Raw genomic sequence first — 91,277 nt, 5'->3', positions numbered from 1 at the left:
AAAATAAGGTATGCTGTTGACTCCGCTCAGGAACCTTTGGAACTGCAATTTAAAATAAGGTATGCTGTTGACTCCACTCAGGAACCTTTGGAGCTGCAATTTAAAATAAGGTATGCTGTTGACTCCACTCAGGAATCTTTGGAACTGCAATTTAAAATAAAGTATGCTGTTGACTTCGCTCAGGAACCTTTGGAGCTGCAATTTAAAATAAGGTATGCTGTTGACTCCACTCAGGAATCTTTGGGACTGTAAATAATTTAAGGACGCAGGTCCCTGAGCGAAGTCGAAGGGCCGTTAAAATAAATAACGCACTACAATTTTTTGTGGTGCGTTTTGTTTTGGCCTATTTCATAAGCCTTAGCAAGCTCTGTTTATTTTTTTATCCATTTTTTTGTAACGTCACAAATCATTTTTCCGTACAAATATCTGATAATATGATTTTTGAAGAACTAAAATTTTGATGTTATGTCTAAAACTTTTAGAGCTGAACAGACCAGGGAAAAGAGAAGAAGACCTCAATCAAAGAAATCAAAGAGAGGATTTAAAAACAATTTAAACCAAGAAAATTATCAGGAAATAGCAGACAATCATTTATTAAAAGAGCGTGTATAAAATCACCGATAGGTGACTCTTTGTACCAGAGTTAGAAATATAATTAGTGTTAGAACAATTAAAAACTATGAACCGCCTTCGGGCGGTTTTGTTTTTTAGTAGATACAAAAAAACCTCCCGAAAAATCGGAAGGTTTTGCACGGGAGGAGAGACTCGAACTCCCGACACCTGGTTTTGGAGACCAGTGCTCTGCCAACTGAGCTACACCCGTATGTTTTTGTAGACTTTCAAGCCTTGGCTTTTTCAAAAGTCTGCGACAAAAGTAGAACATTTTTTTAGATCTGCAAGTCCTTTTCGGGGCTAATATTTCGATTTTATTCATGTTGATTTTTCTCGATTTTGCAGCTTGTTCAGGATGAGAGGATTGTCATAAATATATTTTTTTTGGCATTGAAATAAAATTCTGCAATTTTTTTAAAAATGTGGTAAATTATAGTGTGACAATCTAACTTCAAAACAAGCTATCATGAAGAATACAAAAAAAGAATATTCAAACGGAGAGGTAACTGTGGTATACGACTCGGCCATTTGTATTCATGCCGGAACCTGTTTTAAAGGCTTGCCAACAGTTTTTCAGCCTGGAACTCGCCCCTGGATCAAAATGCAGGGATCGGATACTGAATCGATTATTAAGCAAGTGCAAAAGTGCCCATCGCGTGCCTTATCCTTTTATATGAATACTCCTGAAGAGGATGAAGCAGATAAAGGGCCAATAAAAGCCCTGGAAACAGGAAAGAAGGTAGAGGTGATGACCAATGGTCCATTGATGGTTGAAGGACCAATCACGTTAATTGGTGCGGATGGAAAACGTGAAGCCATGGAAGATGCCTGTTATTTTTGTAGGTGTGGAGCCTCGAAAAATAAACCTTTCTGCGATGGTTCGCATCACGACATCGGATTTAAGGAATAAAAAAAAGAGCACCCTAAAAAGTGCTCTTTCGTTTCATTAGTCTGTTTCGAGAATAATACTTGTTCTCGTAATGGAGTACACGGCAAAAAATCCGATGGCTCCATTTGATATGTTAGTACTAATATTGCCTGGAGGACCAGAAAACATACTTTGTTCTTCATCCATTTCCTGTAGCTGAAAAACAAAATCGTAATAAGCTTCATCTATTGCATAGGTTTCAAGAGTAATCTTGTCATTATTTCGTAAAATTTCATCAGGTTTGGCCTGATCAAATTCGCCTACATCAACCCCCTTGGTTGTTTCACCATTGAAATAGGTATCCTTTTGTACCAAAACTTCGGTAATGGTATCATGTACCAAAATATCATTGCGTCTGCAGGCGAATGCATAAAAATCTTCAGTTTTAATATCATCTTTCATGTATAGAGATACCAGCCAGAATTCTCCTTCTTCATCGTCATCACCCCTGCCTTCCGATTCATATTCAGGATCATAATGTAGTCTGATAGAATCCACAGCATAAGGCTGTTTCATGGTGGAACTAGCCAGGTATTCTTCCAATTCACCATCTTTATTCACATCTACATTGGTAATTGATAATGAATAAGTTTTGCCCGGTTCGCCGGCAAATTCGTTTTCGCTTTCGTAATAGCCAGGTTTGGTTTCGATGAACTGATAGTTGGTACTTCCATCGCTTACGCTGATGCTTGCATTTTCTACTGCAACGGCTTCCTGATCGTAGAATACATCGCTCGATTCCTTAAGTTTTACGAAATGCTTTTTTAAATCGGAGGTAAGCGTGGCTTCTACAGAAAGGCGAGTTTCACCACTGTCCACATTCACATCAATTTCTTCGGTGCAGGATGAAAAAAGAATGGCGAACATCATTAAACCAACAAATTTTGCCTGAAGGCTATGTCGTGAATTAATCATCGATTTTAATATATTGATTTGCATCATTCTAGAATTTAAAATTATAAGTTATTGATGGTACAAATGTGAACAAGTAGGTTTTTTCAGCCTTCATTACCTTCGGATTGTCTTCATCCTGGTTGAAACTGATGTACCAAGGATTTTTTCTACCATAGGCATTGTAAAGGGAGAAATTCCATTCGCTTTCCCATTTTCTGCCAGGTTTCTTTTTACCCTTTAAGGTTACTGCCAAATCCAAACGATGGTTATCAGGCATGCGATAAGAGTTTCTGCCTGAGTAGATTTTGATTAATGAACCCTGGTATTCGGCACGACCTACCGGGTAAGTTACCGGTGATCCGGTTGAGTAGGTAAAGTTGGCAGAAACTATTGTTCTTTTTGTGAGCTTATAGCTAAGCGCTGCTTTAATATTGTGAGGCACATCGTAAGGCGAACGATAGGCATTGCCATTGTTTATTCCCTCGATGGTACGCTTTGTTCTCGACCAGGTATAACCAACCCAACCTTGCAGGCGGTTAAATTTCAGGTTCGTTGTAAACTCGAAACCATAGGCTTCTGCCGATCCAGTTCTCAATTCCCCTTCCAGGTGTTTGTTCAAAAGCAAATCGGCAAAGTCTTTAAAATCAATCGAATTGTGCATTTTTTTATAGTAGCTTTCCAAAGACATTTCGATGGTATTGTCCCTAAAGTTTCGGAAGTAACCAAGCGCAAATTGATCGGAAGTTTGTGGTTTTACATTTGGCGAAGCCGGAAACCATACATCCAAAGGCAATCCACCAGTCGAATTTTGAGTCAACTGCATGTATTGGGTTGTTCTGGAATAACTGGCTTTGATCGATGAGGTTGGTCCAACAGAATATTTCAATCCAAACCGAGGTTCCCAATTAGTATAAGTATTAAAGATATCACCCTTCTTGTAAGTTGTAGAGTCAGCCACATTATAGTTTTCATCAAAATCATAAACCGTTCCTTTTCCAATATTATTGAACATGCTAAAACGCAAACCATATTTTAAGATCAGGCGATCGCCGATTTTCTGCTCATTGGAAATATACAGCGCTTCTTCCAAAGCATTGGATTCATTCACACGATAATCCGAAAAGAACGATTGTTCGCCCAGTCCGTATGCATGTCCCGGTTCAAATTTGTGATAGGTAAATAATCCTCCAAACTTGATGTTGTTATTTGAATTCAGAAAGTAATTGAAATCGATTTTTGCTGAATAATCTTCCATATTCGATTTCCACTTGAATGCATCGGCTCCCAGGCGATTCGAAAGTTCATAATCGTACTTGCTATACAGGAAAGTAGCATTGGAAAAGAGTTTGTTCGAAAACAGATGGTTCCAGCGAAGACTCACGGTTCTGTTTCCAAAATTCAACTCATTTTCGTTGCTTTTGAATTTATCTTTTCCCATGTAAGTGGAAACAAACAGGCGGTTTTTATCATTAAACTTATGGTTGATTTTTGCATTTACATCATAAAAGTATATGATGTTGTTTTTGACATCTTCATCAGAGGAAAGTCGCAAAAATAAATCAGCATAACTTCGTCGCCCCGATAGCATGAATGAGGTTTTCTCATTTTTACCAATTGGCCCCTCAAGTGTCAGGCGTGAAGAGATAGTCCCTATACCCCCGTTACCGCTAAATTTTTTGCTGTTCCCATTTTTCATCCTGATATCCAGAAATGAAGAAAGTCTGCCACCAACGCCAGCAGGAATATCGCCTTTGTAAAGCTTCATATCGCTTAAAGCATCGTTGTTAAAAATGGAGAAAAAACCAAGCAGGTGCGACGCATTGTAAACCGGAGCCTCATCGAGTAACAAAAGATTCTGATCCGGATTCCCACCGCGAACACTAAAGCCACTCGATCCTTCGGCTGCAGGTTTTACACCGGGAAGCATTTGTACAGCCTTAATCAGGTCAACTTCACCCATTAAGGCTGGCAACTTTTTTATGGTTGAAGCTGGTACTTTTACAACACTCATTTCAGCGCTCTCAACATTACTTGCCGCCGCTTCACCTCTAACCACAACTTCTTGAATCTGTAAATTATCCGATGCCAAATCGATATTTAAACTGATATTGTCGGCAATTTCCATTGTTTTTACCTGGGTTTTTGTTCCTAAAAACGAAAAACTTACCGTGTAATAACCTGCCGGAATGCTTAAGGAGTAAAAGCCATAGGGATTGGTAATTGTTCCCTTTCTAATTTCTTTGATATAACAGGCTGCACCTATTAAATCTTCGCCATTACTTGCATCTTTAATGTAGCCGCTTATTGTTACGGTCTTAGCCGGATATTTCTTAAAAGCGATCTGATTGCCAATGATTTTGTACTTTAACTGTAGCTGCAAACAAACCTTATCCAATAAAATTCTTAGTGGGTAGGATTTTTTACCCAGGTGAACTTTTTTATTGGTGAGTTCCTCGGTTCCCGGGTAGGTGCAATTTAACTTGGTCTGACTTTTAATCAAGTCCATAAGTTCCACAAAAGTATAGGCTTCTTTTTTTGTTGTAATGCTTTGTGTGTCTTTCGATTGAGACATTGCTGTATTCATCCCCAATAGCATGAATAATGCCATCAGAGAAAGAAATATATTTCTCATTAATAATTTATTTTAGTAGGATGAATTTTTCCTGTTTTTCGATCTCCAGATCCAAACTAAAAGATATGGTTTCCAGGATATTGTCGAGGGTTTGATCCTCGAATACCGCTGTTAATGTAAGATGAGTGGTATGGTCACCTTCCAGTCTGATATCTGAATGAAACAGTTCACTTAAATCTTTACATATACTTGCTAAATTCTGATTCTGATATGCCAAATGTTGAATTTTGAAATCAGCATTCTGTAATTTTTGATTTCCCTTTAGAACAACATGTTGCCTGGGAACAAATTTTGCCATATCACCTTTTACCAGTCGTACTTTATTTTCAGGATCATCGATTTCCATAAATTCCACAATCCCCGATTCTACCTCAATAGAGGTTTTGCTAATATTTTCTGAGATTCGAAATGATGTTCCTAAAACTTGTGTTCGAGTCCGACTGGTGGTGATAATAAATGGTCTGTTTTTGTCTTTTGCAACATTAAAAAATGCTGTTCCCCTAAGTTGTATCGATCTTGTGTTCTCTGAAAAATGTTTCGAATACTCAATGCTACCTCCCTGGGCCAATAGGATTGTACTGCCATCGGGCATGTTCAACTTTTTTTCAAATGTGTCATTATTTTGAACCAAAACATGGTTCGAAATCGGGTTGATATAAAGGTAGGCACTTATGCCACTTGCAATTAATACTGCAAGAGCAGCTGCATATTGAACAAATCGACGAATCCATAAGCGCTTTTGTCTGGATCGTTTTATACTTAGCTGTTTAAATGCTTTCTCTCCATCAAACTCAATTTCATCAGCAATTTCGGATTTACTTTCCCAATAAAGTTTGAGCTCTTCATAATATTCTCGGTTTGCCGGATTTTCATCCAGCCAATTTTCTATACTCTCTCTTGTTTCTTGATCACATTGCTTATTTAAATAATCGGTTATTAACTCGGTATTAATTTTCATGGCCCTGAAATTAAATTGTACTTCAAATAAAATTGCAATTCTATAAGTAAGACAATGAAAAATGATTTACCCCTATTGGTCCGATCATTTTTTTTGAAAAAAAATTGATATAAATAAGTGTGATTTATTTAAGTTGTTGAAATACAGTAGTGAGTAAGGGGTGGCAACTAATTCTGTTTTCTACGAAACATCAGGAAGTATACCAATAAATCAGATTTGCTCAACTGAGTTCTCAGTTTTTTAATGGCAGAATTCATCTGATTCTCGATGGTTTTCTTAGAAATGTTTAATGCAATTGATATTTCATCGTATGACATCTGCATATTGCGTCGCATTACGAAAATTTCTCTGCATCGCGGAGGCAAGTTGTCGATAGCCTTTGTGACTTTCACTTTAATGGCTGAAAGGTTTTTTTCCCGATTTAGATCGAAAGGCGTGTCCATCGGATCCTCAATTTCCTCAATGGGAAGATTGGCCTGCTGCATTTTCTTTTTTACCTCGTTGATACAAGCATTTTTTACAGCCCTGTATAAGTAGGAAGAAAGAGATGAGTTGATGTCAGGATTTTTATCCCAAATTTTTAGAAAGATTTCCTGCACCAAATCCTCACACAAATCCTGATCGGGAAGTAATGTATAAGCATATTTGCACAAAGGAGAGTAATACTCTTTGAAACAATTTTCAAAATCGATATTCTTTGTGGTTTTGGATAATTGCATATCACATTTAGATTGGGCTGGATCAAAAATAGAAATATTATCCTATTAAAGAGCTATAATAAATGTGAAGAAAAGTTAATGGTTGAATTGGCTAGGTAAGAGGCAAAAAAAACGGAGTCAATTGACTCCGTTTCTGTTCGAGGATTATCTCTTTTCTTTATATTTTAGAATTTGGCTTCGAAGTGCATCGGCTACCAAATCTGTTGCTTCTTCAAATGTTTTACTTTGTTTTTTTGCAAATAGTTCTGAACCCGGAACTTGCATTTTCACCTCAACAACCTTGTTTTCCTTATTACTTGCTTTGTCAACGTTTAATATTACATCGTAAGTAGTAATACTGTTTTCCAACTTCTCAAGCTTTTTAAGTTTTTGGTTAATGAAAGCTTCTAGCTTACTATCTGCTTTAAAACCTACGGATTGCATCTTCATGTTCATCACAATTCCTCCTATATTTTAATATGCACAAGTGCATAAGTTAATATTCTGATAAGTGTAAACCGGTTTTATTTTTCGCGAATGTTCGGCTTCGTTAAGCCTTTTTGATTAATCTTTCTAGCTTGAAATTAAGCAAAAAAAATAAGCTTATGAAATGAAACATGCGTTTTTATTGAAGTTTAACAAATATTAATTTTCAAAGTCTTCAAAATAAGCGAACTAAAAATTAAGTTTTTTCGAAATATTAAAATTATACTGGAATTTGAATCCTTTAATATATTGTTTAATGTTGTATGTTACCTGTAAAACTACTGTTTTTGTGCTTCATTGTTTTTTGCCAGGGAGTTATTAGGTATGGATTTTTCCTAAAAATAAATTAGATTGCATGTCTACTTCCAATACATTGGCGACTATGGAAATTCAAGAATTACAAAACGAAAATCGTGATCATTTGTCTTTTCAAATGATAGAGATCCATCACAAGCCTGTTTACGACTATAAAAGTATTCATCGGCATGATTATTTTGAAATCATTTTATTTGAAGGAGGCGGAAAAGGATCTCAACTGATCGATTTTGTTGAATATCCAATTCATGAAAAATCATTATATGTGGTGATGCCAAACCAGGTTCATTTGATGAAACGCCACAGGGAGGAAAATGGCATTATTATTCAGTTTACCAAAGAGTTTTTACAAGCCAGCCTTTTACCAGGTCAAATAAATTTCATGCAGTTGCTGAGATCGAATGCTTACACGCAACTTTCTCCTCAAAAATTTCAATTGCTTTATGACAATTTTAAACAATTGAAAGATTTGTATCATTCAAATAATGTGTATAAAAATCAGCAAATTAGACATTTGTTTGGCTATGTTTTCTTTCAAATATTAGATGTACTGCCTCAGAAATCTGAAACCAGCTTACATGATGTTCTACTGGATCAGTTTATCGATTTGGCCGAGAGAAATTTTAAGCAAAAAAGATTGGTAGCCGATTATGCTAAAATGCTAAACGTATCGATTAGTAAGCTGAATACTGAGCTAAAAGAAAAATTGGGGAAAACTCCTTTACAAATCTTACACGAATTGCTTATTCTGGAAATTAAGAGTCTGCTCCTGGCGGAACACATGACGCATAAGGAGATTAGCTTTCGGTTGAATTTTGATAGTCAGAGTTCTTATAGTCGCTTTGTGCAAAAGCATATGGGATGTCGACCTTCCAATTTAAAAGATCAACTGCTTAAAAATTACCAATAGGTTTGTGCAAAAAACAAAATGGCACAATTTTAAGTGAATTTTGCTAATCTTATTTTCCTCCATTTCAGTTTACTTTACTTTCAATAATAACGAAAGAATTGTGTAGAATGGAGATAGAGTTGATTTTGTCTTTTTTAACAGCATCATTGATCTTATCAATTATGCCTGGGCCCGATAATATTTTTGTGCTTACAGAGAGTGTGAGCAGCGGGCAACGAAGTGGATTGTCTATATCATTGGGTTTATCGCTTGGGGTAATGATTCATACCTTGGCTGCAGCTCTGGGGTTATCTATCGTTATTCAGCAATCGGTTCTCATCTTCTCAATTATTAAATATTTGGGTGCTGCCTATTTGTTCTACCTGGCAATATCAGCTTTAAAAACAAAACCGGGAGGAAGCAAAAAGGATTTCACAAAAGGAGCTGAGCGTAAAAGCATAAGTCAACTCATTCGAAAGGGCTTTCTGATGAATGTTTTGAATCCAAAAGTATCACTCTTTTTTATCGCTTTTTTACCTCAGTTTGTTAGTAAATCAGGCTTTAATATCAGTTTTCAGATGATTATTCTGGGCTTTATTTTTATGATACAGGCATGGCTCGTATTTAGCTTCATCGCAATTTTATCTGGAAGATTACATAGATACCTGGAAAGTCCAAATTTCTTAACCATTACCAAATGGAGCAAATTTGGAGTCTTAACGATATTGGCAGGATTATTACTTACATCTGATAAATAATAAATATTTGTTTTGACCTACTAGCCTTTGAATTGTTACATTTTAAGGTATTCGTTTTACTTTATCACGTAAATAAAAAGACTTATAGGGAAGTATGGGGGAAAGGTGCATTGTGGTTAATGAAATTTCCCCCTTTTTTAAAATCTGTATTCGATTAAAATAGTTTTAAACTATACTCAGATTCATAAGTTTGGTAATTATTTTCCTACTCTTTGATGGAAAACTTGCTTTCAGTTTCATTTGATGTTTCCTTTTCTTGTGCTTCTTCAATGGTGATATCGCAACAAGATGGTTTTTCCTTTTTGCTTTCTTTTGTTTCTTCTATTTGAATCGAACAACAATTCGACTTCTTTTTTGATTTTCCAAATAATCCCATTTTACATCTGTTTTTAATGAACTTTACTTTTGTTTACATGATAATATTGAATGCGTAGCCAGTAATAACTGCCACAAGAAAGATGACTGCGATAAATGTGAACAGCAGTTTTTTCTTGAAGATTTTGGCCAGCATGGTCATTTCGGGAATGGCCATTCCGGCGCCCCCAATAATTAGTGCAATGGCAGTACCCATTCCAACCCCTTTTGTAATGAGCGACATGGCAATAGGAATTGCTGTTTCGGCCCTGATGTACAAAGGAATTCCCAAAATTGAAGCTATTGGTACCGCAAATAAATTTCCCTTTCCGGCATACTGGGCAATGGTTTCCCCTTTTGGCAGATAACCATAAATGGCAGCTCCAACAGCAACACCAATAAATAAATATGGAAGTATAGGTAGCAAAGTGTCCCAACCCACTTTTAATGAAATTCCCATTTTTTTCAGAATCGATAAAGATTTTCTTTGGTCGGTTCCATTATTATCGGTTTGCTTACCGCCAGTAACTTTTACTGCCTTTACCTGTTTGGCGAAATTGAATTTTTGAAGCAGATATCCGAAAAGGACAGATAAACTAAAGGACAAAGCAAAATAGATTGCTGCATTTTGCACTCCAACTGTTGCTGCCAACATGGCTACAATAATTGGGTTAAGTAGTGGCGACGAAATTAGAAATGACATCACAGATCCGAAAGGAACTTTTGCATTTAAAAATCCTACAGTCATAGGTATGGTTGAACAGGCACAAAATGGTGTTACTGCACCAAATGTTGCAGCAGCTATATTACCAACAATGCCTTTTCCCTCGAACAGTTTCTGGAGTTTTTGTTGATTCACATGAATCATGATATACTCAATAATTGCCGTAATCAGTATGAACAGAACAAATAACTCCAGGGTGATAAATACAAAGTTTCCCAGTGTTTTGGTTAAGCCATCGTAAAATGGTGTGGGTACAACTCCTAGCGAATGATAAAATAAATTTCTGATTGCTAATATTAAACTCTCTTGCATAATTTTTACTTGTTGATTTTGAATAATGAATTTGATCTGGGTTTATAAATTTTTTCATTATCCGGGACAACAAGTCGATTTTCCACGCTGGCCATAAATGATACGGAACCAGCTTGCTGATTTAATTTTCTCCATTGTTTTATTTCAATCTCATATTGTTTTCACAATAGAGTCGAAACAAGGATTCAAAAGATGCAAAAAGAGAGAATTATTTTTTTTCTTGTTCACGTTTTTCGAGCAGGGGAGTACAGTGACTCTTAATTTCGCAGGAGATAATATTGCCTTGTGCATCCAGTTCAATATCGCAACACTCGTAGAACAAGTCGCGGAGCTTTTTACGTGCTCGCTGTATCCTCGATTTTGCTCCGGGAAGCCCGATATTTAATTTATCGGCAATCTCCTTTTGTGGTATCCCTTCAATGTCGCTCCAACGGAGAGGAACAGCATATTCTTCGGGCAGAAGCTCAATCATATCAGCAATATCTTCGGAAAGAATTTGTTGAAAATCAGGAGAGTTAAAATGATTGTGGATGATGTAATCTTGTTCCTGAAAAGTTTTATTCTGAGCACGATAGTAATCTACAATAGTATTTCGTGTTACCTGGAACAGCCAGCTTTTTAAATTTTTGATGTTTTTCTCACTGATACAGGATTCCATGGTTCTTAAGAAAACCTCCTGCAACAAATCGTCGGCAGTAGAACTATCTTTAATCTGCTGGCGAATAAAGGCCAGCAAATGTGAGCTGTAACGCTGATATATATGATGAATATCGCAATTCATGAATGGAAACTTTTGTGAATAAATTAAGCAAATACTGCTAAGATTACAAATGATAAATTATCTTATTCCTTACTGTGCAGGACAACATGATTGCTCTGTTGTATCTTGTGTAGGGCAACACGAACTTTCAGATTTTGCCGCTTCCATTTTCAAGCTTTGGATCAATAAACCAATTGTGAAGAGGCTCACAATCCATAAGAAAAAACGGGAGGTTTTATTTGGTTTTTGTGAGGTGTCAGCCGTACAACAGGATTTACTATTCTGAAAATAGCTTTTGTAAAAGCCTATGCCCAATGCTACAAATGAAATCCCGATAAGGTAGTACTGAATAGAATGAAGAAATTCCAGCTGACTGGCACCGATTCCTACTGTTGCCAAAATTCCTGCTGCAATTGGTGCACCACAGCATGTTATACTTCCCAAAACAGCCAAAAGTGCTGCTCCAAACCCAGTTAAAGTTGATTTTTTGTTTGTCATATCTATACTTTATAATTTTAAAGTGTATAGAGATGTCGGAAAAGGATGGGAAAAGATGCAGGATTCTTGAAAAAAATGAAAAAAAAAAGCAAGGCCCAAAAAACCTTGCTTTTAACTCTAACCAAACGAACTAATCGTTGAACTTAACACTAAGCTTTTGTACTTCTCTTGAATTTGTTCCTACAAACAGGTGATAAGTGCCTGCTTCGAACAGGAATTTGCCTTCAGGAGAATAATATCCTAAATCTGATTGATTCAGACTGAACTCAATTTCTTTTTCTTCTCCAGCTTTAAAACTGATTTTCTGGAATGCTTTTAACTCTTTTACCGGTCGGGCGTAGGTTGCTGCAGGATCCTGAATGTAGAGCTGGACTACTTCTTCACCAGTAAATTTACCAGTATTCTTTACTTTCACACGTAGTTTTACCGATTCATTCATGGCGTAAATTTCCTTATCTGTTGAAGGTTTGGCATATTCGAATTCTGTATAGCTTAAACCATAACCAAAGGGATAAAGAGCCTCGTTCGGCGCATCGGTATAATGCGACCAAAATACATTTCCGGTAGCAGTTGGGCGCCCTGTGTTCATATGATTGTAATAAATTGGACATTGTCCGGTGGCATATGGAAAAGAAGTGGTTAATTTTCCTGACGGATTAAAATCTCCAAACAATACATCAGCAATAGCGTTACCAGCTTCAGTTCCGGCAAACCAGGTTTCCAGTATGGCATCGGCACTTTCGGCAATCTCAGGAATGGCAACTGGGCGGCCATTCATCAGTACTACAACAATTTTTTTATTCAGTTTCCTGATTTTGTTGTACAGCTCCATTTGCACACCTTTTAAACGAATGTCGGTCTGACTGCGACCTTCGCCCGATTGGAAGCAATCTTCGCCCAAAGCCATAATCACGAGGTCTGATTTTTGAGCAACAGCAACAGCTTTTGCCATCTCAGTGGCATCTGCCTTGGCATAAACCAATTCGTCCAGGAAGTTACGATCTCCCAAAGCCAAATCGCAACCTTTTGCATATTTAATGTTGGTGCTTGAACCTACAGCTTTTTGAATTCCTTCCAAAAGTGATACTGCAGAGTTTTTAATCGCTTGTGCTCTCCAACTTCCTAAAGGAGAATTTTTGTCATCAGCCAATGGTCCAATTACTGCGATTGATTTGGTGTTTTTTGAAAGCGGCAAAAGCTGATCGTCATTCTTCAGCAAAACCATAGAGTGGCGAGCTATTTTTCTTGCTTGTTCACGACTCTCTTTGCTGTAAACTATTTCTTTTTCACGCTCTTCATTCGAATATCTGTACGGATCTTCAAACAATCCCAATCGATATTTTATTTTCAGGATTCTTCGGGCAGCATCATCAATTAAAGCTTCATCAACTTTTCCTTCTTCTACCAACTCTTTTAAGTAAGGAAGGTAAGCACTCGACTCCATGTCCATATCAGAACCTGCTTTTACAGCAAGTTCAGCAGCATGTTTTAAATCTTCAGCAGCTCCGTGCGTTACAATTTCTTCGATACTTCCCCAGTCGGAAACTACATAGCCAGGGAAATTCCATTCTCCTTTTAATAGATCTCTTTGCAGATATGGACTGGCTGTGGCCGGCGTTCCATTAATGATATTAAAAGCATTCATGAAGGTACTCACACCTTCATCAGCGACAGCTTTAAAAGGAGGAAGTGCAATATTGTGCAGCGTGAAAGTTCCGATATCGACTGTGTTGTACTCTCTGCCTGCTTCTACAAAAGCATAGGCAGCAAAATGCTTGGCACAGGCAGCCATGGTGTAATTTTGGCTAAGGTCATCGCCCTGGAATCCCTTTACTCTTGCCACCGATAAAACACTTGCCAGGTATGGATCTTCTCCACAGCCTTCCATCACTCGTCCCCAGCGTGCATCGCGCCCTACATCCATCATAGGAGCAAAAGTCCAGTGCAAACCAGAAGCCGATGCTTCACGTGCAGCCAATTGAGATGAGAGTTTCGAAATTTCAGGATCCCAGGCACATGCTTCGGCCAATGGGATAGGAGCCATGGTTTTGAATCCGTGAATTACATCGTAGGCAAATATCAATGGGATTCCTAACCTACTATTTTCTACTGCCAGTTTTTGTGCTTCGTAGGTTGCCTTGGCTCCAACAACATTAAGCATAGATCCAACACCACCACTTTTAATTTCTTCTAATCGTTTTTGCGATGAGGCATTTTTTGGCGCTGGCCCAGTCATCTCCCAATGACTGGTATATTGGTTCATCTGCCCAATTTTTTCTTCCAGTGTCATTTTTGAAATCAGCTCATCAACAAATTGATCCTCCTTGCTCTTCATGCCTTCATTATTGGTACAAGCAGAAAAAAAGATAAGACATCCTGCTAATAATTGCTCTAACTTGATCATTCTTTGTTCGTTTTGGTTGAGTTTGTAATATGATTTAGTATATAATGGTTTGCATTGCCCTTGCCGGAATTACAATACTTGCAGCAGTATTGCTTCCAACATACAATTGATAGGTAATTTCTTCGTCGGTTGAATTCATCACTACGGTTGCCATTTTCCCATCGGGATTCACAAATGTTGTGCTCTCCAGGAAACTGATACTTGAAACCGTGCTTACTCGTTTGGCTCCAGGCCTGATAAACTTTGAAAAATGGCCAATGTAGTAATAGGATGGTGTATATATTAGACTGTCATTTCTTGTGTCGGCATGAACAGGAGCAAAACAAAGGTTGTTTACATGATTTGGTCCACCGGTTTCATCCAAAAGAATGTTCCAGTCGGTCCAGCCTACTGTTCCACAATTAAAATCGTTAATCATGGAACGACCGTAGCGCTCGGCATTAGGCCAGTATTGGTATTTTTCAGGATCGAATGCTTCGTTGCAGCCTTCGGTAAATAATAATTTCTTGTCAGGATATGATTCCTGAATTCTTTGTAAATTGTCGAACATTGGTTTTCCTTTTCTCCAGGTTTCGTACCAATGGAATCCGGTTCCCCAGGCATATTTAGCAGCTTCAGGATCATCGAAAATTGTATTTGCCCTGTGGGTAATTAAATCTCGATTATGATCCCAAACCACAATTTTTTTATCGGCCAAACCTTCTTTTTCAAAAGTTGGCCCCAGGTGGTTCTTTAGAAAATCTCTTTCTTCTTCGGCAGTATAGATGCACGATTCCCAACGTTGGGTTGCCATGGGTTCATTTTGGATGGTAACACCCCAAACAGGAATTCCTTCAGCCTCGTAGGCCTTGATAAATTTGGCATAGTATTTTGCCCAGGCATCGTAATATTCAGGAAGCAATTTGCCGCCTTGCAGCATGTTTTTGCTGTCTTTCATAAATGCAGGAGGACTCCACGGACTTGCATAAAAAAGAATTGAACCACCAGCCTTTTCAATGGCTCTTTTAATCATCGGAAGTCGGTATTCTTTATCCACATCAATGGAGAATGTTTTTAATTCCTTATCACCTTCTTCGATATAGGTAAACTTGCCCTTGCTAAAATCGCAAGAGTGAATAGAGGTTCGCATTAAGCTGTAGTCAATCCCATTTTTTCCATAATAAGCCTGAAGTAGCTCTTCCTGCTTTTCTTTGGATAGTTTTGCAAAAACTTCGGCCGAAGAATCGGTAATGGCACCACCAATACCAATAAAGCTTTGGAAGGTTTTGTTGGGATTCACAAAAATTGAATTTTCAGTTTCCAATGCTTGTTTCGCCTTTTTAAACTCTACTGTGCCAGATTTATCCAAACGCAAATCAGTATCCTTTGCTGTAGTATAAATACTAGCTTTTTTCCCATCTACGTTCATATCTTTCATCTTTGTCGGCTCTGTTTTCTCACCTGGTTGAATGCATGCTGCCAGGGGAATTGCTAATAATGGAATAAAACGTTTCATATGTATAAATCTATTAGGTGACGAAACAGGTAAAGACTACCCCACAATGAGGTAGTCTTTTGTTATTGTAATATGATTTTAGTAACCAGGATTCTGGTCGGTATCGCTAATTGAATTGTTGGCAATGATTTCATTCTGTGGAATTGGGAACAGTTCATGTTTGTTTGCTGTATAACCTAAGCTTCCTAATTCTTGTACTGCTAAATCCCAACGAACCAAATCCCAGTATCTGCTTCCTTCGAAAGCCAGCTCCAATTGTCGCTCAGTTACGATGGCCTGGAAAATATTATCGGCAGCAGTGATATCTGCCAATCCGGCACGAGAGCGAACTTTGTTCATTTCTACCAATGCCTGAGGATCTTGACTCGAGAAGTGATAAGCTTCGGCTGCCATTAATAAAACATCTGCATATCGCATTAATCGCCAGTTGGTTGTGTAGTTCAGTTCCGGCACTCCGCTTTCACTGGTTTCCGATGAACGAGTTACATATTTCATTCTCATAAATCCTTCGTAATCGTGAGCATTGTCATCTTCGATTACACCACCTGTGGCTTCGAAATCGGCAGCCGACATTACAGTCGCATTTCCACGTTCGGTATCACCGGCATCGATAAATGCCTGGCCAATTTTTGCTGAAGGCATGTTAAATCCCCATCCATTTACAATATCCAAAGATGATCCGGAAAGGTTAAATAAATTGCCACGAGGACCTTGTAACTGAACTTCGATGTTGTTCTCGTTACCACCTCCCCAAGGGAAGTTACCCCAATCGTATCCTTCCTGTGCGGTGTATGAAACTTCGAACAATGATTCTTGCCCAAATTCAGTTTCTTTAGACCAAACATCTGCAAAATTAGGTTCCAGGTCGTATTCGCTACTGCTAATTACTGCAGCCAATTCGCTTGCGGCAGCAGCATATTTTTCCTGGTATAAAAGTGCTTTTCCATAATAAGCCTGGGCAGCACCTTTCGACATTCTGTAACGGTCGGCAGCACTGTATTCGCTCTTCATTGGAAGATTTGGAATTGCTTCTGAGAAATCTTTTTCAATTTGAGCATAAACTTCAGCTACTGTTGATCTTGGCAAATGATAGTCTTCAGAACTAACAGGATTGCTTGTCATTAAAGGCACACCACCAAACATGGTTACCAATTCCAGGTATTGATAAGCTCTAAGCGCTTTTGCTTCAGCAATCATTTCTTGCTTTGCATCTGTATCAGCTTCAACCAAATTGATAATGGTATTTGCAGAACTAATTGCTTTGTAAAAGTTGGTCCAAATGGCTTCGATCTTTGCATTGGTGGTTTGAATTGCAAAGTCATCAATGTTCTGATAACCTGTTTGGTCGCCCGGAGATGAACCCGCTAAACAATCATCGGCAGGTAAATTTTTGATAAAATAAACGCTTGCCCATGCACCGCTCGAGAAATTGTTTTGCATAGAGTTATAGATCCCAACAATAACGGTTTTTACTTCCTCGTCGGTTTCTAAATAGGTTTCACTGGATAATTTACCAATTGGTTCTTTATCGAGAAATTCATCTTCGTTACACGAAGTAATAGAAAAAGTCAAGGCTAATCCTATTAAGAATATATAGTATTTTGAAAATTTCATGTCTTGCGATTTTAAAATTAGAAGTTAACAGATACACCAAAAATTACTTTTCCTGCGATTGGGTATAAACCTCTATCAACACCTTGACGAGTATTGTTAGAACTACCTGCTTCAGGATCTAATCCTTCATAATCAGTGAAAGTAAAGAAGTCATCAAGAGATACAAATACTCTTGCACGATCGATACCTGCCTTTTCAATCATTGCTTTTGGCAGTGAATAACCCAACTGAATTTGCTTAATTCTCATGTAAGAACCATCAGAAACCATCAAGTCACTTCTGTAAACATAGTCGCTTGAATTGTTTGCAGCCGGACGACTTGCGTTGGTATTGGTTGGAGTCCAACGATCGTCATACATAAATTTAGGCTTGTTCGAGAATTGTCTGTCAGAACGGAACCAACCCATAAATACATCATTCCCTTTCGAACCTTGTATGAATAAATTAAAATCGAATCCCTTGTACTGAGCATTAAATGTAGCACCATATAAAATATCGGCATGTGGATCGCCAATATAAGTCTGGTCGGCATCGGTAATTTCACCATCACCATTTACATCAACTACATTTACATCACCATTTGCAGGGTTTACACCATCAGTTTTAAAACCTTTAAATTACCAGATAGGATATCCTTCTTCGAACCATGTTAAATCGTATCCTCTAAGGTTATCACCTTTTACAGGATTATCAACATCTAACCTGGTTACTTCGTTATCAAGAGTAGATAAGTTTAGGTTGATGCTGTATTTAAATTCATTGTCTCGGTTGGTGTAGCCCAATTCAAAATCAAAACCTTTGTTGGTAACATCCCCTACATTCATAATTGGGAAATCGTTACCTGCCGATAATGGACCACTACCTTGAGCCAACAAATCTTTTGTTTTCTTGTGATAGTAATCGGCAGAGAATGATAATTTTCCGTTCAAAGCTCTGAAATCGAAACCTAGGTCTAATTGTTCCGTTGTTTCCCATTTCAAATCAGGATTTACCAATTTGTCAATTTCTGCTCCCGACTGGTAATTGTCGTCTGCTCCAGGATATTGACTGTTGAAAACATAGAACTCTTGTCCTTCATTACCTGGCGTATTGGCGCGGCTTCCATTTTCACCCCAACTTGCACGAAGCTTCAGAAAATCGATTCCTTTTACATTAAAGAAATCTTCTTCAGAAATGGTCCAACCAGCAGAAAATGCAGAGAACACAGCAGCTTGGTTATCCTTTGGGAAAACATCGGCAGCATCACGTCTGATCGAAAATTCCAACATGTATTTGTTCAGGTAGTTGTAAGATAAACGACCAAAGAATGAGGTCATAGCATGTTCTTCGTATGAACCACCAACTTTATCAGCTTCATTTCCAGTTGCGTAACCCTGGTGTGCATATTGACTTCCTTCTTTCACAAGTGGACCTGAGTGCATGGTATACATCGGGCTTTGCGATTCTTCAGCTGAATAACCAGCTAATACTGTAAAGTCGTGATCGCCAAATGCTTTGTTATAAGATGCAAAGTTTTCCCATAACCAGGTGTACCATTTGTTAATATCATCATCAACGTAAGTTTCCGAATTCTGACTTTCTGGAGAGAAATAATATAAAGGTGCCCATCTGTGATCGGTCTGATAGGTTAAATCTAAACCAATTCGTGTAGTAAAGGTTAGGCCTTTAATAGGTTTAAGCTTTGCATATACATTGCCCAGAATTTTATCCTGGGTAATTGTATTTCTATAAGTATCCAACAATGCAAGCGGATTTGAGATTTCACCTGTAGCATATTCCGGCAAACCATAATAGTTGCCATTTTTATCGGCAAGAATGGTATTCCCAGCATCTAATAAAGTTTGAACTCTTGAGGGAGTTCCATTATAAGTAACTGGGGTTAAAGGATCAAGCAATAGTGCCGAGTTTACAGGACTTCTGTACTCATCGTCCTCTCCAATGTATTTTTGTTTGGAATGAGAGAAACTAATGTTGTTTCCAACTTCAATCCAATCTTTCAATTGACTTTTAATATTCGCTCTGGCTGTAAAACGCTCATACTTTGCCTTATCGTCGCCAACAATACCGTTCTGAGAATAGTAGGAACCTGAAATTAAGTAGGAAGTTTTTTCGCTACCACCCGAGAAACTAAGGTGATGCTTTTGCATTGGTGCAACTTCAAAAAGTTCATCTAACCAATCTGTATCAGTACCATTTAATGTTACTGTGCCTGCTCCCGATTCTTCCATCCACTGTTTGTACTCTTCAGCGTTCATTAGGTCCATATCGCTTCTTGCAGATTGAAGGCCATACTGAAAGTCATACGAAATTTTTGCTGCACCCGGTTTTCCACTTTTGGTGGTAATAATGATAACACCATTTGCACCTTCGGTACCGTAAATTGCAGCCGAAGCAGCGTCTTTTAAAACTTCCATTGACTCAATATCACCCGGATCGATATTGTTGATATCACCGGTTTTCATTCCGTCAACAATAAACAAAGGATTCGAGTTTCCGTTGGAGTTAACACCTCGAATGCGGATTTTTGCTCCTGCACCAGGCGATCCGGAGGTAGAAAGGATAGATACACCGGCAGTTTTCCCTTGAATGGCCTGATCGGCTCTTGAAACCGGTACATTCTGAATGTCTTCAGATTTTACACTTGAAATCGATCCGGTAACCAAACTCTTCTTTTTCACACCATATCCAACTACCACAACTTCATCCATGCTTAGAGCATCTTCCATCATGATTACATTGATTGTATTTTGATCGCCAACTAAAATTTCCTGTGTTGTGTGACCAATAAAACTGAATACAATAACGTTTTCGGGACTTGCACTAATGGAATATTCGCCATCAATATTCGATACAGTACCCATGGTTGTGCCTTTTAACGAGATGTTTACGCCTGGTAATGCAAGGCCTTCAGAATCGCTTACCTTTCCGGATATGGTTTTTTCCTGTGAGAAAACCATCGCCGTACTTAATAAAATACTTAGTAACAAGAGGACTGGTTTTAACATCCAATTGCCTCTCATTTGCTTTCCTTTATCTGCTATGGATAAAGTAGCTCTGGAATTGTTAGATTTTTTCATAAATTTGAAATGATTCATTAGCGTTAATTTGTTATGAATTATTTGCCGATTGGATTGGGCCAACATATCCTTTCGGCATTTTTTATTTTGATAATTTGCTTGATCAATCATAGGGTATCATTTTGGGTTAGGTGGAGCATAAATTACATGTGAACATCAATCTGGTAATTTCCTTCAGGATGAACCGGAATAAGATTACCAGTAATTTCTATTCCATTAATTGAGAGAGAATTAATCCCTTTACAATTTCCATTTGGATTGTAAATGTTGATATTGTAGGTAGCATTTCTAAACTTTCTAATCACCTTAAATTCTTTCCAGTTAGAAGGAATACAAGGGTCAATTCTTAAACCATTGTAATCGGGTTGTATGCCTAGAATGTATTGGGTAATTGTATAATAGTTCCATGCAGCAGTTCCGGTTAACCAACTGTTTTTGCCTTCTCCTGGCTTATGCGCATCTTTCCCGGCAATCATCTGGCAATAGATGTATGGTTCCACCTTGTGCAGTTCACTAATTTCTTCGAGGTAGGCAGGGCAAATTTTCTTGAAATAATCCCAAGCCTGATCTCCTCTTCCCAAAAGGGTTTCTCCAATGATAATCCAAGGGTTGTTGTGGCAGAAAATTCCAGCATTCTCCTTATATCCGGCAGGATAAGTAGAGATTTCACCATATTCAATTCGGTACTCCGTAAAAGCAGGATTATTTAATACAATTCCATAGGGTGTATCCAACATTTTTTTAACGCTGTTCAGTGCTTTTTCCGGCATCCCTTCATCTGCTCCAATTTCGGCCATGGTGCACCAGCCTTGGGATTCTATAAAAATTTTACCTTCTTCATTTTCATTCGAACCTACCTTGTTGCCAAAGTAATCGTAGGCTCTTAAATACCATTCGCCATCCCAGCCTTTGCTTTTTACCGCTTCAATCATCTTATCGATATGGATCTGGGCTGTTTTTGCATCTTCACCTTTACCAATTTGATTGCACAGTTTTACATACTCTTTTCCGTAGACCACAAACAGACCTGCAATCATGAGCGATTCTGCCGTATTGCCTTTTTTATTTCCTGTTGTTTGGAAGGATTCGTTCGGATTTTCCGAGAAACAATTCAGGTTTAAACAGTCATTCCAGTCGGCACGACCAATTAATGGCAATTGGTTAGGACCTAAATTATTTACCACATGGTAAAAAGAAACATGCAAATGATGAAACAGACTTTTGGCTTTGCTTTCATCATTATCGAAAGGAACTTGTTCATCGAGTATACCAAAATCGCCAGTTTCCTTGATATAAGATGTAACCGATAGGATCAACCACAGCGGATCATCATTAAAATCTCCACCCAAGGCATGATTACCCATTTTTGTTAAAGGCTGATATTGGTGGTAGCATCCACCATCTTCGAATTGGGTGGCAGCAATGTCCAGTATTCTTTCTTTTGCCAATTCCGGAACCTGGTGTACAAACCCGATTAAATCCTGGTTGGAATCTCTGAAACCCATTCCTCGTCCGATACCGCTTTCGAAAAAGCTGGCACTTCTCGACATGTTAAAAGTAACCATGCACTGGTATTGGTTCCAGATATTTACCATGCGGTTAAGCTTAGGTTCATTGCTTTCCAGTTGGAATGTATCCAGCAATTTCGACCAATAGTTCTGAAGCTCCTCAAAGGCAGCAAGCACCTTCTTCGATGAATCAAACTGCTCCATCATTTTGTATGCCTTACTCTTATTGATTACTGCTTTTGAACTCCATTTGTCATCTTTTTCATTCTCCACATAAGCCAGAATAAAAACAAAATCTTTTTCTTCGCCAGGCTGTAGTTCTATTTCGATATAATGGGATGCAATTGGCGACCAACCATGGGCAATGCTGTTTTTGGAATTTCCATTTTCCACCACTTCAGGATTATTAAATCCGTTGTGCATGCCAATAAAGCTTTCGCGATCGGTATCAAAACCATCTATTTTTACATTGGCAGAGAAGAATGCAAAATGATTGCGTCGCTCTTTGTATTCCGTTTTGTGGTAGATGGTCGAGCCTTCAACTTCCACTTCGCCTGTCGACAGGTTTCTTTGGAAATTGGCCATGTCATCCTCGGCATTCCACAGGCACCACTCAGCAAAAGAGAAGAGTTTTATCTTTTTGATTTTATTAGAATCATTCTGTAGCTTCAACAGGTGTACTTCACCCATGTAATCAAGTGGGATGAAGCATAACAGGTTAGATGAAACTCCGTTTTTCTGACTTAAAAACCGGGTGTAACCCAAACCATGTCTGCACTCGTAATGATCAAGTTTGGTTTGACTTGGTTTAAAGCCTGGATTCCAAATCGTCTCTTCATCTTTCAGGTAATAATATCGTCCACCAGTATCAATAGGAACATTATTATATCGATATCTTGTCAATCTACGGAATTTGGCATCTTTGTAGAATGTATATCCTCCCGCTGTATTTGAAATCAACCCGAAAAAATCCTTGTTTCCCAGGTAATTAATCCATGGGAATGGTGTTTTTGGTGAGTTAATTACGTACTCTCTATTGGTATCATCAAAGAAACCGTACTGCATAATTATTTGTTTAAATGTTTACTTTTTTTGAGACTGTTTCAGATTATCCGTTCAATAAAAATCAACAGTTTCTTAATTTCCTTCTACAAGTCTTCTTCTACTTAATTCAGTAGTTATTTCGTTCATTTTATTTTGGTTCAATGGATATATGCTCATAAATATTGCGCCCAGTATTGCAATAAGTGCCGGAACCCAACTCATAAGCATTTTGATGCCAGGAATGGCTCCTTGTATGGCTGTATGATCTTGTCCGTTGTAATGAAATGCCGCCAGTATAAAACCAATAATTGCACCGGCTACTCCACCTCCAAATTTGGTGGCAAAAGAACCTGCTGAGTAAATCAGGCCGGTTGCACGTCGACCATTTTTAAATTCCGAATAATCGGCAGCGTCACCCAACATGGCAAAGAATAGGGTTGGGAATATTGCTGCTGCAAATTCCGATACAATCCCTAAAGTAAAAATGGCTGCTGTATCGTTAGGACCGCAGAAAAATATGGCTGCATTTGTTACGCCTGAGAACACCAATGCTTGAATGAATAAGCGTTTTTTGCCCATTCTTTTACTCAAAGGAGCGGTAATCATGGCACCTGCAATTGATGCAATCATTAAGGCCACCATAAAGGATGCCGCCAACAACTGGTTGTGCAAATAATGTGTGAAATAGATGACTACAATGCCTTGCTTTATCGAATTGTAAATGCTAAAAAGTAAGCCTATTGTAAGTAGAACCAACCAGGGTTTATTTTGAACAAGATCTTTTAAATCTTTCCACAGGTTATTTTGCTGTTCTTTTGGCGGATGAATTCGTTCTTTGGTGCTTAAAAAGGTAATCAGCATGAAAACAGCCAGGAATCCTGACATCAGGTATATAGAATTACTGTAACCACTTTTTTGGTCGATAACAATGATTTTGTCTTTGTCTAGATTGCTTTCACCACTTACGATAAAGGCATATTCCTTATTTGCTTCAATACTAAAGCTTTTGTTCTTCGAAGGAGTGCTGTCCTGTACCAATTTGGTATCCCAAACAAAATTGGCAATACCATCTTTGGTTTTAATGTTTACATTTTCAACATCTGTTGGGGCCGAAATAACTAGTTGGTATTTTTCACTTTCCAATTCCTTGAGGGTGATATTTGGATTGATATTTCCAAAGTGCGCCACAAGAAAAAGCAAGGCTCCCTGCACCAGCATTCCTCCTGCAAAAGCACCAACCATTCTGTACGATCCAATACTGGTTCTCTCCTTGTCATCACCAGTCATTACAGCCATTAAAGCACCATATGGAATATTGTTGGCAGTGTAAATCAGTGTAAACAGAATATAGGTGGTATAGGCATAGATAATTTTACCTGTATCCGATAGCTTTGGCGAAGTAAATAGCAATGATAAAATCACCGCAAGGGGAATGGCGGTAAATAAAATCCAGGGACGGAATTTTCCATATCTGGTATTGGTTCTGTCGCCTGCAATGCCCATTAAAACATCACTTATTCCATCCGATGAACGTGCTACCAGCATTAAAACGCCAACTACAGCCGGACCAATACCGAACACATCCGTATAAAATATAAACAGGAAGGTGGCTACACCACGCCAGGCGATATTGGCAGCACCATCACCCAAAGCATAACCAACTTTTTCGCGAATCGATATTTTAGAGGTATTGTTCATGGGCATTAAACTGTGAAATCAAACATTTCTTTCCTGGTTTTTTCGTACACATCACGACTAAACATGTATAATCGGGCAGGTTTGTGTGCTACTCCTTTTTGTTTTTCATCTAAAGGAACCAGGTATTTCATTCTTCCAATTTTCTTTCTAAAATTCCTCTTGTCCAATTCTGTTCCCAGGATCACTTCATATACATGTTGTAATTCGGTAAGTGTAAATTTTTCTGGAAGGAGTTCGAATCCAATTGGTTCGTGCTTAATTTTGCTGCGCAATGCTTTTAAAGCTTCCTCAACAATCTGATTGTGATCGAAGGCCAGTTCTCCTATTTCCGATAATGGAACCCACTTTGCAATCCCGCATTTCGATTCCACGATAATGTTGCGAGTCGAAATCAGGGAAAAGAAACCGATGGACACAATTCGTTGTTCAGGATCACGTCCATCGTGAATCAACCATTTTCTGTCTTTTTCTTTTTTTAATCGATTGGGATGTGCAAATGCTTTGAACTGTTCGAGGTAAACATTGTCGAGGCCGGTTCGGTCATATAAAACACGATAAGCAGCATCTTCAATGGTTTCATCCTCATAAATATGATTTCCCGTTAAGGTAAGATCTGTGAATTCAATTTCTTTTGTAGATTCCTTAGTAAGTGTTCGTTCTACAAGCAGAACCTGAAGTTCATTGTCGTTGTAGCCAAATATTACACAGTCTACAGATATATAATCATTTAGAATTCGATTTGTCATTGTTGTAATTGTCGAAATGTTAGGGCTTAAAATTGGTTGTGTAAAAACTACACTAAGTATATTTTGATGCTAATGTAAGACCTTTTTTGATATTGACAAAAAGAGAATTTTAATTTTCTGCAATCGAATTCGCTTTATAAATTGTAAAAAGTACACTAAGTGATTTGTGTTTACTAATCGTTCGCTGTTATTTATGCTCAAATATCTTAGCGCTTATTTGTATTGCTTTTAAATAATTTGTTTGTGTAAAAGTGATTTTTCGAAATAAAACTGGATGTGATCTGTTTCTTTTAACCAGTAGTGGTGCAATTTTGAATCGATCAGAATTTAGAGGATCTATTTTGTCTTATCGTGAAACCAAGTATTTTCGAATTGTCTTTATTTTGAAAGAAGTTATGTTTTTTAATTCTAATATTTTATAATTGTGATTCCGTACCAAACTATACTTCCATGAAGACACATTTTCTTATTATTCCGCTCATGATGATCTTGCTTTTTGCATCATGCTCCAATCCAAATTTTACGCAGAAACAAATTTCACTTATACCAAAACCGGTTTCGTTCGAACTTCATGAGAGTTCATTTCGTTTTCAGTCTAAAACAAGTATTACCATTAAAGATGAAGATGCAAGAAAAGCAGTAAACTATCTGGGAAATATGCTGAGTGCTGCGGCAGGAATTCAAGTAGATGTCTCTGGTGCTAATGAGTTTGGTGACCTGCATTTTACGAAGGCAGAAGGCTTGAAAACTGAAGCCTATCGAATTGAAGTTACGAGTAAACAAATTTTAGTAAAAGCTTCGAGTGAATCTGGATTTTTTAATGCAGTTCAAACCATTCGTCAACTGTTGCCAGAGCAGATAGAAAGCAAAAGTGTTGTTGATGCCGAATGGTTTGTTCCGTGTTGTACTGTTGAAGATGAGCCTCGTTTTTCGTGGCGTGGAATGCACATGGATTTTAGCCGCCACTTCTTTACTGTAGATGAGGTAAAAGAGTTTTTAGACTATATGGCTCTGTATAAATTGAATACCTATCATATGCACCTTACCGATGATCAGGGGTGGCGCATCGAGATTAAGAAATACCCGTTGCTTACCGAGAAAGGGGCCTGGAGAATTGAAAACAATCAGGATACCGTTTGTATGAATCTTGCAAAAGAAAATGAGCTGTATCAAATCGATCCGAAAAATTATCGCGAAAGCAATGGTAAAAAAGAGTATGGAGGATTCTTTAGCCAGGAACAAATTAAAGAAATTATAGCTTACGCTGATGAGAGATGCATTACGGTTGTGCCCGAAATAGATATGCCGGGACATTTTAAATCTGCAATTGATAATTACCTGTTCTTATCCTGTACAGGTGAAGCAGGTTGGGGCAAAGTGTTTTCAACTCCGGCTTGTTTGGGTAAGGAGACTACTTATGAATTCATGGAAAATATTTTGGCAGAGGTGGTTGAATTATTCCCTTGCAAATATGTACATATTGGAGGTGACGAAGTAAGAATCGAATCATGGCAGGAATGTCCGAAATGTCAGGCCGAAATTAAAAAGCATAAATTATCGAACGAACATGAGTTACAATCTCATTTTAATCGTCGAATCGAAAAATTCCTTCAATCCCGAGGAAAACAATTATTGGGTTGGGATGAAATTATTGAAGGTGGATTAAGCAAAGATGCGACTGTAATGTGGTGGCGACACTGGGCGCCACAATCGCCAAAAATTGCTGCCCAAAAAGGGAACGATGTGGTTGTAACTACCACTTCAGCCTATTATTACGATTATTTAAATGATCACAATCCAATCGAAAAAATATATGCCTACGAACCTGTGCCGGCAGATTTAACTCCAGAACAAAGCAAGCATGTTTTGGGCGTACAGGCCAATCTTTGGTCGGAGTGGATTCCAAGTTTTAAGCGTTTACAGTACCAGGCTTTTCCACGTTTAATTCCTTTGGCCGAAACGGCATGGACAGCAAAAGAGCAAAAGAACTTTAAAGATTTTTCGCATCGAATCAACAAACACTATTCTCGCCTGGATGAAATGGGTATTTACTATTACATACCGGCTGTAGAAGGATTAAAAGAGAAAATTGAATTGACCGATACCACCACTGTGAATTTGCAGTTGGCATATCCGCACGACGGGGTAGAAATTTTTTATACACTCGACGGAAGTGTTCCTACAAGAAATTCATTGCTTTACACAGAACCATTTGTGGTAAAAAAAGAAGGTGAAATTAAAGCAAGAGCCTACAAAGGAGAAATGTTTAATGATCTTAAAACTGCAATCGTCTCAAAAGCTGAATAGGCGAGTTGTACACTAAAATTACTAAGCATGAATAAACATTTTGCATTCAGGATTTTTTTAACGCTTCCTATTTTCATTTTGCTCTCATGTGTTTCTACCGGGCAAAAAAGTAATTCCTATATCCATAAGGTTGATCCATATATTGGCTCAGGAGGTCATGGACATGTTTTTGTGGGAGCAAACCTTCCATTTGGCATGGTTCAACTTGGACCCAATAATGTTTTTAAAGGATGGGATTGGTGTTCGGGCTATCATTATTCCGATTCAACCCTTACGGGATTTGCCCATACACATTTGAGTGGAACCGGCATTGGCGATTATGGCGACCTGTTATTTATGCCGGTTGCTTTGGATTCTATACCAAAGCATCAGATTGGTATGGAAGATTGGACTGCTTTGTATACTCACGACGATGAGCATGTTCAGCCTGGCTATTATTCAATTCATATCGATAAATACAATGTGTTTGCAGAATTAACTGCCACCGAAAGAGTAGGGGTTCACAGGTACACATTTAAGAATAATGATGCTGCACAGTTAATTATCGACCTTCATTCGGGCATTGGATGGGATCAATTTACTGATGGAAAACTGGAACAGATAGATGATTATACCATTGCTGGCCATCGATTTTCAAAAGGTTGGTCGAAAAACCAGAAATTGTATTTTCATGCTCAGTTTTCTTTAAAAATTAAGAGTGTAAATGTTTTAGAGACGAAGTATAGCAATGGGAGTAATCCTCGAACCTTTCTGATTGAATTTGAAGAAGGAAATGAGTTAATGGCCAAAACAGCACTTTCACCGATTGGTATTGAGGGTGCAAAAAACAATTTAACAGCCGAAGTTCCGCACTGGGATTTTAATAAAGTTAAAATGGCGGCCGAAAAAAAATGGAATGATGAATTACTAGCCATTGAGGCAAAATTCAACAATCCTTCTGATGAAAAAATATTCTACACCGCGCTTTATCATACGGCCTTTTTTCCATCGCTTTTTAACGATCACAATGGCGATTATATTGGCGTGGACGATCGCGTAGTAAATTCGCAAGTAGAGCATTACACTGTGTTTTCGCTTTGGGATACCTACAGGGCATTGCACCCTTTATTTACCATTACCCAAGCCGATAAGGTAAACGATATGGTGAATACCATGTTAGAGATTTATAAGAAGCAGGGCAAATTACCAGTATGGCATTTATCGGGAAGCGAAACCAATACCATGATCGGAAACCATGCCATACCCGTAATTGTGGATGCTTACCTAAAAGGCTTTGATGGCTTCGATGCAGAATTGGCATTTGAGGCGATAAAGGCTTCTTCCATGCTCGATTTTGAAGGGATGAAGTTTGTTAAAGAAATGGGTTTTATTCCGGCTGATTCCATACACGAATCGGTGGCAATTGGATTAGAATATGCCATTGATGACTGGTGTGTGGCAGCAATGGCGAAAAAGATGGGAAAAACAGAAGACTACAATTATTTCTCACAAAGAGCAAAAGCCTATACTCATTACTTCGATAAGGATCTTCGCTTTATGCGAGGCAAACTTGCTTCGGGAGAATTTAGAGAAGTTTTTGATCCTGTACATTCCAAACATCGCGCCGATGATTATTGTGAGGGAAATGCCTGGCAATACACATGGTTGGTGCCTCATGATCCATATGGCTTAATTGATCTTTTTGGAGGTGAAGATGCATTTGTTCAGAAACTGGATTCTTTATTTACCATTAGTTCTGATCTTGGGGAAGAAGCATCTTCGGATATCTCAGGTTTAATAGGTCAGTATGCCCATGGGAACGAACCTGGGCACCACACAACCTATTTATATGCATTTGTAGGACAGCAGTGGAAAACGGCGAAAAGGGTTCGTCAAATTCTTAAAACTTTGTATCACGATGCCCCAAATGGATTATCAGGAAATGAAGATTGCGGGCAAATGTCGGCCTGGTATATCTATTCGGCACTTGGGTTTTATCCGGTAAATTCAGCCAATGGAGTTTATGTTTTTGGAAGTCCGGTGGTTAGTGAGGCTAAAATTAACTTAGCAGGAAACAGATCTTTAGTAATTACCACCGAAAATAATAATGATGAGAATATCTACATTCAATCTGTTGAATTGAATGGAAAATCATACCACAAATCATTTATCACCCATAAGGATATAGTGAAAGGTGGAACATTGAAGTTTGTGATGGGAGCCGAGCCAAATTTTACTTTTGGCAGTGCATTCGAAAACAGACCACAATAAGAATTGAGAATCTAATTGAAAGACACATAATATGATGACGAAGCGCTTTTTATACATTACACTCTTACTGGGTTTGTTTTTATCGGCTTGTTCCGATCACCTTGTTTCCGATGCGAAGAAAAGAAAGGAGATTAAGGAGAAATTCGAGCAAAGAAAAGAGCAGTTTTTAAAAAACAGGCAAGAACAATTGCTTGATGTCTTTTCGTCGGATATTAGTATAAAAGAACGTGAGGCTTTGGAGTTTTTGTATGCATACGAAACTTTAAGCGATTTGAGTAATTACGATTCAGATTATTACCTGCAGCAGATTCGTTATGCTTTTAAAGCTCAAAACACATTTCATTGGGGAAAGAAAGTCAGCAAAGAAGATTTTTTACATTTTGTACTTCCTCCTCGTGCAGGAACCGAAAATATGGATTCTGCAAGACTTGTGATTTTTAAAGAGTTGAAGGAGCGTGTTAGGCATATGAGTATGAAAGATGCTGCACTTGAGGTAAATCACTGGTGTCATGAAAAAGTAACCTATACAGGCACCGATGGAAGAACATCTGCACCTTTGGCCACCATTAAAAATGCAAAAGGGCGCTGTGGCGAGGAGTCGGTGCTAACGGTAACGGCCTTGCGTGCTGTTGGAATTCCAGCTCGTCAGATTTATACGCCGCGTTGGGTGCACCAGGACGATAACCATGCATGGGTTGAATTTTGGGCCGATGGTGAATGGTATTTTATGGGTGCATGCGAACCAGAAGCTGATGTAAACCAGGGATGGTTTGTGGAACCTAGCCGACGAGCGATATTGACTGCGACACAAACACCAGGTCATTATGAAACTTCAGACCTAATTTATAAACGCGAAAATTATACTCGATTAAACCAGGTTGAGAATTACGCCACTGCAAAAAATCTCTTTGTTAAAGTGCTTGATCGAAACCGTAAACCAATAGAAAAGGCCAATGTTGGATTTTTAGTTTGCAACTATGCCGAATTGTATCATCTTGCCGATTTACAAACCGATGAGAATGGTTTGTGCAAGCTGAAGTTAGGTTTGGGAGATGTTCTGGTTTGGACATGGAAAGAGAACAAATTTAATTTCGAAAAAGTATCGGTTGCCGATATGGATACTTTAAACATTGAACTTTCTGGGAGCGATTTTTCTGAGAGAACTGTAGATATGGATCTAATTCCTCCGGTTAAAAAGGCTGCATTTAAAGTGTCGGCAGAAGGGAAGGAAAACAACAAAAAACGATTGGCCTACGAAGATTCCATTCGTTTGGCCTACGAAAACACCTTTATGGTCAAAGAGAAAGCCATAGAACTGGCAAAAGCTGAACGTTTGGATACAAGTGAAGTTTGGCAGAAAATAAAAGCATCAAGAGGGAATTGGGAGAGTATCCAAAATGTAATTACAAAGACCCCTGTCGATCGTAAAATGTGGATTTTGTCGCTGCTTCAACATATATCTGAAAAAGATTTACGGGATGCTAAAGCTGAAGTGCTGCTTAGTCATATGAATAATACGATAGAATACAAGGGGCAATACTCAGAAGATGAATATGTTCAGTATGTTTTGAATCCTAGAATTGCGATGGAGCAATTATCAGCTTACAAAGCTTATTTAAGACCAAAATTTGAGAATGATTTCTGGAGAGATATACTGGAAGATCCTGGCAAAGCCAAAGATTGGATTTTGGAAAATATCAGTATAAATGAAAGAGAAAACTACATTTGGGTGCCAGCAACACCAAAAGGAGTGTTTGAAATGAAAACTTCGGATTTGGGTAGCGCAAAAATTCTTTTTGTAGCCATGTGCCGAACTGCTGGTGTAGTGGCCCGAATCGATAAAGTTACAGGTATTGCTCAATACAAAATTGGTAAAGATTGGACCAATGTCTATTTGGGAAAATTACAGCCGAAAGAAATAGAAGATTTTGGCAGCATTCAATTAAAAGCCACCGAATCGAGCAAAGATGCCTGTGAATATTATAAAAACTTTACGTTGGCCAAATTCGAAAATGGAAGCTACAAAACATTGGAGTTTGAATTTAAGAAAGCTTTGGCTGATTTTCCAGCTCAATTGAAGTTGGCAAGCGGAAACTATATGCTGTATACGGCCGAACGAGTAAAGGATGGAAGCCTGTTAACCCGCTTATCCTTTTTTAATCTGTCGAAAGACGAGCATAAAGAGATTGATGTAGGACTGAGAAAGGAAGAGAAAGCATTAGAATCTTTGGGAAGCTTCCTTTTGCCATCGGAATTAAAAACTGTTGATGGACAAATAGAACAATTGGATTCGGAATCGATGCGTAATGGAATTGCTGTGATTTGGCTCGATCCTGACAAAGAACCAACAAAGCATGTGTTAAAAGATTTTGTGGATTTAAAACAGTCTTTTGACGATTTACAAACACCCTTTGTATTTGTATTGCCGAATGATGATCGGGCAAAAGTTTTCAATAAAGACGATTATAACTTGCCTGAAAATTCAATTTTTGTGACAAACGATCAATTGCTGCAAGATTTTGAAAGTGCAACAAAGCAGAGTTTTGAAAATCAGTTTCCGGTTTTAGCCATGATTTCTGCCAATAAAGAAATCTTCTATATATCAAATGGATATAAAATAGGTGCAGGCGATCAGCTGCTGAAAGTGTTTAAGAAATACCAGGAATAGAGATTGTATCAATCAAGCTATATTGTCCAGCTTAAATCGTATGGCTTTCGTCTTCATTTTTTAGGAAGAATTTAGCGAGCACGAGTAGTAGCACAAAAAAGATGACTATGGCATAAATGAAAATTCTTGGTTTGTCCTTATTCTCAGTCCAAAAGGAAGTTGTATAAGATTCGCCCCAGACTCCATCGGAATTGATGGCATTAAATTCCAGCTCATATGTGAAAGGGGGCAAATCGCTTAGGTCAATAATCCGATTATCGTGTTGGTTAATGTGCCAGGTGGAGTCAGGATGCACAAATCGATATGCAATCGCATTGTCTTCCTGGTGATTAAACGAAAGGTTGCTAACAGAGAAAATACCTTCCTCGCCATTTATATGTTCTTGTACCTGGAATTTAGGTGGCGGAAGAAGTTTGTATTTCATGGAGCAAATCGCTATAATTCCATTGTTGCTACCTAGCATAATTTGCCCTTCTTCCGACATTGTTATGGTTCCTTTATTGAAGCTATTGTTGGTCGATTTTCCTTTAATTTTATAACGGGCAAAGCTGTTCTTTTCAGGATGATAACAAAATATCCCCATACGTGAACCAATCCATATCTGACCATTCGGATCTATTAGAAGAGAGGTAAATGTAAAATTACCTTGATGCGGCTTAAAGAAGCTTAACTCTTGAGTTCCGGATTTAATGAGTGCAAGTCCATCGTTGCTTGCCAGCCAAAGGTTGTTATCCTTGTCAAAGGTAAAATCTGACACAAAGGTATTGGGGTGTATTTTATCGCCATTGTAATAAAGTTCATTTTTGGTTGAAACGTTCCAATCGTTCCCTAAAGAATCCCTTCGATATTTATAGGATGGAATGTCTGAGATTTTTTCAAAAGTTTTCGTTTTTAAGGAGTACGAAAAACAGCCTTGTCTTCCTGCAATGCTAATGATATCATTCTGCAAGGAAAGGTCCAGGATATATGAATCTTTTAGAAGACCAATTTTATCATCGTAAATGTGTTTGATATCTTCGGGCTTAAATGTATTGCCTTTTCGCATGATTACCGATAAGACTCCATGATACCTCGTACCCAGAAAGATCATGCTATCTTTACGGACAATTGCCTCTATAAATTTTACTTTTTCATCGGTTAGTAATGGAGTCAGTTGTTTCTTTTTTATGTCTACACAGAACAAACCAATTTGAGACAACCCAGCCAAAACATTATTATCAATGGCCAGTATACCATTTACATAATTAATGGAAATGTCTGGACCTGTCGTGAACTGTGAATAGCAGATATTTTTATTGTCGATTTTAATTAATCCAGATTCCTTGGTTCCCAACCATATGGCTCCCGATTCATCAGTTAACGAAACAGTAAATTGCCTCTCGTAATAATCGTTTAATTCTGAGTTTACACCTTCATCAAAGTATGGCAATTTGGAATCATCGGTTTGATACATGAAGCCTTTCTTGTACACGGTCATGTAGATATCATCGTTTAGGTTAATTCCAGTGGTTGAGAAGGTACCACCAACATCACGCCTAAATCCGTTATTGTCACGAATCCACAACCCATTTTGAGTATGCACAAGCGGAGTATTATCGGCTTTAAAGTGGATTGAAATTATGCTTTCTTCCATTTCATGGAAAATAGATTTGTTTTGTAGCCGATCATTCACTAGTTCAACTTCGTGTATGCCCTGATCAAAGGTTCCAAGCCATATTTTTCCACCTGGTGTTTGCTGACCACAACTCACTGACATGTTGTTAATTTTTTGGATTGTTTGTTTTTGGGGCAGATACTCAAAAATACCTGTTTTTCCACCCAAAAAGTATCGTCCTTTAATTTGAAAGCTAAAAGCTAGATTTTTTACCTGCTTCTCAGAAGTCGGTATGAGGCGATAATCCTTTCCGGAAATATCGAAAACATAAACACCCAAATTGGTTCCAACGAAAAGTTGATTTTTATTGATTTGACTAATGTGCTGAACAGTATCGATGAAGTTATGATTGGGAATTGGGAAACTCTTAAACTGATATGCATTATACACACTTATGCCATTACTTCCACCAATCCATAATAAGCCCGTTTGATCCTGAAACAGACTGTAAATATTGTTGGTAAGCAAACCATGCTCTGTAGTATATTTTGCGTGGTTCGTGAAAAAATTTTTGGCAGTTAGATTGTTACATATTGCCAAGCTTAGTAATAAGTAGAGTTTTAGTCGTAATAACATCTAATCTTTGCTTTAAAATCATATTTATATTGCTAAGCTATATCATAAAGTTTAGATTTTCAAATGTGATGAAAGTATTTGATTATAAAACAAATGATAAATAATTATGTAATATTTATAAGATTACATGGAAGTATTTTGTAAAGTGTTGATATCAAATAATTATAGATGATTTTAGTTGATATTGCAATGCTTAACTAGTGTGAAAAATTTGTTCTTTATTTGAAATTAAGAGGTCAATGACAATAAATTTAATTTAGGTACTTAAGATGATGGAATCTTTTTTCATGAATATGTTACGAACCCAGAGGTTCTAATTCCATTGAATTTATTGCATAAAAAAAGCACCAAAGTTTTTCAACTTCAGTGCTTGTTTTCAGCGGAGAGAGAGGGATTATTCCTTCTTTCAGTCGTCATGAACATGTTACTCCCGAGAATCGGGATCATCCCTCTTCCTGTATTTTCAAAACTTATGCATAAAAAAGGGAACCTCAATTTTGAAGTTCCCTTTGTCTGCGGAGAGAGAGGGATTCGAACATTCTATCTGTAAAATATTTCGAATTCTGTACTATGTAGATAAATAAAGGCTTATGCGAGGTTTGTTATCTTTTTAATTACTTCAAAATTGACTTTAAAAGCACTTTTTCTTTCCCCTTAACTTTCCCCTTTGTATATTTGTAGAAACGAAATATAAGCTATGTATTTTTTTCTTAAAGAACCCAAAAGTGATAAAATCACGCCAATTTATTTGATTTATTTTTTAAAAAATCAGAATAAAAACTTTAAATATTCTACTAATCAAAAGATTCACCCTGATAATTGGAATAGTAAAAGTCGAATGCCAGTGGTAAAAAGAGGGGCTGGGGGTGTAGAATTGAAACATCTTGGTTCCGTATTAGCTATGTACTCCGACTTTTTGGATGAAAAAATTAAAGAGTATGAAAAGCTTAATAAGCCTTTAACCAGAGAATTACTAAAGCAATTGTTTGATGAAAAATTCAAGCATAAAGCCATTAAAGGGGAGAGCCAGTATCTCATAGATGCTATTCAGGATTTTATTGATACTAAAAATAAGTCTAAAGGACAATCTCATTCCTGGAATCAGAAATACAAGAACCTTAAAAACAAGTTAATAGCTTTTGAAACCAAAAAGAGAAGAAAAATAGAATTTAATTCAATTACCCAGGATTGGATAGATGAATTTTGCGGGTTTTTACGTGTTATCAGGGTTAAACCGTTTAAACCACATAATGATAACACATTACACCGTACAATTAATTTCTTGATTACTGTCTTGATTTGGTCTGAAACGAAATATCACAATATCAACCTAAAGACAATAAAGAATCCCGTAAACAAGTATCAACCGGATGATGTCTTTTTAACTAGTGAAGAGGTTGCAATTCTTGAAAATATCTCATTGCCACGTAAATCATTGGAGCGTGTAAGAGATTTGTTTTTAATAGGTGTTTATTCTGGACAAAGATTTTCGGATTATTCGGTTTTTGAGAAATCGGATGTTCAAGGAGAAATGATAATTAAGAAAGCTGAGAAAACAGAAACTGAAAGTTTTATACCATTGCATCTAAAATTAAAAGAGCTTTTAGATAAGTATGACTGGGAGTTACCCCGGATATCTAGTCAGAAGTTTAACGAGCATATTCAGAAAGTTTGCGAATTGGCCGAGTTTAATGAAGATATAAAGGAAATCATATATAGGGGAACTAAGAAAGAGGTGGTTTACAATCCTAAATATAAAATGGTGTCGAGTCATACAGCTCGACGAACCTTTATCACCTTGTCAAGTGAAAAGGGAATGCCTGATCATATAATTATGAAAATTACAGGTATACGGGATCCCAAAACCTTAATAAAATATAAAAAGACTTCACAAAAATCTGTTATTGATTCGATGCAGAAATATTGGGGTTAGTGGTTGGCTGTTGTTATGCTGTAAATTTCAGTGTAACATTCCCGAATGGAGAATGGAAAGATGATGGCAAAATCAGTAGCTGGAATACAACTTAGTGTTTTAACAAAAAACAATTAATTTATTTGGCCGTAAATAAAAAATATTAAATTTGCCTTTAAGATTATTGACTAAATGCTTTATAATTCAATTTACTCTTATTGATAAAACCTTATGAATGGTAGGTTTTACTGGGCATTTGGAATGATGAACGCAGAAAAAATGTGTACAGATACACATACTTTTAAGCACAAATAATACTTCAATTTTCTATTAAATTGTATGTGTATACGCAGGTAATATTGTTACGCATACACATACTTTTTAAGTTACTTATCTTCTACCAATTTAGCACAGATATTATCCAAACTCAATGGCTGGCTTCGTTCTCAGATGTCTACATAAGTCTAGTAAGTGAATGGTAGTGTAATTATCAAGTAATATGACTATTAGATGTGATCAAAAGCCATTTAGTTTCTACTTGTTATTCTCAATTCTAATGAACCTAAATGGTCTTGATTGTTGAAAAATCACGCAGAAAAAGTGGTACGGATACACAACGTATTGTATGTGTATTTTTTTTAAAAGAAAATGATAATTGAGTGAGAAAATAATTTTTAGGCTCATTTCTTAATAACATTAGATTCACAATGTATTAGAGGTTCAAAATAGGGTACACTTCAACCTGAACCCAAAATTGATCTACAATTGAGCTTAATTCGATCAAAATTATCCCAGCTTTGAACCCACCTCAAAAATGAACCTGAAAAATATCTATATGGTGCGAATAGGGTATGCCTTTTGTGAACCTACCATATGTTGGTTCATTAAATATAGTTTGGGTATGTAAAATGTACCCTTATTATGGAACTACTTATAATGTAACTATACATATTTGACTCTAAATCTTTGGTATAATGAAATCATTGTCTAAATAAAAGCCTAGTTTTGTATGATTCAGCTTTTTAGATATTTTTGTCTGAATTTAAATGGGACAACAGTTCCAAAATGTTTGACATCTATAAAAGAAGACAATTGAATCATGATTGGAAGAGGAGATAGAACTATGAATGTGGTTAGTCATATACCTGGGCGTATTCGCTGTGTGAATAAAGTTTTTTTGGATCGTAAAAAGACTGACTTATTCATGGATAGGATTCGAACCATTGAGCATGTTAAAGAAGTGAGGTTGAATGATTGTATTGGATCAATTCTGATTTTGTATAAGGATGATGAATCAATGAAAAACATGCAAATGAGGCTAAAAGAACAATGGAAAAGTTGTTTCCCACCAGAGCAGGATCATATCACTACAAAACGTTCCAAGAGTAACAAAAGCAAAGTGAGAAGTATTGTAAATCCTGGTATGATTATTAGTTTCGCAGGAACACTAGGGGCCTTGGCATTTGATAGTAAGAAATGGCACATAGCTTTTGGGACAGCTTTTACCGGCATCGTTTTAGGACATATGGGTTTAAATAGAAAACCTCTTCAAAAATCAGTGAATGGATTGATAGGGAATGGACGTCGATCTAATCAAATTTCATAAATACTTATACATAGAATTTAGAGATAGACAAATTTATAATCTCTATAAATAATTCGGTTATACACTTATCAAATGATGTTTAAAACGTTTGAAATTTGTCTATCTCTTGATTCATAAAATAAGATATATGTGAGGACAAAAATTCTCTTATCTTAACTTTTGCTCTTCATATCGTTCGACTTAACGATGCATAGTTTTTCGTTGTAATCCTCGAATACAGCGTTTTTTTCTGTTAATGAACATCTGTTATTTCTCACCTCAGAAATCTTATTTGCCAAATTCTTAATTCATGATTTTTATATAAAAAATCAAGTTTTTAAGGTATTTCTTAAACAGCCTGTTTGAATAAAAACTAAAATATAAGTGTTCATAAAAAACAATATTGATTCAAATTAAAGCTTTGAATTCCAGTTCGTAGATTTTCTAAAAATGGTAATTTTCATTATCTTACTAGTAAGAGGGAAAACGAATCATCTAATACATTATGCGCATCATAACAGGTTTACTGATAGCAAGGCTATTGGCAGGAAATTTAATGAACAAAGGTATGAAAGGATTTAAAGGATTTAAAGGCATAGTTGAAATAATGCATCTAATACCTGGCCGTGTTCGATTTTTAGTTCCTACACTAAAAAATGAGCCTGACAAATGTAAACAATTAAAAACTCAATTAGAAAAGGCGGAACAAATCAATGGTATCACGCCCAATCCTATTACGGGAAAAGTATTAATTGAGTTTGATAAGGATCATATTGATGTTGAAACCTTAACGGGTGTCCTGGTTAAATTATTAGGGCTTGAAAAATCAATTGAAAAATCTCCAAATTCAATGCTAACAAAGGAGTTAAAGGATTTGTTTAAATCACTAAATACTGGTGTTTATGAGTATACCAATGGAGTAATGGATTTAAGGAGTTTGGTAACTACTTCATTTATTGGTTTTGGAGCTTATTCGATGATAGTCAAGCGCAACCTAATGCCACCTGGATTGAATTTTTTGTATTGGGCGTATATGAACTTGCAAAAGCCGTGATAAAAGCTTGACTTGTAAATTTAACTCCCGGAAATAACTTAAATCGTAAATAATGTCTACAAATCTCTTATATAGAACTGCATTTAATTTATCCAAGATTCAATTGGTGCACAGTATTCCCGGAAGGTTAAGGGTTAAAATACCAATTCTTAAATACGTAAAAAACAAAATTGAACCTCAGGAAATAGAAAGCTTCTTTCAACGATACCGATTAAAAGGCATTCAATCCCTAAATGTGAATTTTATTTCGTCAAAAGCATTGATTTTATATGACAAGGATGTAACCTCTGATAAACATATTCTGACATTTCTTAACAGAGTAAGAGAAAAGCTATATGAAATCGTAACGAAGGAGGAAAAGATGACGATTAATAAGGTAGATGAAATGTACAAAGAGCTAAAGGAAGAAGGCTATGAATTTGAGGCAGAACTATAAAAGACCTTTACTACAATGTAATCCTATACACCAGTTACATGGTCGTATGCGAATATATTGCCGTGCATTGAAATTTCTTTCGGATCATAAGAAGGACATAGAAGAGTTACTGTTAAGCGTTCATTTTATTTCATCGGTTAAAATCTCTCCCATAACAAGTAATGTGTTGATATATTATTCTGATGAATTTGATTCGAAAATTGTTTTGCGTAAAGTAGAAGATATTATTTCACAATTTTCCATTCCTGCATTTAAGGGAGAACGAAAAGAAAAATCGAGACTTACCGTAAATGAACGGCGATTGCAGGAAGAGCCTGTGGAAGAATTGTTCCGAAATGTATTGGTAGGATCGGCAGCACTGGCTTGGGCGCTTTTTAAACGAAATACCACTCCAGCTCGTTCCATGTTTGGAAGACTTACAAATTTTACTGCACTGACTAGTTTGAGTTTGGCCCGACCGGTTTTTAAGAGTGGCTATGAATCTCTACGGTATAATAAGAGACCCAATGCAGATACGTTAAGCGCTGTATCTATTCTTGCTAGTCTTCTGTCAGGTAATGGGATCTCCTCATTAACTATTATTTTGCTTTCTGATATAGCTGAATTGCTTACTGCATATAGCATGAATCGAACAAGAAAAGCTATAAGGGCAATGCTTGCTACCGGAGAAAAATTCGTATGGAAATTAGAACAGGATGGCTCATTGATAAAAACACCACAAGAAGAAATACATAAAGGAGATACCATTGTTGTGCATTCGGGTGAGATCATCAGTGTTGATGGGAAGGTAATTAATGGAAGTGCAACAGTTGATGATTCCTCGATTACTGGGGAGTATATGCCAAAAGAGAAGTCAAAAGGTGACTATGTTTTTGCAGGCAGTACAATAAAAACCGGAACTGTTTCCATTATGGCCGAACAAACCCAGGAAGATACTGCTGCTTCGAAAATAATTCATATGGTTGAGGAGGCCTCTCACAATAAGGCACAGGTGCAAAATGTTGCCGATAAATTTTCTGGCAGCCTCATACCATTAAATTTCATTCTGGGAGGTATCGTATATGCTGTTACTAAAAGTCCAATGCGTGCGCTAAATATGTTGGTGATCGATTACTCTTGTAGTATACGTTTATCAACAGCAACAGCGCTTACAGCAGCAATTTCTACCGGTGCCAGAAATAAAGTATTAATTAAAGGCAGCAACTACCTTGAGACCCTTGCAGAAGTTGATACAGTCATATTTGATAAAACCGGAACCTTGACAGAAGGGAATCCTGAAGTAAAATCCATTATTCCTGTTGATGAAAAGTTAAATATTCCTGATTTGCTTGGGATAGTAGCAGCAGCTGAGGAAACATCAACACATCCTGTGGCTCATGCAATTATGCAACGAGTGAAGTTAAATGGAATAAAAATCCCGAAACACAATGAAATTGAGGTTGTAATAGGCAGGGGAGTGAAAACTAAAATTGGGCGAAGTATTGTGAGGGTTGGTAATGCTAAATTTATGAAGGAGAATGGAATTCTGTTGGAACCAGCTAAAGACATTATTTCGAGATTGATGCTTCGTGGGGAAAACATAGTCTATGTCTCTAAATCAAATAAACTATGCGGATTAATAGGACTGAATGATCCTCTTAGGGAGAATATGAAAAAAACCATTAATCGTTTACGAAACCTTGAAGTTGATGATATTATCCTTTTGACTGGAGATGTGGAACAGCAGGCGGAGGTGGTTGCCAGTAAAATGACTTTCGATCGGTACAAGTCGGAATTAATGCCCGAAGATAAAGCCCGCTTTGCTTTAAATCTTCAGTCTAAAGGCTCTAAAGTAGTAATGATTGGAGATGGTATAAATGACGCACCTGCGTTGGCTTATGCTGATGTTGGTATTGCATTGGGAAGCAAGAGAACAGATATTGCAATGGAAGCTGCCGATATTGCCATACAAAGTGATAACCCATTAACAATTCCTTCGGCAATTCAACTTTCCCGTAGAACAATGCAAACTGTGCAACAGAATTTTATTGCTTCGATAGGAATTAATAGTTTGGGTCTTGTTCTGGGAGCTACTGGACTTTTACCAGTATTTTGGGGTGCATTTCTGCACAATATGACCACAGTGGCTGTGGTTTCAAATTCGTTAAGATTGTTTTTTTTCAAAATGGAAAGGTAATGGAGTTGGTATTAAAAATAAAACATCGATTGAATAATAGGTTGCGAATAAATTTTTCGAAACCCATCAAGCATTTCAAGAAACTAAAGTCTCAGGTATTGGAACATAGTGGAATAGAATCATTCGATTATAATCCGCTAAGTCAGAATGTTCTGGTCTTCTTTAATAATGAAGTAGTAAAAGCTAACGAAATTCTTATTCGAGTTGCTGTGGCTTATTCGGTGGAAAATAATATGATTCCTGTGAAAATTACTCAGAAAGGAAAGGGTGAATTCATTACTTCCAAAGGAATATTTTCTGGCTTATGTATTGTTACGGCGGTTACATTAAATCTTTTTTCTAAAAATCTCATATTAAAAAAGGCAACAAATTGGATCAGTGCTGTAACTACGGCAGCTGCTGTAATTGAACATGCTGAATTTGATTATCGTAAAAAAGGTAGTGTTGATCCTGAAGTACTTTCAATAGGCTTGCTGGTGAATTCTGTGGTAAGTAATCAGCGATTACTTATTCCTACTGCCCTTACTTGGGTAAGTACATTTGGCAGACATTTTTCAACTAATGACAATGAGGGAATAGTGCTGGAAGTAGCAAGAAAAAAGGAAGAGAACAAAAAAATATACTATCATCTGAATGTTTCGAAATTACCAAACAGGGGAACTGTTGCTGATTTGTTTCATCAGCTATCGAAAAGCTTTGCTTTAACAAGAGGAGGGTTTAGAAATACTATGTTCGATGGCTCTAAGGACCTAATGAATTCGCATGATGAATTTATTGAAGGCGTAGGAAAAAATATAAACGGAATGGTATTGCATTTTAATCAATAACTAAACAATAAAACAATTAACTATGGAAAACAAAGGAAATCTTACAACGGGAATTTTAATTGGGGTTGGTGTTTCATTGGGAGCTTATTACTTATACAATAAAAACAAGGCTCAAATTAATGAATTTTTAAGAAGCCAAGGTATAAATATACCAGAATCAAACGACAAAGGCTTTGATGATATGAACATTGAAGAGTTGGTGAGTACTAAGGAACATATTGAAGATCTTATTGCTGAAATGGAGCAGAAGTTGAAAGAAGATACAAAAGAATAATGAAGTCGAAGCTATACATGATTTAAGTAATCGGTGATTAACGAAATGAATCAATACTCATCAGGAAGTTATAATTGCCGATTCACTTTTATATTATACTCCAGATTGTAAAGAATATTAGATAGTTAAATTTAGGGGCATTATTCTTAAGTGATAATTATTTCAATAAATTCATCATGTGAATTCATGTAGTGTTTACAAATCTTTAGTTGAGTATAATTAGTAGTAGATGTAAAAATTTTCTTTCCAGTCAGTATCATCTGGGTAGGAGAGTGATTAGTAGAATGCATTTTTAATAGTGCAATAAGAAAGTTTAATTTTGCCACTTAATAAAAGTGGTTGTACATATGTTAAATTGAATATTTCTGAGATCTTCCAGCTGTCAATAAAATTAGTTTGGAATTCACCACAAGTATCTGGCATTATTGTATTTATTCTTGATTTCAATCAAATAAAACCTCTTTCATTCTCTTTTAATAAGTATCTTCATGATATTTGGTTTTATTCAGTTTCTCATAGCTAATTTTTAAATTGGAACTCATATACAGACTATTTTTTACAACTTCCCGTAAGTCATTAGCCATTTTAATTGATCCGCAAACATAAACATGAGCACCATTGATTAAGTAACTAATAAAATCCTTCTGATTTTGTCGAATTATATCTTGTACGTATGTTTTTGATTCACCATCACGTGAAAATGCCAAATCTATTCTTATTTGACTATTGTTCTTCTTTAATTCTTCTAGTTCATCCTTATACAAGTAATCAGACTCTCTATTTTTATCTCCCCAAATTAGCCAAATTTTATTATTATAATTATTCCACATGCACTCTTGAATAAAGGCTCTAAAGGGTGCTATTCCAGTTCCAATACCAATCATCAGAAGGGGTACATCTGGAGATTCTGGCAATCTAAAATCAAAATTAGGATAATGTTTATATTTCAGAATTTCACCAATTTGCAGATTTTCGGTTAATTCTATAGATCCAACTCCTTCGTGTTTTCTTGATTTAAACTGATAGCGAATTGATTTCACAGTAAGATGAATTTGCCGGGGATAAACAGCAGTGCTCGATGCAACAGAATACAATCTTCCTTTCTTTGGAGGTAAGATCGCCAACAATTGTTTCGAACTTAAAAAATATGGAAAATCCATCAATAAGTCATAAAAATTAGCCTTTGTCAGATATTTAATCAATTTAGAAGAACTATTCAATAATTGATTTAATTTTTCATCATGGGATATATTGTAATACCTCTGTAAAGTATTTTTGGACAGCCTGGTTAACTCTTTATCTTCACTTAAGTTTTTAAACAGTAATTTCGATTTACGGATATGTAAACGATCTAGAATATCATTAACCAACCATTTAGGATTGTTAGGGTGAATTTCTATTGAATCACCAGGTTTTATATAGCTAATATCATGATCGGACTCTAGTGTAATATGAAAACATGGCTTTTGAGTTTTCCCTTTAGTTAATTGAAAAATTTCCTTAACTTTTAGTAACTGAATTTGTTTGGAGTTTAAATTAATATCACCTGTTCCATATTCATCCAAAGGAATATCCTTCAGGCAAAGCGATTTATTAATGCACTCAATTATCCAATTCCTTGATTCTTTTGAAAAATCGGTATCACAATCAACTCTTTCTACAAGTGTTTTTGATTTATTCTTAAGCAATAAAGATTCCAAATCCTTACCAGCCTTACAAAACTCGTCGTAAGCAGAATCGCCCAAAGCACAAATTGAATATTGTAACTGATCTAAAGTACCGTTTTTTGAATCCCGCAGTTCTTTGAACAATTTTCTTGCTGATGGTGGCTCAACTCCCTGTCCATCTGTACTTATCGTAACAAATAAATGGCTTAGGTCCCTAATTTCATTTAATCCAACCTGCGAAATATTACTACATTTTACATTTAAGCCCGTTTTTTTAAATTGTTGTTGTAGTGCAAGTGCAATTAATTTCGAATTACCTGACTTACTTGCATAAGCAATTAACCATTTTTGTGTACTTATGTGAGAATAATCCTTTTCTAAACTTTCTGATATAATGCCCGCTCGATTGAATCGAGTTTGAGTTTTCATACGTCTGTACCACATTAAAGTGCCTGTAACAGGTAAAGATGCACCAATAAGACTTACAAGAAAATATAGAACCAAACTTGGCCATCCCAATATTTCTCCCGTATGCAAGGGTAGCGACAATGCCACAAACTTTTGATCCAGGCTTTTATCCTTAAATAGATTTTTGTTTTTCAACTCAGCTTTTTGGTTAAAATCCAATTCATCTATCAATATTGCCCTCAATAAGTTTTTCCTATTACTCTTTCTTACACTTACCCATGAATTCTCGGCAGTAGGTAATTGTATTCTTGTTATTGATTTGTATGGTAAAGCCTCATTCGCTCTTAAAAGGATTGTATCAAGGGAATAATTACCATCAACCTGCTTCTCATTATTTTGATCTATGATTTTTTTTAAGGATTCAGCAAATGATGCGGCCAATTCCATTTTAATCTTTTCACTTTGCTTATCAGAAGCCTGTGATAATACCGGATTGCCACCAAAAACAACTATTAATGTACTTTTCATCCATGGGTAGGTAATATACAATCCCATTATGGCAATTAATAGTAACACAAGAAAAGAGTAGAAACCGTTTACTTGGTGTAAATCAAGAGTTAAACGTGCTTTGCCTTCACTCCTTTTAAATCGCAGTTTTCTTTTTAAACTTCTCAGTTTTTTAGGAAACCATAATGCCAAACCTGATAAGAGCATGAATACGAAAATCAAAACACTTGCTCCTACAATTCGTTTCCCAATATTATTTAGTAACAAGCTTTTGTGTAAGGATAATACAAACTCAAAAAAAGGACTTAATGCTGAGTTTCTGTTACCAATTATAGCTCCGGTAAATGGATTTACGTAATACATTCCAGATTCTGAACCATCTATTGAGGTATAGAAAACTTCAATGCTGCGATTTAATTTAGGGTGAACAACAATTTGATTAATTGTAAGATTATTCTTTTTAAATTCAGCACGAATAGAGTCTAAAGAAAGAGGTGTTCCCTCCTCGTTCACAGCAATATTTTTATAATTAAGACCATTCTCTATTTGGGCACGAAATGTATATATCGCACCGGTTAGGCATACTAAAAAAATCACCAGACCAGCAGCAAGTCCGAGCCATAAATGAAGTTTAAATATTACTTTTTTGAATTGTACCATTCATTTCAATTAGCGATGAACTATTTCTTTAATTTAAAATGTTCTAGTTTATAATCCTTATACAAATGATCAATGCCCTTTAAAAATCCATCGAGATAAACCGAGCCATGGTTTTCATCACTGAACTCAACCTGCTTAAAATCTACATGCTTACATTCCCTTAAAACTATCGCAAACTTATTCATGTTTTGGTAGTGAAAATTTGGAAAAATCTGGTTTGCCATAAATACCTTTACACCATTATTTAGAAATTCAACGTCTTTAATTTGTTCTATTGCTTCACCATTGTTATACCAAATGCTTGGATCGTAAATTTGTATTGCAGTAAATTTATGATTTCTAGATAAAGTATATGAGGCAAAATATCCGGCAAGAGAATGAGCTAGTAGTACATTATTGTTATTGGTTGTATAACAAGAATCAATACATTGAACTACTTCCTGATTCAAGAAGGAGAAAAATGGAATGCCTCCTCCACAATTTGCTTCATTAAAAAATTTTGGTAATTGTTTTTTTCCATACGGATTTACATTTGAAAGACTGAATGTAAAATCTTTCACACGTTCTTTTGAAACCGAAACATGCGGAATACCAACTACAATATGCTCAGGTATTTTTTTACTTTTCGCCAGATTATTGGACAATACACGAATCAAATCAAAATGCCATTCTGCATCAAGGACATACAATACAGGATATTTTTTGCCAGATTCATAAGTCTTTGGAAGGGCAACCCATACCTCACGATCTTGATCAAGAAATTTTGAATTTATGATGTGCTTTTTAATCGTAATAGCACAACTGTCCTTTTGTGCAAGGACAGCTGTAGATGTTAAGATTAATAATAAAAAAAGTATTCTACCTTTCATGCTTACTCTTCTTTACCATGTTCTCCTTTGAATCGAACCTCTTTAGTTAGCTCAAGAAACTTACTATACTCCTCATTGTTTAGCAGTTGTTTCATTGCATCATTTCTGTTGTTATTGAACTCAGTCCAATATTCTTTGGCGGCTTCATTATTTCCATGGTAATTGTCATGAGCTCCAACATAAGCTTCAACAAAAGCCTGGTTTACTGCCTCCAGCATTTTTGACTTCTCATCGTCAAACGCCAGCTCTGTTTTAATTTTTGCTCTTAACTCTTTCGACCAACCCACAGGACCAGGAATCTGCTTTTGCAACCATTCGGTAAAATATTTAAATTGTTGATCCGACAATACTGGCTTAAGTTCCTCTCCTTGTTTTGCAAATAACTTTTTCATTTCAGCCATCATAGCTTCACGGTTCATTTTACCACCCGATCGAGCTTTTGCGAATGCCTCCATTCTAAGTTCTGTATATTTTCCTGTTATTTGATCAAATTGTTTCTCTTGCTTTTTATCCATAGCAAGTTCTGGTTTAACCTTGTTGTAATCAGGGCCAATTTTAGGTCCCATTTTACTGCATGCTGCAAATGAAAAAGCAATGGTAAGTATAAGTATTAAATTTTTCATGATAGTGAGTATTAAAAATGTAAAAACCCCCGACAGTATATTTGTCGGAGATTTATGGTATTAATCGAAATTAGCTAGATCTAGTAAACGCCGTCAACAACTACGTTTCCACCATCCAATTTAAGTCCTTGTGTAAAGTCATTTGATTCTGGGTCGAATTCATATACATATGATTCTCCACCAATTGGACTGATAGCCATGTAGAACATTTCGTTTGCAGCTACTCCATTTTCGTAAGAGAATAATCCTGATAATGGTACGTCAAGTTTAACCGCAGTTTTATTGTACACATCAATTTTGGCAACTGACCATGAATTTGAATTATAGTAAGTCCCTTCATCTTCCAATTGAATTGGCATATAACCAATTCCATTGCCAACATAGAACCAACCAACAGATGCAATATTTGTACTTAAACCTAATGCCTCTGATACATTAAATGAATATGCCTGATCATATACACCATCTCTTAATCGCGAAATAACGGTTTTATCACCAGCAGATAGATCGAAAGAGTTTCCACTCATGAACCAGTTCACCTGGTAAACATCGCCTTCCTCATCAACGTGCATTGATGGTGCACGGTAACCTGTCGTATGACCTGAAGCTACACTTGATTCTACTACAGTTCCATTGGTTAGTGAGGGATAGTCAAACACCAAAGTTTCCAATCCTGTTTGTTTTGGCTTACGGAATGGTGGTGGAGTTGTAGGATCAGACATGTCCATGTGCATTAATCCAAAATAAATTTTATCTTCTGAAATTACCGGACCATCCACACGCATTGGGTGATAACCAATAGTTCCGCCTTGTTTTGCATTATCCGACTGAGGAATTACAAATTCATTTAAATTGGCAATTGTCAAATCAGGAATAGAAACTGAAGCCAAACGTAGAGTACAGGTATTGTCGATAATGTTGTCATCTTGATCTTTAATTGGCTCAACAGTTACATTGTATACCATAATAATATCTTCGCTAGCCAGCTTAAATCTAGGACGATTCGTACCAACTGATAATCCTGCATTAATTTCCTTCACAATATCATAGCCTCCATTTGTATTAGCTTTAAGCTGTGTTAACAAACCCGTGCCATAGTTTAGAGAATACAAATAATCTCCAGATGCAATAATACGTGCTGCCTGATCGGCTTCCAATTGAGTTCCATTGTTCACGAAGCTAAGAGTTCCTTCACTTAATGATTCAGTTTGAGCCAAATAATAAGCTCCTTCAATTACTCCCAAGACACTGAAATTGTCTCTAACTTCTGGTTCCGGCTCTGGATTAGGATTTGAATCATTATCGTCATCATCAGAACAAGAAAATAGAGCAAAGCCAAATAGAAAGACAAATGCTAATGATAGATACTTTTTCATTTTAAAGTTATTTTTGAGTTTATACATATTAAAATATTTTACAATTAATTTTTATATAGAATGCTCTTCCAGGTTTTTGGACAGCATAATTATCAAAAGCCTGAACGTTGAATATATTGTTAACGTCAGCACTAATACTTAATTTCTGATTTGGGAAAGTATAGCCTATACCGAAATTATTTACATTTTGCTTAGGCACTTGGTCTTTTTTTTCACTTCCGAATTTCTCAGAATATCTGTAAAAAGATCCCACATATTTAAAGCGCCAGTAGACAAATGCCTGGGCATTGTTTTTTAGCCATGATTTAAAGTTGTAACGGGCCTCAGAATTGGCTTGGTAAAATGGAGTATTAGACATTCTTGTATTTGCCAATCCATTATCATTTCCCAATTCATCTTTGTCCGTTTTAATTACCGGATTCAGGTAGGATACCGATTGTGTTAATCTTATGCTTTGCTTATGGAAAAATTGAATTCGACCATCAATTCCTTTTATTCTAACTTTATCAAAGTTTACAAACTGAAATAGTCCAGGGTCACTAGCAGTTACCATCTTCAATTTTTGGCTTACATTTCTGTAAAATAGATTAGGAACCAATTGAATTCTATTATCTGAATCTAAATTTATATTCCAATTAAATCCGAGGTTAGCGTTGAAACTGGACTCTGGTTTTAGATGAGGATTCGAAATTATATTTAAACCATCACCTAAAACCTCGTTGGCTTCGGGAAGACGATTAGCATGTTCAAGAGAAGCACTAATCAGAAAATTCTCATTCAATTCAAAAGAACTAGCAATACCAATCCCAAAACTATTTTTACTACTTGAAACGGTTTCATAACTCGTAACTCCTGCCTCGGTGGTAGATACTTTTATATCGGCCCAATAGTAATAAGATTTTGCGAATAGATTGGTTTGTAATCTCTGATCAATTAATTTGCTTTGCAAACTAAGGCCCATTACACTTTTCTTAAAATATTGTGGTGCATAATAACCATCGGTTTTTTGGGTAACCAATGGATCTTCATCTGTTCTTTTTACATGTGTAAAAACTGTATTAAAACCTAAACTATGATTGTCCGATAAATCATACCCAATATTCAATCTATTTAAGAAAGCATTCTCGGTTAATTTATTCAAAGTGCGTTTTTGTTCTCCTCCTAATACTCTTTTCTCATCCTCAATTTCACCTAGCCAATTGTAAATGTTACGGGTTGTATCTACCCTGGAACGAATTAATTCAGAATAAGATGTAAATAAGTTTAAAGAAAGACCTTCTGTTAAAATATTATTTTTTTTATAGGTAAGATATGGCATGATAACACTTTGCTCGTAAGTTGCTTCTCCAAATGGAACAAACATTGTTGCTCCATGCTGGATTTCCTTATCCATTCCAGACAACAATAGTCCGATAAAAACCTGATCTGCTTGATCTATGCCTGTAAATCCAAAGTCTGCCTTAACTGTTTTTGACTCAAAGGCATCATGAAAACGCTCAACCGTGATCCCTCTTTTTGGAACATAGGTTACAAAACCATCTTCATTGACAACTTTCTCATCCACCTTTATATCATTGCCCCATACTTTATAATTGTTATCGGAATAATTGTAAAAGGCCGAAATTTTTCCTGTTAATCCATTGTTTTTATTTCGCCAAAATCCAGACAATGAAACTTTATGGGTATTAAATGATCCAAAAGAGTAGCTGAAATCTAAATTGTTTTTAACATCTTTTTTAGAAACTAGATTAACAGCACCCCCTAAGGCATCACTTCCCAATTCGACGGGAACAACACCTTTATAAATATCTATTCTACTAATTTGTGAAATAGGAATGGTTGCGGCTGAAAAGGAGGAACCAAAGTAATCCATTGGAATTCCATCGAGAAAGAAGCGAACCGCTTTACCTTCTAATCCATTAATACTATAGTTAACTCTTGATCCTAATCCTCCTTGCTGTCGAACTCTAACTCCTGCACTCTGACTTAAAACCTGATTTATCTCAATTGATTGTGTTTGTAGTTCTTTTACGGGAAGCGAAATGGCAGTAAAACCTTTTTCTTCTATTTTTGTCGAAGTACTTTTAGCAATAATGTCTACCTCGTTTATTTTTTCCAAACTTGGCTCAAGAACCACTATTAATCCAGGATTGGAGCTTTGTTGAATGATTATTCTTTTTTCTTGAAATCCTAAATTTCTAAACACCAATTCAACATTACTTTTTATCGAGACTGTTATTTTAAACTCTCCATTCTCGTCTGTTACTGTTCCATTCTCTGTATTATTCTCATATACTGTTGCAAATGGAATTGCATTATCATTAGGATCTAGAACAGTTCCTTTAATTGTTACAGTTTTACTTTGCGACATTGATTTTCCGATACATAGAATCACCAGAAAAATAATGGACACAAATTTTCTTATTATATTTTGATTTAATTGCATAATTAATCAGCACTATACATTTAAGCATAGTACTCCTCTTCTTTTAATTTAGATTGAGATTAAATTAATATGTGCAAAGAAAAATAATAGTGTCTAAAAAGTATTTGACAAATATCAAAAAATGCCCTCAATGCTATTTTTTAATCAACATTTCTTGAAATTGTTTCAACCTTCTTGGTTTTTGTTCAGTTCTGATTCGGCTTAGGGTTTCCAGAGAAATATCGAGATAAGAGGCAATGTGTGAGAGTTTTACTTTGCGAAGAATTTCGGGATTCTCCTTACAAAATTTCATATATCGCTCTTTTGCAGTTGTAAAACGATTGGTAATTTGATTCATAGCCAGTTTCCTATATTCATTATCCAAATAATAACAATATTTTATACTGTAGTTCAAATCACTAAATATGATATCTCTTATTTTATGAAATTGTATTTCAGCAACAATAGAATCATCTAACAATTCAATGGTGAGCATGCTTACTTTGTTATCATTTTCAATAACATCAATGGCTACAATCGGACTATTATCAGTTGCAAAATAAGTGGTTATCTCTTTCCCATCTTTATACATGAAACATCTGGCAATTCCTTTTAAAATAAAAAAGTTTTTAACCAATGGTTTTCCTTTTTCATGTAACAAGGTTCCCTTAGGTAAGTACTTTAATTCTATTACTTCCTTAAAATTTTTCTTCACCTCGACTTTTCCCAAATCATTCTCTACAATAAATTCACTTAACATACATTACACTTTAAGTTTGACTCACCATGCCTATGATTATTAGCTTTAATGATACAAACAATTAAAATGAAAAGATATACCTAGAAGTAGTGATTTAAAGTGGTACTATTATTTCGGTTCATTTTACAATCCCGATCCATCTTTAATTAACCATTATATGGTTGGCTCACCACAGTCAAACTCAACAAAAGCAAATAGATATTTTCGGAGTTCAATTTACAGATGGGTTCAAAGAAATGGTAATTTTGATTGATTTAAGCTGAAGACATACAATGGCTTACCATTTACGTCAAGTCTTCTTCTTCATTTGTGCTGTTTTTAGTCTCTATTTATGCTGTTAACTATCTAGTCGTTTGTATTTTCTCAGTATGATTTTTAAAAATAGGAAATACAACGTTTATACAAAGTATTGTTAGGTATCAGATTTCATTTTCTAACTTTCTGAATCATACATTTTCCGGAATACCATAAACCATTTCTATTTCAATGTTTGAATTTGGTATGGGGGTATGGTTGTCTTCAATTCTATCCTATTCAAGTTTCCTTATTTCTGTGAATTCATATATAAAAGAACAGGAGCGTATTGTGGTAATACGGGTATATGCTATTTAGAATTTTCGATTTTTCTTGTATCACATCTTCTGTTCTCTACCAGTATTTAGTGGGGTTTAGAGCAATACTGAAACTTAGATCAGTGACTTAGTAATTGACTTTTTCACCCTAAGTGTGTGATACCATTTATATTTATTAAAGACTTTTCTTCTAACGACTAAAAAAATCTTAAGTGGTTTATCTGGGGTAAAGTTATTTAAAAGAGGGTTGGAATTTGTTGCGAAGTGTTTCAAGATGAAGCAGGGTAACTGTGGTTTATTATTCTTGTTCTTTCCCCCGTGCTTTCCCTTAAAAAACAAAAGCTCCTGAAAATCAGGAGCTTTGTCTGCATAAGTGCGGAGAGAGAGGGATTCGAACCCCCGGTACGTTGCCGTACAATGGTTTTCAAGACCACCGCATTCGACCACTCTGCCATCTCTCCAAAATATTTGAGCGGGAAACGGGACTCAAACCCGCGACCCTCAGCTTGGAAGGCTGATGCTCTATCAACTGAGCTATTCCCGCAAGAATTTTTTCAAAGATTGAACGTTTTCAATCTGCTTGTGGGGAGAGCAGGATTCGAACCTGCGAAGACATAAGTCAACGGAGTTACAGTCCGTCCCAGTTGGCCGCTTTGGTATCTCCCCAATATGTTTCAGTACTTTTGAGCGGGAAACGGGACTCAAACCCGCGACCCTCAGCTTGGAAGGCTGATGCTCTATCAACTGAGCTATTCCCGCAAGAATATTTTTTCAAAGATTGAACGTTTTCAATCCGATTGTGGGGAGAGCAGGATTCGAACCTACGAAGACGAAAGTCAGCGGAGTTACAGTCCGCCCCAGTTGGCCACTTTGGTATCTCCCCAAAAGCAATTTTTTAAAGAACTTTGTTTCTCGATTGCGGATGCAAATATAGGTGCTTTGATAGAATATACAAGGGCTTGGAAGATTTTTTTTTCAAAAAAAATGCAGTTTTTTATGTAAGTGTTTGATTTCCTAGTAAATATTTTTGTCATTTTTTTTTAATAAACATTTCACATTAAGATTTTACTAAAGGATGGTTGTTTAAGGTTCAGTAAAACAGTGTTTTATGGCGTGATGTGTGGTTCTTGTATAGATGTGCAAAAAGTCTAACTGGCTGAGCACTAAGATTTGAAATATTATTCAACGAATAATGATTATATTCGATTGAGAAGATCTTACAATTTTAATGGGATATTAAATCCTTACCAAAATTCATGAAGAAACTACTTTTTATCATCAATCCGATTGCCGGGAAGAGCTCAGGTGCAAACATTGTTGAGAGAATTAAAAAATATCTTGATGTAAATTCGTATGCTCCGGTTTTCATTTTTTCTGAATATCCCGAACACATTTCAGAAATTAGTCGAGATGCTTTGTCAGAGAATTACCATGCCATTATTGCAGTAGGAGGAGATGGAACGGTAAACGAAGTAGGAAGAGTTCTGGTACACTCAAATATGCCAATGGGTATTATTCCCGTTGGATCGGGAAATGGACTGGCCAGGCACCTTAAAATTCCTTTATCGCTTAAAGGAGCCATGAAGCGAATTAATAAAATGGACTTGTTCGAGATGGATGCCATGCGAATTAACGAGCAATACTCTTTTTGCGTTGCAGGAATCGGTTTTGATGCTGAAGTAAGCAGAGCGTTTCAAAGAATGAAAGCAAGAGGTTTATATTCCTACATTATTGCCTGTTTAAAATGTTTTAAGCAAAGCCGGAATCAAAACTTTATGGTGAAGTGCAATGATGAAGAATATCGCTTAAACGGCTTTATGCTCTGTTTCGCCAACGCCAGTCAGTTTGGGAATAACGCCTATATTGCGCCCGAAGCAGATGTTTCAGATGGGGTTCTAAATCTTATCCTGATGAAAAAACCTTCCTTTCTTCAAATTCCACGACTTGCCTATCGAATTTTAAATGGTAAGGTATTTAAAGATGCATCATGGCGCCAAATCCTGGGATCTTCATTTGAAGTTACTCAAACAAATGAATTTGCTCATTTGGATGGTGAACCTGTAAGGCTAGGAACTTCTCTTAAGGTCAATATTGAAAAGAAGGCATTAAAGGTGATTTGCTGATACAAAAAAACGGAAACCAGTATTAGGTTTCCGTTTTCAATATCTTTTAAAAGAGAATTACTTCATCATTGCCTTAGCTCTTGTGATATATTTTTCGATATCGCGAGCTTCTGCTGACTTGGCAAAATCCTTTTCAATTTTTTCGTAAGCAGCTAATGCTTTTTTATAGTCTCCTAACATTTCGTAAGCCAAACCAGCTTTTTGCAAATAAATAGGAGTTGTAAATTCGTTAGCGTTAATCGAGCTTGCATCCATATAGTTTGAAGCAGCTTTTGCATTTTCGCCCAATTCCATATAAGCATCACCAGCAGCAGCTTTTGCTAAAGAGCTTAATAAGAAATCATCAGAGCTAAAAGAGCTTAAGAAATCAATTGCATTTTGATATTCTCCAATTCTCAAGTATGAAATTCCAGAATAATACTTAGACAAGTTACCAGCAGCAGTTGAACCGAATTCATCAGCAATTTCCAAAAAGCCAGGATAGTTCTCATCTCCATTTAAAGCCATTTTAAATGAATCTTGTTCGAAATATCTTTGAGCCTGGAACAATTGGTTTTGAGCTTCTTGTTCAAGAGGAGCTTTATAGTACTTTTGATAAGCAAAAATGGCAACAGCAACCAAAATAACAGCAAATGCAATGCTGGTTAATTTCTTCTGGTTCTTCTCTATATATTGTTCAGTTTTACTTAACGCCTCTTCTAGATTCTCGAAATTATCCGCAGTTTCCGGATTGTTTTTGTTCTTCGACATACTCAAATAATTAATAGGTTTATTTTTTCTAACGCAAATGTAATTTTTTTTAGCAAATATTAAGCATTATTAATATAAAAAATGAGAATAAATTAGAACTTAATTATTGCCACGCTTTCGCGGATTTGAATTGATTTTATTTCGTAATTTTGCAGCGTTACCTTAAAGTTTTGCACATGCATCTGGAAAAACTATCTCTAATAAACTATAAAAACATACTTGAGTTGGAATTGAATTTTTCTCCAAAAATCAATTGTTTTATCGGAAATAATGGAATGGGGAAAACCAATCTTTTGGATGCAGTCTATTACCTCAGCTTTTGTAAAAGCTACTTTTCATCTACCGATCAGCACAACATCAATCATGATGCACAGTTTATGGTTCTTGAGGGTAATTATCACCGTAAGGAATTGGAAGAGGTGATTTACTGTGGTGTAAAGCGTGGACAGAAAAAGAACTTTAAACGAAACAAAAAGGAATATAAAAAGTTATCGGAACATATTGGATTACTGCCAATTGTAATGGTTTCGCCTGCCGATGGCCGATTGATTACCGATGGAAGCGAGGAGAGACGAAAATACATGGATAGTGTAATTTCGCAATACGATAGAAAATATCTCGACGATTTAATTCGTTACAATCGTGTAATTCAACAAAGAAATAAGCTATTAAAAGATTTTGCATCGGGAACCAAATACGATGAGGATACCTTAAGTATTTGGGATGAGCAATTGGTGAATTTAGGAAGTGAGATTTATAAAAAACGTAAGGATTTCTTGCATAAACTGATGCCTGTTTTCCAGGAGTATTACTCCATTATTTCGCAAGGAAATGAAATTGTTAGCCTGGAATACAAATCTCAGCTACACGATCACTCCATGCGCGATTTGTTGGACAATGCACGTTGGAAAGACCAGGTAATGCAATACACAACTGTGGGTATTCATAAAGATGATTTGGTGTTGAACCTTGGGAAATATCCGATAAAAAAAATGGGTTCGCAAGGACAAAAAAAATCATACCTGATTGCTCTGAAACTGGCACAGTTTGAATTTATTAAGCAAATAGCCGGTTTTACGCCAATTCTTTTGTTGGATGATATTTTTGATAAACTGGATTCCAATAGAGTAGAACAAATTGTTCGCTTGGTTTCGGAAGAACGCTTTGGGCAAATATTTATTTCCGATACGAATCGCGATCATTTGGATGATATTCTGTCAGGATCTGCCCTGGAATACCAGTTGTTTGTAATCGATAATGGTGCAATTGTAAATTCAGACTCATGAGAAGAAGCAACACTCAAAAAATAGATGAACTAATCAAAGAGGTTCTGAAAGAATCGAAACTTGATGTTAAGTTGAAAGAGTATGAATTGGTCAATTCCTGGGAAAAGGTGATTGGTAAAACTGTTGCCAACGCTACTACCGAAATCTACATTCGCAACCGACGCTTGTTTGTTGCCGTTCGTTCATCAGTAATTCGAAACGAGCTCATGATAATCAGAGATGGCCTGGTGAAAGCACTTAATCGCGAAGTACAAGCCAATATCATCGATGAAATTGTGGTGAGATAAAAAAAGCACATCAATTCATGATCGATGTGCTTTCCAGGTATTTGAGATTCTTTTAAATCACTTCTGTTTGTGAGAAATAAAATGCACCTTCAATGCAGGCATTCTCATCGCTATCAGAACCGTGTACTGCATTTTTCGACATCGATTCTGCAAATTCTTTACGGATTGTACCTTCCTCAGCTTCTGCCGGATTGGTAGCGCCAATCAGTTTTCGGAAAGCGGCAACAGCATCTTCCTTTTCCAGGATTGCTGCTACAATCGGACCTGAACTCATAAAATCTGTCAGCTCATCATAAAATGGTCTGTCTTTATGTACTTCGTAGAATTTTTTAGCTTGTTCTTTAGAAATTTGAGTGTATTTCATGGCTGCAATTCTAAAACCAGCTTCGTTAATTTTTGCAAGAATTGCTCCAATATGTCCAGCTGCCACTGCATCTGGCTTAATCATTGTAAAAGTTCTGTCGCTTCTCATTAATTTGTGTGTATAAGTTTAATCTTGGTATACAAAAATAATATTTCCGCTTAGGCATGCAATAGAATCGGACGAATTTATTTGGATTAATTCTAATTAATTTTCCGTAAGCTTGTGCAATTCCATCATCGATTATTTTTTCATGATGAAATCTGCACCGCAATCTTTATCTTTACCCACTAAAATTGAATCATCTTACTCAATAGAGAATGAATAATATAAAGAATAGAATTGATATTGATTTGATTGCCAAGGCTGAAGCTTTGTTGTACGAGTCGGAAAAAATTGCAATAATTCCCCACTCTGGTCCAGATGGAGATGCTATCGGGTCATCGCTGGCATTGTACCAATATCTGAAGAAAAAAGGTAAAATGCCTAAAATTGTGAGTCCAAGTGCATACCCGGTATTTTTAAATTGGTTGCCAAAAAACTCGGAAGTCATGATTTATACCAATGGCAAAAAAGCTGCCGAGGAGTATCTGAAATCATCCGATTTGGTTTTTATTGTCGATCACAACTCTTTTAAACGATCGGGCGATTTGGAAAAAATTCTTCAGGATCTGCCTGCTAAAAAAATCATGATCGATCATCATCCCGAACCAGAGCAAATTGTGGATGTAATGTTCTCTGATACTTCGATGTGCGCAACCTGCGAATTAATGTATGAATTTATAGAAGCCCTGGGAGATGAGAACCTAATCGATACTCATATTGCCGAGTGTTTGTATACTGGAATTGTTACTGATACAGGCGGGTTGAGCTACAATTCGTCAAACCCGAGAACCTACCAGATTGTGGGCGATTTGTTGGCAAGAGGTATCGATAAAAGTAAAATTCATTCGAATGTTTACGATAACTTCTCTACCGACAGAATGAAGTTGTTGGGACATTGTTTGGATCGAGGTCTTGAGGTTTTGCCGGAATATCAAACGGCAATTATTACACTTACCAAAGAAGATTTATTGAAGTTCAACTACAAGGACGGCGATACTGAAGGTTTTGTAAACTATCCTTTGTCGATTCAGGGAATGCTGGTTTCAGTCATTTTCATCGAGAAGGAAGATATGGTGAAGATCTCCTTCCGTTCGAAAGGAAATGTGCCGATTAATGCTGTTGCCGCCGAATATTTTAATGGAGGTGGTCATATGAATGCAGCAGGAGGTCGAACTACCGATCAGCTGAAAGATGCTATTGCCAAATTTAAAGAGGTTTTACCGGCTTTTTATAAGAGTTTAAATCAGTAAAACCTTTATTTAGACGATAAAAAGGACTTGATGGTATGATATTTGCACTATTTCAGACGACTAAAGTCTTGTCTTTAATTTAAATAGTGGTTTTGTAAATTTTAGGATATCATGAGACGAAGTCAAGAAATAATCCCGGTTTTAGGCGGTCGGGATTATGCCTAAATTTTTAACTATGAGTTTCGCAGCGCAGGTTTTACAATCTGCGCTGTTTTTGATTTTATTTCTCCCTGTGAATAAGGAAAATTGCTGGTTTTTTATGCAAATCGATATCCATTCCTTTCCAGGCTTTTACCGGCATGGTTTTAATAAATTCGCTCTCCATGGTAATGTCAACTGCAATGCACAATTTTGTTCCGCCACTGCAATTGGCAATTAAATCTTCTACCAGCTTATTGTTGCGGTAGGGCGCTTCAATAAAAATCTGGCTCTGGTTTTCGCTTAATGATCTTGAGTCCAGTTGTTTTATTTTTTTAGCTCTTTCGTTGGCCTTTATGGGCAAATATCCGTTAAAGGCAAAGTTTTGTCCGTTAAAACCCGAGGCCATTAGCGACATTAAAATAGAAGAAGGACCAACCAAAGGAACCACCTGTATGTTTTTTTCGTGAGCCAATTTTACCACGTCGGCACCAGGATCGGCAACACCAGGGCAGCCTGCTTCAGAAATGATTCCTATATCGAAATCTTTAATCGCATTCAGGTAGCCTGATATTTCGTTGGGAGAACTGTGCTTGTTCAGCTCATAAAATCGAAGTTCATCAATATTGATGGCAGAATCTACCTTTTTCAGATATCGGCGAGCAGTCCTGATATTTTCTACAATAAAATGTTTAATGTTTGGGATCAACTCCTGAATGTCCTGGGGAATAACCTGATTGATTGATGTATCACCCAATGTAGTTGGGATCAAATATAACTTGCCTTTCATGATTCTGTTTATTTTCGGCAAATGTACAAAATAATTGATTCAATGAATGTCTGGAGCTTAATTGGAATACAAAATGAGTCAACCATAAAATGGGATTTAGAATTGATTATTTATTTCTATCTGGAATTAGTCTAAATAATTTTGAATCCAATGAAAAATATTTCATCTTTGCATGAAAATCATAGGATTGTCTTACAAAATGAAAGAATTTGCTACAAAAATCATATTAAATAGAAACTTTATCCTGGTCTTGGCTGTTATTTTGGGTTTACTAATTGGTCAGTACGCTTCTTTGTTCAAAAACTATACTTTTTATGTTTTGGCCGTAGTTATGACCTTTTCAACTACAGGTATTTCAACCAAAGCCATGTTCCCATTAAAAGAGATGATCAAGCCAATGATAATGGGTTCTCTTTTAAATTATGTGGTTTTTGGGGCAGTGGTAATTACACTTTCCTATTTTATTATGCCAACACCGGAATTGTTTCTTGGCTTTGTAGTGATTGCATCTACGCCGCCTGGGGTTGCTGTTATTCCATTTTCTCATATCCTTGACGGGGATTTAAAATATGCCATTGTAGGAACATTGGGAGCCTTTATTTCTTCTTTGTTTTTTGCGCCCCTCATTGTAGGCCTGTTTTCTAATGTTGATGGGGGAATTAATCCCATAGATTTGTTTATTGCCATGGTTCAGCTGGTATTAATACCATTACTGATTTCCCGCTTCTTATTGTGGGCGCCAATTAAACCCACCATCGAAAAGGTAAGGGGGCGAATTGTCGACTGGGGTTTTGCACTAATAATTTTTACGGCTGTAGGTTTAAACCGACAAGTATTTTTTTCTAATTTTGAGATACTCTTGCTGGTTTCCCTGGTATTATTCCTTGGGATTTTTGGATTGGGATGGACCTATGAAAAAATAAGTAAAAAAATGGGTGTTTCGGCACCTGTGGCCATGACTCAGAATTTGTTGGTGACTGTAAAAAGTTCTGGATTTGCCGTAGTAACAGCCTTAACGTTGTTTGGCGAAAAAGCTGCAATTCCATCGGCTGTATTAGCTGTATTTGTCCTGGCTTACTTATTATTCCTTTCCATTCGAAAAGAACTTCGGGATCAGAAAAAACCAGACAAATCAAGAGGTGAACTCTGATAGGAATAAAGTATGGTAAAACTAACTTTTCTTGGAACTGGAACTTCTCAGGGAGTGCCCATTATTGCATGCAAATGTCCCGTGTGTCAATCCAAAAATAAGAAGGATAAGCGATTGCGAACTTCTGTTTTGGTTCATGTAGACAATCAGAATATTGTAATTGATAGTGGACCTGATTTTAGGTATCAAATGCTTCGAGCCGGGGTTGAAAACATTTCGGCCATACTGTTTACGCACGAACATAAAGACCATACTGCAGGATTAGATGATATTCGTGCATTTAATTGGGTGAACAAAACTGCCGTAAATATTTATGCCGAAAAACGTGTGCAGGAGTCATTGAAAAAGGAGTTCGCCTATGTATTTGCAGAGTTCAAATATCCTGGTATACCACAAATGAATTTAATTGAGGTTACAAATCAGCCTTTTCGAATTAATGGCACCACCATTCAGCCCATTAGAGGAATGCACCTAAAATTACCGGTTTATGGATATCGCATAGGCGATTTGGTTTATATTACCGATGTGAATTACATCTCGCCAGAGGAAAAAGAGAAGATCAAAGGAGCAAAAATATTAGTGGTTAACGCACTGCGAAAAGAGAAGCATATTTCTCATTACAATTTATCTGAAGCATTGGAATTGGTAGAAGAAATCAAACCCGAAAAGGCTTATTTTACACATATCAGTCACCAAATGGGATTCTATGATGATATTCAGGCCGAACTTCCCGAAAATGTCTACCTGGCCTACGATGAGTTGACGATAGAAGTTTAAAGGTCTAAAGGTCTAAGAGTCTAAAGGTCTAAGAGTCTAAAAGTCAAAAGGTCGAAAAGTATTTATTTTTCTACTTTTCGGATAAAAATTACGCTTACTCCACCCAGTATCAGGAAAATTGTTCCGGCAAGCATTAAAGCCGACGAAATGCTGTAATGATCGGTATACCAACCAAGAAATGGTCCAATGGCAGCAAAGCAAATTCTGATGATAAAATTACGTACCGAAAGAACAGTTGCTCTCATGTCAGATTCGGTAATCCGATTGATATAATCTTTCAGTACAGGAGTAGCAATACCTCGAACGAAATAGAAGAAAAACAGAACGCCAACACCAATTAAAGAGTGAAACCATCCACTTAGGATAAAGCCACTTGATATCCCGATTACGATAAAAACAGAGGTACCAATTTTCCCTAAATATCCTTCGACCCGATGAGCTAAGAGGGCAACGAAGCCAACGGTTAAATTCAGTAAGGTCCATATTACACCAATGGTGCTTACTTCCATATTTAAATCTTTAAGATAGGGCTGAATAAACCAGGCCAAAGTAAGTGTAGCGCAACCAATAACTGAAGAAAGCATGATGTTCCAGCGAAGTTTTGCACTATCCCAAAGTGAGAATTTTACAATGGACAGAATGTGCGTGAATCCTGCTTTTGTTTTTTTGGAGTCCTGATTTGGATCAAGAAGCAATATGGCTGCCGGAATGGCAATAAATGCAATAAAAGACTGCAGGATAAATGGCGTACGTAAACTAATTAATGCCAGGCTTCCGCCAGCAATACCAGCAATGGCTTCGGCAAAATTACCGATAGACATCACCCGGCTTTCCTGCTTTAAATATTCCTTTTCTCTTTTCATTTTTAAGAGACTATCGTAAAGCATCGCTGAATCGGAACCGGAAATAAAACTACTCCCAATTCCAAGAATTAATTCTGCCGCAAGAAATCCTGTAAAACCATAACTGAACGAGTAGACCACAAAACCAAGACAACCAAGAATTGACCCTAAAATGAGTGATTTTTTTCGTCCCCATACATCGGCAAGGTAACCCGACGGTATTTCGAGAATGACCACAGCAACCGAATAAATTCCTTTAAGGGTAAGAACATCCTGCATGCTCAATCCATTTTCCTGGTAAAACAGAACAATAATGGGCATGGTAAGCATGAACCACTTTGCTATTTTAATAGCGTATAGTTTGGGAATATTTCCGGCGTAAGTTCTTGTCATTTTTGTGAATTGAACTGCAAAGATAATTTCTCTATTCAAATCTTAAAATATCTTGATAAAAGAGATATGATTGTTGAAATATTCTTCTGTAAATCTGATGGATATGGGATAATTTTTCCGTAAATTTAAGAGTAAGGGCTTGATTTTGTGTTGAGTTTGGGTGGAAAAATAGTAGACTCGAACGTGGAAATGTTCAACTTGAAAAAACTTTGAACTATGGGAATGACACTAATCGAAAAAATCCTGGCGAACCATTCCAAGGAGAAAGTCGTTTGTCCGGGAGATATCGTGGATATTGAGATAGATGTGCGTGCTGCGCGCGACTTTGGAGGTGCCAATGTGGTTAAAAATATGCAGGATCATCAACTGAAAATTCACGATCCTTCTAAAACCTTCTTTACTTTCGATTGCAATCCAACCGGATCGGATCAAAAATACGCAGTAAACCAACAAATATGTCGTTTGTTTGCCCGCGATAATGGTGTGAAAGTTTTCGATATCAATACAGGAATTGGTACCCACACTTTAATTGAAAAAGGCTTGGCTTACTCTGGTTCTACTGCGGTAACTACCGATTCTCATGCAAATATATTGGGTGCTGTTGGGGCTTTCGGTCAGGGAATGGGCGATAAAGATATTGCCGCTGCAATTCACAAGGGAAAAGTATGGTTCAAAGTGCCAAAATCTGTTAAAATTAACCTTAGAGGAAAAAGACCTAAAGGGCTTTACGCCAAAGATATTGTACTTGGCCTGTTGGACCATTTTGGAGCGAATTCGCTACTTGGATATTCGGTAGAGCTGTATGGGGAAGAGGTTGATAAATTGACCCTGGACGAAAGGATTACGATTGCTTCTATGGGAACGGAAATGGGTTGCATCATCCTATTATTCACGCCCAACGAAGCAATAATGGAGTACAGTGAATTTCGCCGAGGTGAGAAATTGGAATTGATTAAGGCCGATAAAGATGCTGAATATGAACAGGAATTTCATTTGGATCTGGATCGCTTCGTTCCAAGACTTGCTTTACCTGGAGAGCCGCACAATACAGTTCCTGTGAAAGAATCGACAGGTGTGCATATCGATTCAGCTTTTATTGGGAGTTGCACCAATGGCAGAATGGAAGACTTTAGAATTGCTGCCAAAATCCTGAAAGGGAAGAAAATTGCACCTGGAGTTGTGTTTAAAATTGTTCCAGCTACCGATGAAATCTGGAATGAATGCTTGAAGGAAGGGTTAATCAACATCTTTAAAGAAGCTGGTGCCATGGTTTCCAATGCTGGCTGTGCTGGCTGTGCAGCCGGACAGGTTGGTCAGAATGGTGAAGGAGAAGTAAGCATTAGTACAGGAAATAGAAATTTTCCGGGGAAACAAGGCAAGGGAAAAGTATACCTGGCATCGCCGGCTACTGTTGCTGCATCGGCCATTGCAGGCTGTATTGTATCGCCCGATAAAATACCTGATAAACCCTTGGTTCGGGATCATACTTCAAATCGAATTGTAACTGATACTTTGGATCAAATTCCTGGCGAAAAAGACTCAAAGCCAAAAGTTGTTGAGGGCAGAGTGTGGTACATTCCTATGGATAATATCGATACCGATATGATTTTCCACAACCGATATCTAACAATAACCGATTTAGATGAGATGGGAAAATACACCTTTGATAATTTGAAGGGATTTGAAAACTTTTCAAGGGTTGTGATGGCTGGAGATATTGTGGTGGTTCATAAAAATTTTGGAAGTGGAAGTTCAAGGCAGCAGGCTGTTGATTGTTTCAAGGCTTTGGGTGTGCAGGCTATTGTTGCCGAATCGTATGGAGCCATTTATGAGAGGAATGCGATTAACGCAGCTTTCCCTATTGTTACCTGTAAAGCGATATCCAACCTGCACTTATCAAATGGCGATGATGTTCGCATAAACTTCGAAACTGGAGAGATTCAAAATCTGACCAAAGAAATCTCTGTACTTGGAGAACGCTTCTCCGAGGTTCAACTTGAAATCTACCAAAATGGTGGCTTGTTCTAATCATCAGTAAATAACCATGTTAAATCTTACATTTGTTGAGAAGATCTTAGGGGCAGAATGTGGGAGCATTGTCTTTAAAAAACCTGATATTGTATTGACCCATGATAATACTGCAAGCATACAGAAAACCTTTTATAAAATGGGAGGAGAAAAAATTCTCGACCCCAACCAATTGTTGGTAGTGCTAGATCATAACGCACCTCCTACCAATGCAAAACTTGCCAACGATTACCAGGCGGTAAGAGAGATGGTTGCCAAACAGAGAATTGAAAAATTTTACGATTCGGGCTGCGGAATTTGCCATCAAATTATGTCGAATCATGCAAAACCGGGAATGTTAATTGTTGGGAGCGATAGCCATACCTGCACGGCTGGAGCTTTTAATGCTTTGGCAGTTGGAATAGACAGAACCGAGGCAGCTGGCTTGTGGAAAAGAAGCGAGACCTGGTTTCGAGTTCCCGAAACAATAAAAGTTACCTTAAAAGGAAAGTTGCCAAAAGGAGTTTACGCCAAGGATTTATCTCTTTGGATTATTGGCATGATCGGATCGGCCGGAGCCAATTACATGTCGATAGAGTATCATGGCCCTGGAGTAAAGCACCTTAGTATTTCTGAAAGAATGACCATTGCCAACCTGGCTTCGGAAATGGGAGCCAAGAATGCAGTATTTCCACCCGATGAAGTTTTGGAAAGGTATTATGGCGAAAAAGTGAAAGGAGTTTGGGCCGATTCGGGAGCAAAATACTATAGGGAGTACGAAGTTGATTTGAATGATTTGATTCCATTGGCAGCAGTTCCCCATCATGTAGATAATGTAAAATCGATATGTGAGTTGCAGGGAAAGAAATTGCAGCAAGGATTGATAGGAACTTGTACCAATGGGAGAATAGAGGATTTAAAAATAGTTGCAGATATTTTGGATGGTAAGAAAATTGCAGATGGTTTTCAATTGCTAATTACGCCTGCCTCAAAAGATATTTACCTGGAAGCCATAGATGAAGGCATTATTTCTACCCTTTTGCAAGCAGGAGCAACTTTGTTGGGGCCTTCCTGCGGACCATGTTTGGGAACCGGACAGGGGATTCCTGCCGATGGATTTAGTGTAATTTCTACTGCCAATCGTAATTTTTTGGGACGCATGGGCAATAAAAATGCCAGTATTTACCTAGCTTCGCCTGCCACAGTGGCCGTTTCGGCTTTGAAAGGTGAGATTAGCGATCCGAGGGGTGAGGAAATTGAGGTTCGAACATATCCTTTCAGAAAACTATACAATTCCAAGAATCAAATTGCCAGGGATGATAATAGAAAACATAGTGGGGTTTGGGATTATTCAGATATCGATAACCTAAATACCGACCAGATGTTCTCAGGGAGTTTGACTTATGAGATTCTTAGCTCTGATCCAGAGGGAATTCGACCATATTTGTTCAAGGATTTTGATGAAAATTTTGCTTCTAAAGTGGAGGAAAATGATATCCTTATTGCAGGAGAGAATTTTGGTTGTGGAAGTTCACGTGAGCATCCTGCTGTTGGTTTGGCTCATGTTGGTGTTAAAGCGGTAATTGCAAAATCGGTGAATCGAATATTCTATCGGTCGGCCATTAACCAGGGCTTGTTGTTGATTGTAAACCGAGAAATTGTTGATGCCTATTGCAGGGGTTATAAGTTGGATATTGATTTCCAGAAAGGAACAATTTTAATGGGAGACAAAGAGTTTAACATTCCGGTATTGCCGGATAAACTAAAGCAAATTATCGATTGTAAGGGATTGGTAAATTGGATTCTTTCTGAAACCTAAGTATTTACTGTTCTGTGGCTATTTTTTTTGAAAAAAAATCGTAAAAACATTTGCGTAGGAACGCAATTAATCCCTATATTTGCATCGCCTTTTAAGGATGGTCCAGTAGCTCAGTTGGATTAGAGCAACAGCCTTCTAAGCTGTGGGTCCCAGGTTCGAATCCTGGCTGGATCACAAAAACTTTCTTAAAGGAGTTTAAAAATTTAATGTTTCTATAAGGCCGGTCCAGTAGCTCAGTTGGATTAGAGCAACAGCCTTCTAAGCTGTGGGTCCCAGGTTCGAATCCTGGCTGGATCACGAAAGGGTAGCAAATTGCTACCCTTTTTTTGTTGTTCCTCATTTTCCGATCACCTTCCCAAGTTGGTATCTACACTTTTTAAAAAATCTCTTTTCGTTTTCGATGAAATCGTACATGCATTTGTCCGTTAGCGGACAAATATTATTTGCCTAATTTTTGTAATGATCACAAAATGAGAGCAATGTAATGTGTGGCATTAAAAGTGTTATTAGGGTGGTGCATGCGATTTTAAATTGTTTTTACGCTTTGTCTATCCATTACAATGCTTTGCTTGTAAACAAATATTGGGGTTTTGTTTAAGCCGCTTGTAAGCATTGAAGAAATTAGGGAGTCAAACAATTAACCACTAAAGTATTAAAGAAATTATTATGAAAGAAAAATTACTAGTAACCATTCTATTGTTGTTTAGTTTCGCTGTTTTTGCCGAAACCGAAGTGGCTGTGGGTGATAAGAATGGTTCGTTAACGGGTGTGATTATTGATGAGAAAACCAAAGAGCCTCTGCCATATGTAAATATTGTAATTCGTGATGCCAATCAGAAAATTTTAACTGGTGGTATTACTGATATGGAAGGAAAATTTAGCATTAAAAAAATCCCACACGGGAAAAACCTTGTTGAAATTCAATTTATGGGATACAAACCATATAAACGACAATTGGATTTTTCTAAAAAAATCTCGGCGCATAAACTAGGTACAGTTCGATTAGAGGAAGATACAGAGATGTTGGGCGAGGTGACGGTAAGAGCTGAATTATCGACCATAACTCAGAAAATCGACCGTAAGGTGGTGAATGTGGGTAAAGACCTAACCGCAGCAGGAGCTACAGCTTCGGAAGTTTTGGATAATGTTCAATCGGTAAGTGTGAACAGTCAGACAGGAGCAGTTAGTTTAAGAGGGAACGAAAATGTGAGAATTTTGGTAGATGGAAAACCTACGAATATTAGTCCGGCTCAATTGTTACAGCAAATTCCATCAACATCGATTAAAAGTATCGAGCTGATTACCAATCCTTCTGCCAAGTATAATCCGGAAGGAATGAGTGGAATTATTAATATTGTTTTGAATAAAAATTCGAACATTGGTTTTAATGGTAACCTGAACCTGGGAGTTACCAGGGGTAAAAATACACGTGGTAATGGTTCCCTTGATATGAACTATAAAACCGGGAATGTGAACTTTTTCCTAAACTACGGTGCCAATGGAGGTAAAAGAAATAACTATGGTGATGTGTTGAGAAGCTCGCTGGATGAGAATGGAGAGGCAATTTTAACGGATGACCTTTTTCAGAAATTTGAATTTGATAGCGAAAACTACTCTCACTTATTAAAGGTAGGAGCCGATATCTATTTAAATGAAAAGAATACACTTTCTTTTTATACGACACAAAACTTTCGTGAAGGTGATTTTGATGGAACCACGAAGATTTATAGAGGCAATAGCCTGGATTTTCACAATTTAATGAAATCGAAAACCGATAATTCTACGGGTACATATAATATTAACTATAAGATTGACTTCGAAAAAGAAGGGCATAATCTTGAATTTGAAGCGACCTATAGCGAAAGTGATTCTCCGGAAGATGCAAACTATACGGAGTTGTTAAACCCAGATGATTTAACTTCGAATTATTCAGATAATATCGAAAATGATTATACCAACACGCTTTTAAATTTGGATTATACCAATCCATTATCGGAGAATACCAAACTGGAATTGGGTTTGGAGCTTAGATATAATGATACCGAAAACCAAAGAGTAACAGATCAGTTCGATTTTACAAATACCAAAATTGACAATTCGGCCTTTACTTACGATCGAAGCATTTATTCGGGATATGTGAATGTAAACCATAAGATTGATAAATTCTCGATGCAGGTTGGAGCGAGACTTGAGCAGTATGAAGTAGATGGAGAATTTATGAAGGGGGATGAAAGAGCTAAATATACCGATAGTCGTTTTACCGTTTATCCTTCTGTTTTCTTCACTTTCAACCCAAGCGAGAAGAACCAGTTTCAATTAAGCTATAGCCGAAGAGTCGATCGTCCTTCAATTCAGCAGGTGAATCCAATTCGTGAGTGGAGTACTCCATTGATCAGTTCTTTTGGTAATCCTGATCTGGAACCACAGTTTACCAACTCTTTTGAGTTCAACTATACAAAAGGTTTAAAGAAAGGTTCGGCTACATTTGGGGTTTTCTACCGTCGAGTAAATGGAAATATTTCAAGGGTTCTGAACAAAGATCCTTTGGATGTTGAAAAGGTAGAAATGTCGTACTATAATACAGATAGCAACGATCGATATGGTGTTGAATTATCAGCCAACTATCGATTTGCAAAATGGTGGTCGATGAATGCCAGTTCCGACCTTTACATTCAGAAAGAAACAGGAGTTTCCAATGATGAGAATCTTGAGATTACCAACAACTCATTTAATGTTAGGGTAGCAAATAGTTTTACGGCAACCAAAAAATTAAGATTCCAGTTGTTTGCCATGTATCGTGGTGGTGGAAAAGACCTTCAGTTCGAAGTTGATCCAATGTGGATGATTAACACTGGTGCAAGCTACAGAGTTTTAAAAGGAAAAGGAACGATCACCTTTAGGGTGAATGACATTTTTGAAGGAATGAAATTTAAGTTCGATTCTGAAGTACCATACAAACAAAATGGTGAGTTCCATTGGGAGAGCAGAACAGCTTACCTGGGTTTCTCTTACCGATTTGGTAGCGGTAAAAACAAAGCCAAGCAGCGCAAGCGAAGAGATAATCGCGAAACGCAAGGTGGCGGCGGATTTATGTAGAAATTACAACAACTACATACAATTAGTTTAATTGTAATCTCCCTGTTCTGAAATGAGCAGGGAGATTTTTTATGTTTTTAAATCTGAACAAAGGCTAATCCAGGTAAACTGATTTTGTTCGGAATGATTCTTGTACTCAGTTCCATTATTCATCCAATAAAGATTCATTGCCATGAAAAAAATATTCCTAAGCATACTTTTTGTACTTCTGCTCCTCAACTCTTATGCACAAGAGTTCCAACAGAAATTATCCGATGCAGCAAAAGAAATCATCAACCAGGAGGTAATTTACGATCCATCTTATTTTGCAATAGATTATCCCAATGGTGATGTTCCAGCAGATAGAGGAGTGTGTACCGATGTTGTGATTCGTGCCTATCGTTTGTTGGGAATCGATCTGCAAAAGGAAGTGCACGAGGATATGAAGGCTAATTTTTCTTTGTATCCCAATAATTGGGGATTGAAAACCACCGATAAGAATATTGATCACAGAAGAGTGCCGAACCTGATGACCTTTTTTGAACGAAAAGGAAGTGTAAAGGAAAAGAGTGGAAAACCGCAAGATTACTTGGCTGGAGATATTGTTTGTTGGGATTTAGGTGGAGGAATTACTCATATCGGAATCGTAATCGATCAGATGTCGAAGGATGGGAAAAGACCTTTGATTGTTCACAATATTGGTGCGGGCCAGGTTGTGGAGGATATACTGAACAGATATGCCATAATTGGACATTATAGCTATCAAAAATAAACGGATGGGAAGATTGTAATTGCACTTTAATCGGGGCTTTTTTAAATTAGATAGATGAAATGCCCAAACTAAAGATCATGAAACTTAAAACACTAATTAAGGCCATCGTTTATGGAATAAGTGCAATTGTTATTCTTGTATTGATTTGGTGGATATATCCTGCTCGTACTCCAAAGATTAAATCTAAAAATTCAATTGCATCCCTTGAATATATTGCAATTGGCGGTGTAGAGCAATCGGTTCTCATTCGCTCACACAATAAGGAGAACCCAATTTTGTTATTTATGCATGGCGGACCGGGAATGCCAATGATGTATTTGGCTCATGAATTTCAGCGACCTTTGGAAAAGAACTTTACCATTGTACAATGGGACAGGCGGGGAGCTGGAAAAACTTTTGCACGAAATGTGCCTAATCCGCAGAGTATGTCTGTCAGGCAAGTTATTCAGGATGCATACGATTTGATTGATACGCTTACAAATCGTTATAATCATGACAAAGTTTTTTTAGTTGGACACTCTTTTGGCTCCTACTTATCAAGTATCATGGTTCACGAAAAACCAGAAATGTTTCATGCTTATGTGAGTGTTGGACAGGTGGTTGATTCCCACGAAGCCATAAAAATTCAGAAGAAATTTCTGATTCGTGAAGCACAAAACAGGGGAATGGACAGTTTGGCACTGGAATTAGAAAACGGTGATGAAATGTATTATGAGAATTGGTTGTTCAAGTTTGGAGCCGAATTAAAGAACAGCACTTCTTTTCTTCCACTGATTTTGTCGGGCTTACAAGCACCCGAATATGCACTTCCCGAAGTGAGTGCCGTGGCAAAAGGATCTTCATTTAGTTCGCAACATATGAAATACAATGTATTGGATTCGAGTATACTAAAGAGTGTTAAATACTATAAGATTCCAGTTTATTTTTTTGCAGGTAAAAAGGATTATACAACGCCATTTGAGCTTGTAGAACGATATTTTAACCAGATACAAGCACCTCGAAAAGAATTAATCTATTTCGAAAATTCCGCTCATTTTCCATTTTTTGAAGAGCCTGATCGTTTTTGTGTAGAACTGGAAAATGTCTTGTTGAGCTCATCTTACTAAAAGCTTAAACTTTTAACAGGCTATTGATTTTACATGATATCTTGTGTAATTTCAATAGAAGTTTGATTGAGATAAACTGCTTTTGAATTAGAATTTAATACAAATCTTAATACTCAAATTATGACAACACTTAATGTTTACCTTACTTTTAATGGAAATTGCGAAGAAGCTTTCGACTTTTACAAATCGGTTTTAGGTGGAGAATTTACACATGTAGCTCGCTTTGGTGAAATGCCTCCTTCGGATAACTGTGGGCCGATTTCTGAAAAAGATAAAAACCTGATAATGCATGTTTCCTTACCAATAAGTAAAGAAACTGTATTAATGGGGAGCGACTCATCAGAAGCATTTGGCCCACTTCCAACACAAGGAAATAACTTTTCACTGTCGCTCGATACAGATTCCAAAGAGGAAGCCGATCGAATTTTTGCAGGACTTTCGGATGGTGGAAATGTAATTATGCCAATGGATAAGACCTTTTGGGGTTCGTACTTTGGGATGTTTGTCGATAAATTTGGTATTCAGTGGATGGTGAGCTTTCAGTTGGAAGGACATTAAAAGTTTTTGAAAGATGATATTTTATCAAAAAGCCGCGAAATATTGCGGCTTTTGTCTTTTTATAGACGTAAATATCGAAAACATTTTTGTCTTGTATCGTTAATCCCAACTATTCCTTTACCTTTGCCGCTCATTTATAAAAATTTATGACATTTGACAAATTAAATATTGTAGAACCAATATTAAGATCGATAGAGGCGAAAGGATATACCAATCCCACTCCAATTCAGGAACAAGCAATTCCAGTTTTATTAGAAAAAAGAGACCTTTTGGGCTGTGCTCAGACAGGAACCGGAAAAACGGCAGCCTTTGCCATTCCAATTCTTCAGAATTTATTGGAAGATGGGAGAGGTAAAGGAAAGCGAAAAATTAAGGCATTGGTGGTGACTCCTACCAGGGAGCTGGCCATTCAAATCAAAGATAGCTTTACCGAATACGGATTACATACAGATATTGAAAATACGGTAGTATTTGGAGGTGTAAAACAGGGAGCACAAACACAAGCTTTGGAAAAAGGTGTTGATGTGCTGGTTGCAACACCAGGCCGTTTGCTTGATTTAATGAATCAGGGGTTTATTTCCTTGCGGGATATCAGGTATTTTGTGCTCGATGAGGCAGATCAGATGCTGGATATGGGATTTATTTACGATATCCGAAGAATTATAGATCAGTTGCCAAAGCGCAGACAATCATTGTTTTTTTCGGCCACAATGCCTCCTAAAATTGTAAGCCTGTCGAAGCAGATTTTGGGAAATCCTGAAAAAATTACCATTCAACCGCAGCAAACAACGGCTGAGCGTGTTGAGCAATCCATTTATTTTACCAGCAAAAGATTGAAGTCGAAACTTTTAACGCACTTGTTAAAATCGAGGGAGTTGGGATCTACTTTGGTGTTTTCGAGAACCAAGTATGGAGCTGATAAAATTGCAAGAATACTAAAGAAGGCTGATATTAAAACAGAAGCCATTCATGGGAATAAAACCCAGAATTCAAGACAGAAAGCACTAAATAATTTCAAGGAAGGTACAACGAAAGTGCTGGTAGCTACCGATATTGCAGCTCGTGGGATTGATGTTGCAGGTTTGGCTTTGGTGGTGAATTACGATTTGCCTAACATTCCAGAATCTTACGTGCACAGAATTGGAAGAACTGGTAGAGCCAATGCGAGTGGTGTAGCCATTTCCTTTTGCAGTCAGGATGAGATGCCATATTTAAAGGATATTCAGCGATTGATCAAAAAGAGCATTCCGGTTGTGAAAGATCATCCTTTTCCGGCTGAAGATATGCCTGAACTTCCTAAGGAGGAGAAAAATCTTGAAAATAATAGCGAGAAAAAGAAGCCTCGTTCACGATCAGCTAAATCCAATAATTCGGGCAAGAAGGATTGGAGAAGAAAATCTAATTCAAAAGGTCGATCTGGATCGCAAAATAGACCTGGATCACCCAAGAGGTCAGGAAAGAAAAGATCATTTAAAAGATAAGCTATGGATCAGAAAGATTTCGACAAAATCAGGAAGATTAAAAAAGAACACAGAGAAGCTTATAGCCCTTGGAACAGGGAGGCTGATGATGAACTGATTAACCTCTTTTTTGACGGAGTGCCCGTTGGCGAAATGGCTGTAAAACTAAAAAGAACCAAAGGAGCTGTGCGTGCTCGTATTCGAAAAATGGAACTTAGCAAGATCAAGAAGAAATAGCGTTCTTTGTAAAATACAGCAGCTTAAAGAGCTGTTCATAAAAGATCGAATAGAGCAGTCTGTTCGATCTTTTTTTGTGGAGTTTTATAATTAGAATCATTATGATCGGTATTTAGTTTGAATATTCATTTTCAATGGCTAATATTATGCTGACATTACAAATCCTATCTATAAACAAAATGAGAAAAATTTTTTGCCTCCTAATTATGCCGTTACTCCTTCTTACGGCTGTCAATTCATGTAAAAAAAAGGTCACAAAACGAAAAGTTGATCCGGGTTTTGGACAATACATAGCCGCATTTACTTCGGGTGTGGTTTCGGCCGAATCGGTGATTGAGATTCGTTTGGTAAATGACTATAACAAAGCTATTGAGCCAGGTCAGGAGCTGGAAGCGGGAATTTTTAGTATTTCGCCAAAATTAGGAGGTAAAGCCTATTGGAAAGATCCTAGAACCATTGAGTTTAGAGCCGATTCGAGAATGAAATCGGGCGGTGTTTACAATGTGAATGTAAAGATTGGTAAGCTGATGGAAGTGCCTGAAAAATATCAAAATTTGAAATTTAATTTCCAGGTTATTAAGCAAAGCTTCAATTTTACGGGTGAAGGATTACAATCGTACGATAAAACAGATATGCTTTCGCAGAAATACAAAGGCTACCTTACCACTGCGGATATCATTAACGATGATGAAATAGAATCGGTACTTACTGCAAGTCTGGATGGGGAAGAAAAGCCAATTAGTTGGACTCACTCGGGCGATGGGAAAACTCACCATTTTGTGGTTGATAGTTTACTGAGAACCGAAGATAAAAGGGAGCTGATTGTAAGATGGGACGGAGAAAGAATTGGGATCAAGGAAAGTGGAAAACAAGAAGTTGAAATTCCTGCACTGAATGTGTTTAAGCTAATGAGTGCAACTGTAATTCAGCAGCCAGAACAGTATGTTTCGCTGCGTTTTTCGGATCCGTTAAAGAAAGATCAGAATTTAAAAGGATTAATTCGTATCGATGCCCAATCGAGCTTCAAGTTTATTATCGATGGAAATGAAGTAAGAGCCTATCCTCAATACCGATTGGCAGGAAAGAGAACCATTGAGATAGAAGAAGGAATCAAAAATGCTTTGGATTATTCTCTGACAAAGAGTAAGAAACTGGAATTGATTTTTGAGAATATCAAACCTGCAGTTCGTTTATTGGGGAAAGGTGTGATATCTCCTTCCTCGCAAGGATTAATTCTGCCTTTCGAAGCTGTAAGTTTGAAAGCGGTTGATTTGCGTGTCATCGAAATCTTCGAAAATAACGTTCATCAGTTTCTGCAGGACAACAGAATGGGTGGAAACGAGAAGCTAAGAAGAGTTGGTCGTTTAATTCTGCAGAAACGCGTTGATCTTGGAAAGAATGAAGCAATCGATCTTAGAAAATGGAATGCGCATACCATTGATGTAGCTGGTTTTATCGATGTAAATCCGGGTGCCATTTACCGCCTGGAACTGCGATTTAGAAAGGAATATTCCCTTTATGGTTGCGAGGATGAAAAGGAAAAAGACAGCAATTTGGCATCGGTAGATGAAATGATTGCTGAGCAGGAACTGGAAAATGAAATGAAACAATGGGATAAGCCAGGATGGTACGACGATTATTACTATCCAAATGGTTATGAGTGGAACGAAAGAGAGAATCCATGTCATGTTTCCTATTATCGATCGGGTCGATTTATCAATCGAAATATATTTGCATCGGATTTGGGATTGATTGCCAAAGCAGGAAATGATAAATCAATCACTTTTGCAGTGACCAACTTGTTAAGTGCGCAACCAGAAGTTGGCGTTGAACTGGAGGTTTACAACTACCAAAAGCAATTAATGGCCAGGCTAAAATCCGATGACCAGGGCTTTGCCAGCGTGCAGTTAGATAGAAAACCATTCTTATTGGTTGCCAAAAAAGGGAAACAACGAGGCTATCTTCGATTGGATGATGGTTCTTCGCTATCGCTTAGTAATTTTGACGTTGGTGGCGTAAGAATTCAAAAAGGCATAAAAGGGTTTATTTATGGCGAACGTGGCGTTTGGAGACCAGGCGATAAGCTGTTCCTTACTTTTGTTTTGGAAGATGCAGGAAAGACCTTGCCTGAAAACCACCCTGTTGTTTTTGAATTGATTAATCCGGAAGGACAAACAGTGGTTCATAGGGTAAGTACCAGTGGTGTAAATGGTTTTTATTCGTTCAATTGTGAAACCGATGCAGAGGCACCAACCGGAAACTGGATGGCAAGAGTGAAAGTTGGAGGGGCAAGTTTTAGCAAGAGGATTAAAATTGAGACCGTAAAACCAAACCGTTTAAAAATAAACCTGGATTTTGGAACTGAGATTTTGAAATCGAAGGCTTCAGGTCAGAATCTTGATATGGAGGTGAAATGGTTGCATGGAGCTACGGCACGTAATTTAAAATCAAATGTAAGCCTTAAGTTCGCGCCTACTAAAACATCATTTAAAAATTACAAAGCATACATTTTCGATGATCCTGCCAAAGAGTTCGATGCCGACGAGCAGGTTGTTTTCGAAGGTAAAATAGATCAGAATGGTAAGGCCATTGTTCCTTTGAAACTAAAGGGAAATAAATCGGCACCAGGGATGTTGAATGCCAATTTTATCACGAAAGTGTTCGAAGAAGGGGGCGATTTTAGTATCGATATGCAGAAGGTGAAATTTGCTCCTTACAACTCTTTTGTGGGCATGCAGATGCCAGAATCGGAACGAGGTTGGTACTTGACCGATAGGGATCATGAGCTAAAAATTGCGACGGTTGATGCAGATGGAAATCCTGTTGACAGGAAAAAAATTGTGGTGAAAGTATACAAGATTGGCTGGCGCTGGTGGTGGGATTCTGGTGAAGAGAACCTGGCTTCCTATATCAGAAGGTCTTCTACTCGAATTATCGATTACAAAACCATTTCGACAAAAAATGGACAGGCTACCTATAAATTGAATATTGAATATAACGACTGGACCGACTATGGTCGATATTTGATCCAGGTATTTGATCAGGAAAGTGGACACTCAACAGGAACTACAGCCTATTTCTCGGAATACTATGGCAGATCGCCTGAAGGAATGCCAGGCAATGCAAGTTTGCTTTCTTTTGTTTCCGATAAAGACAAATATGAAGTTGGTGAAGAGGCAATGGTAACCATTCCATCTTCAAAAACTGGTAAAGCATTGGTAAGTATTGAAACTGGTGCTAAAGTTCTGGATGCATTTTGGGTTGAAACCGATTCGAGAGAATCAAAATTTAGTTTTGAGATTACGCCGGAAATGGCACCAAATGCCTACATAAATGTTAGTTTGATTCAACCACATGCCAATGTTGAGAACGATCTGCCAATTCGAATGTATGGTGTGATTCCGATAAAGGTTGAGGATCCTGATACTAAATTGAATCCACAAATTGACATGCCTGAGGTATTGGAACCTGAAAAGGAATTTGTGGTGAATGTTTCGGAAAAAGATGGCAAACCGATGACCTATACCATTGCTGTGGTAGATGATGGTTTGTTGGATTTAACAAGGTTTAGAACGCCTAACCCATGGCACACTTTTTACGCTCGCGAAGCTCTAGGTGTGAAAACATGGGATATGTTTGATATGGTAATGGGGGCTTTCGGAGCTCGTCTCGAAAATGCATTTGCAATTGGTGGTGATGAGGATCTGAAAGGCAAAAAGCAGGCGAAAGCAAACCGATTCAAACCGGTGGTGATGTTTTATGGACCATTTACTTTACATTCCGGCGATTCGAAAAAGCATAGGATTGAAATGCCAAACTATGTTGGATCGGTAAGAACCATGGTTGTGGCAGGTAACAAAGGTGCTTATGGTAATGCACAGAAAACTTCAAAAGTTCGCAAACCATTAATGGTATTGGCAACTTTACCACGTGTTGTTGGGCCGAAGGAAAGTGTGAAATTGCCAGTTACGGTTTTCGCAATGGATCCAAAGGTGAAAAATGTGAAGCTGAGAATTGAGCCTAACGAATTTTTACTTCCGCAGGATGGAACAGAAAAGGCAATCGTGTTTGAAAAGACTGGAGAGCAGGTTGTTAATTTTGATTTAAACGTAGCGGCAAAGCTTGGCATTGCTAAGGTAAAAGTGATTGCTGAGAGTGGCAACCTAAAAGCTACTTATGATATTGAACTTGACGTTCGTAATCCAAATCCAAGAGTTGTGAACGTTACCGATACCCTGCTAAACCAAGGAGAAAGTTTCCAAATGGAAGTGAATTTACCGGGAATGCAAGGAACAAATAAAGCAGTTCTGGAACTTTCGAATATTCCTCCAATCGATTTTGGCAGAAGGTTGGAATACCTGATTGATTATCCGCATGGATGTATTGAGCAGACCACTTCTTCTGTGTTTCCACAGATGTACCTCGATGGAATTGTGGAGCTAACGGCAGATCAGAAGGTGAGAATAGAAGAAAATGTTCGTGCCGGATTGAGCAGGTTGTTGAAATTCCAATTGGCCAATGGAGGATTTAGCTACTGGCCGGGAGGATATTCAGCTGACTCATGGGGAACAAGTTATGCCGGTCATTTCATGCTAATGGCTGAAGAGAAAGGTTACACCTTGCCAATTGGTTTAAGATCCTCGTGGCTGAAGTATCAGAAATCTGCTGCAAAATCATGGAAAAAATCATCGTATAGTGGCTATTATTATCGTAGAAACGACTTGCTGCAAGCATATAGATTATACACTTTGGCTTTGGCCGATGTGCCTGATTTGGCTTCGATGAACAGGTTGAGAGAACAAACCAAATTATCGGATGATGCCAAATGGAGATTGGCAGCTGCTTACAGAATTATTGGCAAGCAAGAGGTTGCGGAAGAGTTGATTTCTGGCCTTAGCACAGAAGTGAAAACCTACCGTGAACACTCGGGTAGTTTCGGTTCTTCCTTACGTGATAAAGCAATGATTTTAGAGACGCTAAGTTTGTTGAATCAGCGAACCAAAGCCTTCCCATTGGTGAAAGAGATTTCGGAAAGACTTTCGGGTGATTCATGGATGAGTACCCAAACTACAGCTTATTGCCTGGTAGCAATGGCCGAGTTTGCTGGAGGAGAAACTCCGGGACAAATGTCATTCGCTTACACTATAAACGGAAAATCGGAAGAGATGATTAGTTACAGTCCGGTAAAACAAATTCCAATCGATCTAAAATCTGGAAAACCTAATGTGAAAATAGAAAACTTATCGGATGGAGTGCTTTATACAAGAGTAGTTGCAAGTGGAATTCCTGTTGCCGGCGATAGTACAGCGGTTGAAAAAAACCTGAAGCTAAGAATTGTTTATAAAGACATGCAAGGCAATGCAATTGATGTAAGCAAGCTACAGCAGGGAACAGACTTTAAAGCCGAGGTTAGTATCGAAAATCCAAGTGTTAATAAGTATGAGCAAATGGCTCTTACCCAAATTTTCCCATCGGGTTGGGAGATTTTGAATACACGATTTGGTGAGGTAGACCAGGTGAATGAGAACGACATGCCAGACTACCAGGACATTAGGGATGATCGTGTTTATTCCTATTTTGGTTTGGATCGATACAAAGACAAAACATTTACAATTTCGCTTACAGCCGCTTATGTAGGTAAGTATTATTTACCGACCATTTCTTGTGAAGCGATGTACGATAATAATATCAATGCACGTAAACCAGGTCAGTGGGTAGAAGTTGTAAAATAAAATAGCTTAAAAAGATTGCAGAGTATTTTTAACTCTGCATTCTTTATAATAGAAATCAGAGAAGAGTTTTGATAAGCAATGAATATTAAAAACTTTACATACTGTAATTCGAAGAAATGCCGCATTTTATTGTTGGCATTTTTTCTGTTGTGTGTTGGCTTCTGGTTTTCATTGCCAAAGCAACTCTTCAACGATCCCAGCTCTACTATTTTGTACTCATCGGAGCAAAAACTCCTCGGAGCCCGAATTGCCGATGATGGACAGTGGCGTTTCCCGGAATCAAAATCGGTTCCATTAAAATTTGAAAAATCATTACTGGCATTCGAGGATCAATATTTCTATTCTCATCCTGGTGTTAACCCTGTTTCCATTGGGCGGGCTTTTATGCAGAATATGAAAGCCGGTAAGGTGGTGAGTGGTGGTAGTACCATTAGCATGCAGTTGATCAGAATATCGCAAAAAGGGAAGTCGCGAACCGTGCTTCGAAAAATTCAGGAGATGATATTGGCCACACGCCTCGAAATAAGATACGCGAAAAAAGAGATTTTAGCCTTGTATGCATCTCATGCGCCATTTGGTGGTAATGTGGTTGGGTTGGAAGCTGCCGCCTGGCGTTTTTTCGGCAGAACACCAGATGAACTTTCCTGGGCCGAAGCAGCTACTCTGGCGGTTTTACCCAATGCTCCATCTTTAATTTACCCGGGAAAGAATAGTGAGAGATTATTAAAAAAGCGAAACAACTTGCTGGATAAACTGTATCGAATCGGAGAAATTGATTCTACTACCTGTGAGTTGGCTAAATTGGAAGATGTACCGCGAGAAATACATCGCTTGCCTCGAATTGCACCACATTTGCTAGACCAGGTGCACAAGAGAAAGAAAGGAGAAAGGGTCACATCTTCGCTTCAGTTTGATTTGCAAAATCGGGTCAACGAAATTGTTAAAAGGCACCAAAAAAATATTGAAGCCAACCAAATTTACAATATGGCTGTTTTGGTTGTTGATACCAAAACAAGAGAAGCATTGGCTTATGTTGGAAACACCGAGAAGAATGGTGATGTGAATCATGGCAACCAGGTGGATATTATTCGATCTTTGCGGAGTACAGGAAGTGTTTTAAAACCTTTTTTATATGCCAGTATGCTAAACGAAGGCGAACTTTTGCCCAATACACTGGTTCCTGATATTCCAACCCAGATTGCTGGCTATTCACCCAAAAATTTCGATTTGCGATATAATGGCGCAGTTCCGGCTCAAAAAGCATTGGCTCGATCATTAAATGTACCTGCAGTGCGCATGTTACGGGATTACGGTGTGGAACGATTTCATTTTTTTCTGCAAAAAATGGGCATGAAAAGTCTGAACAGACCTGCCAGTCATTACGGTTTGTCTTTAATTCTTGGTGGGGCTGAAGGCAGTTTGTGGGACATTTGTGGAATGTATGCGAGTATGGCTGGCATATTGAATCATTACAATTGGAATGATGCTTCGTACTATTCCAACGAATTTCAAACGATCCGCTATACAAACGATTCAATTGAATGGAAAAATCCAGACTCACAGGCGTTTTTAAAGGCCTCCTCGGTTTACCAGACATTTGAAGCTTTACTGGAAGTCAATCGCCCCGATGGAGAAAGCGGTTGGAAGTCATTTTCATCATCGCAAAAAATAGCTTGGAAAACGGGTACCAGTTTCGGATTTAGAGATGCATGGTCGATTGGTGTAAATACGAACTATGTTGTAGGCGTATGGGTTGGAAATGCCGATGGCGAGGGAAGACCAGGCTTAACAGGCGTGGGAGCAGCTGCTCCAGTCATGTTCGATGTGTTCGATGTGTTGCCAGCATCTGAATGGTTCGAGCAGCCAATAGACGAAATGGAAATGGTTCCCATATGCAGAAATAGTGGACACAGGGCCAGTCGATGGTGCGATCAGGTGGATACCCTCTGGATAGGCAAAACTGGCCTTGCGAGTAATGTTTGCCCATATCACAAACAGGTTCACCTCGATGCAACAGGACAATACAGGGTCAATTCAGAATGTGAGAAGGTGGGAAATATGATCCATCGATCATGGTTTGTTTTGCCTCCTGCCATTGAATGGTACTACAAGAAAAGAAACCCATTGTACAGGCCATTGCCTCCATATCGCGATGATTGCACTGGAGTGGATGAGAATCAGGCAATGGAGTTGATTTACCCGAAATCCAACGATAGAATTTTTATTCCCATTGAATTGAATGGCACAAGAGGTAAAGTGGTATTTGAGCTTGCGCATCATAATCCGGATGCCAATGTGTATTGGCACTTAAATGGTGAATTTATGGGAACGACTTGTGGGAATCACCAACAGGAATTAGATCCTGGAGAAGGAAAACATGTGATCACTTTCGTTGATGATGAAGGAAATTCCCTGGTAAAGCAATTTGAAGTGGTTGGAAAACAGCAACATCAAATTAATGATTAAAATTAGGGATTATGCTGATTAAAAATCAGTAAAAAGAAGTAATTTGTGGGCTGATAATTAATAACACAAAAAATATATGTTTCTGCTATTTTTCTACCTCTTTCTGGCACTGTTCGTTTCCTTTCTTTGCTCGGTCATGGAGTCGGTTCTTTTGTCAACCCCAGTATCCTTCCTGAATGTTAAAAAGGAGAATGGAGTAAAGGCTGCGAACGTTTTTATTCGTTTGAAAGAAAATATCGAGAGACCATTATCTGCAATACTGTCGTTAAACACCATAGCTCACACCATTGGGGCTGCAGGAGTTGGCGCCGAGGCGACCAAATTATTTGGCGATGCAAATTTTGGTCTGATATCGGCAGTCTTAACTTTTCTAATTCTGATATTTTCCGAGATTATTCCTAAAACTATTGGTGCCTTGTATTGGAGAAACCTAGCCATTGCCTCAGGTTTAATTATCAATGGAATGGTATTTTTAACCTATCCATTGGTGATTTTTACAGGTTACATCTCAAGAATGTTTTCGAAAGGAGAGGATGAAGTATCGGTTAGTAGAGAAGAGATCTCTGCAATGGCAAATATTGGAACCGAAGAAGGTGTTTTTGAAGAGAAGGAAAATCGAATTATTCAGAACCTGATCAGACTAAAAAGTTTAAATGTTACTGAGGTGATGACCCCAAGAGTAGTGGTAGAAGTTGCTGATGAGAATATGCATTTAAAAGATTTTTTAGGCAAGAAAAAATACTTGTATTACTCCCGAATTCCTGTTTATCAGGATAATAAAGACAATATTACCGGTTATGTATTTCGCCAGACAGTTTTTGAGCGTATTGCCGAAGGCAAAACAGACATGAAATTAAAGGATTTGATTCGTCCTATTGTTGTGGTTCCTGAATTTCAAACTTTGTTGAATACCTGGGATAAATTGCTCAATGAAAAAGAACACATTGCCCTTGTAGTTGATGAGTATGGCGGAATGGATGGTATCGTAACCATGGAGGATATTATTGAAACACTACTTGGTCTGGAAATTATTGATGAGCGAGACAAAATTGTCGATATGCAACAATATGCCAAAGAAAGGTGGAAGGAGAGAAAAGCCAAGTACAATATTTTTGAAGATTAAAGCTCACTTTCCGATATGTAAATTTAAACGACTCTAAATATTAAATTTAGTATCGTAGTTGTTTAAATTGTTGAAATATGTATTTTTACGCCCAAATTAAATGGTGTTGTTAACGATTTTTTGTTAATCTGCAAGAGTTTTTTTAAGGGTGAAAAAAGGAAAAATTCAATTTGAATATAAATTTTTGATCGTATATCTGTTGGTTGGAGGAGCCTGGATTCTTTTCTCCGATCGCATTGTTCAATCATTAATTTCTGATATCAATGTTTTAACCGCAGTTCAAACCTACAAAGGTTGGTTCTATGTTCTCATTACAGGAATTCTCTTCTATGTATACCTGAAGAAAGATTTAATTAAAATTCGCAAAGCTCAGAAAAAAGCCAAGGAGAGCGAATCGCTAAAATCAGCATTTTTACAAAATATGTCGCACGAAATCCGTACTCCCATGAATGGGATCATTGGATTTGTGGAGTTGTTAAGGAACGAAAATTTATCGAAAGAACAACGTGAGCGATATATGGATATCATTCTTAAATGCTCCGACCAACTGCTTGGAGTAGTGAATGATGTACTTGATTTATCCCTAATTGAAACGGGAAATGTGAAACTCGAAAAAGAATCCATCCATCTCAACAAGTTAATGGACGAGCTGTACCTGTCTTATTCAGAATCGATGAAAGAAGGTGTTAGCCTCGAACAAATTACGAAATCAGAAGAGCTTGAAATTGTAACCGATGCAGTAAAGTTAAAGCAATTGCTTGATAACCTGCTGAGCAATGCCGGGAAGTTTACATCGAAAGGTAAAATTGAGTTTGGATTTGAAAAACAGGATAATGCCTTATTGTTTTTTGTAAAAGACACCGGAGTGGGGATAAAGCCCGAACAAATTGATAAAATATTTAATCGATTTGAACGTGCGGAAATCGAAACCACAAAGTTAATTGGAGGTGCCGGCCTTGGCTTGGCCATCTGCAAAGGAATTGTAGGTGAAATGGGTGGTAAAATATGGGTGGAATCGGAATTTGGCAGAGGCTCTGATTTTTATTTTAATATTCCCTTTGTAGCTGCAAGCCATCAAAAACCTGAAGAAGAAAAGGAGAAGAATGATGTTTTAATTCAGGATGATTGTCTTTTAATTGCAGAAGACGAAGACAGCAACTACTTGTACTTGATGGAAATATTGCAAGATCTTGGCATAGAAATTTGGCGTGCAAAGAATGGGAAAGAGGCAGTAGAAATGTACCAGGAAAACGACAAGATTAGTATGATTCTGATGGATATAAAGATGCCAGTTGTTGATGGTTATGAAGCAACTCGTAGGATCAGGGAATTTGATTCGCAAGTACCAATTATTGCACAAACCGCTTTTGTTTTAGGCGATGAGAAAATTCAAGCATTAGAGGCTGGCTGTACCGATTATATTCCTAAACCTTTTAAGAGGGAAGAAATTTACAATATTATCCGAAAGCATCAGAGAAACCATAAGGATTAATCAGCCTAATTTCTATTTTTGCAAAAAAAATCAATTGACTACCAAAAATGGACTACAATAAAGTTTTTTGTGAGATAAGTAAGAGCCTGGAATCATATCATGACAATGGTAAGGTAGCATCTTATATTCCGGAATTAAAAAAGGTTGCACCGATTAAATTTGGTGTGCATTTGTGCACGGTAACAGGTGAAAATTACCAGTTTGGCGATTCAGAAGAGAAGTTCTCGATACAATCCATTTGCAAAGTATTGTCGCTTACATTGGCTTTTGAAATTGAACAGGAGGATTTGTGGAAAAGAGTAGGTGTAGAGCCTTCGGGTAATCCATTCAATTCTTTGGTGCAATTGGAATATGATGAAGGAATTCCAAGGAATCCATTTATCAATGCTGGAGCAATTGTAGTTGCCGATGTTTTGGTGAGTAAACTGGAAAACCCAAAGAGAGATTTTCTTGATTTCGTTCGAAAACTTTCAGGAAACAATACAATTAATTACAGCGAGCGCATTGCTCAGTCCGAGAAATCAAAAGGACATCGAAATGCAGCTTTATGCAACTTGATGAAATCCTTTGGAAACATTGAGAATAATATTCATGAAGTCATCGAATTTTATTTCGATTTGTGCTCCATTGAAATGACTTGTGAAGAGTTGGCCAGAACCTTCTTGTTTTTGGCCAATTATGGAAAGGATCCAATCTCTGGAAATCAAATCGTAAGTTCAAGTAAATCGAAAAGAATTAATGCAGTAATGCAACTTTGCGGCTTGTACGACGAGGCCGGAGAATTTTCCTTTAAAGTTGGATTGCCCGGAAAGAGTGGTGTTGGCGGAGGAATCGCAGTTGTGCACCCTGGCAAATACAGCATGGTTGTATGGAGTCCGCGTTTAAACAAAAAAGGAAACTCAAACAAGGGAATGCAGTTTTTAGAAGAGTTTACAAGTTATACCGAATCATCGATTTTTTGATTTAGATGAACTATTTGTAAAAGTGATTCAATTGGTTATCTTTAGAATTATTCTAAACATTAACTATTTATCAAAATAACCATGAATCAATTGATTGAAATTAACTCTTCTGAAGATATCCTTTCAAAATATAAGAATACGCCTATTGCTTTGCTCTTGGAATATCATAATCTGGATAAAGAATTTACCGATTATACCAAAGCAGAATTGCTGGTAGGAATGTGTATGGATCATAGAAAGCATTTGCATATTCCAGATAACTTCTCTTATATTATTCGTACAGGAGGTGCCAATCTTCGATATAGTGAATTTAAAGTTTCCTATGCCATTTCGGTTGGAGGAATTAAGCACATTGCTCTTATCGGCCATAACAATTGCGGAATGGTAAACCTGGCTTCGAAAAAAGAATCATTTATTGAAGGTTTGGTGAGTAATGGAGGTTGGACCAGCGAACGAGCCGAAGAGCATTTTAATAATTTTGCACCCATGTTCGAAGTTGGAAATGCAGCAGAATTCGTGGCAGTTGAAGCCAAAAGATTGCGTGGGAAATATCCAAATATTACCGTCGCGCCATTATTCTACAATGTGGATAATAATAAATTGTACATGATTGATGAATAATTGTTGGGAATATTCCTTTACTTTTGTCATCCGTTTAAGATTTGAAACAAATTGGAGATAAGTATGGAATTTACCCGATTAAATAAGGCAATTGCAGAGACTGGTTACTGTTCCCGAAGAGAGGCAGATAAGCTAATTGAAATGGGCAAGGTGAAAGTGAACGGCAAAGTGGCCGAAATGGGTGTGAAGGTTACCGCCGCAGATGAGATTTCGGTTAAAGGAGAAGTGGTTACCAAAACGGTTCGCAATATTTACCTTGTGTTTCATAAACCGGTTGGAATTACTTGTACTACCGATCTTCGGATAAAAGGCAATATTGTTTCATACATCAATTATCCGGAAAGAATATTCCCGATTGGCAGATTGGATAAACCAAGCGAAGGTTTAATTTTTATGACCAACGACGGGGATATCGTAAATAAAATACTTCGTTCAAGGAATAATCATGAAAAGGAATACATTGTTAGGGTGAATAAAAAAATTACCAATGATTTTATTCGCAGAATGAGCAATGGAATTCCAATTTTAGATACCGTAACTAAAAAGTGTAAAGTGTGGAAGGTGAACAACCACACTTTTAAAATCGTTCTTACCCAGGGGCTTAATCGCCAAATTCGCAGAATGTGTGAATATTTGGGCTATGAAGTGACGATGCTTAAACGTCTTCGTATCATGAATATTGAATTGGGCACTCTTAAACCCGGAAAATACCGCTCGTTTACCAAAAAAGAGTTAAAAGACCTATTGGTTTTATGTGAAGATTCGCGTAAAACTCACGACGGATTTTAAGATCTTTCCATCATTATGTACAAATAGCTAACTTACCTGTTAGTCTGAATTTCCTAGATGATCTATAAATTTCAAGCTGGGAAGGTATACTAGTACCTTAACTTAAAAGTATACTTATTGTTAGCTTTCTTCTGATTATTTAATCTCATTTTGAATAAAAATCCATGCAATTGGGAATGTTCTCATTATCAAACAGATGAATATTTGTTTAAGAAAACTTAAAGAATAAATAAGGTTTTATCAAACTTTAATCACTAAATTTACGTAGTTAAAGAAATAAAAGTAACCATTCGTCAAAATAGGTTGTTGTGAGAGAATCGTGAGCCTAGGTAAAAAGAGGAGAGGAAATGAAAAAACTTTTACGACTTTTTTGTTCTACGTGTTTTTTTATATTTGGTTATCATTTTGTTTCAGGACAGATTATCAGTCCACAAAATGATACCACTATTTGCGTTGGAGAATCTGTAATTCTTCAGGCAGCTCCCGGTTCGTATATGTACAATTGGAGTACTGGCGATTTGTCTAATTCTATTACAGTTACACCAGCAACAACAACTTCATATTCTCTTCGTGTTTTTATTCCTGATACAGGAACGGAATTAATTACCAATGGTGATTTTGACTATGGAAATACAGGATTTTATAGTGAATATGTATATTGTCCCGATCCTGTTTTATCATCTGCTAACCATTCTCACTCTCAGTCTTTATGGCAGGAGGGAAGATATGCTGTAGATGATAATCCAAACGCTTATCATGCCAATTTTTCGAATTGTGGAGGGCACTCAGGAAATAATCCAGATAACTATTTGATCGTAAATGGTGCTCCCGATGAAAATGTAGTGGTATGGAGTCAAACCATCACTGTGAACCCTAACCAGTATTATGCTTTTTCTACCTGGGCTTGTAATGTACACCCTACCAATCCGGCGCGACTTGAATTTATGATCGACGGAGTCTTGATGGGTGATTACATTGAACCAAGTTCCGGATCGACTTGTAATTGGGAGGAGTTTTACTCGCTATGGTATTCAGGATCAAAAACTTCAATTGAGATTTCAATTGTAAATAAGAATCTAATTAGAAGTGGTAATGATTATGCGTTGGATGGAATTTCTTTTAACCCATTGGTTGAAGTGCCTGATTCAAGAACAGTTACAGTTATTGATCCTGCCAATGTAAATGCCGGGCCGGATCAAACCATTTGTGGTAACCTACAGGCAGCACTTTCTGCTTCAGTTTCCAACGAGGCAGGCTTCTCATGGTCAACATCGGGCGATGGTACTTTTGATGCATCTACTAATGTGAATGCAAATTATACTCCAGGGCCTGCAGATATTGCCAACGGATCCGTAATATTGACAGCTACTGCAAATTCAAATAGTCCTTGTGGTCCTGTAAGCGATAACCTTACTCTAACATTGAACCCAGTTCCGGTGATCGGATTTGGTGATCATCAGGCTTCTTGTGGAGGCGGAGATTTAACATTGGATGCTGGTAATCCAGGATCTGATTATATCTGGAATACAGGTGAAACTACCCAAACCATTAGCGTTTCTACCGATGGAGATTATTGGGTGGAAGTTACAAATGCATTTGGTTGTGTTGAATCTGATACTGTTCATGTTGGTTTTTATGCCGACCTGACCATAGATTTAGGACCTGATCGAACTGTTTGTACCGGGGAACCGGTTGTTTTGGATGCCGGAATTTCTGGTGCCACTTATTTATGGAGTACCGGTGAAACTACACAGGAAATTATTGTATATAATGCTGGAAATTATTCGGTAACAGTTACAAATTCATATGGTTGTGATGCAAGTGATGATGTAAATGTAAATTTGGTTCCGCCGCCAGTAGTTGATTTAGGACCAGATCAAGTGATTAATGATGGCGATGTAATTACATTAGATGCAGGTATTCATTTCATGTATGTATGGGATGATGGATCGAGAGGAAGATATTTAAATGTTGATAAACCTGGTTTGTATGCCGTTCGTGTAATGGATATCAATGGGTGTTCAGCCATGGACATGATTAACATTACCAGTGCCACAGGTACCATTCCACCTGTAACTTTGAATGATACAATCATCTGTAGAGATGAATCGGTTGAGCTTTATGCAGGGAACGATTTCCTATTCAATTGGGATGTTGATGGATTATCCTCTCGCGTTGTGGTTACTCCTGATTCAACAACAACTTACAATCTAAGGCTTTTTTATGTAGATAAAACCCTGGAGTTGGTTAATAATGGTGATTTTAGCCTGGGCAATATCGGTTTTCAAAGTGATTATTACTATTGTCGCAGAACTTATTACAGATCTTGTCGTTCGAGATCAAGTAAATATACAATTGATAATGACACTGACGCATTTGGATCAGATAAAAGTGATTGTGGTGGGGTTACAGGAAATAGCCCGGATAATGTTTTAGTTGTAGAAGGAGGAAATGTTAACAGTACAGTTTGGGAACAAGATATCAATGTTGATACAGACAGTTACTATACTTTCTCCTTAAATGTAACCAATCTTAAAAATTCAAGTTCAGATGATTTTGAATTGGTAATAAATGGAAAAGTAGTGATGCAATTTAGCACTGCGAATCCTTGCGATTGGACAGAATACAAAACTTTAGTTTATACTGATACTGATTCACAACTCAATATTCAAATCAATAATGTATCAACTACCGGAACAGACAATGCATTTGCATTTGATGGTATCAGTATGTTTAAATTGTCTGAAATTCCATTAGATGTTACCGTTACCGTGATTCAGCACGTTGAGGCAGATGCAGGAAATGATCTTGTGATTTGTGAAACAGGTACTGCTTCATTAAATGGTACTGTAAATAATGCTTCATCATTTATTTGGAATACTTTGGGTGATGGAACTTTTGATAATTCAACAATTCTAACACCAACCTATACGCCAGGTGCTTCCGATATTGCTAATGGATATGTTGATATTGAATTAAGTGCTCAACCAATGAGTCCTTGTACAGTTCCTGATGCAGATACTTTAAGAATTGATATTAACGCAAACTTGTCTATCGATTTAGGATCAGATAGAGAATTTTGCCATGGAGATTCTGTTACCCTTACAGCGAATTATGCTGGTGGCACATATTTGTGGAATACCGGAGCAAGCAGTCAATCGATTGTTGTGAAAACAGCAGGCAACTACTCGGTTCATGTAACAGATATTTATGGATGTACAGGATCTGATGATGTGGATGTTACCGTGCACGCCAATCCTGTGATTGATTTAGGTCCAGATCAGACTACCTGTGATGGTGTTGCTGTAATGCTCGATGCCGGACATCCGGGTTCAACTTATCTATGGAGCAATGGTGAAACGCTACAGGCCATATTTACACCAATTGCAGGTAATTATTCTGTTGTGGTAACGGATGTAAATGGTTGTGTGGGAATGGATGATGCAAATATTTTTGCAAATGCACCTCCAACGGTTGATTTGGGCGCAGATCGTGAAATTTGTACAGGCGGCACAATTACGCTTGATGCAGGCAATGCAGGATCAACATATTTGTGGTCAAATGGTGCGACAAGCCAGACCATCACGGTTTCAGCTTCAGGCAACTATTCAGTTGTGGTAACTGATGCAAATGGTTGTTCTGCTTCTGATGATGTAAATGTAAGCGTTCATCCTAACCCAACAGTCGATTTGGGTGCAGATCAGGGAATTTGTGCTGGAAATACAATCACATTGGATGCGGGCAATCCGGGAGCAACCTATTTATGGTCAAATGGTGCAACGACTCAGACCATCACAGTATCAGCAAGTGGGAATT

At 37.3% G+C, this 91,277-nt stretch carries 65 protein-coding genes and 8 tRNA genes; 39 read left to right on the top strand and 34 right to left on the bottom strand.

The window, feature by feature from the left end; genetic code table 11:
* A partial coding sequence (locus ELS83_RS13145; protein ID WP_171596015.1) for a hypothetical protein occupies positions 1-252 on the top strand: 252 nt, incomplete at its 5' end.
* A 213-nt stretch (positions 253-465) separates the two neighbouring features.
* Positions 466-612, top strand: a complete 147-nt coding sequence (locus ELS83_RS13140) for a hypothetical protein (protein WP_171596014.1) — start codon at positions 466-468, stop codon at positions 610-612.
* A gap of 138 nt (positions 613-750) precedes the next feature.
* Here the strand turns inward: ELS83_RS13140 and ELS83_RS13135 are convergent.
* A tRNA-Trp gene (locus tag ELS83_RS13135) sits at positions 751-823 on the bottom strand.
* Positions 824-1,078: 255 nt separating this feature from the next.
* Between ELS83_RS13135 and ELS83_RS13130 the strand changes: the two genes are divergently transcribed.
* Entirely contained in the window at positions 1,079-1,522 is a 444-nt protein-coding gene (locus ELS83_RS13130; protein ID WP_171596013.1) for a (4Fe-4S)-binding protein, read from the top strand.
* Between the two features lie 36 nt (positions 1,523-1,558).
* On the opposite strand, the gene ELS83_RS13125 is transcribed toward ELS83_RS13130, so the two are convergent.
* The 5 genes from ELS83_RS13125 to hpf form a co-directional block, all read right to left on the bottom strand.
* Positions 1,559-2,479 (bottom strand): DUF4249 domain-containing protein, encoded by a 921-nt coding sequence (locus ELS83_RS13125; protein WP_171596012.1) that lies wholly within the window; start codon positions 2,477-2,479, stop codon positions 1,559-1,561.
* Positions 2,480-2,483: 4 nt separating this feature from the next.
* Entirely contained in the window at positions 2,484-5,066 is a 2,583-nt protein-coding gene (locus tag ELS83_RS13120; protein WP_171596011.1) for a TonB-dependent receptor, read from the bottom strand.
* A gap of 7 nt (positions 5,067-5,073) precedes the next feature.
* The gene (locus ELS83_RS13115; protein ID WP_171596010.1) at positions 5,074-6,024 is read right to left on the bottom strand and encodes a FecR domain-containing protein; all 951 of its coding nucleotides are present in this window, start codon (positions 6,022-6,024) and stop codon (positions 5,074-5,076) included.
* A 167-nt stretch (positions 6,025-6,191) separates the two neighbouring features.
* Entirely contained in the window at positions 6,192-6,743 is a 552-nt protein-coding gene (locus tag ELS83_RS13110) for an RNA polymerase sigma-70 factor (RefSeq protein WP_171596009.1), read from the bottom strand.
* 144 nt (positions 6,744-6,887) lie between these two features.
* The gene (gene hpf / locus ELS83_RS13105; RefSeq protein WP_249414450.1) at positions 6,888-7,172 is read right to left on the bottom strand and encodes a ribosome hibernation-promoting factor, HPF/YfiA family; all 285 of its coding nucleotides are present in this window, start codon (positions 7,170-7,172) and stop codon (positions 6,888-6,890) included.
* A gap of 418 nt (positions 7,173-7,590) precedes the next feature.
* Here hpf and ELS83_RS13100 point away from each other — a divergent pair, with 418 nt between their 5' ends.
* Both ELS83_RS13100 and ELS83_RS13095 read left to right on the top strand, forming a co-directional pair.
* Complete coding sequence (locus ELS83_RS13100) at positions 7,591-8,433, top strand: AraC family transcriptional regulator (protein WP_171596008.1); 843 nt, start codon at positions 7,591-7,593, stop codon at positions 8,431-8,433.
* Between the two features lie 107 nt (positions 8,434-8,540).
* Entirely contained in the window at positions 8,541-9,170 is a 630-nt protein-coding gene (locus ELS83_RS13095) for a LysE family translocator (protein ID WP_171596007.1), read from the top strand.
* Between the two features lie 205 nt (positions 9,171-9,375).
* On the opposite strand, the gene ELS83_RS13090 is transcribed toward ELS83_RS13095, so the two are convergent.
* The 12 genes from ELS83_RS13090 to ELS83_RS13035 form a co-directional block, all read right to left on the bottom strand.
* Positions 9,376-9,546 (bottom strand): hypothetical protein, encoded by a 171-nt coding sequence (locus tag ELS83_RS13090; protein ID WP_171596006.1) that lies wholly within the window; start codon positions 9,544-9,546, stop codon positions 9,376-9,378.
* 33 nt (positions 9,547-9,579) lie between these two features.
* On the bottom strand, positions 9,580-10,560 hold the full coding sequence (locus ELS83_RS13085) for a permease (RefSeq protein ID WP_171596005.1): 981 nt from the start codon (positions 10,558-10,560) through the stop codon (positions 9,580-9,582).
* Between the two features lie 208 nt (positions 10,561-10,768).
* The gene (sigZ, locus tag ELS83_RS13080; RefSeq protein ID WP_171596004.1) at positions 10,769-11,341 is read right to left on the bottom strand and encodes an RNA polymerase sigma factor SigZ; all 573 of its coding nucleotides are present in this window, start codon (positions 11,339-11,341) and stop codon (positions 10,769-10,771) included.
* 69 nt (positions 11,342-11,410) lie between these two features.
* Positions 11,411-11,818, bottom strand: coding sequence for a hypothetical protein (locus ELS83_RS13075; RefSeq protein WP_171596003.1), 408 nt, complete (start codon positions 11,816-11,818; stop codon positions 11,411-11,413).
* Between the two features lie 130 nt (positions 11,819-11,948).
* Positions 11,949-14,222 carry a beta-glucosidase BglX gene (gene bglX / locus ELS83_RS13070; protein ID WP_171596002.1) on the bottom strand — a complete coding sequence of 758 codons (2,274 nt, stop codon included), beginning with the start codon at positions 14,220-14,222 and terminating at the stop codon, positions 11,949-11,951.
* A 34-nt stretch (positions 14,223-14,256) separates the two neighbouring features.
* Positions 14,257-15,717 (bottom strand): glycoside hydrolase family 30 protein, encoded by a 1,461-nt coding sequence (locus ELS83_RS13065; protein ID WP_171596001.1) that lies wholly within the window; start codon positions 15,715-15,717, stop codon positions 14,257-14,259.
* Between the two features lie 78 nt (positions 15,718-15,795).
* The gene (locus tag ELS83_RS13060; RefSeq protein WP_171596000.1) at positions 15,796-17,331 is read right to left on the bottom strand and encodes a RagB/SusD family nutrient uptake outer membrane protein; all 1,536 of its coding nucleotides are present in this window, start codon (positions 17,329-17,331) and stop codon (positions 15,796-15,798) included.
* 17 nt (positions 17,332-17,348) lie between these two features.
* A complete protein-coding gene (locus ELS83_RS13055; RefSeq protein WP_171595999.1) occupies positions 17,349-17,690 on the bottom strand; it encodes a hypothetical protein in 342 nt (113 codons plus the stop codon).
* 258 nt (positions 17,691-17,948) lie between these two features.
* On the bottom strand, positions 17,949-20,408 hold the full coding sequence (locus ELS83_RS13050; RefSeq protein WP_171595998.1) for a SusC/RagA family TonB-linked outer membrane protein: 2,460 nt from the start codon (positions 20,406-20,408) through the stop codon (positions 17,949-17,951).
* A gap of 143 nt (positions 20,409-20,551) precedes the next feature.
* On the bottom strand, positions 20,552-22,981 hold the full coding sequence (locus ELS83_RS13045) for a glycoside hydrolase family 94 protein (RefSeq protein ID WP_171595997.1): 2,430 nt from the start codon (positions 22,979-22,981) through the stop codon (positions 20,552-20,554).
* A 72-nt stretch (positions 22,982-23,053) separates the two neighbouring features.
* Positions 23,054-24,658, bottom strand: a complete 1,605-nt coding sequence (locus tag ELS83_RS13040; protein ID WP_171595996.1) for an MFS transporter — start codon at positions 24,656-24,658, stop codon at positions 23,054-23,056.
* A gap of 5 nt (positions 24,659-24,663) precedes the next feature.
* Positions 24,664-25,404: an NUDIX hydrolase gene (locus ELS83_RS13035; RefSeq protein WP_171595995.1), complete on the bottom strand. Its 741-nt coding sequence runs from the start codon at positions 25,402-25,404 to the stop codon at positions 24,664-24,666.
* 450 nt (positions 25,405-25,854) lie between these two features.
* Here ELS83_RS13035 and ELS83_RS13030 point away from each other — a divergent pair, with 450 nt between their 5' ends.
* From ELS83_RS13030 to ELS83_RS13020, 3 genes are read left to right on the top strand one after another with little or no spacing between them, the layout of a single operon-like run.
* Positions 25,855-27,711, top strand: a complete 1,857-nt coding sequence (locus tag ELS83_RS13030; RefSeq protein ID WP_171595994.1) for a beta-N-acetylhexosaminidase — start codon at positions 25,855-25,857, stop codon at positions 27,709-27,711.
* Between the two features lie 27 nt (positions 27,712-27,738).
* Positions 27,739-29,961: a GH92 family glycosyl hydrolase gene (locus tag ELS83_RS13025; RefSeq protein WP_171595993.1), complete on the top strand. Its 2,223-nt coding sequence runs from the start codon at positions 27,739-27,741 to the stop codon at positions 29,959-29,961.
* A gap of 31 nt (positions 29,962-29,992) precedes the next feature.
* A complete protein-coding gene (locus ELS83_RS13020; protein ID WP_171595992.1) occupies positions 29,993-32,629 on the top strand; it encodes a transglutaminase-like domain-containing protein in 2,637 nt (878 codons plus the stop codon).
* Between the two features lie 31 nt (positions 32,630-32,660).
* Here ELS83_RS13020 and ELS83_RS13015 read toward each other — a convergent pair whose 3' ends face one another.
* The gene (locus ELS83_RS13015; protein WP_171595991.1) at positions 32,661-34,859 is read right to left on the bottom strand and encodes a ligand-binding sensor domain-containing protein; all 2,199 of its coding nucleotides are present in this window, start codon (positions 34,857-34,859) and stop codon (positions 32,661-32,663) included.
* Positions 34,860-35,556: 697 nt separating this feature from the next.
* Here ELS83_RS13015 and ELS83_RS13010 point away from each other — a divergent pair.
* The 7 genes from ELS83_RS13010 (at position 35,557) to ELS83_RS12980 (ending at position 43,123) form a co-directional block, all read left to right on the top strand.
* Complete coding sequence (locus ELS83_RS13010; RefSeq protein ID WP_171595990.1) at positions 35,557-36,792, top strand: phage integrase SAM-like domain-containing protein; 1,236 nt, start codon at positions 35,557-35,559, stop codon at positions 36,790-36,792.
* Positions 36,793-37,870: 1,078 nt separating this feature from the next.
* Entirely contained in the window at positions 37,871-38,377 is a 507-nt protein-coding gene (locus tag ELS83_RS13005) for an HMA2 domain-containing protein (protein ID WP_171595989.1), read from the top strand.
* 547 nt (positions 38,378-38,924) lie between these two features.
* Positions 38,925-39,410 (top strand): HMA2 domain-containing protein, encoded by a 486-nt coding sequence (locus ELS83_RS13000; RefSeq protein ID WP_171595988.1) that lies wholly within the window; start codon positions 38,925-38,927, stop codon positions 39,408-39,410.
* A 52-nt stretch (positions 39,411-39,462) separates the two neighbouring features.
* Positions 39,463-39,846: an HMA2 domain-containing protein gene (locus tag ELS83_RS12995; RefSeq protein ID WP_171595987.1), complete on the top strand. Its 384-nt coding sequence runs from the start codon at positions 39,463-39,465 to the stop codon at positions 39,844-39,846.
* Positions 39,824-42,022 (top strand): heavy metal translocating P-type ATPase, encoded by a 2,199-nt coding sequence (locus ELS83_RS12990; RefSeq protein WP_171595986.1) that lies wholly within the window; start codon positions 39,824-39,826, stop codon positions 42,020-42,022. The genes ELS83_RS12995 and ELS83_RS12990 overlap by 23 nt, the downstream gene beginning before the upstream one ends.
* Positions 42,022-42,849 (top strand): hypothetical protein, encoded by an 828-nt coding sequence (locus ELS83_RS12985; RefSeq protein ID WP_171595985.1) that lies wholly within the window; start codon positions 42,022-42,024, stop codon positions 42,847-42,849. The genes ELS83_RS12990 and ELS83_RS12985 overlap by 1 nt, the downstream gene beginning before the upstream one ends.
* 22 nt (positions 42,850-42,871) lie before the next feature.
* Positions 42,872-43,123, top strand: a complete 252-nt coding sequence (locus ELS83_RS12980; RefSeq protein WP_171595984.1) for a hypothetical protein — start codon at positions 42,872-42,874, stop codon at positions 43,121-43,123.
* A gap of 473 nt (positions 43,124-43,596) precedes the next feature.
* Here ELS83_RS12980 and ELS83_RS12975 read toward each other — a convergent pair whose 3' ends face one another.
* From ELS83_RS12975 to ELS83_RS12925, 11 genes are all read right to left on the bottom strand, one after another.
* Positions 43,597-46,365, bottom strand: a complete 2,769-nt coding sequence (locus tag ELS83_RS12975) for a PepSY domain-containing protein (RefSeq protein WP_171595983.1) — start codon at positions 46,363-46,365, stop codon at positions 43,597-43,599.
* A 20-nt stretch (positions 46,366-46,385) separates the two neighbouring features.
* Positions 46,386-47,234 carry an alpha/beta hydrolase gene (locus tag ELS83_RS12970; RefSeq protein WP_171595982.1) on the bottom strand — a complete coding sequence of 283 codons (849 nt, stop codon included), beginning with the start codon at positions 47,232-47,234 and terminating at the stop codon, positions 46,386-46,388.
* A gap of 2 nt (positions 47,235-47,236) precedes the next feature.
* Positions 47,237-47,857: a hypothetical protein gene (locus tag ELS83_RS12965; protein ID WP_171595981.1), complete on the bottom strand. Its 621-nt coding sequence runs from the start codon at positions 47,855-47,857 to the stop codon at positions 47,237-47,239.
* Positions 47,858-47,937: 80 nt separating this feature from the next.
* Positions 47,938-49,233, bottom strand: a complete 1,296-nt coding sequence (locus ELS83_RS12960) for a DUF4374 domain-containing protein (protein ID WP_171595980.1) — start codon at positions 49,231-49,233, stop codon at positions 47,938-47,940.
* A 28-nt stretch (positions 49,234-49,261) separates the two neighbouring features.
* The gene (locus tag ELS83_RS12955; RefSeq protein ID WP_171595979.1) at positions 49,262-51,646 is read right to left on the bottom strand and encodes a carboxypeptidase-like regulatory domain-containing protein; all 2,385 of its coding nucleotides are present in this window, start codon (positions 51,644-51,646) and stop codon (positions 49,262-49,264) included.
* Positions 51,647-51,812: 166 nt separating this feature from the next.
* Positions 51,813-52,418 carry a Crp/Fnr family transcriptional regulator gene (locus ELS83_RS12950; RefSeq protein WP_171595978.1) on the bottom strand — a complete coding sequence of 202 codons (606 nt, stop codon included), beginning with the start codon at positions 52,416-52,418 and terminating at the stop codon, positions 51,813-51,815.
* A 948-nt stretch (positions 52,419-53,366) separates the two neighbouring features.
* Positions 53,367-53,451, bottom strand: a tRNA-Ser gene (locus ELS83_RS12945).
* Positions 53,452-53,461: 10 nt separating this feature from the next.
* A tRNA-Gly gene (locus ELS83_RS12940) sits at positions 53,462-53,534 on the bottom strand.
* A 39-nt stretch (positions 53,535-53,573) separates the two neighbouring features.
* Positions 53,574-53,656: transfer RNA gene (locus ELS83_RS12935), tRNA-Tyr, on the bottom strand.
* A 20-nt stretch (positions 53,657-53,676) separates the two neighbouring features.
* A tRNA-Gly gene (locus ELS83_RS12930) sits at positions 53,677-53,749 on the bottom strand.
* Positions 53,750-53,790: 41 nt separating this feature from the next.
* Positions 53,791-53,873 (bottom strand) — tRNA-Tyr (locus ELS83_RS12925).
* A 373-nt stretch (positions 53,874-54,246) separates the two neighbouring features.
* Between ELS83_RS12925 and ELS83_RS12920 the strand changes: the two genes are divergently transcribed.
* A complete protein-coding gene (locus ELS83_RS12920) occupies positions 54,247-55,113 on the top strand; it encodes a diacylglycerol/lipid kinase family protein (protein WP_171595977.1) in 867 nt (288 codons plus the stop codon).
* Positions 55,114-55,170: 57 nt separating this feature from the next.
* Here the strand turns inward: ELS83_RS12920 and ELS83_RS12915 are convergent, their stop codons facing one another.
* Positions 55,171-55,863: a tetratricopeptide repeat protein gene (locus ELS83_RS12915; protein WP_171595976.1), complete on the bottom strand. Its 693-nt coding sequence runs from the start codon at positions 55,861-55,863 to the stop codon at positions 55,171-55,173.
* Between the two features lie 176 nt (positions 55,864-56,039).
* Here ELS83_RS12915 and recF point away from each other — a divergent pair, with 176 nt between their 5' ends.
* Together recF and ELS83_RS12905 are read left to right on the top strand one after the other, a co-directional pair.
* Entirely contained in the window at positions 56,040-57,149 is a 1,110-nt protein-coding gene (recF, locus tag ELS83_RS12910; RefSeq protein WP_171595975.1) for a DNA replication/repair protein RecF, read from the top strand.
* Positions 57,146-57,436, top strand: coding sequence for a DciA family protein (locus ELS83_RS12905; RefSeq protein ID WP_171595974.1), 291 nt, complete (start codon positions 57,146-57,148; stop codon positions 57,434-57,436). The genes recF and ELS83_RS12905 overlap by 4 nt, the downstream gene beginning before the upstream one ends.
* A 52-nt stretch (positions 57,437-57,488) precedes the next feature.
* Here ELS83_RS12905 and ELS83_RS12900 read toward each other — a convergent pair whose 3' ends face one another.
* The gene (locus tag ELS83_RS12900; RefSeq protein ID WP_171595973.1) at positions 57,489-57,908 is read right to left on the bottom strand and encodes a nucleoside-diphosphate kinase; all 420 of its coding nucleotides are present in this window, start codon (positions 57,906-57,908) and stop codon (positions 57,489-57,491) included.
* 209 nt (positions 57,909-58,117) lie between these two features.
* On the opposite strand from ELS83_RS12900, the gene ELS83_RS12895 reads away from it, so the two are divergent.
* Positions 58,118-59,152, top strand: a complete 1,035-nt coding sequence (locus tag ELS83_RS12895; RefSeq protein WP_171595972.1) for a DHH family phosphoesterase — start codon at positions 58,118-58,120, stop codon at positions 59,150-59,152.
* Positions 59,153-59,372: 220 nt separating this feature from the next.
* Here ELS83_RS12895 and ELS83_RS12890 read toward each other — a convergent pair whose 3' ends face one another.
* On the bottom strand, positions 59,373-60,080 hold the full coding sequence (locus ELS83_RS12890; protein WP_171595971.1) for an SAM-dependent methyltransferase: 708 nt from the start codon (positions 60,078-60,080) through the stop codon (positions 59,373-59,375).
* A gap of 172 nt (positions 60,081-60,252) precedes the next feature.
* On the opposite strand from ELS83_RS12890, the gene ELS83_RS12885 reads away from it, so the two are divergent.
* Positions 60,253-61,230 carry a bile acid:sodium symporter family protein gene (locus ELS83_RS12885; RefSeq protein ID WP_171595970.1) on the top strand — a complete coding sequence of 326 codons (978 nt, stop codon included), beginning with the start codon at positions 60,253-60,255 and terminating at the stop codon, positions 61,228-61,230.
* A gap of 12 nt (positions 61,231-61,242) precedes the next feature.
* Positions 61,243-62,007 (top strand): MBL fold metallo-hydrolase, encoded by a 765-nt coding sequence (locus tag ELS83_RS12880; protein ID WP_171595969.1) that lies wholly within the window; start codon positions 61,243-61,245, stop codon positions 62,005-62,007.
* 62 nt (positions 62,008-62,069) lie between these two features.
* Here the strand turns inward: ELS83_RS12880 and ELS83_RS12875 are convergent, their stop codons facing one another.
* Positions 62,070-63,242: an MFS transporter gene (locus tag ELS83_RS12875; protein WP_171595968.1), complete on the bottom strand. Its 1,173-nt coding sequence runs from the start codon at positions 63,240-63,242 to the stop codon at positions 62,070-62,072.
* 216 nt (positions 63,243-63,458) lie between these two features.
* Between ELS83_RS12875 and ELS83_RS12870 the strand changes: the two genes are divergently transcribed.
* The 18 genes from ELS83_RS12870 to ELS83_RS12785 all read left to right on the top strand — a co-directional run.
* A complete protein-coding gene (locus tag ELS83_RS12870) occupies positions 63,459-65,270 on the top strand; it encodes an aconitase/3-isopropylmalate dehydratase large subunit family protein (protein WP_216616537.1) in 1,812 nt (603 codons plus the stop codon).
* Between the two features lie 16 nt (positions 65,271-65,286).
* The gene (locus ELS83_RS12865) at positions 65,287-67,068 is read left to right on the top strand and encodes an aconitase/3-isopropylmalate dehydratase large subunit family protein (protein WP_171595967.1); all 1,782 of its coding nucleotides are present in this window, start codon (positions 65,287-65,289) and stop codon (positions 67,066-67,068) included.
* 99 nt (positions 67,069-67,167) lie between these two features.
* Positions 67,168-67,242, top strand: a tRNA-Arg gene (locus ELS83_RS12860).
* A 48-nt stretch (positions 67,243-67,290) separates the two neighbouring features.
* A tRNA-Arg gene (locus tag ELS83_RS12855) sits at positions 67,291-67,365 on the top strand.
* Positions 67,366-67,734: 369 nt separating this feature from the next.
* A complete protein-coding gene (locus tag ELS83_RS12850; RefSeq protein ID WP_171595966.1) occupies positions 67,735-70,164 on the top strand; it encodes a TonB-dependent receptor in 2,430 nt (809 codons plus the stop codon).
* A 172-nt stretch (positions 70,165-70,336) separates the two neighbouring features.
* Positions 70,337-70,915, top strand: coding sequence for a DUF1287 domain-containing protein (locus ELS83_RS12845; protein ID WP_171595965.1), 579 nt, complete (start codon positions 70,337-70,339; stop codon positions 70,913-70,915).
* Between the two features lie 308 nt (positions 70,916-71,223).
* Complete coding sequence (locus ELS83_RS12840; RefSeq protein ID WP_430438938.1) at positions 71,224-72,021, top strand: alpha/beta fold hydrolase; 798 nt, start codon at positions 71,224-71,226, stop codon at positions 72,019-72,021.
* A 120-nt stretch (positions 72,022-72,141) separates the two neighbouring features.
* A complete protein-coding gene (locus ELS83_RS12835) occupies positions 72,142-72,579 on the top strand; it encodes a VOC family protein (RefSeq protein ID WP_171595963.1) in 438 nt (145 codons plus the stop codon).
* Between the two features lie 146 nt (positions 72,580-72,725).
* Positions 72,726-74,060 (top strand): DEAD/DEAH box helicase, encoded by a 1,335-nt coding sequence (locus ELS83_RS12830; RefSeq protein ID WP_171595962.1) that lies wholly within the window; start codon positions 72,726-72,728, stop codon positions 74,058-74,060.
* Positions 74,061-74,063: 3 nt separating this feature from the next.
* The gene (locus tag ELS83_RS12825; protein ID WP_171595961.1) at positions 74,064-74,276 is read left to right on the top strand and encodes a hypothetical protein; all 213 of its coding nucleotides are present in this window, start codon (positions 74,064-74,066) and stop codon (positions 74,274-74,276) included.
* A 206-nt stretch (positions 74,277-74,482) separates the two neighbouring features.
* The gene (locus ELS83_RS12820; protein WP_171595960.1) at positions 74,483-80,008 is read left to right on the top strand and encodes an alpha-2-macroglobulin family protein; all 5,526 of its coding nucleotides are present in this window, start codon (positions 74,483-74,485) and stop codon (positions 80,006-80,008) included.
* 78 nt (positions 80,009-80,086) lie between these two features.
* Entirely contained in the window at positions 80,087-82,474 is a 2,388-nt protein-coding gene (gene pbpC, locus ELS83_RS12815; RefSeq protein ID WP_171595959.1) for a penicillin-binding protein 1C, read from the top strand.
* Between the two features lie 76 nt (positions 82,475-82,550).
* Positions 82,551-83,597, top strand: a complete 1,047-nt coding sequence (locus ELS83_RS12810) for a CNNM domain-containing protein (RefSeq protein ID WP_171595958.1) — start codon at positions 82,551-82,553, stop codon at positions 83,595-83,597.
* Between the two features lie 184 nt (positions 83,598-83,781).
* On the top strand, positions 83,782-85,089 hold the full coding sequence (locus ELS83_RS12805) for an ATP-binding protein (protein WP_171595957.1): 1,308 nt from the start codon (positions 83,782-83,784) through the stop codon (positions 85,087-85,089).
* A gap of 47 nt (positions 85,090-85,136) precedes the next feature.
* Positions 85,137-86,051 carry a glutaminase gene (locus ELS83_RS12800; RefSeq protein WP_171595956.1) on the top strand — a complete coding sequence of 305 codons (915 nt, stop codon included), beginning with the start codon at positions 85,137-85,139 and terminating at the stop codon, positions 86,049-86,051.
* A gap of 81 nt (positions 86,052-86,132) precedes the next feature.
* Positions 86,133-86,672 (top strand): carbonic anhydrase, encoded by a 540-nt coding sequence (locus ELS83_RS12795; protein WP_171595955.1) that lies wholly within the window; start codon positions 86,133-86,135, stop codon positions 86,670-86,672.
* 63 nt (positions 86,673-86,735) lie between these two features.
* On the top strand, positions 86,736-87,461 hold the full coding sequence (locus tag ELS83_RS12790) for a pseudouridine synthase (protein ID WP_171595954.1): 726 nt from the start codon (positions 86,736-86,738) through the stop codon (positions 87,459-87,461).
* A gap of 347 nt (positions 87,462-87,808) precedes the next feature.
* Positions 87,809-91,277 (top strand): M24 family metallopeptidase (locus tag ELS83_RS12785; RefSeq protein ID WP_171595953.1); only part of this gene is annotated, 3,469 nt, incomplete at its 3' end.

Source organism: Marinifilum caeruleilacunae, assembly GCF_013141825.1.
GTDB lineage: Bacteria > Bacteroidota > Bacteroidia > Bacteroidales > Marinifilaceae > Marinifilum > Marinifilum caeruleilacunae.
This window is presented reverse-complemented; position numbering and strand designations above follow the sequence as displayed.

Excerpts from the sequence above, each read along its gene's own strand:
- bglX (WP_171596002.1), bottom strand. The coding sequence starts at position 14,222 with ATGATCAAGTTAGAGCAATTATTAGCAGGATGTCTTATCTTTTTTTCT.
- sigZ (WP_171596004.1), bottom strand. The coding sequence starts at position 11,341 with ATGAATTGCGATATTCATCATATATATCAGCGTTACAGCTCACATTTG.
- ELS83_RS12800 (WP_171595956.1), top strand. The coding sequence starts at position 85,137 with ATGGACTACAATAAAGTTTTTTGTGAGATAAGTAAGAGCCTGGAATCA.
- ELS83_RS13050 (WP_171595998.1), bottom strand. The coding sequence starts at position 20,408 with ATGAAAAAATCTAACAATTCCAGAGCTACTTTATCCATAGCAGATAAA.
- ELS83_RS12830 (WP_171595962.1), top strand. The coding sequence starts at position 72,726 with ATGACATTTGACAAATTAAATATTGTAGAACCAATATTAAGATCGATA.
- ELS83_RS13075 (WP_171596003.1), bottom strand. The coding sequence starts at position 11,818 with ATGACAAACAAAAAATCAACTTTAACTGGGTTTGGAGCAGCACTTTTG.
- ELS83_RS13045 (WP_171595997.1), bottom strand. The coding sequence starts at position 22,981 with ATGCAGTACGGTTTCTTTGATGATACCAATAGAGAGTACGTAATTAAC.
- ELS83_RS12965 (WP_171595981.1), bottom strand. The coding sequence starts at position 47,857 with ATGAAAAATTTAATACTTATACTTACCATTGCTTTTTCATTTGCAGCA.
- ELS83_RS12870 (WP_216616537.1), top strand. The coding sequence starts at position 63,459 with ATGGGAATGACACTAATCGAAAAAATCCTGGCGAACCATTCCAAGGAG.
- ELS83_RS12920 (WP_171595977.1), top strand. The coding sequence starts at position 54,247 with ATGAAGAAACTACTTTTTATCATCAATCCGATTGCCGGGAAGAGCTCA.
- ELS83_RS12885 (WP_171595970.1), top strand. The coding sequence starts at position 60,253 with ATGAAAATCATAGGATTGTCTTACAAAATGAAAGAATTTGCTACAAAA.
- ELS83_RS12975 (WP_171595983.1), bottom strand. The coding sequence starts at position 46,365 with ATGGTACAATTCAAAAAAGTAATATTTAAACTTCATTTATGGCTCGGA.
- ELS83_RS12985 (WP_171595985.1), top strand. The coding sequence starts at position 42,022 with ATGGAGTTGGTATTAAAAATAAAACATCGATTGAATAATAGGTTGCGA.
- recF (WP_171595975.1), top strand. The coding sequence starts at position 56,040 with ATGCATCTGGAAAAACTATCTCTAATAAACTATAAAAACATACTTGAG.
- ELS83_RS12795 (WP_171595955.1), top strand. The coding sequence starts at position 86,133 with ATGAATCAATTGATTGAAATTAACTCTTCTGAAGATATCCTTTCAAAA.
- ELS83_RS12825 (WP_171595961.1), top strand. The coding sequence starts at position 74,064 with ATGGATCAGAAAGATTTCGACAAAATCAGGAAGATTAAAAAAGAACAC.
- ELS83_RS13015 (WP_171595991.1), bottom strand. The coding sequence starts at position 34,859 with ATGTTATTACGACTAAAACTCTACTTATTACTAAGCTTGGCAATATGT.
- ELS83_RS12915 (WP_171595976.1), bottom strand. The coding sequence starts at position 55,863 with ATGTCGAAGAACAAAAACAATCCGGAAACTGCGGATAATTTCGAGAAT.
- ELS83_RS13055 (WP_171595999.1), bottom strand. The coding sequence starts at position 17,690 with ATGTATGACGATCGTTGGACTCCAACCAATACCAACGCAAGTCGTCCG.
- ELS83_RS13010 (WP_171595990.1), top strand. The coding sequence starts at position 35,557 with ATGTATTTTTTTCTTAAAGAACCCAAAAGTGATAAAATCACGCCAATT.
- ELS83_RS12835 (WP_171595963.1), top strand. The coding sequence starts at position 72,142 with ATGACAACACTTAATGTTTACCTTACTTTTAATGGAAATTGCGAAGAA.
- ELS83_RS12840 (WP_430438938.1), top strand. The coding sequence starts at position 71,224 with ATGATGTATTTGGCTCATGAATTTCAGCGACCTTTGGAAAAGAACTTT.
- ELS83_RS12905 (WP_171595974.1), top strand. The coding sequence starts at position 57,146 with ATGAGAAGAAGCAACACTCAAAAAATAGATGAACTAATCAAAGAGGTT.
- ELS83_RS12820 (WP_171595960.1), top strand. The coding sequence starts at position 74,483 with ATGCCGTTACTCCTTCTTACGGCTGTCAATTCATGTAAAAAAAAGGTC.
- ELS83_RS12950 (WP_171595978.1), bottom strand. The coding sequence starts at position 52,418 with ATGTTAAGTGAATTTATTGTAGAGAATGATTTGGGAAAAGTCGAGGTG.
- ELS83_RS13120 (WP_171596011.1), bottom strand. The coding sequence starts at position 5,066 with ATGAGAAATATATTTCTTTCTCTGATGGCATTATTCATGCTATTGGGG.
- ELS83_RS13110 (WP_171596009.1), bottom strand. The coding sequence starts at position 6,743 with ATGCAATTATCCAAAACCACAAAGAATATCGATTTTGAAAATTGTTTC.
- ELS83_RS13100 (WP_171596008.1), top strand. The coding sequence starts at position 7,591 with ATGGAAATTCAAGAATTACAAAACGAAAATCGTGATCATTTGTCTTTT.
- ELS83_RS13115 (WP_171596010.1), bottom strand. The coding sequence starts at position 6,024 with ATGAAAATTAATACCGAGTTAATAACCGATTATTTAAATAAGCAATGT.
- ELS83_RS13020 (WP_171595992.1), top strand. The coding sequence starts at position 29,993 with ATGATGACGAAGCGCTTTTTATACATTACACTCTTACTGGGTTTGTTT.
- ELS83_RS12880 (WP_171595969.1), top strand. The coding sequence starts at position 61,243 with ATGGTAAAACTAACTTTTCTTGGAACTGGAACTTCTCAGGGAGTGCCC.
- ELS83_RS13000 (WP_171595988.1), top strand. The coding sequence starts at position 38,925 with ATGAAAGGATTTAAAGGATTTAAAGGCATAGTTGAAATAATGCATCTA.
- ELS83_RS13085 (WP_171596005.1), bottom strand. The coding sequence starts at position 10,560 with ATGCAAGAGAGTTTAATATTAGCAATCAGAAATTTATTTTATCATTCG.
- ELS83_RS12990 (WP_171595986.1), top strand. The coding sequence starts at position 39,824 with ATGAATTTGAGGCAGAACTATAAAAGACCTTTACTACAATGTAATCCT.
- ELS83_RS12810 (WP_171595958.1), top strand. The coding sequence starts at position 82,551 with ATGTTTCTGCTATTTTTCTACCTCTTTCTGGCACTGTTCGTTTCCTTT.
- ELS83_RS13065 (WP_171596001.1), bottom strand. The coding sequence starts at position 15,717 with ATGAAACGTTTTATTCCATTATTAGCAATTCCCCTGGCAGCATGCATT.
- ELS83_RS13140 (WP_171596014.1), top strand. The coding sequence starts at position 466 with ATGTCTAAAACTTTTAGAGCTGAACAGACCAGGGAAAAGAGAAGAAGA.
- ELS83_RS12895 (WP_171595972.1), top strand. The coding sequence starts at position 58,118 with ATGAATAATATAAAGAATAGAATTGATATTGATTTGATTGCCAAGGCT.
- ELS83_RS12900 (WP_171595973.1), bottom strand. The coding sequence starts at position 57,908 with ATGAGAAGCGACAGAACTTTTACAATGATTAAGCCAGATGCAGTGGCA.
- hpf (WP_249414450.1), bottom strand. The coding sequence starts at position 7,172 with ATGAAGATGCAATCCGTAGGTTTTAAAGCAGATAGTAAGCTAGAAGCT.
- ELS83_RS13005 (WP_171595989.1), top strand. The coding sequence starts at position 37,871 with ATGATTGGAAGAGGAGATAGAACTATGAATGTGGTTAGTCATATACCT.
- ELS83_RS12790 (WP_171595954.1), top strand. The coding sequence starts at position 86,736 with ATGGAATTTACCCGATTAAATAAGGCAATTGCAGAGACTGGTTACTGT.
- ELS83_RS12845 (WP_171595965.1), top strand. The coding sequence starts at position 70,337 with ATGAAAAAAATATTCCTAAGCATACTTTTTGTACTTCTGCTCCTCAAC.
- ELS83_RS13125 (WP_171596012.1), bottom strand. The coding sequence starts at position 2,479 with ATGCAAATCAATATATTAAAATCGATGATTAATTCACGACATAGCCTT.
- ELS83_RS13025 (WP_171595993.1), top strand. The coding sequence starts at position 27,739 with ATGAATAAACATTTTGCATTCAGGATTTTTTTAACGCTTCCTATTTTC.
- ELS83_RS13035 (WP_171595995.1), bottom strand. The coding sequence starts at position 25,404 with ATGACAAATCGAATTCTAAATGATTATATATCTGTAGACTGTGTAATA.
- ELS83_RS12970 (WP_171595982.1), bottom strand. The coding sequence starts at position 47,234 with ATGAAAGGTAGAATACTTTTTTTATTATTAATCTTAACATCTACAGCT.
- ELS83_RS12850 (WP_171595966.1), top strand. The coding sequence starts at position 67,735 with ATGAAAGAAAAATTACTAGTAACCATTCTATTGTTGTTTAGTTTCGCT.
- ELS83_RS12865 (WP_171595967.1), top strand. The coding sequence starts at position 65,287 with ATGTTAAATCTTACATTTGTTGAGAAGATCTTAGGGGCAGAATGTGGG.
- pbpC (WP_171595959.1), top strand. The coding sequence starts at position 80,087 with ATGAATATTAAAAACTTTACATACTGTAATTCGAAGAAATGCCGCATT.
- ELS83_RS12980 (WP_171595984.1), top strand. The coding sequence starts at position 42,872 with ATGGAAAACAAAGGAAATCTTACAACGGGAATTTTAATTGGGGTTGGT.
- ELS83_RS12995 (WP_171595987.1), top strand. The coding sequence starts at position 39,463 with ATGTCTACAAATCTCTTATATAGAACTGCATTTAATTTATCCAAGATT.
- ELS83_RS12960 (WP_171595980.1), bottom strand. The coding sequence starts at position 49,233 with ATGAAAAAGTATCTATCATTAGCATTTGTCTTTCTATTTGGCTTTGCT.
- ELS83_RS13090 (WP_171596006.1), bottom strand. The coding sequence starts at position 9,546 with ATGGGATTATTTGGAAAATCAAAAAAGAAGTCGAATTGTTGTTCGATT.
- ELS83_RS12890 (WP_171595971.1), bottom strand. The coding sequence starts at position 60,080 with ATGAAAGGCAAGTTATATTTGATCCCAACTACATTGGGTGATACATCA.
- ELS83_RS13130 (WP_171596013.1), top strand. The coding sequence starts at position 1,079 with ATGAAGAATACAAAAAAAGAATATTCAAACGGAGAGGTAACTGTGGTA.
- ELS83_RS13060 (WP_171596000.1), bottom strand. The coding sequence starts at position 17,331 with ATGAAATTTTCAAAATACTATATATTCTTAATAGGATTAGCCTTGACT.
- ELS83_RS12875 (WP_171595968.1), bottom strand. The coding sequence starts at position 63,242 with ATGACAAGAACTTACGCCGGAAATATTCCCAAACTATACGCTATTAAA.
- ELS83_RS13095 (WP_171596007.1), top strand. The coding sequence starts at position 8,541 with ATGGAGATAGAGTTGATTTTGTCTTTTTTAACAGCATCATTGATCTTA.
- ELS83_RS13040 (WP_171595996.1), bottom strand. The coding sequence starts at position 24,658 with ATGAACAATACCTCTAAAATATCGATTCGCGAAAAAGTTGGTTATGCT.
- ELS83_RS13030 (WP_171595994.1), top strand. The coding sequence starts at position 25,855 with ATGAAGACACATTTTCTTATTATTCCGCTCATGATGATCTTGCTTTTT.